The sequence below is a fragment of the Erythrobacter sp. SN021 genome (genome assembly GCF_021864455.1).
This window is the reverse complement of sequence record NZ_JAKKUW010000003.1, coordinates 253,044-368,386: the sequence shown is the minus strand read 5'-3', so window position 1 is coordinate 368,386 and position 115,343 is coordinate 253,044. Positions and strand designations below refer to the sequence as shown.

The 115,343-nt window shown below is 63.8% G+C and carries 104 protein-coding genes and 1 pseudogene (2 of these 105 cut by a window edge); 56 read left to right on the top strand and 49 right to left on the bottom strand.

Going from position 1 to position 115,343, the window contains the following annotated elements:
- Positions 1–415: the 5' end (the start) of a M28 family metallopeptidase gene (locus L5849_RS09275; RefSeq protein ID WP_236925349.1), read on the bottom strand. The gene continues 1,292 nt to the left of window position 1, outside the view; only the first 415 of its 1,707 coding nucleotides appear in the window; the start codon lies at positions 413–415; its stop codon lies off the left edge, out of view.
- A 106-nt stretch (positions 416–521) separates the two neighbouring features.
- Here L5849_RS09275 and L5849_RS09270 point away from each other — a divergent pair, with 106 nt between their 5' ends.
- The 7 genes from L5849_RS09270 to L5849_RS09240 all read left to right on the top strand — a co-directional run bounded on the left by L5849_RS09270 (position 522) and on the right by L5849_RS09240 (position 9,737).
- Entirely contained in the window at positions 522–3,203 is a 2,682-nt protein-coding gene (locus L5849_RS09270) for a bifunctional [glutamine synthetase] adenylyltransferase/[glutamine synthetase]-adenylyl-L-tyrosine phosphorylase (RefSeq protein WP_236925348.1), read from the top strand.
- Complete coding sequence (locus L5849_RS09265) at positions 3,200–3,673, top strand: peroxiredoxin (protein WP_236925347.1); 474 nt, start codon at positions 3,200–3,202, stop codon at positions 3,671–3,673. Before L5849_RS09270 ends, L5849_RS09265 begins: the two co-directional genes overlap by 4 nt.
- The gene (locus L5849_RS09260) at positions 3,670–4,470 is read left to right on the top strand and encodes a ferritin-like domain-containing protein (protein ID WP_236925346.1); all 801 of its coding nucleotides are present in this window, start codon (positions 3,670–3,672) and stop codon (positions 4,468–4,470) included. Before L5849_RS09265 ends, L5849_RS09260 begins: the two co-directional genes overlap by 4 nt.
- 141 nt (positions 4,471–4,611) lie before the next feature.
- Positions 4,612–5,292 (top strand): M23 family metallopeptidase, encoded by a 681-nt coding sequence (locus L5849_RS09255; RefSeq protein ID WP_115415420.1) that lies wholly within the window; start codon positions 4,612–4,614, stop codon positions 5,290–5,292.
- A 152-nt stretch (positions 5,293–5,444) separates the two neighbouring features.
- On the top strand, positions 5,445–6,992 hold the full coding sequence (locus L5849_RS09250; protein WP_236925345.1) for an acyl-CoA synthetase: 1,548 nt from the start codon (positions 5,445–5,447) through the stop codon (positions 6,990–6,992).
- A 333-nt stretch (positions 6,993–7,325) separates the two neighbouring features.
- Positions 7,326–7,961 (top strand): YqiJ family protein, encoded by a 636-nt coding sequence (locus L5849_RS09245; protein WP_236925344.1) that lies wholly within the window; start codon positions 7,326–7,328, stop codon positions 7,959–7,961.
- A gap of 42 nt (positions 7,962–8,003) precedes the next feature.
- On the top strand, positions 8,004–9,737 hold the full coding sequence (locus L5849_RS09240) for a flotillin family protein (protein WP_370459219.1): 1,734 nt from the start codon (positions 8,004–8,006) through the stop codon (positions 9,735–9,737).
- Positions 9,738–9,787: 50 nt separating this feature from the next.
- Here the strand turns inward: L5849_RS09240 and galU are convergent, their stop codons facing one another.
- A complete protein-coding gene (gene galU / locus L5849_RS09235; protein ID WP_236925342.1) occupies positions 9,788–10,678 on the bottom strand; it encodes a UTP--glucose-1-phosphate uridylyltransferase GalU in 891 nt (296 codons plus the stop codon).
- A 125-nt stretch (positions 10,679–10,803) separates the two neighbouring features.
- On the opposite strand from galU, the gene murA reads away from it, so the two are divergent.
- Together murA and L5849_RS09225 are read left to right on the top strand one after the other, a co-directional pair.
- On the top strand, positions 10,804–12,087 hold the full coding sequence (murA, locus tag L5849_RS09230) for a UDP-N-acetylglucosamine 1-carboxyvinyltransferase (protein WP_236925341.1): 1,284 nt from the start codon (positions 10,804–10,806) through the stop codon (positions 12,085–12,087).
- A 63-nt stretch (positions 12,088–12,150) separates the two neighbouring features.
- Positions 12,151–12,375, top strand: coding sequence for a hypothetical protein (locus L5849_RS09225; protein ID WP_115415415.1), 225 nt, complete (start codon positions 12,151–12,153; stop codon positions 12,373–12,375).
- Positions 12,376–12,402: 27 nt separating this feature from the next.
- On the opposite strand, the gene L5849_RS09220 is transcribed toward L5849_RS09225, so the two are convergent.
- From L5849_RS09220 to L5849_RS09210, 3 genes are all read right to left on the bottom strand, one after another.
- Complete coding sequence (locus L5849_RS09220; protein ID WP_370459212.1) at positions 12,403–12,672, bottom strand: ribbon-helix-helix domain-containing protein; 270 nt, start codon at positions 12,670–12,672, stop codon at positions 12,403–12,405.
- Positions 12,673–12,737: 65 nt separating this feature from the next.
- A complete protein-coding gene (gene phbB / locus L5849_RS09215; RefSeq protein ID WP_115415413.1) occupies positions 12,738–13,463 on the bottom strand; it encodes an acetoacetyl-CoA reductase in 726 nt (241 codons plus the stop codon).
- A gap of 116 nt (positions 13,464–13,579) precedes the next feature.
- Positions 13,580–14,344 carry a hypothetical protein gene (locus tag L5849_RS09210; protein ID WP_236925485.1) on the bottom strand — a complete coding sequence of 255 codons (765 nt, stop codon included), beginning with the start codon at positions 14,342–14,344 and terminating at the stop codon, positions 13,580–13,582.
- 336 nt (positions 14,345–14,680) lie between these two features.
- Between L5849_RS09210 and L5849_RS09205 the strand changes: the two genes are divergently transcribed.
- The 4 genes from L5849_RS09205 to holA all read left to right on the top strand — a co-directional run bounded on the left by L5849_RS09205 (position 14,681) and on the right by holA (position 19,237).
- On the top strand, positions 14,681–15,127 hold the full coding sequence (locus L5849_RS09205) for a DUF3576 domain-containing protein (RefSeq protein WP_115415411.1): 447 nt from the start codon (positions 14,681–14,683) through the stop codon (positions 15,125–15,127).
- 62 nt (positions 15,128–15,189) lie between these two features.
- Entirely contained in the window at positions 15,190–17,706 is a 2,517-nt protein-coding gene (gene leuS / locus L5849_RS09200; protein ID WP_236925340.1) for a leucine--tRNA ligase, read from the top strand.
- Positions 17,706–18,194, top strand: coding sequence for an LPS assembly lipoprotein LptE (gene lptE / locus L5849_RS09195; RefSeq protein WP_115415409.1), 489 nt, complete (start codon positions 17,706–17,708; stop codon positions 18,192–18,194). The genes leuS and lptE overlap by 1 nt, the downstream gene beginning before the upstream one ends.
- Positions 18,191–19,237: a DNA polymerase III subunit delta gene (holA, locus tag L5849_RS09190; RefSeq protein ID WP_236925339.1), complete on the top strand. Its 1,047-nt coding sequence runs from the start codon at positions 18,191–18,193 to the stop codon at positions 19,235–19,237. Before lptE ends, holA begins: the two co-directional genes overlap by 4 nt.
- 7 nt (positions 19,238–19,244) lie before the next feature.
- Here the strand turns inward: holA and L5849_RS09185 are convergent, their stop codons facing one another.
- The 3 genes from L5849_RS09185 to L5849_RS09175 are packed head-to-tail and all read right to left on the bottom strand — an operon-like array spanning position 19,245 to position 21,103.
- Complete coding sequence (locus L5849_RS09185) at positions 19,245–19,793, bottom strand: LptA/OstA family protein (RefSeq protein ID WP_236925338.1); 549 nt, start codon at positions 19,791–19,793, stop codon at positions 19,245–19,247.
- Positions 19,793–20,461, bottom strand: coding sequence for an LPS export ABC transporter periplasmic protein LptC (locus L5849_RS09180; RefSeq protein WP_115415406.1), 669 nt, complete (start codon positions 20,459–20,461; stop codon positions 19,793–19,795). Before L5849_RS09180 ends, L5849_RS09185 begins: the two co-directional genes overlap by 1 nt.
- 24 nt (positions 20,462–20,485) lie before the next feature.
- Positions 20,486–21,103, bottom strand: a complete 618-nt coding sequence (locus L5849_RS09175; protein WP_236925337.1) for a ribonuclease D — start codon at positions 21,101–21,103, stop codon at positions 20,486–20,488.
- Positions 21,104–21,181: 78 nt separating this feature from the next.
- On the opposite strand from L5849_RS09175, the gene ung reads away from it, so the two are divergent.
- Together ung and L5849_RS09165 are read left to right on the top strand one after the other, a co-directional pair.
- On the top strand, positions 21,182–21,862 hold the full coding sequence (ung, locus tag L5849_RS09170; RefSeq protein ID WP_236925336.1) for a uracil-DNA glycosylase: 681 nt from the start codon (positions 21,182–21,184) through the stop codon (positions 21,860–21,862).
- Between the two features lie 128 nt (positions 21,863–21,990).
- Positions 21,991–23,472 carry a serine hydrolase gene (locus L5849_RS09165; RefSeq protein WP_236925335.1) on the top strand — a complete coding sequence of 494 codons (1,482 nt, stop codon included), beginning with the start codon at positions 21,991–21,993 and terminating at the stop codon, positions 23,470–23,472.
- A gap of 37 nt (positions 23,473–23,509) precedes the next feature.
- On the opposite strand, the gene L5849_RS09160 is transcribed toward L5849_RS09165, so the two are convergent.
- The 5 genes from L5849_RS09160 to L5849_RS09140 form a co-directional block, all read right to left on the bottom strand.
- Complete coding sequence (locus L5849_RS09160) at positions 23,510–24,019, bottom strand: AAA family ATPase (RefSeq protein ID WP_236925334.1); 510 nt, start codon at positions 24,017–24,019, stop codon at positions 23,510–23,512.
- Between the two features lie 7 nt (positions 24,020–24,026).
- A complete protein-coding gene (locus L5849_RS09155; protein WP_115415402.1) occupies positions 24,027–25,463 on the bottom strand; it encodes a glutamate synthase subunit beta in 1,437 nt (478 codons plus the stop codon).
- 126 nt (positions 25,464–25,589) lie between these two features.
- Positions 25,590–30,245 (bottom strand): glutamate synthase large subunit, encoded by a 4,656-nt coding sequence (gltB, locus tag L5849_RS09150; RefSeq protein ID WP_236925333.1) that lies wholly within the window; start codon positions 30,243–30,245, stop codon positions 25,590–25,592.
- Positions 30,246–30,477: 232 nt separating this feature from the next.
- A complete protein-coding gene (locus L5849_RS09145; protein WP_236925332.1) occupies positions 30,478–31,470 on the bottom strand; it encodes a hypothetical protein in 993 nt (330 codons plus the stop codon).
- Between the two features lie 11 nt (positions 31,471–31,481).
- Positions 31,482–32,717, bottom strand: coding sequence for a TIGR04063 family PEP-CTERM/XrtA system glycosyltransferase (locus tag L5849_RS09140; protein ID WP_236925331.1), 1,236 nt, complete (start codon positions 32,715–32,717; stop codon positions 31,482–31,484).
- Positions 32,718–32,798: 81 nt separating this feature from the next.
- Here L5849_RS09140 and L5849_RS09135 point away from each other — a divergent pair, with 81 nt between their 5' ends.
- A complete protein-coding gene (locus L5849_RS09135; RefSeq protein WP_115415398.1) occupies positions 32,799–32,981 on the top strand; it encodes a hypothetical protein in 183 nt (60 codons plus the stop codon).
- Positions 32,974–34,380 carry a DUF5935 domain-containing protein gene (locus tag L5849_RS09130; protein WP_236925330.1) on the top strand — a complete coding sequence of 469 codons (1,407 nt, stop codon included), beginning with the start codon at positions 32,974–32,976 and terminating at the stop codon, positions 34,378–34,380. The genes L5849_RS09135 and L5849_RS09130 overlap by 8 nt, the downstream gene beginning before the upstream one ends.
- Positions 34,381–34,664: 284 nt before the next feature.
- On the opposite strand, the pseudogene L5849_RS09125 reads toward L5849_RS09130, so the two are convergent.
- Positions 34,665–35,615, bottom strand: a pseudogene (locus tag L5849_RS09125) (sulfatase-like hydrolase/transferase); the annotation flags it as partial.
- An 859-nt stretch (positions 35,616–36,474) separates the two neighbouring features.
- Here L5849_RS09125 and L5849_RS09120 point away from each other — a divergent pair.
- The 4 genes from L5849_RS09120 (at position 36,475) to L5849_RS09105 (ending at position 39,970) form a co-directional block, all read left to right on the top strand.
- The gene (locus L5849_RS09120) at positions 36,475–36,924 is read left to right on the top strand and encodes a MaoC family dehydratase (protein ID WP_115415396.1); all 450 of its coding nucleotides are present in this window, start codon (positions 36,475–36,477) and stop codon (positions 36,922–36,924) included.
- Between the two features lie 56 nt (positions 36,925–36,980).
- The gene (locus L5849_RS09115) at positions 36,981–38,159 is read left to right on the top strand and encodes an acetyl-CoA C-acyltransferase (RefSeq protein ID WP_115415395.1); all 1,179 of its coding nucleotides are present in this window, start codon (positions 36,981–36,983) and stop codon (positions 38,157–38,159) included.
- Between the two features lie 54 nt (positions 38,160–38,213).
- Positions 38,214–39,173, top strand: coding sequence for a DUF5996 family protein (locus L5849_RS09110; protein WP_236925329.1), 960 nt, complete (start codon positions 38,214–38,216; stop codon positions 39,171–39,173).
- Between the two features lie 194 nt (positions 39,174–39,367).
- Positions 39,368–39,970 (top strand): DUF4126 domain-containing protein, encoded by a 603-nt coding sequence (locus L5849_RS09105; protein ID WP_236925484.1) that lies wholly within the window; start codon positions 39,368–39,370, stop codon positions 39,968–39,970.
- A gap of 8 nt (positions 39,971–39,978) precedes the next feature.
- On the opposite strand, the gene L5849_RS09100 is transcribed toward L5849_RS09105, so the two are convergent.
- Entirely contained in the window at positions 39,979–41,217 is a 1,239-nt protein-coding gene (locus L5849_RS09100) for a polyhydroxyalkanoate depolymerase (RefSeq protein WP_236925328.1), read from the bottom strand.
- 266 nt (positions 41,218–41,483) lie between these two features.
- On the opposite strand from L5849_RS09100, the gene L5849_RS09095 reads away from it, so the two are divergent.
- The 4 genes from L5849_RS09095 (at position 41,484) to L5849_RS09080 (ending at position 44,768) form a co-directional block, all read left to right on the top strand.
- A complete protein-coding gene (locus L5849_RS09095) occupies positions 41,484–43,211 on the top strand; it encodes an ABC transporter transmembrane domain-containing protein (RefSeq protein WP_234041588.1) in 1,728 nt (575 codons plus the stop codon).
- A 42-nt stretch (positions 43,212–43,253) separates the two neighbouring features.
- Complete coding sequence (locus tag L5849_RS09090) at positions 43,254–44,069, top strand: undecaprenyl-diphosphate phosphatase (protein WP_115415392.1); 816 nt, start codon at positions 43,254–43,256, stop codon at positions 44,067–44,069.
- 107 nt (positions 44,070–44,176) lie between these two features.
- Entirely contained in the window at positions 44,177–44,431 is a 255-nt protein-coding gene (locus L5849_RS09085) for a GlsB/YeaQ/YmgE family stress response membrane protein (protein ID WP_115415391.1), read from the top strand.
- Positions 44,432–44,510: 79 nt separating this feature from the next.
- A complete protein-coding gene (locus tag L5849_RS09080) occupies positions 44,511–44,768 on the top strand; it encodes a hypothetical protein (RefSeq protein WP_115415390.1) in 258 nt (85 codons plus the stop codon).
- 57 nt (positions 44,769–44,825) lie between these two features.
- On the opposite strand, the gene phhA is transcribed toward L5849_RS09080, so the two are convergent.
- On the bottom strand, positions 44,826–45,767 hold the full coding sequence (gene phhA / locus L5849_RS09075) for a phenylalanine 4-monooxygenase (RefSeq protein WP_236925327.1): 942 nt from the start codon (positions 45,765–45,767) through the stop codon (positions 44,826–44,828).
- A gap of 57 nt (positions 45,768–45,824) precedes the next feature.
- Between phhA and ppk2 the strand changes: the two genes are divergently transcribed.
- On the top strand, positions 45,825–46,595 hold the full coding sequence (gene ppk2 / locus L5849_RS09070; RefSeq protein WP_236925326.1) for a polyphosphate kinase 2: 771 nt from the start codon (positions 45,825–45,827) through the stop codon (positions 46,593–46,595).
- Here ppk2 and L5849_RS09065 read toward each other — a convergent pair whose 3' ends face one another.
- The 6 genes from L5849_RS09065 to L5849_RS09040 all read right to left on the bottom strand — a co-directional run bounded on the left by L5849_RS09065 (position 46,596) and on the right by L5849_RS09040 (position 51,945).
- Positions 46,596–47,450, bottom strand: a complete 855-nt coding sequence (locus tag L5849_RS09065; protein WP_236925325.1) for a MaoC family dehydratase N-terminal domain-containing protein — start codon at positions 47,448–47,450, stop codon at positions 46,596–46,598.
- Positions 47,450–48,682, bottom strand: a complete 1,233-nt coding sequence (locus tag L5849_RS09060; protein ID WP_236925324.1) for an acetyl-CoA C-acetyltransferase — start codon at positions 48,680–48,682, stop codon at positions 47,450–47,452. The genes L5849_RS09065 and L5849_RS09060 overlap by 1 nt, the downstream gene beginning before the upstream one ends.
- 3 nt (positions 48,683–48,685) lie before the next feature.
- The gene (locus L5849_RS09055; RefSeq protein WP_236925323.1) at positions 48,686–49,924 is read right to left on the bottom strand and encodes a CoA transferase; all 1,239 of its coding nucleotides are present in this window, start codon (positions 49,922–49,924) and stop codon (positions 48,686–48,688) included.
- 189 nt (positions 49,925–50,113) lie between these two features.
- Positions 50,114–51,298, bottom strand: coding sequence for an acyl-CoA dehydrogenase family protein (locus tag L5849_RS09050; RefSeq protein ID WP_236925322.1), 1,185 nt, complete (start codon positions 51,296–51,298; stop codon positions 50,114–50,116).
- Entirely contained in the window at positions 51,295–51,558 is a 264-nt protein-coding gene (locus L5849_RS09045; protein ID WP_236925321.1) for a hypothetical protein, read from the bottom strand. The genes L5849_RS09050 and L5849_RS09045 overlap by 4 nt, the downstream gene beginning before the upstream one ends.
- Before the next feature lie 90 nt (positions 51,559–51,648).
- Positions 51,649–51,945: a hypothetical protein gene (locus L5849_RS09040; protein ID WP_115415383.1), complete on the bottom strand. Its 297-nt coding sequence runs from the start codon at positions 51,943–51,945 to the stop codon at positions 51,649–51,651.
- Between the two features lie 118 nt (positions 51,946–52,063).
- Here L5849_RS09040 and recQ point away from each other — a divergent pair, with 118 nt between their 5' ends.
- Genes recQ through asd form a run of 8 tightly spaced genes read left to right on the top strand, consistent with a single transcriptional unit; the run spans position 52,064 to position 58,486 of the window.
- The gene (gene recQ / locus L5849_RS09035; RefSeq protein WP_236925320.1) at positions 52,064–53,833 is read left to right on the top strand and encodes a DNA helicase RecQ; all 1,770 of its coding nucleotides are present in this window, start codon (positions 52,064–52,066) and stop codon (positions 53,831–53,833) included.
- Between the two features lie 59 nt (positions 53,834–53,892).
- On the top strand, positions 53,893–54,804 hold the full coding sequence (locus tag L5849_RS09030; protein ID WP_234041511.1) for an SPFH domain-containing protein: 912 nt from the start codon (positions 53,893–53,895) through the stop codon (positions 54,802–54,804).
- A gap of 30 nt (positions 54,805–54,834) precedes the next feature.
- On the top strand, positions 54,835–55,029 hold the full coding sequence (locus tag L5849_RS09025; protein WP_236925319.1) for a toxin-antitoxin system HicB family antitoxin: 195 nt from the start codon (positions 54,835–54,837) through the stop codon (positions 55,027–55,029).
- 1 nt (position 55,030) lies between these two features.
- Positions 55,031–56,002 (top strand): alpha/beta hydrolase, encoded by a 972-nt coding sequence (locus tag L5849_RS09020; protein ID WP_236925318.1) that lies wholly within the window; start codon positions 55,031–55,033, stop codon positions 56,000–56,002.
- On the top strand, positions 55,999–56,262 hold the full coding sequence (locus tag L5849_RS09015) for a hypothetical protein (protein WP_115415379.1): 264 nt from the start codon (positions 55,999–56,001) through the stop codon (positions 56,260–56,262). The genes L5849_RS09020 and L5849_RS09015 overlap by 4 nt, the downstream gene beginning before the upstream one ends.
- Positions 56,263–56,317: 55 nt before the next feature.
- Complete coding sequence (locus L5849_RS09010; RefSeq protein ID WP_236925317.1) at positions 56,318–57,310, top strand: right-handed parallel beta-helix repeat-containing protein; 993 nt, start codon at positions 56,318–56,320, stop codon at positions 57,308–57,310.
- A 46-nt stretch (positions 57,311–57,356) separates the two neighbouring features.
- Positions 57,357–57,620 (top strand): DksA/TraR family C4-type zinc finger protein, encoded by a 264-nt coding sequence (locus tag L5849_RS09005; RefSeq protein WP_115415378.1) that lies wholly within the window; start codon positions 57,357–57,359, stop codon positions 57,618–57,620.
- A 26-nt stretch (positions 57,621–57,646) separates the two neighbouring features.
- Positions 57,647–58,486: an archaetidylserine decarboxylase gene (gene asd, locus L5849_RS09000; protein ID WP_236925316.1), complete on the top strand. Its 840-nt coding sequence runs from the start codon at positions 57,647–57,649 to the stop codon at positions 58,484–58,486.
- Between the two features lie 8 nt (positions 58,487–58,494).
- Here asd and L5849_RS08995 read toward each other — a convergent pair whose 3' ends face one another.
- The 3 genes from L5849_RS08995 to xth are packed head-to-tail and all read right to left on the bottom strand — an operon-like array spanning position 58,495 to position 60,850.
- Positions 58,495–58,995, bottom strand: coding sequence for a GNAT family N-acetyltransferase (locus L5849_RS08995; RefSeq protein WP_236925315.1), 501 nt, complete (start codon positions 58,993–58,995; stop codon positions 58,495–58,497).
- Positions 58,992–60,110, bottom strand: a complete 1,119-nt coding sequence (gene ribA, locus L5849_RS08990; RefSeq protein WP_370459218.1) for a GTP cyclohydrolase II — start codon at positions 60,108–60,110, stop codon at positions 58,992–58,994. Before ribA ends, L5849_RS08995 begins: the two co-directional genes overlap by 4 nt.
- Complete coding sequence (gene xth / locus L5849_RS08985; protein WP_236925313.1) at positions 60,059–60,850, bottom strand: exodeoxyribonuclease III; 792 nt, start codon at positions 60,848–60,850, stop codon at positions 60,059–60,061. Before xth ends, ribA begins: the two co-directional genes overlap by 52 nt.
- A 286-nt stretch (positions 60,851–61,136) precedes the next feature.
- Between xth and L5849_RS08980 the strand changes: the two genes are divergently transcribed.
- A complete protein-coding gene (locus tag L5849_RS08980; protein WP_236925312.1) occupies positions 61,137–62,534 on the top strand; it encodes an alkaline phosphatase in 1,398 nt (465 codons plus the stop codon).
- A gap of 383 nt (positions 62,535–62,917) precedes the next feature.
- Here L5849_RS08980 and L5849_RS08975 read toward each other — a convergent pair whose 3' ends face one another.
- The 5 genes from L5849_RS08975 to pabB form a co-directional block, all read right to left on the bottom strand.
- On the bottom strand, positions 62,918–63,580 hold the full coding sequence (locus tag L5849_RS08975) for an outer membrane lipoprotein carrier protein LolA (protein ID WP_236925311.1): 663 nt from the start codon (positions 63,578–63,580) through the stop codon (positions 62,918–62,920).
- Between the two features lie 75 nt (positions 63,581–63,655).
- Positions 63,656–63,823, bottom strand: a complete 168-nt coding sequence (gene rpmG / locus L5849_RS08970) for a 50S ribosomal protein L33 (RefSeq protein ID WP_067692617.1) — start codon at positions 63,821–63,823, stop codon at positions 63,656–63,658.
- A gap of 345 nt (positions 63,824–64,168) precedes the next feature.
- Positions 64,169–64,573, bottom strand: coding sequence for an alternative ribosome rescue aminoacyl-tRNA hydrolase ArfB (arfB, locus tag L5849_RS08965; protein WP_115415373.1), 405 nt, complete (start codon positions 64,571–64,573; stop codon positions 64,169–64,171).
- Positions 64,566–65,222, bottom strand: a complete 657-nt coding sequence (locus L5849_RS08960; protein WP_236925310.1) for an RluA family pseudouridine synthase — start codon at positions 65,220–65,222, stop codon at positions 64,566–64,568. Before L5849_RS08960 ends, arfB begins: the two co-directional genes overlap by 8 nt.
- Positions 65,219–67,030, bottom strand: coding sequence for an aminodeoxychorismate synthase component I (pabB, locus tag L5849_RS08955; RefSeq protein WP_236925309.1), 1,812 nt, complete (start codon positions 67,028–67,030; stop codon positions 65,219–65,221). The genes L5849_RS08960 and pabB overlap by 4 nt, the downstream gene beginning before the upstream one ends.
- Before the next feature lie 109 nt (positions 67,031–67,139).
- Between pabB and L5849_RS08950 the strand changes: the two genes are divergently transcribed.
- Positions 67,140–68,666: a helicase HerA-like domain-containing protein gene (locus L5849_RS08950; protein ID WP_236925308.1), complete on the top strand. Its 1,527-nt coding sequence runs from the start codon at positions 67,140–67,142 to the stop codon at positions 68,664–68,666.
- Here L5849_RS08950 and L5849_RS08945 read toward each other — a convergent pair.
- The 5 genes from L5849_RS08945 to L5849_RS08925 form a co-directional block, all read right to left on the bottom strand.
- Positions 68,663–70,072, bottom strand: coding sequence for an ATP-binding protein (locus tag L5849_RS08945; RefSeq protein ID WP_236925307.1), 1,410 nt, complete (start codon positions 70,070–70,072; stop codon positions 68,663–68,665). The two genes, L5849_RS08950 and L5849_RS08945, sit on opposite strands and share 4 nt — an antisense overlap.
- Positions 70,072–70,809: a response regulator gene (locus tag L5849_RS08940; protein ID WP_236925306.1), complete on the bottom strand. Its 738-nt coding sequence runs from the start codon at positions 70,807–70,809 to the stop codon at positions 70,072–70,074. Before L5849_RS08940 ends, L5849_RS08945 begins: the two co-directional genes overlap by 1 nt.
- A gap of 49 nt (positions 70,810–70,858) precedes the next feature.
- The gene (locus L5849_RS08935; protein ID WP_236925305.1) at positions 70,859–71,545 is read right to left on the bottom strand and encodes an EF-hand domain-containing protein; all 687 of its coding nucleotides are present in this window, start codon (positions 71,543–71,545) and stop codon (positions 70,859–70,861) included.
- Between the two features lie 208 nt (positions 71,546–71,753).
- A complete protein-coding gene (locus L5849_RS08930) occupies positions 71,754–72,146 on the bottom strand; it encodes a VOC family protein (RefSeq protein WP_115415366.1) in 393 nt (130 codons plus the stop codon).
- Positions 72,147–72,212: 66 nt separating this feature from the next.
- Entirely contained in the window at positions 72,213–74,015 is a 1,803-nt protein-coding gene (locus L5849_RS08925; RefSeq protein WP_236925304.1) for an aminopeptidase P family protein, read from the bottom strand.
- 141 nt (positions 74,016–74,156) lie between these two features.
- On the opposite strand from L5849_RS08925, the gene L5849_RS08920 reads away from it, so the two are divergent.
- A complete protein-coding gene (locus L5849_RS08920) occupies positions 74,157–76,307 on the top strand; it encodes a S9 family peptidase (RefSeq protein WP_236925303.1) in 2,151 nt (716 codons plus the stop codon).
- Positions 76,304–76,702 (top strand): thioesterase family protein, encoded by a 399-nt coding sequence (locus L5849_RS08915; protein WP_115415363.1) that lies wholly within the window; start codon positions 76,304–76,306, stop codon positions 76,700–76,702. The genes L5849_RS08920 and L5849_RS08915 overlap by 4 nt, the downstream gene beginning before the upstream one ends.
- Before the next feature lie 35 nt (positions 76,703–76,737).
- Here the strand turns inward: L5849_RS08915 and L5849_RS08910 are convergent, their stop codons facing one another.
- The 5 genes from L5849_RS08910 to L5849_RS08890 form a co-directional block, all read right to left on the bottom strand.
- Positions 76,738–78,495 carry a diguanylate cyclase gene (locus L5849_RS08910; RefSeq protein WP_236925302.1) on the bottom strand — a complete coding sequence of 586 codons (1,758 nt, stop codon included), beginning with the start codon at positions 78,493–78,495 and terminating at the stop codon, positions 76,738–76,740.
- A 55-nt stretch (positions 78,496–78,550) separates the two neighbouring features.
- On the bottom strand, positions 78,551–79,666 hold the full coding sequence (gene ald, locus L5849_RS08905) for an alanine dehydrogenase (protein ID WP_115415361.1): 1,116 nt from the start codon (positions 79,664–79,666) through the stop codon (positions 78,551–78,553).
- Between the two features lie 78 nt (positions 79,667–79,744).
- Positions 79,745–81,322: a DUF389 domain-containing protein gene (locus L5849_RS08900; protein WP_236925301.1), complete on the bottom strand. Its 1,578-nt coding sequence runs from the start codon at positions 81,320–81,322 to the stop codon at positions 79,745–79,747.
- A gap of 82 nt (positions 81,323–81,404) precedes the next feature.
- A complete protein-coding gene (locus L5849_RS08895; protein WP_236925300.1) occupies positions 81,405–83,741 on the bottom strand; it encodes a DNA translocase FtsK 4TM domain-containing protein in 2,337 nt (778 codons plus the stop codon).
- A 56-nt stretch (positions 83,742–83,797) separates the two neighbouring features.
- Entirely contained in the window at positions 83,798–84,430 is a 633-nt protein-coding gene (locus tag L5849_RS08890; protein WP_368735730.1) for a thiamine phosphate synthase, read from the bottom strand.
- Between the two features lie 22 nt (positions 84,431–84,452).
- Here L5849_RS08890 and L5849_RS08885 point away from each other — a divergent pair, with 22 nt between their 5' ends.
- Positions 84,453–85,124: a YggS family pyridoxal phosphate-dependent enzyme gene (locus L5849_RS08885; RefSeq protein WP_236925299.1), complete on the top strand. Its 672-nt coding sequence runs from the start codon at positions 84,453–84,455 to the stop codon at positions 85,122–85,124.
- Positions 85,125–85,244: 120 nt separating this feature from the next.
- On the opposite strand, the gene L5849_RS08880 is transcribed toward L5849_RS08885, so the two are convergent.
- A complete protein-coding gene (locus tag L5849_RS08880) occupies positions 85,245–88,004 on the bottom strand; it encodes a [protein-PII] uridylyltransferase (protein ID WP_236925298.1) in 2,760 nt (919 codons plus the stop codon).
- On the bottom strand, positions 88,001–89,695 hold the full coding sequence (locus L5849_RS08875) for a class I adenylate-forming enzyme family protein (RefSeq protein WP_236925297.1): 1,695 nt from the start codon (positions 89,693–89,695) through the stop codon (positions 88,001–88,003). The genes L5849_RS08880 and L5849_RS08875 overlap by 4 nt, the downstream gene beginning before the upstream one ends.
- Before the next feature lie 165 nt (positions 89,696–89,860).
- On the opposite strand from L5849_RS08875, the gene lgt reads away from it, so the two are divergent.
- Together lgt and L5849_RS08865 are read left to right on the top strand one after the other, a co-directional pair.
- Positions 89,861–90,736: a prolipoprotein diacylglyceryl transferase gene (gene lgt / locus L5849_RS08870; protein WP_236925296.1), complete on the top strand. Its 876-nt coding sequence runs from the start codon at positions 89,861–89,863 to the stop codon at positions 90,734–90,736.
- Positions 90,733–91,827: a class I SAM-dependent methyltransferase gene (locus L5849_RS08865; protein WP_236925295.1), complete on the top strand. Its 1,095-nt coding sequence runs from the start codon at positions 90,733–90,735 to the stop codon at positions 91,825–91,827. The genes lgt and L5849_RS08865 overlap by 4 nt, the downstream gene beginning before the upstream one ends.
- Before the next feature lie 152 nt (positions 91,828–91,979).
- On the opposite strand, the gene L5849_RS08860 is transcribed toward L5849_RS08865, so the two are convergent.
- The 4 genes from L5849_RS08860 to L5849_RS08845 form a co-directional block, all read right to left on the bottom strand.
- A complete protein-coding gene (locus tag L5849_RS08860) occupies positions 91,980–93,515 on the bottom strand; it encodes an ABC transporter permease/substrate-binding protein (RefSeq protein WP_236925294.1) in 1,536 nt (511 codons plus the stop codon).
- Entirely contained in the window at positions 93,512–94,279 is a 768-nt protein-coding gene (locus L5849_RS08855; protein ID WP_236925293.1) for an ATP-binding cassette domain-containing protein, read from the bottom strand. The genes L5849_RS08860 and L5849_RS08855 overlap by 4 nt, the downstream gene beginning before the upstream one ends.
- Positions 94,276–94,722: a hypothetical protein gene (locus L5849_RS08850; protein WP_115415352.1), complete on the bottom strand. Its 447-nt coding sequence runs from the start codon at positions 94,720–94,722 to the stop codon at positions 94,276–94,278. Before L5849_RS08850 ends, L5849_RS08855 begins: the two co-directional genes overlap by 4 nt.
- A gap of 70 nt (positions 94,723–94,792) precedes the next feature.
- A complete protein-coding gene (locus L5849_RS08845) occupies positions 94,793–96,319 on the bottom strand; it encodes a sensor histidine kinase (protein ID WP_236925292.1) in 1,527 nt (508 codons plus the stop codon).
- A 149-nt stretch (positions 96,320–96,468) separates the two neighbouring features.
- Here L5849_RS08845 and L5849_RS08840 point away from each other — a divergent pair, with 149 nt between their 5' ends.
- The 6 genes from L5849_RS08840 to L5849_RS08815 all read left to right on the top strand — a co-directional run bounded on the left by L5849_RS08840 (position 96,469) and on the right by L5849_RS08815 (position 101,757).
- Positions 96,469–97,638, top strand: a complete 1,170-nt coding sequence (locus L5849_RS08840; RefSeq protein WP_236925291.1) for an isovaleryl-CoA dehydrogenase — start codon at positions 96,469–96,471, stop codon at positions 97,636–97,638.
- The gene (locus tag L5849_RS08835; RefSeq protein ID WP_115415349.1) at positions 97,635–97,940 is read left to right on the top strand and encodes an alkylphosphonate utilization protein; all 306 of its coding nucleotides are present in this window, start codon (positions 97,635–97,637) and stop codon (positions 97,938–97,940) included. Before L5849_RS08840 ends, L5849_RS08835 begins: the two co-directional genes overlap by 4 nt.
- Before the next feature lie 9 nt (positions 97,941–97,949).
- Positions 97,950–99,557, top strand: a complete 1,608-nt coding sequence (locus tag L5849_RS08830; protein WP_236925290.1) for a carboxyl transferase domain-containing protein — start codon at positions 97,950–97,952, stop codon at positions 99,555–99,557.
- 73 nt (positions 99,558–99,630) lie between these two features.
- Complete coding sequence (locus tag L5849_RS08825; protein WP_236925289.1) at positions 99,631–100,257, top strand: 1-acyl-sn-glycerol-3-phosphate acyltransferase; 627 nt, start codon at positions 99,631–99,633, stop codon at positions 100,255–100,257.
- Positions 100,254–101,057, top strand: coding sequence for a DUF1295 domain-containing protein (locus L5849_RS08820; protein WP_115415346.1), 804 nt, complete (start codon positions 100,254–100,256; stop codon positions 101,055–101,057). Before L5849_RS08825 ends, L5849_RS08820 begins: the two co-directional genes overlap by 4 nt.
- 73 nt (positions 101,058–101,130) lie before the next feature.
- Positions 101,131–101,757 (top strand): hypothetical protein, encoded by a 627-nt coding sequence (locus tag L5849_RS08815; RefSeq protein ID WP_236925288.1) that lies wholly within the window; start codon positions 101,131–101,133, stop codon positions 101,755–101,757.
- On the opposite strand, the gene L5849_RS08810 is transcribed toward L5849_RS08815, so the two are convergent.
- The gene (locus L5849_RS08810; RefSeq protein ID WP_255704188.1) at positions 101,758–102,849 is read right to left on the bottom strand and encodes an AI-2E family transporter; all 1,092 of its coding nucleotides are present in this window, start codon (positions 102,847–102,849) and stop codon (positions 101,758–101,760) included.
- Between the two features lie 4 nt (positions 102,850–102,853).
- Entirely contained in the window at positions 102,854–105,376 is a 2,523-nt protein-coding gene (gyrB, locus tag L5849_RS08805; protein ID WP_236925286.1) for a DNA topoisomerase (ATP-hydrolyzing) subunit B, read from the bottom strand.
- Between the two features lie 128 nt (positions 105,377–105,504).
- Here gyrB and L5849_RS08800 point away from each other — a divergent pair, with 128 nt between their 5' ends.
- The 6 genes from L5849_RS08800 to nth (L5849_RS08775) all read left to right on the top strand — a co-directional run bounded on the left by L5849_RS08800 (position 105,505) and on the right by nth (L5849_RS08775) (position 112,573).
- Complete coding sequence (locus tag L5849_RS08800; protein ID WP_115415344.1) at positions 105,505–106,887, top strand: L-serine ammonia-lyase; 1,383 nt, start codon at positions 105,505–105,507, stop codon at positions 106,885–106,887.
- The gene (locus L5849_RS08795; protein ID WP_236925285.1) at positions 106,881–107,588 is read left to right on the top strand and encodes a ZIP family metal transporter; all 708 of its coding nucleotides are present in this window, start codon (positions 106,881–106,883) and stop codon (positions 107,586–107,588) included. The genes L5849_RS08800 and L5849_RS08795 overlap by 7 nt, the downstream gene beginning before the upstream one ends.
- Before the next feature lie 39 nt (positions 107,589–107,627).
- Positions 107,628–109,181: a class I adenylate-forming enzyme family protein gene (locus L5849_RS08790; RefSeq protein WP_236925284.1), complete on the top strand. Its 1,554-nt coding sequence runs from the start codon at positions 107,628–107,630 to the stop codon at positions 109,179–109,181.
- A gap of 696 nt (positions 109,182–109,877) precedes the next feature.
- On the top strand, positions 109,878–111,452 hold the full coding sequence (gene guaA / locus L5849_RS08785; RefSeq protein WP_236925283.1) for a glutamine-hydrolyzing GMP synthase: 1,575 nt from the start codon (positions 109,878–109,880) through the stop codon (positions 111,450–111,452).
- A 154-nt stretch (positions 111,453–111,606) separates the two neighbouring features.
- Positions 111,607–111,798, top strand: coding sequence for a hypothetical protein (locus tag L5849_RS08780; RefSeq protein WP_234041505.1), 192 nt, complete (start codon positions 111,607–111,609; stop codon positions 111,796–111,798).
- Between the two features lie 19 nt (positions 111,799–111,817).
- Positions 111,818–112,573, top strand: a complete 756-nt coding sequence (gene nth, locus L5849_RS08775; RefSeq protein WP_236925282.1) for an endonuclease III — start codon at positions 111,818–111,820, stop codon at positions 112,571–112,573.
- Here nth (L5849_RS08775) and L5849_RS08770 read toward each other — a convergent pair.
- Positions 112,563–113,180, bottom strand: coding sequence for a LysE family translocator (locus L5849_RS08770; protein WP_236925281.1), 618 nt, complete (start codon positions 113,178–113,180; stop codon positions 112,563–112,565). The genes nth (L5849_RS08775) and L5849_RS08770 overlap by 11 nt on opposite strands.
- A gap of 88 nt (positions 113,181–113,268) precedes the next feature.
- Here L5849_RS08770 and L5849_RS08765 point away from each other — a divergent pair, with 88 nt between their 5' ends.
- The 3 genes in view from L5849_RS08765 to nth (L5849_RS08755) are tightly spaced (at most 24 nt apart) and all read left to right on the top strand, a layout consistent with a single transcriptional unit that may run on beyond the window.
- Entirely contained in the window at positions 113,269–113,718 is a 450-nt protein-coding gene (locus tag L5849_RS08765; protein WP_236925280.1) for an Lrp/AsnC family transcriptional regulator, read from the top strand.
- Between the two features lie 24 nt (positions 113,719–113,742).
- On the top strand, positions 113,743–115,032 hold the full coding sequence (locus L5849_RS08760) for an NRAMP family divalent metal transporter (RefSeq protein ID WP_236925279.1): 1,290 nt from the start codon (positions 113,743–113,745) through the stop codon (positions 115,030–115,032).
- A protein-coding gene (nth, locus tag L5849_RS08755; RefSeq protein ID WP_115415338.1) for an endonuclease III crosses the window boundary here: on the top strand, positions 115,032–115,343 show its 5' end (the start). Its footprint extends 351 nt past the window's final position; 312 of the gene's 663 nt are visible here — the first part of the coding sequence; it begins with the start codon at positions 115,032–115,034; its stop codon lies off the right edge, out of view. Before L5849_RS08760 ends, nth (L5849_RS08755) begins: the two co-directional genes overlap by 1 nt.

The following is a 115,343-nucleotide window of genomic DNA, read 5'->3' as shown; positions in this document are numbered from 1 at the left end:
CGGTCTCGGCATCCTCGCGATAGGTCACGCCGACCCAGTCGGTGCTGTAGGCGAGTTGCATGTCGCTATCCTCGCCACCACCGGAGATGGTCAGCGGGGCATAATCCCTGCCGGTAATCTCGACCAGGGGCACGTCCTGGACCCAGCTGCCGTTGTTGCCGGGTGTAAGGCCGGCCTTCTCGAATTCCTCGATCAGATAGGCGACGGTCTTTTCCTCGCCCGCGGTGCCGGGCGCACGGCCCTCGAACTCATCGGATGAAAGCCGTTCGGTCACGCGTTTCATCGTCTCTTCGGAGATCGTTCCATCGGCGACGTCGGGCAGGTCGAGCGCGTCGGTGCCATTGTCGACTTGGCCGAGATCCTGGCAGGCGGTGAGCAGCAGTGCCGAACAGGCGGCAAATGCAAGGCGTTTCATGGGGGATCCTCTCTGGCGTCCTATTCCTCTGCGGGCGCTTCTAGTCGGCGGCAAGGGGCAAGGGCAAGCTTGCACGCGCGCTCGTGCAGCGGCAGGGACGTGATCGATGTCAGCCGACTGGACCTCAGCGCTCGCCCGCGCCCGCGAAAACGCCCCCTTTCTCGCGCGTGCGCTGGATCGACGGCCGGATCTGGCGGAGTTGGTGGCCGCTGGCGAGGGGGAACAAGCCTTGCTTGCCGCCAAGCAGGTGGAGGCCGCCGATATTCCGACGGCCCTGCGCCGCGAAAGGCTCGGCCTGGCGCTGGTGCTGGCGGTGGGCGATCTGGCGGGCGCTTTCGATCTGTACAAGGTCATGCGCGAACTATCGTTCTTTGCCGACCGTGCGCTGCATGATGCCATCGGGGCGGCTATTCTTCGGCGCGTGCCGGATGCGGAGCCTGCCGGCTTGATCGGCCTGGCCCTGGGCAAGCATGGCGCGGGCGAATTGAACTACTCGTCGGACATCGATCCGATCCTGCTTTACGAGCCGGAAACGCTTGCACGGCGCGAACGCGACGAACCGGGCGAGGCGGCGCAGCGCTATGCGCGGGAGATCGTGCGATTGTTGTCGGAAGTGACGGCCGAAGGCTATGTCTTTCGCGTCGATCTGCGGCTGCGGCCCGCATCGGAAGTCTCTCCGCTGGCGATCCCGCTCGATGCGGCGATCACACATTACGAAAGTTCGGCGCTGGCATGGGAACGCGCGGCTTTCATTCGCGCGCGCGCCTGCGCGGGAGACATAGCGGCGGGCGAGGCCTTTCTCGACCATATCCGCCCCTTCGTCTGGCGGCGCAGCCTGGATTTCGGCGCCATCGACGAAATCCGGCGATTGACCCACCGCATCCGCGACAAACAAAGTGGCCCGCCCGTGCCCCAGCCCGGTTATAACCTCAAGCTGGGCCGGGGCGGTATTCGCGAAATCGAATTCTTCGCGCAAACGCATCAATTGATTCATGGCGGGCGCGATCCGGCGTTGCGGGTGCGGGGTACGCGTCAGACTCTCGATGCACTGGCGGCAACGGGGCGTATCTCGCAAGACGATGCGCGGGCGCTCGGCGAAAGCTATGACGGGCTGCGGACGATCGAACACCGGTTACAGATGATCGGCGACCAGCAGACCCATTCGCTGCCCTCGGGTGAAGCACTGGACACTGCCGCGCGGCTTCACGGGCTTGCCGATGGCGCGGCTCTGGTCGAATATGTGCGGGACCTTGCCCGCCCGGTGGCCGAGCGCTTCGATGCGCTGCTTGATGAGGACAGGATATCGGTGCCCGCGAGCGCACCGCATGTCGTGGCCGAAGAGGAGCATGCGCCGCAAGTGCCCGCGGATATCGCCGAGCGGGTGGCGGGCTGGACCGATGGAAAATACCAGGCACTGCGCAGCAGCGCGGCGCTCGGGGCTTTCGAGGCGATCAGGCCCGATCTGCTCTCGTCGATCGCTACTTCCCCCGATCCCGATGCTGCCCTTGTGCGCTGGGAAAGCCTGATCTCGCGCCTGCCCAGCGCCATCAACCTTTTTCGCCTGCTCGAGGCGCGGCCTGGCCTGTTCGCCCTGATCGCCGATTGTCTGACACTCGCCCCGCCGCTGGCCGAGGAACTGTCGCGGCGGGCCGATCTGCTCGATGCGCTGATCGATCGTACCGCGCTCGACCTTCCGGGAAGTGTCGACGAGCTGGCGGCGCGCATGGGCCGACGCGAGCGCGGCGACGATTACGAGATGCGGCTCGACCGGCTGCGGGTGGTGACCGGCGAAATGCGGTTTGCGCTTGGCGTCCAGCTTATCGAGGCGGCTCACGATCCGCTGGCGATCGCAGCGGGCCTTTCGCGCACCGCCGAGGCCGCGCTGCGGGTCGCGCTCGATGCGGCCGAGGAGGAATTCGCATCCAAGCACGGGCGGATCGCGGGCAGCGAACTGGCGATCCTGGGCCTCGGGCGGCTGGGGGGCGGCGTGCTCACCCACGCCTCCGATCTCGACATCATCTATCTATTCACCGGCACGCATGAGCGAGAATCCAATGGCCCACGCCCGTTGGGCGCCACGCTCTACTTCAACCGGCTCGCCCAGCGGGTCACGGCCGCGCTGAGCGTGCCGACCGCTCAGGGGGCGCTTTACGAGGTCGACACCAGGCTGCGGCCGCAGGGCAATCAGGGACCGCTGGCGGTCAGCGTCGAGAGTTTCGCCCGTTACCAGCGCGAAGATGCCTGGACCTGGGAGCATATGGCGCTCACTCGGGCGCGCGTGCTCGCCGCCAGCGAAACGGCGCGCGAGAATATCGATCAGGTCGTGGCGTCGATCCTGTCGCGCGAACGCGATCCGGAAAGGCTCCGTGCCGACCTGATAAAGATGCGTCGCGAAATGGCCGATCACAAACCGGCCAAAGGTCCGCTCGACGCCAAATTGTTGCGCGGGGGATTGGTCGATATCGAGTTTCTCGTACATTTCCTTCAACTGCGCGATCGCGAGGCCGTAACACCCGATCTCGGTCTGGCGATCGACACCCTCGTCAAGGCAGGCCGCTTTTCCGATACGATCGCCGGGGCGCACGACTTGATGACGCGGCTGCTGGTCGGTACCCGGCTGCTGGCCCCCGATCTCGATCGCCCCGATCCGGCGGCAGCCTCGCTGCTGGCGCGGCAAAGCGGGTGCGAGGATTATGCGTGCCTGATCGAACGGTTGGGTGCCGCCCGCGCTGAAGTTGCGGCGGCCTGGCAGGATATCTACGGCGAAACCCTGGAGTTGGACGAATGACCAAGAGCTATGGCGAAGGCGATGCCTTCCCCGATTTTTCGATGGAAACCCCTGATGGCGGCACGGTGACCAAGGCCGATCTTGCGGGAAAGAAGGCGGTGATCTTCTTCTATCCCAAGGACAACACGCCCGGCTGCACGACCGAAGCGAAGGATTTTACCGTGCTCAAGCCCGAATTCGACAAGGCGGGCGTCGCTCTCCTCGGCGTCAGCAAGGACTCGGCCAGGAAGCATCAGAACTTCATCGCCAAGCACGATCTCACGGTCGATCTCGCCACCGATGCGGAGGAAGGCGGGCTGTCGGACGAACTTGGCGTCTGGGCCGAGAAGAAGATGTACGGAAAGACCTTCATGGGCATGGTCCGCACGACCTATCTCCTCGGCGAAGATGGCAAGATTCTGCGGACCTGGCCCAAGGTGAAGGTCAAGGGCCACGCCGAAGAAGTGCTCGAAGCCGCCCGTTCGGCATGAAGTCCGCGCGTCGCTCAGTCGCGACCGCGATCCGCGATGTGCTGCTCACCGGCGAGGCGACCGCCAAGGTGTTCGCGGCGCGGCAGGTGGCGCGCGACTGGCGGCTTGGGCGGCTGGATTTCGTGTTCGATGTCGCCATGCCCGATCGCCCTGCGTGGCCGACCGCGCTCGAGCTCCTGCCTCCGGGCCGCATGCCCAGGCGTGGAAAGATGGGGTCGCGGCGCAACCGCATCGCGCTCTGGCACGCGCTGGCGCATATCGAATTCGTCGCCATCGACCTTGCGCTCGATATGGCGGGCCGCTTCGGCGAATCGATGGGCGAGACCTTCGTGTCGGACTTCCTCGCAGTGGCGGCCGACGAAGCGATGCATTTCGCGCTGATCGCCCGCAAACTCGATTCGCTCGGCAGCAACTATGGAGCGTTGCCTGCGCACGATGGGCTGTGGAGCGCGGCGCGGGATACCGCGCACGATGTCGCTGCGCGGCTCGCAATCGTTCCCATGGTTCTCGAGGCGCGTGGCCTCGACGTCACGCCTGCGACACTCGAAAGGGTAAGGGCGCAAGGCGATGAAAACGGGGCGAAAATTCTCCAGAGAATCCTTGACGATGAAATTCGCCACGTCGCTGCGGGCTCCAAGCATTTTCACGCTGTTTGCGCGACGCGCGGCGAAAACCCACGGGAATCGTGGCAGAAATTGGTCCAAATCCACTTTTCCGGAGAGCTGAAAGGGCCGTTCAACGACTCAGCGCGTTTGGCAGGCGGCCTGCCGCGCGACTTCTACGCGGCTATTGCCTGATTACCCTTTTCACTCATAACCCATACTCACGAGATGCCGGGGGGTTCCGGCAGTGACATCAAAAAATGGCATACCGGCACGGGACGCTGGATATGTCAGGGATCAAAAAGGCGCGGTAAAGCGCCGGATGGACGGGTTAGCATGAATAACAAGCGCATTACGCTTGTCCTCGCATCGGTCGCAGCAGCTTTCGGCATCGCCGCGGCACCGGCCCATGCGCAGGAAACCAACACCGCCGCCGTCGGCGCTATCGACATGAGCAAGGTTGCGGCGCCCGGACGGGGCGGCGACGATGCGCAGTTCCAGCAGCTCTTCGCGCAGTGGGACAAGCTCGATCGCTCGACGCCTGTCGCTGCAAGCGTTTCGGTGCCCTCGCGCATGCCGCTCGACAACACCGTCCTGACGAGCGACTACGGCATGCGCACGCACCCTGTTCTCGGCGGTCGCCGCAATCATAACGGTGTCGATCTGGCCGCGCCGACCGGCACACCGATCTACGCCACCGCCGACGGTTATGTCAGCAAGGCGGAGTGGTTCTCGAGCTACGGCAAATATGTCTCGATCGAACACGGTGCCAACCTCCAGACCCGGTTTGCGCATATGTCGGGCATCGCGGTCGAAGCCGGGACGCGCGTCAAGAAGGGCGATATCATCGGCTATGTCGGGTCGACCGGCCGTTCGACCGGCCCGCACCTGCATTACGAAGTCCGCATCGATGGCAAGGCGGTGAACCCGGTTCCCTATATGGTCGAATCGGAAGCGCAGCGCGCCTTCGCGCTCGCGACCGGCACTGGTGGCCAGGGCGACGGCGACGAAAACTGAGCCAATCGGCCCATCGGGCTTCGCAAAAAGGGCGGTGGGAGAAATCCCGCCGCCTTTTTTCTTGCCCGAGCGAGAGGGTTAGGTAGGTTTCTTTGCGAAACCGGACGAGTCCGCATGAATGACGGACCGCCGGAGAGGAGAGAGACAGACCGATGCACCCCGTCACCCATGCGCAGACGCGCCCCGACCACCCCGCGATCATCATGGCCGGCAGCGGCGAGACCGTGACCTTCGGCGAAATGGACGATTATGCCAACCGTTTCGCGCAGCTCCTGCGCGCGCGCGGGCTGGAGCGCGGAGACCATTTCGCGGTGCTGATGGAAAACAATGCGCACTATCTACAAGTGGTTTGGGGATCGCAGCGCGCGGGCACGATGCTGGTGCCGATCTCGACTCGGCTGACGGCCCCCGAAATATGCTACATCCTCAAGGATGCGGGCGCGAAATTCCTGCTGACGACGACCACATTCGCCCGGGTGATCGAGGATATTCGGGGCGAATGCGCCGACCTGCCCTTGCTGATCGTGGGGGGCGAGGGCGAGGAGGGTTTCGAAGCCGCCCTGGCCGCGCAACCTGCAGAACCGATTCCGGACCAGGCACCGGGTCAGTACATGCTCTATTCCTCGGGCACGACGGGTCGGCCCAAGGGGGTGAAGCCCGCCCCGCCCGAAGACGACGATATCCTCGCCACCAATCCGCTGGTCGCGCTGGCGATCATGGGGGCGGGCATGCCTGCCGACGGGAGCATGGTCTATCTCTCGCCCGCGCCGCTCTATCACGCGGCCCCGCTCGGCTGGGGCACCACCGCGCAGCGGCTCGGCGGAACGGTCGTGGTAATGGAAAAGTTCGATCCCGAATACGCGCTGGAGACGATTCAGACCTACAAGGTCACCGACAGCCAGTGGGTGCCGACGCATTTCGTCCGCATGCTCAAGCTCGATCCGGCAGTGCGCACCCGATACGACCTGTCGAGCCACCAGCGCGCGCTGCACGCGGCCGCGCCGTGCCCGGTGCCGATCAAGCGCGAGATGATCGAATGGTGGGGGCCGATCATCAACGAATATTACGCCGGGTCCGAAGGCATCGGCATGACGCTGATCAAGGCCGAGGACTGGCTCACCCATCCCGGCAGCGTGGGCAAGGCGATCCATGGCACACTGCATGTCTGCGGGCCGGATGGCGAGGAACTGCCGCCGGGGCAGGACGGGCTGCTATTCTTCGAGAACGCCAATATTCCGACCTATCATAACGATCCCGACAAGACCCGCGAGGCGATGCATCCCAAAGGCTGGATGACGCTGGGCGATATCGGCCATGTGGACGAGGACGGCTATCTCTACCTCACCGACCGCAAGAGCCACATGATCATTTCCGGCGGGGTCAACATCTATCCGCAGGAAATCGAGAACCTGCTGGTGACGCATGACAAGGTCATGGATGCCGCGGTGATCGGCGCGCCCTGTCCCGATTTCGGCGAGAAAGTCGTCGCCGTGGTCCAGCCGGTGGAGATGGCCGAGGCAGGCGATGCGCTGGAAGCGGAGCTGCGCGATTTCCTCGCCCCCAGCCTCGCCAAGATCAAGATGCCCAAGCTGTTCGACTTCCGCGCGCAATTGCCGCGCGAGGCGAATGGCAAGCTCTACAAACGCGAACTGCGCGACGAATATCTGCGCAAGGCCGAGGAAGAGACGGAGCAAGCCTGAGGGCAGCGGCGGAGAGAGCCGCCCGACAGACGACCTTTCGCGAGAGCACGCGCCCATTCGCCCCCCAAACCGGCGAACCCGCCGCTTGCGCTAAACCTCGCTGGCCGAATTAGAAACACTGCCGCCGCGTTTCACTGCGGCTCGAAGTCGAACGCCGCATCCCCCAAGTCAAACGCGCAAATCAGCGAGCAAAATCGAACTCGGTTCATCGCATATTCCTACGGGAATTCGCGAAAATTTGCTAAGTGAACCACATGACTAAAACAGTAGGACGATGCGCTTTCGGCAGCGGTTGAGAGCGGGTTCTTCCTGCGCATAAGAAAGGGGGAAATCATGACTTTTCTTGCGCCGCATAACATGCCGTTTGCGGCTGCCTTGGTTATCATGGCCATCCTCGCCGTCGTCCAACTGATCGGGATTGCCGATTTCGGTGACGCCGATGCGGATATGGATGCAGGCGGTGACGGAATACCGGAAGCGGGTATGCTCGATGGACTGCTCACGTTGCTCGGCATCGGACGCGTGCCGCTGACGATCTGGTTGGCGCTGTTCCTGTTCTTGTTTGCGGCCATCGGAATCAGCATCCAGGAGCTGGCGCAGGGCATGACGGGCACCCCGCTCTATAGCTGGCTTGCCGCGCTGATCGCAGGCGGAGCCGCCCTTCCGGTTACGGGTACATTTGCCCGCCCGCTGGGTCGCATCCTGCCCCAGGACCACACCACTGCCGTGAGCACCGACAGCCTGGTCGGCCGACGTGCCACGATCAGCATCGGCGTGGCCCGTACCGCATCGCCCGCCCGCGCAAGGGTAAAAGATGCGCACGGCCAGGCCCACCGGGTCATGGTCGAGCCGCACGAGGCAGCGTCCGAATTCCACGAAGGTGACGAGGTCCTCCTCGTCCGCCGCGAGGGCAACACATTCTACGCGACCGCGCTCGCCGAGCGCCGCTTGTCGCCAACAGTCAACTAAGAAGGAGGAGCAATGGAAAATCTATTTGGAACATCACTGGTCATGATCGGAGGCGGGACCCTTCTCGCCATAATAGTCATCACCTTCCTGCTCAAAATGTACCGCCGTGCCTCGAAGGAGATTGCCTTCGTGCGGACTGGCGTGGGCGGCGAGAAGGTGGTGATGAACGGTGGCGCGCTGGTGCTACCGGTCTTCCACGAAACCATGCCGGTCAATATGAACACGCTGGTGCTCTCGGTCGTCCGCCGCGATGGCGAGGCGCTGATCACGCTCGACCGCTTGCGGATCGACGTGAAGGCGGAATTTTACGTCCGCGTGAAGCCCGATAGCGAGGCGATCGCCATGGCCGCGCAGACGCTAGGGCAGCGTACGATGCAGCCGGAAATGCTCAAGGACCTGGTCGAAGGCAAGTTCGTCGACGCACTGCGCAGCGTGGCTGCGGGCATGACGATGAACGAGCTGCACGAACAGCGTGCGGACTTCGTCCAGAAGGTGCAACAGGTCTCGTCGAACGACCTCGCCATGAACGGGTTGGAGCTTGAATCGGTCTCGCTGACCGGTCTCGACCAGACAAGCATCGAGCACTTCAACGCCAACAATGCCTTCGACGCCGAAGGTCTGACCAAGCTGACCGAGCAGATCGAGGCGCGCAAGAAACTGCGCAACGACATCGAGCAGGACACGCGTGTCCAAATGGAGACGAAGAACCTTGAGGCCGATGCCAAGAGCTTCGAAATTTCCCGCGACAAGGAATACGCCCGCCTCCAGCAGGAGCGCGAGGTGGAAATCCGCCGCGCCGCGCAGGCCTCGGAAATCGCCCGTGAACAGGCCGAGCGTACCCGCGAGGCGGACGCTGCCAGGATCGAGGCGAAGAAGCAGGTCGATGCACAGCAGATCGAGGCCGACCGTCTCGTCGAGGAGGCCCGGATCGACCAGACCCGTGCACTCGAAATCGCTCGGCAGGAACAGCAGATCGCGGTCCAGAACAAGAGCCGCGAGGAAAGCCAGGCCAAGGCGGAAGCCGACGAAGCCCGCGCCAAGGCAGTTGCTGCCGAAGAGCAGGTTTCGACAAGCCGCGAAACCGAGATTGCGGAGCGTCAGAAGCGCATTGAGCTGATCGAAGCCTCCAAGCAAGCCGAGCGCGACGCGATCAGCGTCCGCGTCGAAGCCGAGGCGGAGAAGGATGCCGCGACCAACCGCGCCGAAGCGCTGCGCCTCGAAGCGCAGGGTGAGGCCGAGGCCGAGAAGCTGCGTGCCGAAGCCGCGCGCGTGCGTTTCGAAGTCGAGGCCGCCGGTCAGAAGGCGATCAACGAGGCGGCCAACATCCTGTCCTCCGACCAGATCAGCCTGCAGACCAAGCTAGCGCTGCTCAAGGTTCTGCCAGAGGTGATCCGCGAAAGCGCGAAGCCGATGGAAGCGATCGACAGCATCAAGATCGTGCAGGTCGACGGGCTGACCAATGGCGGCAGCGGCAAGGCATCTGCGAATGGCAGCGCGGCTGCCGGTGGCGGCTCGGGCAACCTCGCCACCGACGCGGTGAGCGCGGCCCTCGCCTATCGCGCGCAGGCACCGGTGCTGGACGGGCTGATGAAAGAGCTGGGCCTCGACGGCTCCTCGCTCGACAGCCTGGTTAAGGGACCGGCCACAGCCGAAACTGCTCCGCGCCTCGCCGAAGTGCTCGACGACATTGCGGAGCAGGTCGAGGAAGTGGAGGCGAAAGGTAGGGCCAAGCGTGCGGACGCCACCACCGAGCCGGAAGATGCCGATGCGGAATAACCCGCCACAGTCATAATAGCGGGCAAGGGGGCGCTTCGGCGTCCCCTTTCTTATTCGGTCAGCAACCGCTCCGCCATCGCGCGCACTTCGGCGCCCATGTCCTCGCGCTCCAGCGCCAGGGCCAGCGTGGCTTCGACGAAGCCGGTCTTGCTGCCGCAGTCGAAGCGGCGGCCGGCGAAGGTGACGGCATGGAAGGCCTGATTGCCGATCATGCGAGCCATGGCGTCGGTTAGCTGGATTTCGCCGCCCGCGCCCTTTTCCTGATCTTCCAGCACGCGCATGACTTCGGGCTGGAGGATATAACGGCCCGAGATGATCTTGTTCGACGGGGCCTGGGCCACGGGCGGCTTTTCGACCAGCCCGGTCACCTCGGTCAGCGTGTCGCTCTTCACCTCGCCCGGGGCGATCACACCATAGCTCGACACCGCCTCCTGCGGCACTTCGAGAACGGAGATGAGGTTGCCGCCCACTTCCTCATAGGCCTCGACCATCTGCTTCATGCAGCCGGTGCCGCCCCCTTTTTCCGCAACCATCAGCTCGTCGGGCAGCAGGATGGCGAAGGGCTCGTCGCCCACGATCGCCCGCGCGCACCAGATCGCGTGGCCCAGGCCCAGCGGCACCTGCTGGCGCACGGTGATGACGTCCCCCGGCGTTGCCCGCGTGGGTTCGAGCACGCTCAGATCCTTGCCCCGCTCGCTCATCGTATGTTCGAGTTCGTAAGCGACGTCGAAATGTTCGACGATCGCGGTCTTGCCGCGTCCGGTGACGAAGATGATCTGCTCGATGCCCGCCTCGCGCGCCTCGTCCACCGCATACTGTATCAGCGGACGGTCCACGATCGGCAACAGCTCCTTGGGAATAGCCTTGGTCGCGGGAAGAAAACGCGTGCCCAGCCCGGCAACGGGAAACACCGCTTTCCTTATGGGTTTATGTGCAGTCATCTCGGCTCACCTGGTTTTTTCCGGAGGGGGCACAGGGGATGGAACGGACGAAACACCCCAAGCGCGCGGGTACGACATTGTCGTGACGCTTGCCAGTGGGGCGACCAGGGGTAAAGCACACTTTCATGGACAAACTCATCATTCGCGGCGGCAATCGCCTGTCGGGCACCATCCCCATATCGGGCGCGAAAAATGCCGCGCTCACGCTCATCCCCTGCGCTCTGCTGACCGAGGAGGCGGTGACTCTGCGCAATCTGCCGCGGCTTGCCGATATCGACGGGTTCCAGCATCTGATGACGCAGTTCGGGGTGAGCCATACCATTCCCGGCAAGCGGCCCGACGAATTCGGCCGGAACGTCACGCTCGAAGCGATGCGGATCACCAGCTCGGTCGCGCCTTACGATCTGGTGCGCAAGATGCGCGCCTCGATCCTCGTGCTCGGCCCGCTGCTGGCGCGGACGGGCGAGGCGACCGTTTCGTTGCCCGGCGGCTGCGCCATCGGCAACCGCCCGATCGATCTGCATCTCAAGGCACTCGAAGCCTTCGGGGCGCATATCGAACTGGCGCAAGGCTATGTAAAAGCCAGCGCGCCCGATGGCGGCCTGCCCGGCGGCGAGTTCGACTTTCCCGTGGTTTCGGTCGGCGCGACGGAGAACGCCGTCATGGCCGCCGCGCTCTGCAACGGCACCAGCATTCTACGCAACGCCGCGCGCGAGCCGGAGATCGTCGATCTGTGCAATCTGCTGACCGCGATGGGCGCGGAGATCGAAGGCATCGGCACTTCGGAACTGACCATCCACGGCGTCGACACGCTACACGGAGCGACCTATCGTGTGATGCCCGACCGGATCGAGGCCGGGTCCTATGCCTGTGCGGCTGCCATCACCGGCGGCGAGGTGCGGCTCGAAGGGGCCGAGGCAGGCGACATGGGCTCGACCATCCACGCGCTGCGCAACATCGGCGTGGAAATCGACAGCGACAAGAAGGGCATCACCGTTGCGGCCAAGGGTCCTCTCAAGGCGCACAATCTCACCACCGCGCCTTTCCCCGGCCTCGCCACCGATATGCAGGCGCAGTTGATGAGCCTGCTGACCCGCGCCGAAGGCACCAGCGTGCTCAAGGAAACGATCTTCGAAAACCGTTTCATGCATGTGCCCGAGCTGGCGCGAATGGGAGCCGACATCGAAACCGAAGGCCGCACCGCGATCGTGCGCGGCCCCGTCCAGTTGACCGGGGCCGAGGTCATGGCGACCGATCTGCGTGCTTCGATGAGCCTGGTGATCGCCGGATTGGCGGCCTGCGGCGAGACAACGGTGCGCCGTCTCTACCATCTGGATCGCGGCTATGAGCGGCTCGAGGAGAAGCTGCAACTGGTCGGCGCCGATATCGAACGGGTCGGGGACGATTGAGGCCGCGAGACGGCACCTTTTTCCGCGCTACGCGTTGGTCGGGAAAGGAAGGAGTTCACTGACATGCTTTTGAAGCTCTTGGCGCTCGGCGGCCTCGGATATGCCGGATATCGCTATTACGAAAAGAACCGCGTGGATCGCAACGGCGTAGCCTTCGCCGATGGCGAGCCGGAAGGTCCGTTCCGCAATGCGGGCGCCGAAGCGACCACGTCGCACGAACCGATGAGCGCGACCGACGAAGCGCTCGACGAGACCTATCCGGCGAGCGATGCCACCGCGAAATACTGAATTTCGCGGATCTAGGCCAGAATCAGATCAGATCGGACACGGGGCGGCTGGAGTGATCCAGCCGCTTTTTTCGTGTGTGACCAGCCAGATGCGGATCGCCCCGGCCAGGCCCGGCGGGGTTTCCGAACGGATGCGTTCGGCATCGATCTGCGCGACCAGAGCGTTGATCGACTGCCCCCTGGCGGCAGCGGCCGCGCACAGCTTCTCCCAGAACACGGGCTCCAAGCTGATCGAGGTGCGGTGCCCGTCTATGCGGACGGAGTATTTTTTCGGCGGATGATAGGGAGGCATTTCCATTTCGCGCGCTCCTAAACAGGCGCGCGTCGCTCGGAAAGCCCCCTAATCCTACCACACCCCGGTTCTTAGTACATGTGCTGGCCGCCATTGATGCTCATGGTGGAGCCGGTAACGAACTCGGCATGTTCGGAGCATAAAAAGCTGACGCCCCGGGCGATCTCGCTCGCCTTGCCAAGTCGGCCGACTGGAATCTTGGCGACGATTTTCTCCAACACGGGTTCGGGCACGGCGGCGACCATGTCGGTATCTATGTAACCGGGTGCGATCGCATTGACGGTGATTCCGAAACGTGCACCTTCCTGCGCCAGTGCCTTGGTAAAGCCGTGAATACCGGATTTGGCGGCGGCGTAATTCACTTGTCCGTATTGCCCGGCCTGACCGTTGATCGATCCGATATTCACGATTCGGCCCCAGCCGCGCTCCTTCATTCCCGCGAAGGTCGCCTTGGCCATGTTGAAACATCCGCCAAGATTGGTGCGCATCACGGCGTCCCAATCCTCGTAGCTCATCTTCAGCAGCGTGCCATCGCGCGTGATACCGGCATTGTTGACGACCACATCGACCAGTCCGTGTTCCCCGGCGACCTTCTGGCAGGCGTCCTGTACGGCGTCGTAATCGCCGACATCGAACTTGATCGTGGGAATGCCGGTTTCATCGGTGAATTTCCTCGCCGCATCGTCATTGCCTGCATAATTGGCGACGACCGTGAAGCCGCGTTCGTCGCGCAGCCTTTCGCAGATCGCACGACCGATTCCGCGGGTGCCCCCGGTTACGATGGCAACTCGTGACATAATCTCTTCTCCCCAGCTTTCCGTAGCGTCTCCACGGATTTAAGCGAGGGATGCGGCGCGAGCCAAGTCAATTCGCCCCAATTGGCGCCTATGCGAGCGAATTCTCGACCAATGTCTTAGAAGCTGACGCGCGTGCCGACATAAACGGCCTGATCGTCCTCGACCCCATCGGTAAGGGGAGCCAGGCGATTGTTGTCTTTCGACAGGCGGACGCCCGCGGTCAGATTAAGGTTGCCGACCACCCGATAGGAGGTGCTGATATCGACGCTCTGATTGCCCGCACCTTCGAAAGTACGCGGCGAGCGCCCGGCATTGTCCTGCTTTTCCAGCGCAAGGCGTGAATTGAAGCGGCTGGGCTTTTCGGCCTTCTCGCCCTTGTCCGGTGCGAAGGTCGAAAGATCGGGCATGCCCATGTCGCGCAGGCCGACCGAGACGGTGGTCGGCTTGGCGGGCTGGGCGAAACTCTGATAGCCGCGCGCCACGCCCAGATTGAAACTGGTCTGGCTGATCGCGAGAAGGCGTTGATCGCGTTCACCATCGCCAACCGAATCGATTGCGCTGCGAACCGAAATCGCGCGCGCCGTTGCATCGTCCACGCGCACGGCCACGGTCACCGTGCGATCCTGTGCCAGCAGCGGCTTGCTCGCGGGAGTGAAGCGGAGCCCGTCTTCGCCCATCACCGCGGCGACACGCGCGGCAAGCTGCGGGTCGACCCTGGCCGGCGTGAACGGCAGGTAAGATACTGTTTCCGGAAGAGCGGCCTTCGCATCGCCTTGCACCACGGCGAGGCCGGTCGCGGGAATCATGAGCGCTAGACCGGCAATAGCCAGCATCGCAGGTGCGCGTCGCGCTCTGCCCTGACCTTTCACCGAATCCGCCATTTTCAACACGCTTCCCTTTTCTACCGGACTATCAAGCCAGAAATCTCTTGAATGGTTCCTGACTCCGGCACTGTTGATGCCGATTCCTTTTGTGTTCCGAAGCGAGACTAGCATTCCTTTGTGCCATGGCCAGCTTTTCCACAGACGATCTCGGCGATTGGGAAAAAGTGTTGCCGAGTTTCCACAAGCACTTGTCGTCGGCTCGCCCGAGCGGAACGGGATTAAGGCCGCATTCACGCGTATGGGGGTGAGTGTCGCTGCAAACGGCCCTATGCCTTGCTCCCATGCGAGCAGGCTTTATAGAGCCTTGAAACCCGCAGGACACCAAGGACCGACATGAGCGCTTTCGCAACCTTCCGCCGCCCCGCTACCATCGCGATCGCGGTCGCGGCCACAATCGGTCTCGCGGCCTGCGGCGGGCGCGAACGGCCCCAGGCGGATCTTGCCGCGGCGCAGGTCACCACGATCGGCGTCAATTCCTATCTCTGGCGCGCTGCCCTGGACGCGGTCAGCTTCGCCCCGCTGCTTCAGGCGGACAGCAATGGCGGTGTGATCGTGACCGACTGGTATGCCAATCCGAGCAATCCGGGCGAGCGGGTCAAGATGACTATCACCATCCTCGATTCGGATTTGCGCGCGGACGCCCTTCGCGTTGCCGCCAGCCGCCAGATCAATCAGGGCGGAAGCTGGGTCGATGCACCGATCCAGGCGGCCACCGTCCAGAAGCTGGAAGACATCATTCTCACCAAGGCGCGCGAACTGCGCCGCCAGGCCGTCAGCTAATTGCCGGCGGGCGCCGCGAAAGCGCCTTCCCATAGCTTGCAAAATCCGTAAACGCGGCTCGCATGAGCAGCGATACCCGTTTCGATCCGGCCAGCGCCGATGCGCGCTGGCAAAATGCGTGGGACAAGGCGCAGACCTTCCGCGCCGACAGCAATTCAGACAAGCCCAAGAGCTACGTGCTCGAGATGTTTCCCTATCCTTCGGGGCGCATCCACATCGGCCACGTGCGCAATTACACGATGGGCGATGTGCTGGCGCGCTATAAGAAGGCGACCGGCCACGAAGTGCTGCACCCGATGGGCTGGGACGCTTTCGGCATGCCGGCGGAAAACGCGGCGATGGAAAAGGGCGTCCACCCCGGCGGCTGGACCCGCAACAATATCGAACACATGAAGGCGCAGCTGAAGCGCCTCGGCTTCGCGCTCGACTGGAGCCGCGAGCTGGCGACCTGCGAGCCCGATTATTACGGCCACGAACAGGCGCTGTTCATCGATCTCTACGAAGCGGGCCTCGTCTATCGCAAGGAATCGGAGGTCAACTGGGATCCGGTCGACATGACCGTGCTTGCCAATGAGCAGGTGATCGACGGCAAGGGCTGGCGTTCGGGCGCGGAAGTCGAGAAGCGCAAGCTCAACCAGTGGTTCCTCAAGATCACCGATTTCGCCGAGGAATTGCTCGAAGGATTGGGCAGCCTCGACAATTGGCCCGACAAGGTCCGGCTGATGCAGGAAAACTGGATCGGCAAATCCAAGGGGCTGGAATTCAGCTTCGATCTTTCGAGTGGCGAGAGGCTGCCGGTCTATACCACGCGCCCCGACACGATTTTCGGCGCTAGCTTCGTCGCCGTTGCCGCCGACCATCCGGTGGCGCAGTCGCTCGACAGCGGAGAAGTCAAGGCTTTCATTGCGGAATGCAAGAAGGGCGGCACGACCGCGGCCGAGCTGGAGACGGCGGAGAAGCTCGGCTTCGATACCGGTATCACCGCCAAACACCCGTTCACCGGCGCCGACCTGCCCGTCTACATCGCCAATTTCGTGCTGATGGATTACGGCACCGGCGCGATCATGGCGGTGCCCGGCCACGACCAGCGCGACTTCGAATTCGCGACCAAGTACGGCCTGCCGATCCCGCGTGTGGTTGCGTCCAGCGTGGATGACGCGGACAAGCCTTTCGACGGCGAAGCCGAGGCGGGGGAAGGCGTGATCGTCAATTCCGATTTCCTCGATGGAATGGACGTCGAGGCCGCCAAGCGCGAGATTATCCGCCGGATCGAGGATCAGGGACGCGGCACGGGCAAGACCGTGTGGCGCCTGCGCGACTGGGGCGTTTCGCGCCAGCGCTATTGGGGCACGCCGATCCCCTTCATCCATTGCGAGGCTTGCGGCGTCGTCCCCGCGCCCAAAGACAGCCTGCCGATCACCTTGCCCGAAGATGTCGACTTCCAGACGCCGGGCAATCCGCTGCTGCGCCATCCGACTTGGAAACATGTCGACTGCCCCAAATGCGGCGGCAAGGCGGAGCGCGAGACCGATACGCTCGACACTTTCGTGGATTCGAGCTGGTATTTCCTGCGCTTCGCCAGCCAGCCTGCCGATAAGCCCTTCGACGCGGAAGAAGTCGCGAAATGGCTGCCGGTCGAACAATATATCGGCGGGGTCGAGCATGCGATCCTGCACCTGCTCTACGCCCGCTTCTGGACCCGCGCCTTGGCGCATATGGGTCAGATCGAGGTGAAGGAGCCCTTCGCTTCGCTGTTCACGCAGGGGATGGTCACGCACGAGACCTACAGCCGCAAGGAAGGCGGCAAGACGGTCTATTATGCCCCCGACGAGATCAGCCGCGAGGCCGAGCAGGCGCTGCTGACGGCAGATGGCGGCGAGGTCGAAATCGGCCGCGTCATCAAGATGTCGAAGTCGAAGAAGAACGTCGTCGATCCCGACACGATCGTCGACACTTACGGCGCGGATGCGGTGCGCTGGTTCATGCTGTCCGATAGCCCGCCCGAGCGCGATCTGCCGTGGTCCGAGGCGGGGATCGAGGGGTGCAGCCGCTTCGTCCATCGGCTGTGGCGCCTGTTCTCTGCCCATGATGCGGGCGCGACAGGCGGGGACAAGTCGCTCGACCGCAAAACCCATCAGACCGTCGCCGCTGTGGCGGACGATATCGAGGCGCTGGGCTTCAACAAGGCTGTCGCGCGGATTTACGAACTGACCGGTGCGATTGAAAAGGCCGTTTCCAGTGTCAGCCGTTCGGCCGCTATTCGCACGCTGGCTCAACTGGTCGCGCCGATGATGCCGCACCTCGCCGAGGAATCCTGGGCCGTCATGGGACAGGAAGGTCTGATTACCGATGCGCCCTGGCCCCAAGTCGATCCCGCGCTGCTGATCGAAGACGAGGTGACCATCGCCGTCCAGCACAAGGGCAAGCTGCGCGACACGCTGACCGCGCCCAAAGGCGCTTCGAAGGAGGATCTCGAAGCCATGGCGCTCGCCAGTGAGAAGGTGCAGCGTTCCATCGACGGGGCCGATATACGCAAGATCATTGTCGTTCCCGACAGATTGGTGAATATCGTCACCTGATGCGTATCCTCTTCGCCAGCTTCGCTTCCGTTCTGCTTGCCGCCTGCAACCTGTCGCCCATGTATGGCGGGGGTGGTAGCGGCGTGGTCGCGCAGTCGCTGGCGGCAATCGATGTGGCGCCGATCGAAGGGCGTGCCGGCTGGCTGGTACGCAGCGCTCTGGAAGAGCGGTTCGGTGCCGCTGGACAGGCGAGCCCGCGATACCGGCTCGAAGTGCGGCTCGACGATCAGCTCGAAGGCCTGGCCGTGCTGCGCGACGATACGATCAGCCGCGAGCGGCGCATTTTGCGCGCGCGCTACCAATTGGTGGATCTCGCGACCGGCGATATCGTGCTCGACGCCACCGACGGATCGGATGCGGGGATCGACGTGGTGTCTTCCGAATATGCGACGATTGCCGCGGAACGCTCCGCGCTCGAAAACCTTTCGCGAGACCTCGCCCAGCGGATCGTCACCCGCGTCGCGCTGGCGCTGCGCGACGACCGGTGAAACTCACCAACCGCGATTTCGCGGCCAAGGGGCGCGCGGCGGCGCAGAGCTGCTCGATCTTTTTCTTCTGCGGGCAGGACGAAGCGGGCGCCAATGCGGCTGCGAACGATCTTGTCACCTGGCTGCCCGATTCTGGCGAGCGAGTGGAGCTGTCCGGCGCCGAGCTGCGCGGCGATCCGGCGAAACTGGGCGACGAGGCGCGTAGCTCATCGCTGTTCGGCGATCGGCGGCACATCTGGGTCCGCGCCAGCGGCGAGGAAGCCCTCGAAGCGCTCAAAGTGCTGATCGAGACCGGCGAGGCGGGTGCCGGCGAGGCTTGCCCGGTGATTATCGTTGCCACCTCCGCCACCGACAAGTCGCGCAGCGCCAAATTGCTCGACAAACGCAAGGATGCGCTGGTGGCGATGTTCTATCCGCCCGACCTGCAATCGGTCACACGCGCCGTGCGCGCACTGGCGGACGGGGCGGGCGTGCGGCTCGGCGGAGACCTGGCCGAACGCATCGCGCGGGCGGCCAATCTCGACGTCCGGCTGGCGAGGAGCGAGGTCGAGAAGCTCGCTCTCTATCTCGATGCCAGCGCGCAGAGCCCGCAGGCTGCCACTGCTGAGGACGTCGATGCGATCGGCGCCGCGAGCGAGGACGATGGTTTCGCGCCGCTGGTCAATGCGGTGATGGGCGGCCAGGCGGCCAAGGTCGGGATCGAGCTGGCGCGCATGAAGCAACTCGGCCTCAACCCGGTCGGTGTGCTGCTTGCCTTCGAGCGGCGCGCGGCGCAGCTTGCGCGGATTGCGGCGGCGCTCGGCCCGCGTCCCTTCGGCGATCTCAATCGGGGCGAAGAAGCGCGGCTAGGTATCTTCTTCAAGGAGAAGCGCGAGATCGGCCAGCAATTCGCGCTGTGGCGGCACGGCGACAAGCTCGACCGGCTGACGCAGCGCCTCGTCGGCCTGCACCGCGATCTGCTCACCAACAGCCAGGCGGCCGAACTCCTGCTCGCGCAGGGCCTCGCCGATATTGCGAGAGTCGCGGGCGCCCGGGCTCGCTAGGCGCCGCTCAGTTCTCGGGAACCGAGAATGTCCCTGTCACGCGGCCTCCCGATTCGCCCTGGCCTGTAACCGACGAGGAACCGCTGGCACGCCCATCGATGCTCGATACGCCGCTGGCCAGGTCGATCACCAGCCGCCCGCCGTTGAGTGTATCGCCGCCGCGATCCAGGCGGACATTGCCCGCCATGGTGATGATCCGGCGATTGAAGTCATAGACCGCCGTATCGCCGCGCGCGCGCTCATTGCCGCGGGACACGGTCACCCCGCCGGTCGCCATGATCCGCTGGATGGAAAGACTGCCCGCATCCGAATAGTTCACGATCGTGCGCGCCGCGCTGAGATTGAGCCCGGCCTGGGTGATCCGGACATTGCCCGACAGCACAACGCGGTTTTGCCGGTCCTGCAGTTCGATCCGGTCGGCGGCATAGGAAACCGGCGCGTTCGAATTGTGTCCGGCAATTGCCTGGGCGGAAAGCTGGATGCCCGCGAATGCGGCCACGGTCACGGCGAAGGAGCCGAGGCCCCAGCGGGCGATGGTGGGGAGCAATTGCTTCATCAGGGCATCCTCAGCTTGCCGGGCTCCATGCGCAGCCGCGCATTGCCCGTCAGGGTTATGGTGCGTGCCGAAAGGTCGGCGGTCAAGCGATCGGCGCGAAAGGTCCCGGCAGGAATCGCGCCATCCACCCCGCCCGCGCCGACGAGCTGCTTGTCGGCGAGATCGACCGAAACGTCGCGCGCCACCATCCGATAGCCATCGGCGGCCTGCATGCGCATCGGACCGATGATCGACACCACTTCCTCGTCGATATCGTATTGCCCGGCCCGCGCGCTGACCCGCGCGGGTCCGTCGTCGAGCAACAGCCGTGCGACGAGATCGTTCATCCGCACGATACCCTCGGCGCTCGATCGCTGGACTGCCTCGCCCGCTGTCAGCGAAAACGGCCGTCCCTTATCGTCCGCGCCGCGATACAGCGCATTGTCGACCCGCAGCCGCTCATCGATGATCGCCACCTTGTTGCGATCGAGCAGGAAGCTCACTTCGCCGCGCGGCGATAGCGGTGTGATCACCATCAGCGCGGCGATCACCCCGACACCCATCGGCAGCGCGCGTGCGAGGAAGCCGACCAGACGGTCGTGCGTTCCGCCGGGTTCGGCCCAGTGCTGGCGTTCATGCCGCCGCTCCTTGGCCTGAGCCGTTTCGATCCTGCGATGCCGGGATGCCATGGTGTCGCCCTACGCGTGCGCTCCTTACATGTGGCTGAAGATGTCGTGGTCGGCCCAGCCGGCCACGTCGAGCCGCGCGCGGGTGGGCAGGAAGTCGAAGCACGCCTGCGCCATCGCGGTGCGGCCTTCCCGTTCGAGACGTCTGTCGAGTTCGTCCTTCATACGGTGAAGGAAGCGCACGTCGCTCGCGGCATAGTCGCGCTGGGCCTCGCTCAGATCCGGCCCACCCCAGTCGCTCGACTGCTGCGCTTTCGAAATGCTTTCGCCGAGCAGTTCTTCCACCAGCATCTTGAGCCCGTGGCGGTCGGTATAGGTCCGCACCAGCTTGCTGGCGATCTTGGTGCAATAACAGGGCGTGGCCATCACGCCGAGGTAATGCTCGATCGCGGCAAGGTCGAAGCGTGCGAAATGGAACAGTTTCAGCCGCTCGGGATCGGCCAGAACCGCCTTGAGATTGGGCGCGTCATAGCTGCTGTCGGGGCCGAAGCGCACGAGATGCTCATCGCCTTTGCCGTCGCTGATCTGCACGACGCACAGCCGGTCGCGGATGGTGACGAGGCCCATGGTTTCGGTATCGACGGCCACCGGGCCATCGGCGAGGACGCCTTCGGGGAGGTCTTCTTCGTGGAAATACACTGCCATGGGCCAGCGCCTTAGGCCTATTGGGGATTGTAGGGAAGGGGTGCTGGTCTGCCGCCCCGCCCCGGCTACAATCGTGCCATGACCGACACCATCCCCGATAGCTGGCAGCCCGTGCTCGATCCGGTCTTGGCAGCCCCGCAGGCGCGGCAACTGGGCGGCTTTCTGGTCGCCGAAGAGCAGGCGGGCAAGGCGATCTATCCGCCGCGCGGTCGCCGATTGAAGGCCCTCGAACTGACTCCGCTCGACGCGGTGAAGGTGGTGATCCTCGGGCAGGACCCCTATCACGGGCCGGGGCAGGCGATGGGGCTGTGCTTCGCGGTGCCCGAAGGTGTGAGGGTCCCGCCAAGCCTGGTCAATATCTACAAGGAACTCGAGGCCGATCTCGGGGTGCCACGGCCCGATCATGGCGACCTGAGCAAATGGGCGAGGCAGGGCGTGCTCCTGCTCAATAACACGCTGACGGTCGAGGCGGGGCGAGCGGGCAGCCATGCGGGGCGCGGTTGGGATGCGATCACCGACGCTTGCGTGGCGGCGGTGGCGGCGAGGCCGGAGCCCAGCGTCTTCATCCTGTGGGGCAGCCATGCGCAGGCCAAGGCAAAACGGATCGAGGGCCTTCGCGGCGGGCGGCACTGTGTGATCGAAAGCCCGCATCCCAGCCCGCTTTCGGCGCATCGCGGCTTCTTCGGTTCGAGACCCTTCAGCCGGACCAACGCCTTCCTTGTCGAAAACGGACGCGGCGCGATCGACTGGCAGCTATGACATCCATGCTTCGCGCATAAGCGTTGCCGCAAAATGCTTCCTGTCTCGGGTGTGCGACCGGTGGCCAGGCGGCTTTTCAACCTTGTCCTCATGTGCCAGTCTCGCGCGGGAGAGGGGAAGGTTTTCCGATGAAGACGATTTTCAGGGCGGGCGCGGCTTTGGCGGTGATGGGCATGATGGTTCCGGCCCATGCCGGTACCGAAAGCGCACATTCAGAGCAGCGTGCCGAAGGGGATGAGGCGAAGCAGGCCGCACTGGCCGAGGCGATGCGGGCGGCCGATCTCTGGATCGAGGGTCAGCGGCAATATCGTAAGATTCCGGCGATTTCGGCAGCGGTGGCACGCGGGGACGAAACTGTCTGGGCGCAGGGCTTCGGGACGACCGACCGCGCGCAGACCATGCCTGCCACGCCCGATACGATCTATTCGATCTGCTCGATATCCAAGCTTTTCACGGCGGTTGCGCTGATGCAGCAATGGGAAGCGGGCCGGGTCGCGCTCGACACCCCTGTGGCGGACTATCTGCCTTGGGCGCAGCTTGCCGACGATCCGCGCGAGAGCGTGCCGGTGACGCTGCGCGGGCTGTTGACCCATTCGGCGGGCCTCCCACGTGAATCGGACTTTCCCTATTGGACCGGACCCGATTTCCCTTTTCCCACGCAGGATCAGATCCGGGCGAAGGTTCCCAGCCAATCGCCGCTCTATCCGGCTGCGACCACCTGGCAATATTCGAATCTCGGCCTCGCCCTTGTGGGTGAAACGGTCGAAGCGGTGAGCCGCGAACCCTTCGCCGATTATGTGACAACGAATATTCTCGATCCGCTCGGTCTAAAGAACACAAGACCCGGCATCCCCGCCGAACTCCATGGCCAGCAGCTCGCAGTGGGCTGGGGGGCGCTCGAGGCGGACGGCACGCGCCCGGAGGTCAAACTGTTCGATCCCGCCGGGATCACTCCGGCGGCAGGGTTCAGCGCCAGTGTGGCCGATCTGGCGAAATTCGCCCGGTGGACCATGCGGCTGGCGAAAACCGGCGAGCGCGAAGTGCTGCGCGCCTCGACCCTGCGCGAAATGCAGCGGGTGCATTACATTTCGCCCGATTGGGAAACGAGTTGGGGGCTGGGTTTTTCGGTCCGGCAGGAAAACGGCACGACGGTGGTCGGCCACGGTGGCAGTTGTCCAGGCTATCGCAGCGCGCTGATGATAGCGCCCAAGGAAGAAATGGGCGTTGCGGTCGCCATGAATGCGATGGACGATCCGGGCTTGCTGGCGCGCGGCATTGCGGCGCTGGTCAAGGCACGCGGCGAAGCCAAGCCGTTCGATCCGGTCGCTGGCGTGGACCTCGGCGAATATGCAGGCGTCTATAGCGGGCAGCCGTGGGATTCGGATTATATGTTGATTCCCTGGGCGGGCGGACTGACCTGGCTCGATCCCGATTCCGGTGAGCCGGCCAGGCGTATGTGGCGGCTCAAGCCGCTGGGTGGTGATCGCTTTCGTGTCGTGACCGACAAGGGCGAAGAACGCGATGAGGTGCTGTTCGAGCGCGATCGCGTAGGTGAAGTCCGCGCAATCCGGCAACATTCGAACACCAGCCGTCGCCTGCGCGGGTTATAGGGTCCGGCAGGGGCTCGATGTCGCAGGCTGCCGAATATCAGATGCCGAGGGCGTTCAGCACAAGAGCGGCGCGCTCGGCCACCGATGTTCGGGGAAGTTCGACCGGCCGGTAGCCCAATGCGGGCAGTAGCTTTGCCAAGTGGCGATGTTCCTCAACCGCCTCGTCGAATGCATGCCGCCTATCGGTGTCGGTCGCGTAGATTTCCGGCCAGGCCGGGGCAATGAAGACGAGGCCTTCATACGGCCGCCCACTGCCCAACATATCCATAACGCTTCCCGCACCCAGTCGCTCGAGACCCGCCAGTGCATCGATCAGCCCGCGATCGTAGAACACTGGTTCGCGTGTCGAGCGATGGACCTCCAGGTCCGCCCGGGCCGTGTCCACCGCCGCCAAGAGGAAACCGCATAGGTCGTCCCAAGGTGTGATCCCGTCGGCAATCAGTCGACGGCCGGGCTCGGTTACAATGCGAAATCCGCGATCCGCCAGTTCGGCTATCAGAGTCGATTTTCCGCCACCAGAACAGCCAGTGATCAGGTAATCCGCCAAGCGAGCCTCAGCGTGGCAGTGCGCTTTCGCCCATCAGTGCCTTGTCGACGGCATGAGCGCATTGGCGCCCCTCGCGGATCGCCCAGACGACGAGGCTCTGCCCGCGCCGCATGTCGCCGCAGGAAAACACGTTCGCCTCGCTGGTGAGATACCAGTCGGTGTCCGCCGCGACATTGCCGCGGGTGTCGAGGTCGACGCCCGCCCGGTCGAGCAGGCCGCGCCGCTTGGGACCGGTGAAGCCCATCGCCAGCAGGATGAGGTCGGCCTTGAGCGTGAATTCGCTGCCTTCGATCTCCTGCATGCGGCCATCCTTCCACTCGACCCGTACGCATTCGAGACCCGCGACATCGCCGTTTTCCTCGACCACGCGCTTGGTCAGCACCGCCCAGTCGCGCTCGACGCCCTCCTCGTGGCTGGACGATGTGCGCAGTTTCAGCGGCCAGTCGGGCCAGGTCAGCGCCTTGTCTTCCTTTTCAGGCGGCTTGGGCATGATTTCGAGCTGGGTGACGCTGGCAGCACCCTGGCGGTTGGACGTGCCGACACAGTCGCTGCCGGTATCGCCGCCGCCAATCACGATCACATGCTTGCCCGTAGCCGTCAGGCTGCCGCGCGGCGCGGCGCGCACTTCGTCGTCGCCCGCATTGCGCTTGTTCTGCTGGGTGAGGAATTCCATCGCCAGCCGCACACCATCGAGTTCCGAACCCGGAATGTCGAGCATGCGCGCTTCTTCCGCGCCGCCAGCCAGGACCACGGCATCGAAATTTTCCTGCAGGGCCTGAAAGCTGACCTCGACGCCGACTTCGCTCGATGTGCGGAACTGGACGCCTTCGGCTTCCATCTGCACCGCGCGGCGGTTGATCAGGTGCTTTTCCATCTTGAAGTCGGGAATGCCGTAGCGAAGCAGCCCGCCGATCCGGTCGGCCTTTTCAAACACGGTCACGGCATGGCCGGCCCGCGCAAGTTGCTGGGCGCAGGCGAGGCCCGCCGGGCCGCTGCCGATCACTGCGACCGATTTGCCGGTGCGCTTTTCGGGAAGCTGCGGCTTGACCCAGCCTTCCTTGAAGCCGCGGTCGATGATCGCGCACTCGATCGACTTGATGGTGACCGGCGAATCGATGAGGTTCAGTGTGCAGGCCGCCTCGCATGGGGCGGGGCATACGCGGCCGGTAAATTCGGGGAAGTTGTTGGTCGAATGCAGCACTTCGAGCGCATTCTTCCAATCGTCTTCATAAACCAGGTGGTTCCAGTCCGGAATGATGTTGTTCACCGGGCAGCCGGTGTGACAATAGGGGATGCCGCAATTCATGCACCGGGCCGCCTGCGTCCGCAGTTGGTCTTCCGACAACGGAACTACGAACTCATTATAATGCGTCAGCCGCTCTTCGGGATCGCGATAGGTGCGATCCTTGCGCTCATATTCGAGAAAGCCGGTTTCCTTGCCCACGAGGTCAAATCTCCGATTTGGCCGAAGCCCCCGCGCAGGCGGGGGTCCCGCCAGGCTTTGCGGGAAAGTTGAAAAAAGATACGGGATTCCCGCCGTTGCGGGAAGGACGGAATAGGTTGATGTCGCTCATTCCGCCGCTTCCATCGCCGCCTGTTCGCGTTCGTCTTCGAGTGCCTTCAGTGCGCGGGCGTAATCGCGCGGCATCACTTTGCGGAAGTGCTTGAGCTCGTTCGTCCAGTCGTCGAGCAGCGCCTTGGCCTGGGCCGAACCGGTATGGAGCAGGTGCCGCTCGACAAGAATCCTGAGCCGTTCGGCATCGTGGTAAAGCGGATCGCCCATGCCGTTATTCTCGACCGAGACGGGCCGCTGCTGCGGTGTGCCCCAGCTCTTGTCGGCGCGCTCGCCATCGCCCGGTTGAACATCGATCACATCGACCTGCGCATGGTTGCACAGCTTTTCAAAGCGCCGCTCGGGATCGTAGACATAGGCGATACCGCCGCTCATCCCGGCGGCGAAGTTACGCCCCGTGGCGCCGAGCACGCAGACCACGCCGCCGGTCATGTATTCGCATCCGTGATCGCCAGTGCCCTCGACCACGGCGATTGCGCCCGAATTGCGCACGCCGAAACGCTCGCCCGCAACGCCTTGGAAATAAGCCTCGCCCGCGATCGCACCATACAGCACGGTGTTGCCGACGATGATATTGTCGCCCGGCGCGCGCGGAGCCGCGTCCGGTTGGCGCACGATGATCCGGCCGCCCGACAGGCCCTTGCCGACATAGTCGTTGGCATCGCCGGTCAGGCTGATCGTCACCCCGTGCGCGAGCCAGGCGCCGAAGCTCTGGCCGGCGACCCCGGTGAAATCGATCCGGATGGTGTCGGGCGCGAGACCCGCATGCCCATGCGCCTCCGCGATCCTGCCCGACAACATGGTGCCGACGGTGCGGTTCACGTTGCGGATGGTCCGGGTGAGCTGGACCGCCTGGCCGCTTTCGATCGCGGGCTTGCAGGCTTCGATCAGCTCGACATCCAGCGCCGCCGCCAGTCCGTGGTCTTGCGTATCGGTGTGGAACAGCGCCTTGCCTTCCTCGATCGGGACGGCGTGGAGGATGCGCTTCAGATCGACGCCATGCGCCTTCCAGTGACGTTCCACGCGGCGCATGTCGATCCGGTCGACCCGGCCGACCATTTCCTCGACCGTGCGGAAGCCCATTTCGGCCATGATCTGGCGCAGCTCTTCGGCGACGAAGAAGAAGTAGTTGATGACATGCTCGGGTGTGCCGACGAAGCGCTTGCGCAGCACCGGGTCCTGCGTCGCCACGCCTACCGGGCAAGTGTTGAGATGGCACTTGCGCATCATGATGCAGCCTGCCGCGATCAGCGGAGCGGTGGCGAAGCCGAATTCGTCCGCGCCCAGCAGCGCCCCGATGGCGACGTCGCGCCCGGTGCGCAGGCCGCCATCGACCTGCACCGCGATGCGGCTGCGCAGATCGTTGAGCAGCAGCGTCTGCTGGGTTTCGGCCAGGCCGATTTCCCACGGGGAGCCGGCGTGGGTGAGGCTGGTCAGCGGGCTCGCGCCCGTGCCGCCTTCATAGCCGGAAATCGTGACATGATCGGCCTTGCACTTGGATACGCCCGCGGCGACCGTGCCGACGCCGACTTCGCTCACCAGTTTCACCGAGATACGGCTTTTGGGCTGCACGTTCTTGAGGTCGTGAATGAGCTGGGCGAGATCTTCGATCGAATAGATATCGTGGTGCGGCGGCGGGCTGATGAGGCCCACGCCCGGGGTCGAATGGCGCACCTTGCCGATACGCTTGTCGACCTTGTGGCCGGGAAGCTGGCCGCCTTCTCCGGGCTTCGCGCCCTGCGCCATCTTGATCTGGATATCGTCCGAATTGACCAAATACTCGGTGGTCACGCCGAACCGGCCGCTGGCGACCTGTTTGATCCGGCTACGCATCGAATCGCCATTATCGAGCGGGCGGAAGCGTTCGGGCTCTTCGCCGCCTTCGCCGGTGTTCGAGCGGCCGCCCAGGCGGTTCATCGCGATGGCCAGCGTCGAATGCGCTTCATGGCTGATCGAGCCGAAGCTCATGGCGCCGGTGCTGAAACGCTTGACGATCTCGACCGCCGGTTCGACCTCGTCGAGGCTCAGCGGCTGATCGGCCGGTTGCAGTTCCATCAACCCGCGGATCGTCAACAGGCGCTCCGACTGCTCGTTCACGCTGGCCGCGAATTCGGCGTAGTTCTTCGCATCGTTGCCGCGCACCGCATGTTGCAATTGCGCGACCGATTGCGGGGTCCAGGCATGGGCTTCGCCGCGCAAGCGGTACTGATAGATCCCGCCCGCATCCAGCATGCCCTCGTATAGCGGATTGTCGCCATAGGCCTGCGCGTGACGCAGCACCGCTTCCTGCGCCACTTCCTTGAGGCCGATGCCCTCGATCGTGGTCGCCGTGCCGGCGAAATAGGCGTCGATGAATTCGGAATTGAGGCCGACCGCATCGAAGATCTGCGCGCCGCAATAAGATTGGTAGGTCGAAATACCCATCTTGGACATCACCTTGAGGATGCCCTTGCCCACCGCCTTGACGTAATTGTGTGCGACATCGCCGGGAGCGAGATCTGGAAAGCGGTCGGCGCGCAGATGCTCGAGCGTTTCGAACGCAACATAGGGGTTGATGCCTTCCGCCCCGTATCCAGCCAGCGCGCAGAAATGGTGCACCTCGCGCGCTTCACCGGTTTCGATGACGAGGCCGGTCTGCATGCGCAGACCCTGGCGCACCAGCTGGTGGTGCACTGCGCTGGTGGCGAGCAGGGCGGGCATGGGGATGCGGTCCGGGCCTTGGCCCCGGTCGGACAGGATCAGGATGTTGGCATCGCCGAGCACGGCTTCGGTCGCGGCCCAGCACATTTCCTTCAGCGCCATGGCGAGACCGTCGGCCCCGGTGCTTGCATCCCAGGTGATGTCGATGGTGGCGGTGCGGAAGGCGCCGTCCAGCGCCGCTTCGACAGACCGGATCTTGGCCAGATCCTCGTTGGTGAGAATCGGCTGCGAGACTTCGAGGCGCTTGTGCGTACCGCCATCGCGGCCGAGCAGATTCGGACGCGGGCCGATCATCGACAGCAGGCTCATCACAAGCTCTTCGCGGATCGGGTCGATCGGCGGGTTGGTCACCTGCGCGAAGTTCTGCTTGAAATAATCGTAGAGCAAGCGGCTGCGGTCCGACAGCACCGCGATCGGCGTATCGGTGCCCATCGATCCGATCGGGTCCTCGCCGCCGCGCGCCATCGGTTCGAGAAACCGCGCAATGTCTTCTTGCGTGTAGCCGAAGGCTTGCTGGCGTTCGAGCAGCGAGGTGTCGGCAACCGGAATGGCCGACAGCTCGGGTTCGATGTGATCGAGGTCCTCAAGCTTGTATTGCGCCTTCGCCAGCCATGCTTCGTAAGGGTCGGCGGCGGCGAGATCGGCCTTGAGCTCCTCGTCCTCGACGATGCGCCCCTCTTCGAGGTCGATCAGCAGCATGCGGCCCGGCTGGAGCCGCCATTTGCGCGTGATGTCGGCATCGTCGAACGGCAAGACACCGCTTTCCGAGGCGAGCACGACGAGATCGTCCTTTGTGGTGCACCAGCGGGCAGGGCGCAATCCGTTACGGTCGAGGCAGGCGCCGATCTGGCGGCCATCGGTGAAGCATACCGCCGCCGGGCCGTCCCACGGCTCCATCAGCGCGGCATGATATTCGTAAAAGGCACGGCGTTCCGGGCTCATCAGCGGGTTTTTCGCCCATGCCTCGGGCATCAGCATCATCATCGCATGCGCGAGGCTGTAGCCGCCGGTGAGCAGCAGTTCGAGTGCATTGTCGAGGCAGGCGGTGTCCGACTGGCCATGCGGGATCAGCGGCCACATCTTGTCGAGGTCCGAGCCGAGCAGCTCGCTTTCCATCGTCCGGCGGCGCGCTTCCATCCAGTTCACATTGCCGCGAACCGTGTTGATTTCGCCATTATGCGCCATGAAGCGATAGGGGTGGGCGAGGCGCCAACTGGGGAAGGTGTTGGTGCTGAAACGCTGATGGACGAGGCCGAGCGCCGAAACGCAATCGGGATCGCGCAGATCGTCGTAGAAACTGCCGACCTGATTGGCGAGCAGCAGGCCCTTATATACCACCGTGCGGCTGGAAAAGCTCGGTATATAGGCCTGGCTGAGTCCTTCGATGCCATGCTTGGCCTCGAGCGCTTTCAGCGGATTCAGAGTCTGCTTGCGGATGACGACGAGCTTGCGCTCGAAGGCATCGTTGTCGAGGCAGTTCGTCCCGCGGGCAATGACGCATTGGCGAATGACCGGCATCGAATCGACCACCGCCTTGCCCAGCCCGGCCAGCGTGGTCGGGACATCGCGCCAGCCGACGACGCGCTGGCCTTCCTTTTCGGCGAACCGTTCGAGCTGCCGTTCGACAAATTCGCGGGCCTCCTCCTGCTGCGGGAGGAAACACATCGCCACGGCATAATCGCCCGATTGCGGCAAATCGTGGCCGCAACCGTCTGCCCATTTTCGGATGAGCGGATCAGGAATCTGCAACAGGATTCCGGCCCCGTCGCCCAGCAGCGGATCGGCGCCGACCGCGCCGCGGTGGTCCAGATTGGCGAGAATTTCGAGCGCCTGGGTGACGATGGCATGGTTTTTCGCACCCTTGATATGCGCGACCATGCCGACACCGCAGGCATCGTGTTCGTTCTGCGGATCGTAGAGACCCGTGATAGTGTGGGGCGGCGTGCGTCCCATGGGCGAAGCGTCCTCCTTCGTGCCCGCCAACCGGCCTCGCTTTATGCGGGGCGGCCGGGAGCAAGGTCGATCGGCGCCGAACACGGCACCTGCAAAATTGCGCGAAGGCCCGTCATGCCGACAGGAAAGGTTTTTTGCAACTGCGAGAAGCGTAGCAAAATTTCACGGACGTCAAGATTTACGCTTTTCGGTACGATTCCGTAGCGGAAATCCGACCCCTGCGGCGCGGGCGTTATTCGGGCTTGCCCACCCGGCTGAGTTTGTCGAGGGCGCTGCGCAGTTCAGCCTGCGGATCGCTCGGGCTTTCGGATGGAACCGGACCAGGCGCCTCGCGCTCGGCTTCGCGGCGCAGGGAAGCAATAACGGGATCGGCCTCGTCCGGGGCCTGGGCATACGGTCCCGTCTTCAGCGCGGCGAGCGCGGCGCCGAGCCGTTCGGTCAGCGCATCGAGGGGAAGATCGCCGATTGCGGCGGGCATCACAGTGTCTTTTGTCGGCGTATCCAAATCCTGGGGTTGCTCTTCGGAACCGACCGCGTCTGCGATTGCTGCGGTGTCCCGAGCTTCGGGGAGCGGCGCGTCCGAAGGCGCTTCCGCCGCTATGCCGGGGGTTTCGCGCGAATCGTCCCAAGCCGGCGCCATGTCCGTTTCGATACCCGTTTCGGGGAGGGGCTCTTCCCAGTCCTCGGCGATAAACCGGTCCTCGGCCCTGCCATCGATCTGGTCGATTCCAGGCGTATCCCCGCTTTCGGCGGGGGCTTCCGGCTCCGCAGGGCTTTCATCCTCGATCTGCCGACCGGCCATGCCAATCCCTTCCTCGCCGATGTCCTCGCGCGGATTGAAGGGGCGGCGCGGGGCAGCGGCCGCGACTGGGGCAGGCTCGGTCTCGATTTCCTGTTCGTCTTCGCGATCCTGCAACCAGATCCCGGCGCTATCCCTTTCGTCGTCGTCGTCCTCCCGCGAAGCTTCGTTGATCGCCGCCACGCGAATCGCAAGCACAAGACCGATAAGCAGGCCGAGCGCCGCGGCGATCAGCGACAATGCCGCGCGGATCGCGGTGCTATCGCTCAGAATACCGGCGATACCGATGCGTTCGGCCAGCACTGCGTGGATGGCCGGGGGCATGACGAAGAGGCCGAGGCCGAGCAGCAATGCGAACCACGCGGCCACGCCCCATTTGAAAGCGGGGTGGCTGCTGATCGGAGCAGTGCGTTTGGCGGCAGTCATCGCTTACTCAATCACCCGTTCAATGCGGCTCCGGCGGCCGCGACAGACTCGTTTCCTAGCAGATCTTGGTAAACGGCCCGATAACGATCGATGTTCCGCGCCCAGTCATGGTTTGCGGCGACATGGAGCCGTCCGGCCTCTCGCATGCCCGGCCAGCGATATTTCTCGTCGATGAAGCGCGCGAGCGATGAGGCAATCCCCGGAGGATCGTCGGGCGGAAACAGCAGGCCGGTCACCCCGTCTTCGATCAGCTCGCGATGTCCGCCGACATCGCTCGCCGCGACGATCCGCTGCTGCGCCATCGCTTCCAGCGGTTTCAGCGGAGTCACCAGATCGGTCAGACGCGATTTTTTGCGCGGATAGGCGAGCACGTCGACGAGCGAATAATACCGCTCGACTTCGGAGTGCGGGACGCGTCCGGTGAAGACGATTGCCTCCCCGGCAGAAGACGCTGCAGCCTGCGCCCGCAGCGCTTCGTCCATCGGTCCGCCACCCACCAGCAACAATTGGGCAGTCGGGTGGTGCGAGCGCAGCAGCGGCATGGCCGCGATCAGATCGTCGAGCCCCTCATAGTCGTAGAAGCTGCCGATGAAGCCGATCACCGGTCCGCTGCCAATACCGATTGATTCGGCCAGCGCGCCATCGCGCGGCGGGGCATCGCCGAACAGGGTGAGATCGACGCCGTTGGGCGACAGGCCGATCTTGGCGTCATCATGGCCGCGCGCCACCAGATCGTCGCGCAGGCCGGCGCAAATGGTGAAGACTGCATCGGCCCCGGCCACCACCCGGTTCTCGAGCGACCGGGTGAGGCGGTATTTGAGCGATCCTTCGTGTCCCGTCCCGTTGCCGACAGCGGCATCTTCCCAGAACGCGCGGATTTCATATACGAAGGGCAAACCCAGTCGGCGCGCCGCCCGCAGTCCCGCCATGCCGCACAGTGCGGGCGAATGGGCGTGCAGAATGTCGGGGCGCCAATCGGCGGCCACTCTCTCGATACCTTTTCGCAGCGATTCGATTTCGCGCCATTCGCGCAGACCCGGTGGGCCGGACGGGATATGGCTAACCCGGTGGAAGGTAAGCCCCTCGACCTGTTCGATCGGCGGACCGTCTTCCGAATGGCGCGCGCCGGTAATCCCGCGAACCTCCATACCCGCAGCGCGCAGGCTTTTCAGGATTGCGCGCGTGCGAAATGTATAACCACTGTGTAGCGGCAGAGAATGGTCGAGGACATGCAGAATGCGGGTCATGGGCTCGCCGATGTGACACAGTACACTTAACGCCGCGTCAACCCCGTTGCATTAGGCAGTCATGCGAGAAAGCACCCCATAGTGATTGATTACCTCGCCCTCGGACTGACTCACGCGCTGATCCTCATCGGGATATTGCGCGTGATTGCGCGCGATGAACTCGATCGCGAGGATCCGCCCGGTGCCGAAATTGCAGAGGGCAAGCCCAAAGAACGCGCGGCTCGCCGTGCGCGCCGCGAGCGGGGCCAAGCCTCCGATGCTTGACCTTGCTCTGTTCCTGTTTGTGATGGCGCTCTTCGCGCTCGGCCTCAGGCGCCCTTTCGTCTGGGTGCTGGCCTATCTCTACATCGATATCCTCGCGCCGCAGAAGATCGGCTGGACGCTGACGCCGCTGTTTCCGATCTCCCTCATCGCCTTCGTCCTGGCCTTTGTCGGCTGGGCGGTGACCGACACGAAATCGCAGATCCGCTTCACCTTGCGCCAGGGTATCATGGTCGCTTTTCTCGGCTGGTGTTTCCTGACGCTGCAATGGGCCGATTTCCCCGTGGAGGCAGCCACCAAATGGGAATGGGTCTGGCGTGCGCTGGTCTTCGCGATTTTCCTGCCCTTCACACTGGTCACCCGGCTCAGGATCGAACTCGCGACGCTGGTGGTGACGCTGACTGCGGGGGCGATCATCATTTCCGCCAGCCTCAAGACCGTGCTGGGCGGCGGAGGGTACGGCAATCTCTATTTCTTCGTGAACGACAATTCGAACATCTATGAAAGTTCGACGCTGTCCACCGTCGCGGTCGGGCTCATCCCGATCATCTGGTGGTTCATGCACCATGGGAGAGTTTTTCCGCCAGACTGGCGGGTGAAGCTGTTCGGCTGGGCCTTCATCTTCGCCTGCTTGCTGACCCCGGTCGGCACCGAGGCGCGCACCGGCCTTGTTTGTATCGCCGTACTTGCGCTGTTGCTGCTGCGCGACGTCAAGCGGCGGCTGACCTTCGTCGCTGCCGGTGCGGCGATGGTCTTGATGGCCGCGCCGTTCCTGCCGCAAAGCTATTACGAGCGTATGGGGCTTATTGCCGGCCACGAGGAGGACCAGTCCGCCTCCACCCGCCTTGCGGTGTGGCAGTGGACATACAATTATGCACTTGAGAACCCGATGGGCGGGGGGTTTGATTCCTATCGCGGAAACCGGTTCGAATACCGCCTGCCGCAGGTCGAGGAGAACGCGAACACGACCATGGTCGAGTATCGGGATGTGGTTGACGAGGCGCGCGCTTTCCATTCGTCGATCTTCGAAGTGCTCGGCGAACAGGGCTGGGTGGGCCTGTTCCTGTGGCTGTGGCTACATGCCAGCGGGCTGTGGCAAATGGAAAGGATCCGCCGCCGCTGGCGGGGGCGTGAAGGTGCGAGCTGGCAGGCGCCGCTCGCCAGTGCCCTGCAGATGGCGCAGATCATTTACTTGGTCGGATCGCTCTTCCAGGGGATCGCCTATCAGCCGGTGATCCTGATCCTGATTGGCCTGCAATGCGGGCTATGGGCCTATCTCAAGCGCTGCGACGAGGCCGCTTCGGGCCGTACTTCCCGCCGCCGCGCGGCCCAGCGCTCGGACCCCCAGCGCGCCACCAGCCTATCGAATGCCTCGCGCTCGGCCCCATCGAGCGACGCGTAGTTTCGGCATCGGCCCTGCGCGGTCACGCAGGCCGCGCCGCTGTCGAGTCTCAGCGAGATGACGCCTAATTGCCGGTCGGCCATGCCGATGGCGGTGGGCGATTCGAGCGGGCCGATATGCAGGAAGGGCTCGAAAATCGGTGCCTCCGGCACCTCGGCCCCGAGCATCCGCAGGATGATCCGCCGGTAATCGCTCAGCGAAATGGGTGCGGAAACGCCCGCCAGCGGCCGATTGCTGGCGAAAAAGGTCGCGTTCTGGCGATCGTTGATGATGTGGCCATGCCCCAGGAACCCTTCTTCGAACAGCGCCTCTCCATGATCGCCGGTGACCACCAGGACCGTCTCGTCCCATACGCCCATCGTCTGGAGCCGGTCGATTAGACGCCCGAGCGCGGCATCGCTGTATGCCACCGCGTTCCAATAGGTTCTCTGGAGCGCGTCCCGGTTCTCCGCTCCGATCTGGCCGCGTTCCAGCGGCGGGCGCGCAAAGCGCTCGGGCACCCCGTCATGGTGGTAGGGGAAATGCGGGGTCTGGAAGTTGAAGTAAACGAATTGCGGCGTCGTCCAGATGGCGGGATCGCCCAGCAGAGCGTCGAACCGGTCCAGCACGATGTTCTCGTCGATCAGCAGCGAGCCTTGCGCGGCGAAGCTGAAGGCGCGCTGCTCCTTGAGCAGTTCCGCATCGACGAAATGATCGGCCACCTCGCGCATTCCGACCGCTTCCGAAATACCGCCGAAATCTTCCGGCTGGCCCGAGAATACGCCGATTTCATAGCCACTCCGGTCGAGTTCGCGGAACAGGCTCGGCGAGCCCGGAGGAACGACCAGACTACCGGCGAAAAGCGATTTGAGCGAGGCAGTGGTGAAGCCGACATGGCTGTAGGCGGGGGCGATGGCGCCGCCTTGCGCGGTCACCCGGGCAAGATTCGGGGCGACCACTTGCCCGTCGATCTGTTTTCCGAGCACGTCCGCCCGGGTGCTTTCGAGCACCACGATGACGAGATGCGGTTTTTTGCCGCTCAACGGCGTTTCGGGAAGAGTGCCGGGAACGGGGACGAGCGCGAGATCGCCGCCATATCCATCCTCGTCGATGCCATTGCCGGGCACGTCCAGCGCAAGTGGATGGCGTGCTTCGTCGAAGGGGTGCGGGTCGATCACGCGCCCCGCCAGCCCATAGCCATCGCCATCGAAATCGCTCGCCAGCGAGAGCAGGTCGCCCAGCGCCTGCCAGGCCATGATGCGCTCCAGCCCGCGTGCCCCATCCCCGCCGATCCGCGGAATGACGAACAGCCCACCTACAAGCAAAAGCCATATGGCAGCGATCGTATGCCAGCCGGACCTGGTGGCATCGAGCGCGGGCTGCGGCCCGGTCAGCCGATGCAGCAACCGGGCCGCGACCCACCATGCCAAAAGGAAGGCGGCAAGGGCAGCCAGCCCCAGCATAATTTCGTTTTTGGCGAAGAGCAGCGCGTCGGTGGCACTTCCCCCTCCCAATTGCTTGAGCAGAGCGAAGCTGACCGCATCGCTGAAATAGGAATGCAATTGGTACTGCAGGCTGAGGACGAGCAGGCTGATCCCGCCATAAAGAAAGGCGAAATGCAGCACTGTCGCCTGCGCGCCCGAGGCTCTCGCGAGCCTCGCCGCGATTTTCCATGCCAGCAGCGCGATGGCGAGCTGGGCAAGCACGAAGCCCAGAGCGAAGAGGGCGATCTCGCCGGGGGTGTCGACCGCACTCGACTGCCCGAAACCGCCGGTGAAGACACCGAACTTGCGGTTTGCAACAAGAAGCTCGGCAGCCGCGACAATTGTCGCCACCAGCGGGACCCCGATTGCCGGACGGAACAAACCAGTGATAATTCGCCCCGCCATGATCCTCCCTTTTCGGGGCGGCTTCATGGCCCCTCTTACGACCATAGCGGTCATGCGAATCGGCTCAATATGCATTGGCGCTTTCTCACCGGCGGTTGCGCCTCGCCATGCCGTAGCGGCACGCGCGATGCGGTTGCGCACCCTCTTTTCATGCGCCATGACTCGCGCCGAACCGCGCGGCGAGAGTCGCATGAAACGCACGTTTTTGGATTAAGGAGAGGCGCGCATGAGCCCGCAGGATCTGGCCGAGAAAGTCGGCGAAACCATCGGCACCAGCGAATGGGTCGAGATGAGCCAGGAACGGATCAACCAGTTCGCCGAGGCCACAGGCGATCACCAGTTCATCCATATCGACGAAGAAAAGGCCAAGATGACGCCCTTCGGCGGCACCATCGCGCATGGCTTTCTTACGCTGTCGATGATCCCCTATCTCGGCGCCAATTCGGACGTGCCCAAGCTCGACGGCGTGAAAATGGGCGTGAATTACGGTGGTAACAAGACCCGTTTCATTAGCCCCGTCCGCAGCGGCAAGCGCATTCGCGGCCACTGGAAGCTGATCGAAATGAACGAAAAGCGCCCTGGCCAGTGGCAGCAGACCTGCGAGATCACGATGGAGATCGAAGGCGAGGAGAAGCCCGCTTTGATCACTGAGTGGATCACCCAGATATTCGTCTGATTTCCCCCTCCTCCCCGGTGAGGATCAGACATTTCTAGCAAATCAAGGACATACCCATGCGTGACGCAGTCATCGTCTCCACCGCCCGCACCGCCATCGGCCGCGCCTACAAGGGCGGGTTCAACGACACCAAGGGACCGACGCTCGGCTCCTATTCCCTGAAGCCCGCGATCGAGCGCGCTGGCATCGATGCCGGCGAGGTCGACGACGTGTTGTGGGGTGCCGCACTCCAGCAGGGAACACAGGCCGGCAACCTTGCCCGCCAGGTAGCATTGCGGGCGGGGTGTCCCGTGTCGGTAAGCGGCATGACCATCGACCGCCAGTGCTCCTCGGGTCTGATGAGCATCGCCACGGCTGCCAAGCAGATCATCACCGACCGCATGGACGTCGTTGCCGCGGGTGGTCAGGAATCGATCAGCCTCGTGCAGACGAAGGAAATGCGGGTGATGCCCGATCCGGAGCTGATCGCCATGCACGGCGCGATCTACATGCCCATGCTGCAGACCGCCGAGACGGTCGCCCAGCGCTATGGCATCAGCCGCGAAGCGCAGGACGAATATGCCCTGTCCAGCCAGCAGCGCACCGCCGCCGCGCAGGAAGCGGGCAAGTTCGACGACGAAATCGTACCTGTCAGCACCACGCACAAAGTGCAGAACAAGGAAACCGGCGAGATTTCGGATGTTGAGATCACCATCGCCAAGGACGAAGGCAACCGCCCTTCGACCACGCTCGAAGGCCTTCAGGGCCTCCAGCCGGTCATGGGTCCCGGCACCTCGATCACGGCGGGTAACGCCTCGCAGCTTTCGGACGGGTCTTCGGCCTCGATCCTGATGGAAGCAAAGGTCGCCGAACAGAAGGGTCTTCAGCCGCTTGGCCGCTATGTCGGCATGGCGGTTGCGGGCACGGAGCCCGACGAAATGGGCATCGGCCCGGTTTTCGCCATTCCCAAGCTTCTGAAACGCTTCGATCTCAAGGTCGACGATATCGGCCTGTGGGAACTGAACGAAGCCTTCGCCGTCCAGGTGCTCTATTGCCGCGACAAGCTGGGCATCGACAACGACAAGCTCAACGTCAATGGCGGCTCGATCTCGATCGGCCACCCCTATGGCATGACCGGCGCACGCTGCGTCGGCCATACGCTGATCGAAGGCAAGCGCCGCGGTGCCAAATACGGCGTCGTCACCATGTGCGTCGGCGGCGGCATGGGTGCAGCGGGGCTGTTCGAGATTTTCTAGGAGTCTTTTGTCGGGCCTACCGCTTCGCTGCATGAGGCCCAGGAGGTAATCACGATGACCGAGCGGTGGCCGAAACTCGATTTCGAGGCCGACCGCCCGGTCATCGAAAGCCTGCATGCCTATCTCCAGGTCGTGGGCAAATTGCCCACTCGCGCGCTGCCGTGGTGCAACCACAGTTGGCATCTGGCGCTGCGCGTGGTGCCACGCGGTTTCCGCAGCTATCCGGTGTTCTTTCCGCGCGGAGAGGCGGAAGTTCTCTTCGACTGCCTGGGATCAACCGTCGCGGTCGAAACCTCGACCGGGTTCTTCGACGGATTCGAAGTGGTCGGTCAGACCGTCGCGCGCTTTCACGAACAGCTCGCCGAATTGCTGAGGCGCGCGGGAATTCAGACCGATATTTCCGGTGCTCCGAACGAAGTCGAAGAGGCGGTTCCCTTCGCACGGGATAAGCGCGAGCGGGAATGGGACATCTCCGTCCTGGCGCGTATCCACCGCGCCTTTTCCCACGCAAACCGGGTGTTCGAGACATTTCGTACCGGCTTTGTTGGAAAATCCAGCCCCAGCCATTTGTTCTGGGGCAGCTTCGATCTCGCGGTTACGCGGTTCTCGGGGCGAGAGGCGCCGCTTCATCCCGGCGGATTTCCTAACCTTCCCGACCGCGTGACGCGCGAGGCCTATAGCCATGAAGTCGCCAGTGCGGGGTTCTGGCTGGGTGGCGGGGGTGTCGATGAGGCGGCTTTTTACGCCTATGGCTACCCCACGCCTGACGGGTATTGCGATGCCGAGGTCGGGCCGGAGGGAGCCTTTTGGCACGCCGAACTGGGCGAATGGGTGCTTCCCTATGCCAGTGTACGCGAGGCGAGCGATCCCCAGGCGGCGCTGCTGGAATTCCTCGAGACAAGCTACCGGGCAGTGGCGGACCGTTCGGGGTGGGACCGTGCGGCGCTGGAAATTCCTGCGGGCGCTCTTGGGCGACCCTATGATGTCAAGGCGGAGCGCGCAGGCCCCGCCTGACCGGGCGCGATACTCGCGCCGTACGATGCGACCGCCACCGTATCGTTCCTGCTGCAAGCACTCGGTCTGCCGAGCGGTAAAGGATGTCGCCCGGTCCGCCGCTCTTCAGATCGATCGTTAGCGGCGCGGCAAGGTGTCTATCGGGCGCAATTGCCGTTGGACGAATGCGCCGCGCGGGGCCTATGCTCACCCCTATGGGTGTTGTGGAGATCATCGGGATTGCCGGAAGCGTCAGCCTGCTGGCGGGGTGGCGGCTCTATCTGTGTATCTTTGCCACCGGTCTCGCGATGCGCCTGGACGCATTGCCGCTACCCCAGCACCTCGCCAGCCTCGACGTGTTGGCGAACCCATGGGTCATGGCGATCGCCGCCCTGGCTGCGGTCGCGGAATTCTTCGCCGACAAGGTGATGTGGCTCGATTCGATCTGGGATGGGGTGCACACATTCGTTCGACCTGTCGGCGGCGCCCTGCTGGCGCTGGCCATTGTCGATCCGTCCGATCCCGCGACGCAAGTGATCGCGTTCCTTTTGGGTGGCGGGGCGAGCTTTGCGGCGCATGCGGGCAAGGCAAGTGCGCGCGGAGCGATCAACACCAGCCCCGAACCGGTTAGCAATATGGCGGTATCGACGGCCGAGGACGTGGCGACCGTCGGCTTGCTATACCTGGCCTACGAATTTCCGTTTGTTGCCGGGGCCATCGCCGTGGTGCTGCTTGCGCTCACGGTCTGGCTGCTCATGGTGGCGCGCCGCGTAATCGGTCTGATCTTCGGTCGGCGCAAGGAGCCGCCGCCAGGCTGAGCCCCACCTCACCCATGCGTGGCGATGAAGTCCTCGACCACAGGGGCGATACGGTTGCGCCATTTGCTGCCATTGAAGATGCCGTAATGGCCCGCGCCCTCGGCCATGTAATAGCGCTTTTTCTCGTCGGACAGCTTCGGAGTGAGATCGAGCGCGGCCTTGGTCTGGCCCAGCCCGGAAATGTCATCGCGCTCGCCCTCGATGGCCAGCAGCGCGGTTTGGGTGATGTCGCCCAAATCGATGCGCTTGCCGCGATGGACGAAGGTGCCATTGGGCAAGGCGTGGGTCTGGAAGACCTCTTCCACCGTCTGCAGGTAGAATTCGGCCGTCATGTCGCACACGCTGCGGTATTCGTCGTAGAAATCCTTGGTCGCCTGCGCGCTGTCCTTATCGCCGATGGTGAGGTGTTTGAACATCTCGTAATGGCTCATCATGTGATTGCCGAGATTCATGCTCATAAAGCCGGCAAGCTGCATGAAGCCGGGATAGACCCGCCGCCCGCCGCCGCGATACTGCATGGGCACCGTGGCGATGACATTATGGCGAAACCACTCGATGGGGCGATCCATGGCAAGGTCGTTGACGCTGGTGGGGGAACAACGTGTGTCGATCGGGCCGCCCATCATGGTCAGCGTTTTCGGCGTGCAGGGATGCGCGTCGCGGTTCATGATCGCGGTCGCGGCGAAGACCGGGACCGAAGGCTGGCACACCGCCATCACATGCGCGCCTTCGCCGATGTGTTCGAGATAGGCGATCACGTAATCCATATAGTCGTCGAGATCGAAGCTGCCCTCGTGGAGCGGCACGGTCTTGGCGTCGGCCCAGTCGGTCACGAAGACGCGGTAATTCCGGAGCATCCTTCGAACCGTGCCACGCAGCAGCGTGGCATAATGGCCGCTCATCGGGGCGACCACCAGCAGGCGGGGCGCATCGTCGGGCAGGTTCTCCCGGTGGAACTCTTTAAGATCGCCGAACGGTTTGTTCAGTACCGTCGCCTCGACCACCGGATCGGGTTTTCCGTCCACCTCGACCGCCTCGATCCCCCAGGCCGGCTTGCCGTAAGTGGCAGTGGCGTGGGCGAACACTTCGAGCGCGCTCGCGGCCATAGGACCGATGTTCATATAGCCCATCGGGCCGACATAATTCACCGGGTTGGCCGGATTGTTGAGCATTTCCACCCCGATAGAGGCGAAGGCGCTGGCCGAATTCAGCCAGCTGCGCTGCAGTTCATAGGCGTGGTAAAGCAATGCGTATCCCCTGCTGACCCGGCCTGTTGTTTTCTGTCGGGCCGGGCGAAAGACGGACATCCTGCCGTTGGATCGTGTATTGTGCAATGCACAAATGCGCTATTTGTGCCTTCGTGTGTGCCGCGCTGTGGATTTTCCAGGCGCGTGGACCTAGTGGGATCGTCATGTCAGCCAAGGACCAGACCGAAATCGAAGGGCCCGGACGGTTTGCGCGCAAGCGCGCCACGAAGGATGCGCCGAGGCAGCGTTCGCTGCGCCCGCTCAGGATGGTATGGCAGGCGGGAAAGAACTATCCGGGCCATGTGGCGCTGGCATTGCTCGCCCTGTGCATCACCGCCGCCGCCACTCTGGCCATTCCGGCCGGTTTCAAGCTGGTCATCGATCGCGGTTTCGCCGCAGGGGCCGACCCGGCCGATATGGGGCGCTGGTTCCGTTACCTCTTGCTGATTGTCGCGGTGCTCGCGGCGGGCACTGCCATGCGCTTCTACTTCGTCAGCTGGCTGGGCGAGCGGGTGGTTGCCGATATCCGCCTGCGGGTACAGGAAAACCTGCTGCGGCTGGCGCCCGGTTTCTACGAGGAAAACAGCCCCAAGGAAATTTCCAGCCGCATGACCAGCGACACCGCGCTGATCGAACAGGTCGTGGGCACGACCGTTTCCGTGGCCCTGCGCAATCTGCTGATGACGATCGGCGGAACCGCCTATCTTTTCTGGCTGGTGCCGAGCCTGACACTCGGCCTGTTCCTGATCATTCCCGCGATCGTCATACCGATCACGCTGTTCGGACGGCGGTTGCGCAAGGTTTCGCGCACCAGCCAGGACCGGGTTGCCGATATCGGCGCAATGGTGACCGAAGTGCTTTCCGCGATGAAGATCGTCCAGGGCTTCAACCAGGAAACGCGCGAGCACGGACGCTTTCGCGAAGCGGTGGAGCGGACCTTCGCCGTGGCGAAACGGCGCGTGATGCTTCGCGCGGCGATGACTGCGGTGGTTATCCTGCTGGTTTTCGGCGGGATAACCATGCTGGTCTGGCGCGGCGCGCAGGCAGTCAGCGAGGGCGTGATTTCGGGCGGGACTATCGCCGCTTTTGTCCTCACCGCTGGCCTGGTGGCCGGGGCGATCGGCGCGCTGACCGAAGTCTATGGCGATCTGCTGCGCGGGGCCGGCGCGGCCAGCCGGTTGTCCGAATTGCTGGATGAGAAGCCGACAATCAAGGCTCCCGATCGGCCGCAGGTCCTGCCTGTTCCGCCGCGCGGCAGCCTGTCGTTCCGCAACGTGACCTTCCGCTATCCAACACGATTGGAAGCCCCCGCGATCACCGACTTCAGTCTCGAGGTCGAGCCAGGCGAGACCGTGGCCATTGTCGGTCCTTCGGGAGCGGGCAAATCGACCATTTTTCAGCTTGCCGAGCGGTTTTACGATCCCCAGGCCGGTTCCATCCGCCTGGATGGCGTCCCGCTGACGAGCGCCGACCCCGCCGAAGTGCGCCGCCGCATGGCCTATGTCCCGCAAGAGGGCGTTCTGTTCAGCGCCAATGCGCGCGACAATCTGCGCTATGGGAATTGGGAAGCGGGTGACGATGAGATCTGGGCCGCCGCACGCGCTGCCAATGCCGCCGAATTCCTCGAGAAGCTGCCCCAGGGCCTCGATAGCTATCTTGGCGAGAGCGGCACGCAATTGTCGGGCGGTCAGCGCCAGCGGATTGCCATTGCCCGCGCTTTGCTGCTCGACGCGCCGATTCTGTTGCTGGACGAGGCGACCAGCGCGCTCGACGCCGAAAGCGAACGGCTGGTTCAGGAAGCGCTCGAGCATCTGATGGAGGATCGCACGACGCTGGTCATCGCGCACCGTCTGTCGACCGTGCGCGCGGCCGACCGCATCGTGGTGATGGAAGACGGGCGCATCGTCGAACAGGGAACGCACGAACAGCTTTCGGTCAATGGCGGGCTCTATGCGCGTCTCGCATCGCTGCAGTTCGGCCTCGAAAGCGCCTGATCGCTTGACACCCTTCGCGCAACTGTCTTGGGCCAATCGGCAATGAACGATTTTCTCACCGCGATCTTTCTCGGCATCGTCGAGGGTCTGACCGAATTCATCCCCGTCTCTTCGACCGGGCACTTGATCCTCGCCACCGAACTGTCGGGCGCGGACCCGGACGAATGGGCGATGTTCAACGTCGTCATCCAGCTCGGCGCGATCCTGGCGGTGGTGTACCAGTATTGGGGCACCTTCTGGTCGGCGGGGATGGGCGTGCTGAAGGGTGAGCGTGAAGGCTTGATGTTCGCGCGCAACATCCTGCTTGGCTTCCTGCCCAGTGCGGTGATCGGCTTTGCGCTTTACGAGAGCTTCGAAGCCATGCTTGGCAATCCAGGAATTGTGCCTTGGGCGCTGATTGCGGGCGGGATCGCGATCATCGTGATCGAGCGTGTTGCCAAGCCGCGCGACGAAGGGCAGGGCGTGGCCGAGCTGCCGCTCAAGAAAGTGCTGGCCGTGGGTTTCGCCCAATGCCTGGCCATGGTGCCCGGTGTCAGCCGCTCCGGCGCGACGATCATGGGAGCGCTGGCCATGGGCGTCAATCGCAAGACCGCGGCCGAATTCTCGTTCTTCCTTGCCGTGCCCACGATGATCGGCGCGAGCACGCTGGAGATTTTCACCAAATATGACGAGATGATGAGCGGTGCGACACGGGTCGGCTGGGACGAGATCGCGGTGGGCTTTATCGTCAGCTTCATCGTCGCTCTGGTGGTAATCCGTGCATTCGTCGCCTTTGTCAGCCGCAGCGGCTTCACGCCTTTCGCGTGGTACCGCATTGTGGCGGGCTCGGCGGCACTGGCCTGGCTGACCTTCGCCTGACTCCGGTCTGAATTTCGACACAGTCCGGCCATAATTCTTTCAGCTTCGCGGAACCATTGCTTGGGCACTGCTTTATCCCCTTGAGTGAAACGCGAAGGTGGAGACCAATGGGTTTGCTGATCTTGATCGTAGTGGGCGCCCTTCTCGGGTGGCTGGCCACGATTATCCTACGTATTGAGGACGGCCGGAATATCCTGGCCAATGCTCTGGTGGGTGTACTCGGCTCGCTGGTGACCGGCCTGATTGCGGGCAATGGCGCCATCTTCGGGACGGTCAGCGGTATCGCCCTGCTATGGGCGGTGCTTGGCTCGGTCGTGTCGATCGGCCTGTTTAACGTTGTACGGCAACGCGCCTATCGTTAAGCGCGCTTCACAATCATCCGCATTTCTTTACAAACGGGCGCGGGATGGATTCGCGTCTCGAATACCAAGGGGAACGACTATGAACTTCAACAAGCTTACCATTATCGCTTCGGCTGCTGCACTGAGCCTCGGCGTTGCCGCCTGCGACAGCCCGGCCGAAGAAGCCGCCGAAGAACAGGCCGAAGCCATGGAAGACACTGCCGATGCCATGGAAGACGCCGGTGAAATCACCGACGAGCAGGCCGATGCCATGGAAGCTCAGGCTGACGACATCGAAGATGCTGCCGAAGGCGACACCGATGCGCTGACCGAAGGCGTGGAAGAAGCCGTCAACTAAGACGCTTTCCACTAAGAACAAGGGTGCGGCCCGGGAGCGATCCCGGGCCGTTTTCCGTTATACGGGCTTTGCACCGCTTCCGCGGCCGCCACGTAGCGTATATTCCAGCGTCCCGCGGTTGACCACGTAGTCGACGTCGATCACCGCCGTATTGGCATAGGTGAAGCCGGGGCCGAGATCGCGATAGAGCTTGTCGAAATCGCGCTCTACCGTCTGCCGATACAGGTCCTCGAAGCTCTCGATCACGAAATAGGTCGGCTGCAAATCGCTGATGACATAATCGGTCCGCATCACGCGATCGACATTGAGCATGATGCGGTTGGGGCTTTTCGCTTCCACCGAATAGACCACCTCGGTCGGGCCGGAGAGAATGCCCGCACCATAGGCACGGATATCGCCAGGCGCTTCCTGGATCAGTCCGAATTCGACCGTGTACCAATACAGCGCACCCAGCGCCTTCAGGCGATTGTACCGCATCGCCTTCCACCCGGCGCGGCCATATTCCTGCATGTAGTCGGCATAGACCGGATCGGTCAGCATCGGCACATGACCGAAGACGTCGTGGAAGACGTCGGGTTCCTGAATGTAATCGAAGGTTTCGCGCGTGCGAATGAAATTGCCTGCCGGAAACCGCCGGTTGGCGAGATGCCAGAAGAATACATGGTCGGGAATCAGCATCGGCACGGGCACCACGCTCCAGCCCGTCAGCTTGTCCAGCTCTTCCGACAGCTTGCCGAATTCGGGAACGCCGCCGCGACCAAGGTCGAGCTTCTCGGTGCCTTCCATGAAAGCGGTGGCCGCGCGGCCGGGCAATACGCTCATCTGGCGCGCGAACAGATCGTCCCAGATCGCGTCGTCTTCGCTATCGTATTCGGTCTGCTTGGGCTCCAGCCAGTCGTCGCCGACATGCTCGGGCTTCTTGAGCGGAGCGGTAAAGACGTCTTCCGGAAGGTCCGGCAGACGCGTAAAATCCTGTTCGGGTTCTGCAAGTGTAGCCATATCGTTGCCGATGATACTACCAATGCGGCCACCACACAAATCTCGGGCGGGGGAATTATGAAAAAAGACGATTACCAGAGTGCGCTAAACCCCATGCAACAGGAGCTGGTTGGCATGGCCCGCTGGGCGCGCACCACCGGACAGCGGATCGTCGTGTTGTTCGAGGGGCGCGATACCGCCGGTAAGGGCGGCGCGATCAAGACCGTGCGCGATAGGCTCAATCCGCGCCAGTGCCGCATCGTCGCCCTGGCCAAGCCGACCGAGGCGGAGCGGAGCCAGTGGTATTTCCAGCGCTACGTCCACCACTTGCCCTGCGCGGGCGAGATCGTGCTGTTCGACCGCAGCTGGTACAACCGTGCGGGTGTGGAAAAGGTCATGGGCTATGCTGACGATCGCGAGGTCGCACAATTCCTGCGGCAGGCACCGACCTTCGAAAAGATGCTGGTCGACGATGGCATCCTGCTGTTCAAATACTGGCTCGCCACCGATCAGGAAAAGCAGGAAGAGCGCCTGCGCGAACGGCTTGAAGATCCGCTCAAGCGTTGGAAACTCTCGCCGATCGATCTTGCCGCGCGTGACAAATACGATGCCTATACCGAGGCACGAGAAGCGATGCTGGCAGCGACGCATACCGCATGGGCGCCGTGGACGCTGGTCGATTTCAACGATCAGAAACGGGGGCGCCTGACACTGGTGCGCGACCTGCTCGATCGCCTGCCCGACACGGCTGTGGCGCCGCCCGAAATCGATTTTCCCGAACTGGGGCGCGAACCCAAGGAAGAACGCTATACCGTGATCGCGCCGATTGCCGATTATCCGCTTGGCTAGCTAGGCCAGGCTGGCGGAGGCCTTCGTTACCTGTCGGCCATCGCTCGCAAAGGCGCCCAGCTCGATCGTCCCCCCTTCGCCGCGCATTACCAGATGAAGCGGCTCCCCCGCGATCGCCGGGCTTACGCCGCGAAAGGCAAACCGGGTCAGGCGGTTTTCGCCATGGTGCTCTGCGGCGAGCTGGAGCAGCAAGCTGGCGGTAAGCGGGCCGTGCACAACGAGGCCGCGATAGCGTTCCACCTCGCGGGCATAAGGCCTGTCGTAATGGATGCGGTGCGTGTTGAAGGTCAGCGCCGAATAGCGAAACAACAGCCGCTCGTCGGGGTGAACGATGCGTTGTACATCCCAGCCCGACGGGTCGAATATATCGCCGGAATGCGCAGGTGGCGAAAGCGGCGCGTCGCCCGCCAGCGCTTCGAGATAGACGATGCTTTGCCGCTCGTTCACCGCCAGTCGGCCATCGGCGCTGGTTTCGTGATCGACCTCGACGAAGACCATGTCGCCCCGGCTGCCGGACTTGGGCGTGACCGATGCGATGCGGCTGATTCGCTCGATACTCGCACCGATCGCGATCGGCCCATGAAATTGCATTGCGCTCGATGCCCACATGCGGCGGGGCAGGGGGATGGGCGGCTGGAAGCTTGCCGGGCTGTCGTCGCGCAGGGGATGACCGTCCTCGCCCAGTTGTCCCGTGCGCGCTTCGGGCGTGCACAGGCACAGATGGATGCCTTGCGGCATGGCCTTATCAGGCGGCGCAGCGCGGTCGAACGTGGCGCACCAGCGGGCGGCCAGCGCGGGGTCGAGCCGATCGGTTGCGCGCATTTTGCGCCCGATCCAATCCGACCAGTCGCTCATCAGGCGGCGCGCTCGAACACGGCGGCCATGCCCTGCCCGCCGCCGATGCACATGGTCTCAAGCCCATAACGCACCTCGCGGCGGTGCATTTCATGCGCCATGTCGGCAAGGATACGGATGCCGGTGGCGCCGATCGGGTGGCCGAGCGAAATGCCCGAACCGTTGACATTGACCAGCTCGCGGCGGCTGTCGTCTTCGGCAAAGCCCCAGCCCTTGAGCACCGCGAGCGCCTGCGGAGCGAAGGCTTCGTTCAGTTCGATCAGACCGATATCGTCCCAGCCCATGCCGCTCCGCGCGAACAGACGCTCGACCGCCGGGACCGGGCCGATGCCCATCCGGCTGGGATCGCAACCCGCCGCGCTCCACGAATGGAACCACAGAATCGGTTCGAGACCGAGTTCCTCGACCTTGTCCTCGGCCACGACGAGACAGGCCGCCGCGGCATCGTTCTGCTGGCTGGCATTGCCTGCCGTCACGATGGCGTCGGCGTCGCGCTTCAGGTCGATGGCGCGCAACTTGCCGAGCGTTTCCATACTGGCATCGGGCCGGAAGCCTTCATCCTTGTCGAACACAGCCGGATCGCCGCGCCGCTGCGGGATCTCGACGGGCACGAGCTGCTCGTCGAATTTGCCTTCATCCCAGGCGCGCGCGGCGTTCTGGTGGCTGCGCACCGCGAACGCGTCGGCCTCCTCGCGCGAAATGGCGTAATCCTTGGCGAGGTTTTCGGCGGTCTCGATCATGCCGGTGATGACGCCATAGCGCTCGATCGGCTGGCTCATCAGGCGCCCGCGCGTCAACCGGTCCCACAGCACCATGTCGCCAAGCCGCGCACCGTGGCGGGCCTTGGTCGTATAATGCTCGACATTGGACATGCTTTCGACCCCACCGGCGAGCACGCAATCGGCCACACCGGTCTGCACCATCATCGCCGCCGTCGCGACTGCCTGCAGGCCCGAACCGCAGCGGCGGTCGAGCTGGAAGCCGGGCACCTCCTCAGGATAGCCCGCGGCAAGCCAGCTCCAGCGACCGATCGCGGGCGCTTCGCCGCTGCCGTAGCCCTGGCTGAAGACGACATCGTCGACGCGCGCCGGGTCGATGCCGCTACGCTCCACCAGCGCCTTGATGATAATGGCGCCAAGCTGTCCTGCCTCCAGCGAGGCAAGGCTGCCGAGATAGCGGCCGACGGGCGTTCTCAGGGGCTTGCAAATGGCTACGCGGCGTGTCGACGTCATGGGTCAGTCCTTGTCCGAAAGGCGGGCGATCCCCCGATCGACGAGCGCGTGGATCGTGCCCGAAGCGAGGCCGAGTCGGTCCGCCAGGACCTCCTCGGTATGCTGGCCGAGATAGGGGGCGGGCGCGGGATCGCCCGCTTCACGGCTGGGGATATTGGCGAAGCTGCGCGTCGCCGGGTACTCGAATTCGCTCGGGTTTGCGGGCGAGGGGCCGAACAGCGGATTGTTCGCGACGAGCTGTGCGTCATTGGCCGCTTCGTGCATCGTGCGGTAGCGCTCGAAAGTCGCGCCGTTTTCGGCAAGGCGTGCGGAGAGGTCGCCCCAGTCCATCCTATCGGCACGTTCCTGAAATAGGTCGAACAGGCGGTGGCGATTTTCGAAGCGGGGGCGGTCGCCATCGGCGAAGCGCACGCCCAGTTCGGTCTCGAGCGCCGCGATCTCTCCCGCGAGACCGAAGGCGGCGACCAGCCCGCCCCATTGTTTCGGTGTCAGAGCGGCGACCATGAAGCGCACGCCGTCCCGGGTTCTGAAGTCCCGTCCGAACGCGCCCCAGATGGCATTGCCCAACCGCTCACGATCGGCCCCGCGATAGAGCATTTCGGCCATCGCGCCGCTATTCGCCATGGTCCCTATGGCGACATTGCCGAGCGGCACACGGATTTCGCTGCCTTCGCCGGTGGCATCGCGGTGGCGAAGCCCGGCCAGCATGGCAAAGGCGCAATAGGCCCCGGTGATGAAATCCCATGCCGGAAGCACCTGATTGACCGGTGGTGCAGTCTCGAGATCCCACTCCTCCGGGCCGCACATCAGCGGGTATCCGCTGGCGGCATTGACGGTGAAATCCATCGCCTGCCTGCCGTCGTGCCAGCCCATGATCCGCACGCTCACCAGATCGGGCACACTATCCGGCCGCCTCGCCGCAATGGCGTCATGCGACAGAAAACTCTTTTCGGGCAGGTTGGTGATGAGGTTGCCGGTTTGTGCTGCAAGTTCGACGAGTAGCTCGCGACCCTCGCCGCTGCGCAGGTCGAGCGCGACCGATTTCTTCGCGCGGTTGAGATTCTCCCAGCTTAGTGAGCGGCCTTCCCGCGTGAGCATATAGCGGTCGTAATCGAGCCCGCCCGCCTTGTGGTCCACGCGGATCACCTCCGCGCCCATTTGCGCGCAATACAGCCCGGCAGTGGGCGAAGCGACGAAGCTCGAGGCTTCGATGATCGAGAGGCCGGAGAGGAGGTTATACATTTTTCTTGGGTGCGCTCCCGACGTCCGTCGTCAGCTTGCGGCTGTTCCATCCCGCGCCCCCTCCCGGCCACTCATAAGATACCGTGCCGTGGGTGGCCGGGAGGGGGCGCGGGATGGAACAGCAAGGGCCGGACGGATGTCCGGCACGCACGCAAAAAAGACTCGTCACGGGGCTCATCCTACGTCTCGTCACACACCCGCAGCATATTCACGCAGCATATGCTTGGCGATCTGGAGCTGGAGGATCTGCGTCGTGCCTTCGTAGATCCGATAAATCCGCGCATCGCGGAAGAAACGTTCGGCGTCGTATTCGGCAAGGTAGCCCGCGCCGCCGTAAATCTGCACCACGCGGTCGACCACGCGGCCGCACATTTCGGATGCGAAGACCTTGAAAGCGGCGGCGTGCTTGACCGTGTTTTCGCCTCGGTCGACCCGCGCGGTGACATCGGCCATCATTGCCTCGGCGGCGTAGATCTCGGTCCAGCTTTCGCTGAGCATCTGCTGGATCAGCTGGAAATTGGCGATCGGTTCGCCGAAGGCCTGGCGCTCGTTCGCATATTTGATCGCAGAATCGAGCGCGCGGCGGGCATAGCCCGTGCTGGCCGCGCCGACCGAAATGCGGCCATTGTCGAGGCTCATCATTGCGAAGCGAAAGCCCTTGCCGGTTTCCCCGCCCAGCAGCGCTTCGCCCGGCACATGCACATCGTCGAGCATGATGTCGGAGATATGGCTGCCCGACTGGCCCATCTTCTCATCGGGGCTGCCGGTTGACACGCCCGGTGTATCCATCGGCACGATGAAGGCGGAAACATGCGCGTTCTTGGGCAGGGCATCCTTTTCGGTGCGCGCCATGATCAGCCCGACTTCGGCATGGGGGGCATTGGTGATGTAGCGCTTGGTCCCATTGAGGATCCAGCCATTGCCATCGGGATCGGGCCGGGCGGTGGTCGCCATGGCGGCGCTGTCGCTGCCGGAGCCCGGCTCGGTCAGGCCGAAACAGGCGATCGCCCCCTCGGCTATCCTGGGCCACCATTTGGCCTTCTGCGCGTCGGTCCCGCCATTCTTGATTGCCGAATTGAACATCCCGACATTAATCGAGAAGATCGAGCGGTATGCGGGCGCGGCATAGGACATTGCCTTCACGACCTTGGCATATTGCGTTGTGTTCAGCCCCGCGCCGCCGAAATCCTCCGGCACCGTCAGGCCGAACAGTCCCATCTCCTTCATCTCGGCGACGATCTCGTCAGGGATCTTGTCGTCGGCGATGACTTGCTTTTCCGCCGGGATCAGCCGTTCGCGGACATAGCGTTCGAGCTGTTCGAGAAATTGGTCGAAGGTCTCGGTATCCATCCCCGGGTTGGCGAGTTCGCTCATCGGGGAAGCTCCATCGGCTCCGGCCCACCCGATTCGCGTGGCGCGGCATCCGACGGCATATTGCCTTGCACGGTGACGTCCTCCTCCTCTTCGTCGGACAGGAGGTCTTCCGGCAGGCGACGCTGCTCGATCATCTCGGCCGCATCGTCGAGCGCTTTGGCTTCGCTTTGCGAAATGGCGTCGACAGGTTCTTCCTCCTGGTAACCGGAGCAGGCGGACAGCGCGAAAAGCGCGACGATACAGGGCGTGAGTCGGATCATGCGGTGAAAGCTACGCGCTCTCGCGCCGCGCGCAAAGGACGCTACGGCGGCGCGAGGGTGCGAGCGGGCCGAAACCCGCCCGCCCATCGATCAGTTGCCGGTATCTTCGGACATGGCGTCCATCGCGGCGGCAGCCGTGTCGGCAGCGTTGTCGCCGGCTTCCTGTATCTGTGCCTCTTCGCTGGGCGACATGTCTTCGCGCCCCGGCGCAGTCTCATCGACATTGGCTGCGGGATCCTCGACCGGCTGTGCATCGATGTCGGCCAGGGCTTCGTCCGCGGCGATTTCAACGGTGTCGGCTTCTGCTTCGGTGGACGCGTCTTCGGTGCTGCCGCAGGCGGCGAGCGCGACGGTGGCGGCAGCGGTCAGGGCAAATCGGAACTTCATGGGCTTTTCTCCAAGCTGGATTTACGGTGCGGGGTAAAGCGCAAGCGCGGGCTACTCGGCAAGGGGAAAATCGCCCGACTGCGGTTGCGTGGGCGCGGCTGTCTGGCATCAGGCGTGGATGAGCGGAAATGCAGGCGTACTTCAGGCCCTCAAGGGCACTTTCGGTTTCGATGCCTTTCGCGGGCGTCAGGAAGAGGTTGTCGCTCGGGTGCTGGCAGGTGAATCGACGCTGGCGGTGATGCCGACGGGGGCTGGCAAATCGCTCACCTACCAATTGCCTGCAGTCATGCTGGAGGGGACCTGCGTGGTGATAAGCCCGCTGATCGCCCTGATGCACGACCAGCTCAGAAGCGCACGGGCCAACGGCATTCGCGCGGCAACGCTGACCAGCGCCGATGCCGATTGGCGCGAAACGCAGGATTCCTTCCGCGCTGGCGAGCTCGACCTGCTCTATGTCGCGCCCGAACGCGCGAGCCAGCCAGCTTTTCGCGAGTTCCTGTCGAACTCGTCTCTGTGCCTGTTCGCCATCGACGAGGCGCATTGCGTGTCCGAATGGGGGCACGATTTTCGCCCCGACTACCGCATGCTGCGGGGGCTGATGGACGCCTTCCCCACGGTCCCGCGCCTGGCGCTGACCGCGACCGCGGACAATCAGACGCGCGCCGATGTGATGGCGCAACTGGGCATTGCAGATAACGGGCTGGTGCTGGCCGGATTCGACCGGCCCAATATCCGCTACGCGATCCGTCACCGCGACAATCCGGTGCGCCAGCTGAACGAGCTGATGGCGAACGAGCCGGGTCCGGGGATCGTTTATGCGCAAACACGGCGCAAGGTGGAGGATCTTGCCGAAAAGCTTGCAACCGCGACCGGCAGGCCGGTATTGCCTTATCACGCGGGGCTGGATCCGAAGGTTCGCGCGGCCAACCAAGCCGCTTTCGTCGCGTCCGAAGATATTGTGATCGTTGCCACGGTCGCTTTCGGCATGGGTATCGACAAACCGGACGTGCGCTTCGTGGCGCATGTCGGCGTGCCCAAGTCGATCGAGGGATACTACCAGGAAACGGGCCGCGCCGGGCGCGATGGCGATCCCGCCCAGGCGGTCATGTTCTGGGGCGCGGGCGATTTCGCCACCGCGCGCCAACGGCTCGCCGAGGTCGACGAGGCTCGGCGCAATGCCGAGCGCGCGCGGCTCGATGCACTTGCCGGACTGGTCGAGACTGTCGAATGCCGCCGTGCGGTGCTATTGAGGCATTTCGGCGAAGACCCGCCTTCGCGCTGCGGTAATTGCGACAATTGCCTCGAGCCCGCGAGCGTCACCGACGTCACGCAGCTCGCGCGCAAACTGCTATCCGCCGTCTACCGTACCGGACAGAACTTTGGGATGGGGCACTTGCAGAAGGTGCTCACCGGCAACGAGGACGAGCGCGTGCGCCAACGCGGGCACGACCGGCTGAGCGTGTTCGGCATCGTCGAGGGCGACGAGGCACGCCTGCTCCAGCCGCTGTCGCGGGCCTTGCAGGCGCGCGGCGATCTTGTCGCGACCGAACATGGCGGGCTGGCATTGGGCGGTTCGGCCCGTGCGATTCTCAGGGGGGAGAGGACGGTGGAGATCGTGGTTCCCCCCAAGCGGTCGCGCGGACGAAGGGCCGATGCGACACCCAATCCGATCGGTGATCCGCTGTTCGAAGCGCTTCGGGCCTTGCGCAAGGAAGTGGCCGAGAAAGCCCAGGTCCCGCCCTACGTCGTCTTCCACGATTCCACTCTGCGCGAGATGACCTCCGCGCGCCCCGAAACGCTGGCGCAACTGGGCCGGCTGCCCGGCATTGGGGCCAAGAAACTCGAAGCATATGGAGAGCAGTTTCTGCGGGCCATCTGGGAGCATTGACTCGTTCCGCCACTCGATATAAATATGATATCATAATTATATCGGAAGGAGCATTGTCCATGTCGGTCGAAGTGAAGGGAATGAAGACCAGTACGGAACGTACCGGATCGAGTTTCAGCGGGTATCCCATGCTCGCGCTGATCCTTGCCCTGCTGCTGCTGGTGGCGTGGAATTTGTCCGGCAATCTGCCGCCGGATGGTGCGGCCAAGGGTGAAAAACTGGCGTTCGTTGGTCTGCTGGTGGCGCCGATTCTCGTTCTCGGCTTTCTTTCCGTTGGCTTTTTCATGATCCAGCCCAACCAAGCTGCGGTAATCACGCTGTTCGGCGAGTATCGCGGGACTGAACGGCGCGAGGGGCTGCGCTGGGTGTGGCCCTGGATGATGCGCACCAAGCTGTCGGTGCGCGCGCACAATATTCATTCGGAACGGGTGAAGATCAACGATCTGCGCGGCAATCCGATCGAGATTGCCTGCAATGTGGTTTGGCGCGTGGCCGATACCGCCCAGGCGAGCTTCGATGTCGACGATTACAAGGAGTTCGTGAACATCCAGATAGAAGCGGGTCTGCGGACCGTCGGGTCGCGCCATCCCTACGACGATTTCGAGGGCGAGGAGGTCACGCTGCGCGGGGGCGCGGATGTCATCAATCGCGAATTGCTGGAAGAACTCAACGACCGGCTCAAGGTTGCGGGTATCGTGGTCGACGAAGCGGGCCTCACGCATCTGGCCTATGCCAGCGAGATCGCCAGCGCCATGCTCAAACGCCAGCAGGCCGATGCGATCATAGCGGCGCGCGCGAAAATCGTTCTTGGCGCGGTTGGCATGGTGGAAGATGCGCTGACCAAGCTCGCGCAGGACAATATCGTGGAACTGGACGACGAGCGCCGCGCAGCAATGGTTTCCAACCTGATGGTCGTGCTGTGCGGCGAGAAAGATGCGCATCCGGTGATCAATGCCGGATCGCTCTACTAGGCGCTGGCCGCGACGGGATATTGACGCGAGATGTCACGGAAAAAGGCCTTTGCCCTGCGTTTGGATCCGGCAGTCCATGCCGCGATCGAGCGCTTGGCCGCGGCCGAATTGCGCAGCGCCAATGCGCAGATCGAGATGTTGTTGCGCGAGGCGCTGAACCAACGCGGGATTACCGTACCCATATCGAAACCGCCCGCACGCGGCCGACCCAGGAAGGAACCGTGACATGCGCTTTTCCATACTACTCGCCGCAGCCGGCCTTGTGACAGCCGCACCGCTCATGGCTGTCCCTGAACCGGTTCCCCTGACCGCCGAGGGACCGCGAGGCGATCTCGCGGGCACGCTGATTGCACCTGCCGAGGGGCGGCCTGTGGTCCTCATCCTTCCCGGATCAGGCCCCACCGATCGCGATGGCAACAACCCGATGGGCGTCACCGCCGCCCCCTACCGCCTGCTCGCAGAAGCGTTGGCCGGGCGCGGCATCGGCACGGTCCGTATCGACAAGCGCGGCATGTTTGCCAGCAAGGCGGCAGTTACCGATGCCAATGCGGTCACGGTGTCCGACTATGTCGCCGATACCGGAAGCTGGGTGGACGCGGCCCGCGCCGCCAGCGGGACAGGCTGCATATGGCTTTTGGGCCACAGCGAGGGCGGCCTGGTGGCGCTTGCCGCAGCCAAGCGGATTGAACATCTGTGCGGCCTTATACTGGTGGCAACGCCTGGGCGGCCGTTAGGCACCATCTTGCGCGAGCAATTGCGCGCCAATCCTGCCAACGCCCCGATCCTCGATGAGGCGGAAACCGCCATCACCGCGCTCGAAGCGGGCGAGCGGGTCGACGTCGGGAAATTCCATCCCGCAGTGCAGGGGCTGTTCGCACCGGCGGTGCAGGGGTTCCTTATTGATCTTATGGCACAGGACCCGGCAGCTATGGCCAATATGGTCGAGCTTCCGATGCTCATCGTCCAGGGCGGCACCGATCTTCAAGTCGGGGCAGAGGATGCCAAGGCCCTGGTCGCCGCAGCCCCCGGTGCCGAGTATCTGGCAATTCCCGGCATGAATCACGTGTTGAAAGATATAGCCGGCGGTGACGTTGCTGCCAATCGAGCCAGCTATGCCGATCCATCGCTTGCGGTGTCGCCAGCGCTTGTCGATGGTATCGCTGCATTTATTACCGATTTCAGGAAAGCGATCCGATGAGCGAGAGGAAAGACGATGTCTGGTTCGAACCCAAACGGTACGGTTACGGAGCGGGCATGCCGGTGTCGTGGCAAGGCTGGGTTCTGATTATCGGCTACGTGCTTCTGATCGTTCTCGGCGTCCTCTTGGCGTCGCGGGAAGAGGATGTGTGGCTTACCGTCTTCCTGATCCTCATCGTTCCCGTGACTGCAGTGCTGCTCTATATCTCCGCCCTCAAGACACGCGGCGGCTGGCGTTGGCGCTGGGGTGACGACGATTGACGGGGCTGGCCACAGGACCAAACTTATCCGATTGTTAACCATAAGGGTCTAGGCAATGATTATGGTTTCACCCTACGCCTCTTCCGCCTCGCGCATGCCCCGCTGGCTCTTGGCCGCCGTCGCGACTGTGGCGATAAGCGCGATCCCGCTCGCCGCCGTGCTGGCGCAAGGCCCATCGACGGCCAGCTTCACCGTTGCCGAAACGGGCCGCGGCTATGCGTCGCTGCAAGCCGCGGTCGATGCCATCGGCAGCGGCGAGGGAACTGTGGTCATCGCCTCGGGCAACTGGCGCGAATGCGCGGTGCAGCGCGAAGGCGTTGTGCATTTTCGCGCTGCACAGCCGGGTAGCGCGCTGTTGGGCGGCATGGCCTGCGAAGACAAGGCTGCGCTGGTCCTGCGCGGACGAGGTGCCAGCGTCGACGGAATCGTCTTCGCCGATCTCGCCGTCGAGGACGGCAACGGCGCGGGCATCCGTCTCGAGAAAGGTCCCTTGCGCGTATCGCAAAGCTGGTTCCGCGACAGCCAGCAGGGCATTCTGACGACCAATGGCGAGAACAGCGAGCTGGTGGTCGACAAATCCACATTCACGCGTCTGGGCACTTGCGAATATTCGGGCGGTTGCGCGCATTCGATCTACGCCGGAGATTACGGGCGTGTCGTCGTAACCCGTAGCCGTTTCGAACAGGGCACGGGCGGGCATTATCTCAAGTCGCGCGCCGCGCACAATGTGGTAGAGGATTCGAGCTTCGACGATGCCAATGGCCGTGGCACCAATTATCTGATCGATCTGCCAAATGGCGGCACGGGCAGTATTCGCGGGAACTGGTTCGTTCAGGGTCGCGATAAGGAAAACTGGTCGACGATGATCGCCATCGGTGCCGAGGGTGCCAACTACAGTTCCGACGGTTTGGTGATCGCGGATAATGAGGCACGTCTGGTTCCCGGCCTTTCACGCAGCCCGGCCTTCGTGGCCGACTGGACCGGCGATGCGCTGGTAATGCAAAATAATATGCTCGGCCCCGGCATCCGGCGGCTGGAGCTACGCTGAGGAAACATGCCGTCCCTCACCCGTTTATCGGGCGAAGGAGCAGGCAATGGCAGGCGGTTGGGCCCGCGACGGGGCAGTTCAGGATCAGATCGACGATTCGGTGAATGACGCGGTCAGCGCGGCGCGTTCGCGCCTTCCACGTGGCGAAAGCGCCGAATATTGCGACGAATGCGGAGAGCCCATCCCGGAAAAACGCCGTGTGGCGCTACCCGGCGTGCGGACCTGTGTCGAATGCCAGTCCGCACGCGACGGCGCGGTGCGCCATTCCGCCATCAATCGTCGCGGAAGCAAGGACAGCCAGTTGCGCTGACGCGCGATGGCGTCCACGCATCGGGCATGACATCCCCTTTCATCTGGCTCCAGCATCTCCTGCCTCACCATGCGGTTTCGCGCATGGCGGGCAAATTCGCCTCGAGCGAAGTTCCATGGCTGCGCGACCGACTGATCCGCCGCTTCATCGCCGCCTATGATGTCGACATGAGCGAGGCCGCGCGCGGTGTGGGCGAGTTCACAAGTTTCAACGATTTCTTCACGCGCGAACTCAAGCCGGGCGCTCGTCCGCTGGCCGACGCAAGCCAATATGTCCTGAGCCCAGCCGACGGCGCGGTCAGCCAGATCGGGCGGATCGAGGAAGGGCGCATCTTCCAGGCCAAGGGCCGTCACTTCACTGCTGCGCAGCTTCTTGGCGGCGACAAGCAGGCGGCGGCACGGTTCGACGGCGGCCAATTCGCCACCATCTATCTGAGCCCACGCGATTACCACCGCGTGCACATGCCCGCAGCCGGAACGCTAAAATCCGCGACATACGTCCCGGGCGAGCTGTTTTCGGTGAATCAGGTGACGGCCGAGAACGTCGATGGTCTCTTCGCCCGCAACGAGCGTCTCGCCTGCCTGTTCGCAGGGCCGGACGGGCTTTTCGCCAGCGTCATGGTGGGGGCGATGATCGTGGCGGGGATCGAGACCGTATGGTCTGGACTTGTCGAAACGCACGCCGCAAAACGGGTGCGCGAGGAGTTCGGCGATGAACATACCTTCGCGGCGGGCGACGAGATGGGGCGCTTCATTCTCGGATCGACCGTGGTGTTGCTGTTCGAACCGGGCAAGGTCGAATGGGACGCGCGGCTGAAGGCGGGCGCGGCCGTGCGCATGGGGCAGGCAATCGGGCGCAGGCGCTGAAGGGAAGTTCAGCCGAAGGCGCGCGCGTAGCGCACATCCCCGCTCGGCGCATCGCCAGCCACCACAAGCCGCTGGAAGTATTCGGGGGGAGGCCCGGGATATCGCAGGGCGGGATCGTGTTCGAAACCGAAGCGCGCGTAATAGGCGGGATCGCCCAGCAGTACGAGGCCCCGCGCGCCCTGCATCCGCATGTCGGCGATCGCGCGTTGCATCAACCGCGAACCGATTTTCTGGCGTTGCAGTGATGGCAGAACGGCAATCGGGCCGAGCCCATACCAGCCGACGGAGCCATCGGATATCTCCACCGGCGAAATGGCTACATGCCCGACGATACGATCGCAGTCCTCGGCGACAAGCGAAAGCGCGAGATCGCCATCTGCTCTCAGCCGTTCGATGATACGCACTTCGCTGCCGTCGCTATGCGGTGCATCCGCGAAAGCCGCCTGCGTGACCACGCCGATCGCCGCATGGTCGCGCGGTTCCTCGGGACGGATCGCGATGGCCGTCACAGCAGGTGCCCCGATCGGTCACGCTTGGTGGCCAGGTAGCGGGTGTTGTGCGGATTGTCCGGCAGGGCATGGGGCACGCGCTCGCGGATTGTCACCCCCTCGGCTTCCAGCGCCTCTACCTTCGCGGGATTGTTGGTCATCAGCCGGATAGCCTTTACCCCGAGCAGCTCCAGCATCCGTGCGGCGGTGGGGAAATCGCGTGCCTCATCGGGCAGGCCCAGGCGTGTGTTGGCATCCACCGTGTCGAACCCCTGATCCTGCAGGCGATAGGCGCGTAATTTGTTGACGAGGCCGATGCCGCGCCCTTCCTGCCGCATGTAGAGCAGCACGCCCCAGCCGCCCTTCTCCGCTTCGTGCGACATCGCATGCAGCGCAGCGTCGAGCTGCGGCCCGCAATCGCATTTGAGGCTGCCGAGGATGTCGCCGGTAAGGCATTCGGAATGCAGGCGCACCAGCGGCGCGCGGTCGGCGGTCTGTTCACCGATGATCAGCGCGACATGTTCGCGCGTGTCGTCGGGGCTACGGAAGGCAACGATCCGCGCATCCTCGGCCGCCGCCACCGGCAGCCGCGCGCGTGAGGCGATCTGCAGGCGCCGGGCATCGGCAAAGGCAGCGACGTCGGTCGCGCTGAGGGGGACGGCTTCCGCCGCTCCTTGTGGGTCGACGAGAAATGCGGGCAACACGCCGGCCATCCGCGCCAGTTCGAGCGCGGCACGCGCCTGGTCCTCCCAGTCGAGATGCAACGCCTTGAACGGCCCCTTGAGCGGGTTGGCCATGTCGAGCGCGGGGTCGGCCACGGCGAGGGCCGCAGACAGGTCGAAGGGGTCGGCGGCACGCATCAGTACCGGCTGGCGCGGCGCGGCGGCCTCGATCTGGTTGATAAGCTTGAGTGTTGCCGCTCGCGTGGCGGAAATGAGCATCGCCTCTCCCGACACCTCTCCGAACGCCGTCTCGACCGGTTGCAACAGCGGCGCGCCTTCAATGGCGAGCGGCCACCCATGACGCAGCGCATCGACTGCCTGCGCGGCGCGGCGGGAGGGGCTTGGAGGGGAGGCGACCTCGCTCAGAGCGCGAACTCCGTCACCAGGGGCACATGGTCCGATGGCTTTTCCCAGTCGCGTGCATATTCATGGACCGAATGGCGCTGCGCCTGCTTCGCCAGGTCCTCGCTCGCCCACATATGGTCGAGCCGGCGCCCGCGATCGTTGGCTTTCCAATCCTTCGCGCGATAGCTCCACCAGCTATAATAGCGCTCCGGTGCCTTGATGTGCTCGCGCCCGATATCGGCCCAGCCATGCGCATCCATGAAGCGTTGGAGGCTCTCGACCTCGATTGGCGTATGGCTGACGACCTTGAGCAATTGCTTGTGGTTCCACACGTCGCTTTCGAGCGGAGCGATGTTGAAATCGCCGACGATCAGCGTGGGGCGATCGATCGCATCGGCCCAGCGGGTCATGCGCTCGAGGAAGTCGAGCTTCTGCCCAAATTTGGGATTGACCTCGCGGTTCGGTTCATCGCCGCCGGCGGGGACATAAACATTCTCGACGATCATCCCCTGATGATCGGTCAGCTCGACGCCGACATGGCGCGCCTCGCCATTATCCTGCCAGTCATGGCGCGAGAATTCCTTCAGCGGTGTTTTCGCGACCGTCGCGACGCCGTGATAGCCCTTCTGCCCGTGCACGGCGAAATGTTCGTAACCCAGCGAGCGAAACGCTTCGTAGGGAAACTGGTGCTCCTGGCACTTGATCTCCTGCAGGCACAGCACGTCGGGCGACTGCTCCTTGATGAAGCGTTCGACGATCGGCATGCGCAGGCGGACGGAATTGATATTCCAGGTAGCGATAGAAACCATCAGGGCGGGTTAGGCGAGGCCCACGGTTGCCGCAAGCGTCGGGGATCGGTCACGCGGGAGTCTTTGGCTTGGTCCGCCTTCGCATCCGTCGAAGGCTTGCGTCACCGGCCCACTCCCCCGCCCGGCCGCCCACGGCACGATACTGGTTGGGCGGCCGGGCGGGGGAGTGGGCTGGTGACGCCGCAAAGTCAGGGCGGATGTCCTGACCGCACGCACCAAAAAACCGTCGCGCTTTCGTCATACCAAGCGGTGATATAGGGCGCGTTAAAGATCACGGAGTATTAAAATGACCATTCGTCCGCTTTTCCTTGCCACCGCAGCCGCGCTCGTGCTCGGAGGGTGTACCGCAACCGTCGCGCAGGAAGCGCCGCAAGCCGCGTCCGCTGCGGTCCCGGGGGAAAAGCGGGCCAAGAACGTGATTCTCTTCATCGGCGACGGCATGGGCATTTCCACCGTCACCGCCGCGCGCATCTATGCCGGTCAGAAGCTCGGCCAGACCGGCGAGGAATATGTCCTGCCGTTCGAGACCTTCGATAATGTGGCCTTGGTCAAGACCTACAATATCGACGCGCAGGTCCCCGACAGCGCGGGCACGGCCAGCGCGATGCATACAGGTGTGAAAACCGACATCGGCGTGCTCGGCTACGGACCCGGCGTTACGGAGGGCGATTGCGCTTCGGGGATGGGACACGCGGCGCCCATGCTTGGTGAAGAGGTCAAGGCGAGGGGGCTTGCGCTCGGCATCGTCAGCACCGCGCGGCTTACACACGCGACGCCTGCATCGGTCTATGCGCGCAGCGTGACCCGCGACTGGGAGGCCGACACCTGGATCCCCGAAGACCAGCGCGGACAAGGCTGCGTCGATATCGCACAGCAGTTGGTCGAGGCGCCTTTCGATGTGGCGCTCGGCGGCGGCAGCGTTGCCTTTTACGGCAAGGACAAGGGCGGGCGCAGGCTGGACGATGCCGCCGACCTTCCGAGCGATTGGGAGGTTGCCACCGGCGGTACCTACGCGACAACACTTCAGGACATGGCTGCGGCGCCGGACGACAAACCGCTGCTCGGCCTCTTTTCCCTCAGCCATATGACCTACATGGTCGATCGCGAGGTCGACAGCACCGAACCCACGCTCACTTCGATGACCGCCACGGCTATCCAGCGCCTGTCGAGCGATCCGCAAGGCTACTACCTGATGGTCGAAAGCGGGCGCATCGACCACGGCCATCATGAAGGCAAGGCGGGCTATGCTTTGGAGGAAGCGGTCGAATTCGCGCGCGCGATCAAATGGGCGATCGACAACACCGACCCCGAAGAGACGCTCATCATGGTGACTGCCGACCACAGCCACGTGTTCACGATCGCGGGCTATCCCAAGCGCGGCAATCCGATCCTCGGCCTCGTGTCGAACCCGCGCGATGAAGGTCCCTCGCTGGCCGAGGATGGAAAGCCCTACACGACGCTCGGCTATGCCAACGGCATGGGCGCTTTCGAAGGCGAGCGACCGATGCCTGAAACCGGTGTGAAGGCCCGCCAGCAAGCTGCGATCCCCACCAAATCCGAAACTCACGCAGGCGAGGATGTGGCGCTCTATGCCCAGGGACCCGGCGCCGAGAATGTGCGCGGGGTGATGGAACAGAACCTGATCTATAATGTGATCAGGAAAGCGTTCGGCTGGGAAGAGTAAGCGGAGTCCTTGTTGCGTGCGGGAAGCGCATCCGCGCTTCCCTTGCGGCACCTGCCCACTCCCCCACCCGGCCACCCACGGCACGGTATTCTATGGGTGGCCGGGTGGGGAGTGGGCAGGTGCCGCCCCAAGCCTTCGACGGAGGTCGAAGGCGCATCCGAACAAAGACACAAAAAACCCCCGTGCCGGGGGCATTGGCACGGGGGTTTCCTGTGAGCGTTCGTCACGCTTGGAACGAGATGAACCAGGTCGAGGGGGTCAACAGGGGGGAAACCCGCCTCGTGTCGTCTCGTGATTTGGAGATTATGCCCGGGGCGATTGCTGTTCAATGAACGGTCCGAAGCGGGATATCCCGTAGGGCGCACCGCTCACCGCCAAGGCGTTCATCCCGGGCGACGGGACGATCGCCGCGGATCGCGAAAAGTAAAGGCGCTGTCGGCAACTGCCACGCCATAACGCTGGTTCGCCAGCCTTACCGTGGTCCGGTGATTCTGCGAATCGAGCGCCACCCAATGGGTCAGGCGCAGACCGCCGGGGGCCGAAGCGTCGCGCGCGAAAATCAGGGTTATGACCCCGAATTCGGGGCGCTTGGTATCGCGCACTTCCACGCTGACGACGTCGGGGTGGTTGGTGGGAACCAGCTTGCCGTATCGCTTCACGTCGCGGCTGGGATCGAGCAGCGCGCCCAATGGCGAATTCTTGATCGGCCAGCGCTGGACCTGATTGACCTCGTAGTCGACCATATACATCGACTTGCCGTTCGAGATGACGAGCATCGGCACGCCCTTCTCGTACTGGAAACGGATCTTGCCGGGGCGTTTCAGCGTCATCACGCCGCGCACGGTCTGCCCGCTGCGGTCGGTCTGGACGAAGTCCGCCTTCATCGTGGAGATGCCGCGCAGCGCGGCGACTGCCCGGTCGAGGTCGCCCTCGGCGGCGACCACCGGGGCGGGCGCGAGGATGGCGGAAACGGGAAGCGCCGCAGCCAGCGATAAAGCCAGCGCGGCGCGGATCGGTTTGTTCGATTTCGAAGACAAGGTGCTCATGCTCCTGCGATTAGGGTCGGAGCATTGAACCATCACTGAACCCGGCTCGTTCCCGCGGTTCAGCCTGGCAGAGCATTACTTGATCTTGGCTTCCTTGAACTCGACATGCTTGCGCACGACGGGATCGTACTTGCGGAAGGTGAACTTTTCCGTGTGGTTACGCGGATTCTTCTTGGTCACGTAGTAGAAGCCCGTGTCTGCGGTCGAGACGAGCTTGATCTTGACGGTTGCGGGCTTCGCCATGGCGTGTTCCTAAAGATCTTTCTGGATGGCCCTCGGGCCGAAAAAATAAGGGCGGCGTGTTCCTTGCGCTTGGTCAGACCGGTTCCGCCCCACTCCCCCTCCCGGCCACCCATCAGCATACCCTAGTGGGTGGCCGGGAGGGGGAGTGGGCTGGTGCCGAAATCGTTTCCCAGAAACGAAAAGAACGGCTGCACCGCCGTCCGGCGCGCCCTTTGTGTGATTCACGGGGAAAAGTCAAGCGCCGCGGAGCAGGCAGGTGTCTCGACTTCGCTCGACACGAACGGGCTGGTTTTCCGTTTCCCCTTTCATATCGAGCGGAGGCCCATGCCGTAGTCGAGATACGTTCTACCAGTCCACCTTACCGCGCTTCGCCTTGACCTCGCCGCGCACCTTCTTGGCTTTCAACCGCTTGACCTTGCCGACGCGGTTCACGCGGCTCTTCTTGCGTTTTTTCGGCGGGGTTAACGCTTCGCCCAGCAAGGCAAGCAATCGTTCGCGTGCTGCCTCGCGATTCTGGTCCTGCGTGCGGTATTCGTTCGCGGTCAGCACGATCTCGCCGCCCTTGGTCAGCTTGCTGCCCGCAATTTCCTTCAGCCGCTCGAATGCTTCCGGCGGCATGCCGAGCTGGAAGACGTCGACGCGGAGCTGGACAGCCGTGGCGACCTTGTTGACGTTTTGCCCGCCGGGGCCGGAGGAGGCGATGAACTTCTCCTCCGCGATTTCGAGAGCCTTGTCGGCTATTCTACCCATCACCGAAGCCGAGAGCGGTGAAATCCTGCGGCATGGGGGCAGTGGCTTCGATGGGCGCCTTGCCTTCGCGCGGGACGGAAAGCGCGGCGGCGTGCAGCATGGTGCGCGGCGCGCCCTTTCCGCTCCCATAGACCGGATCGCCAAGCAGCGGCATGCCTAGCCCTGCCTGACAATGCACGCGGATCTGATGCGTGCGACCGGTCTCGGGGCGGAATTCGAGCAGCGCCTTGCCTCCGATTTCGGCAATCACGCGCCAATGGGTGATCGAAGGCTTGCCCTTCTTCGCCGCGATCATCCGCCAGCCCTTTTCGGCGCTGCTGATCTTCGACAGCGACAGTTCGATCGTGCCCTCGGCCTCCTCGGGCACGCCAGCCAGCACGCCGAGATAGCGCTTTTCGACCAGACGGTCCTCGAAGCTCTTCGCAAAGCGCTTGAGCGCCTTGGGATTGCGCGCCAGCAGCAGGCAACCGCTGGTATCGGTGTCGATCCGGTGGACGGGCACGGGCGCGCGCTGGAAACCCAGCTTCAGCTCCTCGAAATGGTCTTCGAGAGCGGGGCCGCCGCGGCGCGGGCGTTCGATCGGCAGGCCCGCTGGCTTGTCGATCACCAGCGCTTCGCCGTCTTCGAACAGGATCGGGATCTGGGTCATAGTTTGAGTTTCGCGTCCATCATCAGGCGCAGCGCATTGCCGAGCAAGAAGCCGTTTTCCAAGTCTTCGATGCGCAATTCGGCTTCGCGCGCCTTGCCTTCGTCAAGAAGGGACCGGCGGAACACGCCGGGCAGCAATCCGAGGCTGGCAGGCGGGGTCAGCAATACGCCGTCTTCGCCGCGCACGAAGATATTGGTGACGCAGCCTTCGGTGAGCAAGCCGTCCTCGCGCACGAACAGCGCTTCGTGCGCGTCATGCTGCCGGGCGATGCGCTGTGCGCCCTCGTAAAAGCCGCGATCGGTGGTCTTGTGTCGCAGCCGCCAGTCGCCCGGATCGACGGGGAGCGGCAGAACGATGCAGCGGGCAGGTTCCGGCCAGGCTTCGGGTATATCCCGTGCCTCGAGCGCGATTTCGCCGGAACGGGAGGCGAGCAGGCGTACCCGGCTGGGCTTGTCGAGCACGAAACACAGCGCATGAAGCTGGTTGCGCGCCTCGTGCCGATCGAAGGCGAAGCCCAGCTCACTCGCGCTCGCCTTTATTCGCAGGAGATGGTTTTCGAGATGCGTGATGCCCGCTTCCGGCGAAAAGCGCATCGTTTCTATCAGGTCGAACTGCGCCGCGCGATGATGGGGCGAAGAGGTCCGGACAAAGGCCCCCTTGAGCAGCGCTTCACGCCATTCGGACGTTGGTTCGCTGTCGGCGACGATCGCTCCGCCCACCCCGAGTACCGCCTTGCCGCGCCCGTTTTCGACTTCGGTCAGGCGCAGCGTTCGAATCGCGACATTGAATGCCGCATCGCCATCCTTGCCGATCCGCCCGATCGCGCCGCAATAGGGGCCGCGCGGATCGCGCTCGACCGCATCGATCAGCTCCATCGCGCGGATCTTGGGCGCGCCGGTGATCGATCCGCAGGGGAACAGTGCGCGTACCAGATCGATCGCGCCTTCATCCGGTTTCAGCCGCGCGCGTACCGCGCTGACCATCTGGTGGACCGTGGGGTAGCTTTCGATCGCGAAAGGATCGTCTACCCGCACGCTCCCGGGTTCGGCGACGCGGGAGAGATCGTTGCGCAGCAGGTCGACGATCATCAGGTTTTCGGCCTTGTCCTTGACCGATCCGGCAAGCTCTTCGGCCATCGCGCGATCCGAGGCCTCGTCATGGCCGCGTGGGCGTGTGCCCTTCATCGGCTTGGCCTTGGCCTCGCCCCCTTTCAGCGAAACGAAAAGCTCGGGGCTGAGGCTGAGCAGCCAATGCGATCCGTCGAAGATAGCCCCGCCATATCCTGCCTGCGCGGTGGGGCGCAGTGCCGCATAGAGGCCCAGCGGGTCGCCGGTGAAGTTGCCCGCGAGGGGAAAGGTCAGATTGGCCTGGTAGATATCGCCCGCGCGGATCGCCTCTTGCAGCGCCGCGAAGGCCTGCCCGTATCCCCCTGGCGAAATCTGCGGCTCGAGCGGACCGACACTGCCGCCGCCCGGCGCGTTTTTCGTCAGCCAGTCGGGCATGTCCTCTGCGGCAATCCGCTGCGGTGTGTCGAATACGCCCAGCCAGACGAGCGGCCCCGCACCGCCGCTGCGGGCATCGGTCAGCGGGCGCAATCTGGCCTCCAGCGCCAGCCCGGCCTCGTAAGCGATGTATCCGGCCAGTTCCCCGCCCTTACGGCGAGCCTGTTCGGCAGCGGCGAGCACGGTCTCGATTTCGTCGGGACGGTGCGCGATGAAGATATCGCGCGGGTTCTCGAACAGCAGGGCGTCGGCCGCGCCGCTATCGCGCGCATCGTCGAGCAGGACAAAGGGATGCCGTTCCGCCATCGGTGCCAGCCTTTACCGCTTGGTGAGCGCCTGTCGAGGGATTGCTTGACCGCGCCCACAAGCCTGCGCCACACCCCCGCGACTTGCGAGCAGCGGGAGCGGATTGCCGATGAGCGAAATTTTCCTCGGACTGGGGGCCAATGGCGAGCGCCAGCACCTCAGGCTCGGTCAGGCCAATCGCCATGGATTGATCGCCGGCGCAACCGGGACGGGCAAGACGGTGACGCTGCAGGGGCTCGCGGAAAGTTTCTCCGCACAAGGCGTCCCGGTTTTCGTCGCCGATGTGAAGGGCGACCTTGCGGGCATCGCAATGGCCGGTTCACCACAATTTAAACATGCCGACAAGCTGGAGGGGCGCGCCAAGGAGCTGGGCATGGAGGACTATGCCTATGCCGACAATGCCACGGTTTTCTGGGATCTCTATGGCGAAAAGGGCTTCCCGATCCGGACGACGATCTCGGAAATGGGGCCTTTGCTGCTGGCGCGGTTGCTCGACCTAAACGATACGCAGGAAGGCGTACTCAACATCGTCTTCCGTCATGCGGACGAGAACGGCCTGCTGCTGCTCGACCTGGGCGATCTGCAAGCGATGCTCGTCTATGCCTATGACAATGCGAAGGAGCTGTCGGGCACCTATGGCAATGTCTCGAGACCCAGCGTCGGGGCGATCCAGCGCCAGCTCTTGAGCTTCGAAAGCCAGGGCGCGGATATGTTCTTCGGCGAGCCCGCGCTGGAGATCGACGATTTCCTGCGCGTCGACGAGCAGGGGCGCGGCATGATCAACGTGCTTGCCGCCGACAGGCTGATGCGCAGTCCCAAGCTCTACGCCACCTTCCTCCTGTGGCTGCTCGCCGAACTGTTCGAGAGCCTGCCCGAGGTGGGCGATCCGGAGAAACCGAAGCTGGTGTTCTTCTTCGATGAGGCGCATTTGCTGTTCGACGATGCGCCCGAGGCGCTGGAGGACAAGGTCGAGCAGGTCGTGCGGCTGATCCGTTCGAAGGGTGTGGGCGTCTATTTCGTCACGCAGAATCCGATCGACATTCCGGAAAAGATCGCCGGGCAACTCGGTAATCGCGTGCAACATGCGCTGCGCGCCTTCACCCCGCGCGACCAGCGCGCGATCAAGGCGGCAGCGGAGACGTTCCGTATCAATCCCGATCTCGATGTCGAACAGGCGATTACCGAATTGAAAGTGGGCGAGGCGCTGGTCTCGACGCTTGACGAGGACGGCGCGCCCACCGTGGTTCAGCGCACGCTGATAAAGCCGCCGCATTCGCGCCTCGGCCCGGTGACCGAGAAGGAGCGCAAGATCGTCAACTCGGTCAGCGATCTGGGCGGAAAATACGATGAGGCGGTGGATCGCGAGAGCGCGGAAGAAGTGCTCGCCGCCAAGGCCGTCGATGCCGCCGAGACCGCGAAGGAGGTCGAGGTGAAGGGCGAGGCCGAAGTGCGCAAGCGCTCTCGTAAGCACACCTCGATGTGGACGAAAGCGGGGAAGGCCGCAGCCAAGGCGGCGGCCGGATCGCTGACCTCGATCGCCGTGGCAACGGTGATGGGGAAGAAATCGCGCGCCGACCCGCTGCGTACCGGCGCGACCGCCTTCGTGCGCAATATCATCGGTGGGCTGATGCGCTAGGTCGGGATGCGGATTTCCGCGCGGAGGCCCCCTTCGGCGCGATTTGCGAGGCTGAGCGTTCCGCCATGCTGTTCGGCCACCGCGCGCGCCAGCGTGAGGCCCAGGCCCGCGCCACCTGTCTCGCGGTTGCGGCTCGCTTCCCCGCGTGTGAACGGTTCGAGCATTTCCGCCAGCCGTTCCTCCGGAATGCCGGGACCGTCATCATCTATCCGGAGCACGGCGTGACCGTCTTCCCGAAGAATGGATAGGTGCGCCGATCCGGCATAGCGCAGTGCATTGGTGACCAGATTGCGCAGCCCGCGCTTGAGCCAGGTCAGGTGCACGGGCGCCGCGATGCGTCCCTGCGCCTCCAGCGTCACCGGCCTGCCCATATCCTCGAATTCCTCGACCACCGATGCGGCGAGCGCGCCGAGTTCGGTCATTTCGGGCTCCGTGTCGGTACGGCCGATACGCGCCAGCGAAAGGATCTCGTCGAGCGTTTCGGTGATATCCTCGATCGTCGCGGCCATCTTGTCACGCGCGGCCTCGTCCTCGACGCTCTCGATCCTAACGCGCAGTGCCGCAAGCGGCGTTTTGAGATCGTGGCCGATCGCGCCGAGCATGACATCCTTTTCATCGAGCATGGAGCCGATCCGCGCCTGCATCGCATTATGCGCCTCGATCAGCCGTCTCACATCGTCGGGTCCGCTCGCTTCCAGTGGCTCTTCGGGCGTGCCGACGCTGCCGAACCGCCGGGTCCGTTCGGCCAGCGCATCGAGCGGCCGGGTGATCCGGCGCAGCACGAAATAGAGCAGGCCGACCAGCACGAGGAACAGAATCAGCGTCTGCATCACCAGCGTGCGGGGGATGCCGCGATCGAGCGGTGGGACGGGGAGGCGCGCGACTTGCCACACCGCGCTGCCCTCCTGCTTCAAGGCGACCACCATCACCTCGTGCGGGACAGTTTCGACCAGAGCCCGAATCCGGGGAAAGTCACGCGCCGCCTCGCGCAAGACCGGGTCGTCCAGAAAGGGCTGCACGGATATGGCGATTTCCCCGACGGAAATGCCTTGCGAACGCAGTAGCCGTGCCAGTTCCACTTCTCGCTGTTGGTCGCGGGGAGCATCTGCCGCCAAGGGCGCGCGGGTGGTTTCGGAGTAACGCAGGCTGCGCGGCAGGCGGACCCTGGGCGTCCCATCCCGGCGTGACGGCATCATATGAGGTGGGCGCATCATGCGGGCCTCCCGGGCATCGCGATGGCGCGGACCGCTGAGCAGTTGGAAGGCGGCGGCATGCATGAAAGCCATTTCGCGCCGTTCGGTGGCCGCGCGGTAAAGCATGGTTGCCGAAATCGCCTGGGCGATCAGCAGTGCGGCTGCCATGGCCAGCATGACCTGACCCAGCAGGCTTCGCGGGAGCAGGCGCATCAGCCGTGCGCGCCGCGTTCGAGGCGCGCGACATCGGCGGCGAAGCGGTAGCCATCGCCGCGTACCGTCTGGATGAAATGCGGATTGCGGCTGTCGGTCTCGATCTTGCGGCGCAGGCGGCTGACCTGGTTATCGACCGCGCGGTCGAACAGATGAGCCTCGCGCCCCTGCACCAGATCGAGCAGGCGATCGCGGTCCAGCACTTGGCGCGGATGCTCGCAAAAGGCGCGCAGCATCCGGAATTCGGCGGTGGAAAGAGGCACGAGCGCGCCGTCGGGATCGGTCAGGCGGCGCTTGAGCGGATCGAGCTGCCAGCCTTCGAAAACAAAAACCGGCTCTTCCGTCGGGGCTGGCGCGGCGCGTTCGGCGCGGCGCAGGACCGAACGGATGCGCGCAACCAGCTCGCGCGGCTCGAACGGCTTGGTGACATAGTCGTCTGCGCCGATTTCGAGCCCGACGATCCGGTCCATGGCCTCGCCCTTGGCAGTGAGAAGAATGGTGGGAAGGCCGCGGGTTTCGACGAGATGGCGACATAGCGACAGACCGTCCTCCCCCGGCATCATGATGTCGAGCAGGACGATATCGGGCACATTCTGCGCCAGCATGGTACGCGCGGCTGCCGCGCTTTCCGCCTCGCGTACCTGGAACCCCTGGCGGACGAGATATTCCGCCAGGGGTTCGCGAAGGCTGCGTTCGTCGTCGACGAGCAGGATGGCAATAGGCGTGGGATCGGTCATGGTCTGTCCTGTCCGCGCCTACCGCCGGGCGATGCGCGCGATCAAGCGCTTACTGGCCGCGACGATCGCCGCGCTTGGCTCTGCGTTCGGCACGCATGGCTTCGCGCGCGGCCTGGCGTTCGGCCTTGGTGATCTGGCCGTCGCCATCGGCATCGGCCTTGGCAAAGCGCGCTGCGATGGCTGCGTCGAATTCGCCGCGAGTGATGGTCTTATCGCCATCGGTGTCGGCCATGCGCATCATTTTGCGCGGGCCATGGCCGCCACGGCCACCCCGCATGTCTTGACGCTTGCCACGGCGTTCCGAGCGCGCCTCTTGCATCGCTTTCAGCTCGTCCCGAGAGAGGCCGCCCGAATTGTCGGCGTCCATCCGCGCGAAACGCGTGCTCATCCGTTCCTCGCGGCGCTCCATGCGCTTGGCACGGCGTTTCTCGCGGCGTTCCATGCGCGCCTGATGCATGGCCTTCATTTCGGCCTGTGAAAGCTCGCCATCGCCATTGGCATCCGCTTGGGCGAACATCGCCTTACGGCGCGCCTGACGGTCTTCGGCATCGATCACGCCGTCGCCATTGGCGTCCATCCTGGCGAAGGCCTGATTGCCGTGGGTACGCATTTCGTCGAGCGTTACGACCCCGTCGCCATTGGCATCGGGATTGGACTTGCCATGATGATTGGCGAGCGCGGCCGTACCGGTCAGCGCCAGCGCGGCGGCGGAAAGAGTGAGGACGGTCTTGTTCATTGCAATTCTCCAAAGGTCTGGAGAGCTGCGACGGACCAGGGGTCTGAGGGGGAGGGACTTGAGAAGCCCGCCGCAGCTCGTGTCCCCGTATCTAGGGCCGCAATGTCGCAGTTCTATCCCGAACCTGGGCTGAATTGTAACGCTTTGCATCATTCAGCCCGGTTCGTTCAGCGCCGCGAAAGGCGTGCGACGGCTCAGACCTTGTCCATCACGCCTTGTCCATCAAGAAGGCGTTGAGCTTGTTGCCGTCGGGATCGCGGAAATAGGCGGCGTAGAACACCATGCCGTTTTCGTCCGGCTCCCCGCGCGGCCCCGGTTCGCCTTCATCGCTGCCGCCATTGGCGAGCGCGATGTCGTAAAGCCGCTTGACCTGGTCGCGGTCCTTGGCCTGCAGCGCGACCATGGTGCCATTACCGACGCTGGCTTCCTTGCCGTCGAACGGCTTGGTCGCTGCGATCCCGGCGCCGCCGCCCGCTTGGCCCCAGGCGATGAAGCTGTCGAACTCCATCATTCGCCCAACGCCCATTTCGGCGGCTATGGGATCGTAGAACTTGGCGGCGCGCTCTAGGTCGTTGGTCCCGAAGGTGACGTATCCGATCATGGCAATGCTCCTTGATGTGGCGATTCGCGACCGCTTGCGGGGAACATTACGGGAACGAATGCCCTTCTACAAGGGTGCGCATTCCGTTTTCAGCCATGCAAGATCCTCGCCTTCGAGCTGAGGAGAGAGGATGGCGAAGGTCTTGGCGTGATACGCGTTCCACCAGTCGATCTCGGCGGGCGTAAGCAGGCCCTTGTCGACCAGGCGGCGATCGAGTGGCACGAAGGTCAGCGTCTCGAAGCCGAGATACTCCCCCTCGCTTGCGATCCCGGCCGGCACGACCAGCACCAGATTCTCGATCCGGATGCCATAGGCGCCCGCTTTGTAATAGCCGGGCTCGTTCGACAGGATCATGCCTTCGCGCAAGGGCGTCTCGGTGCCGGGGAAGGCGCCGCCCGGCTTGGAGATGCGCTGCGGACCTTCGTGAACCGACAGATAGCTGCCGACCCCGTGGCCGGTGCCATGGCCGTAATCGACCCCGCCATTCCACAGATGCATCCGCGCGAGCGCATCGAGCGCGCCGCCGCTGGTGCGGTCGGGGAATTTCTGCATGTCGAGCTGGATGTGGCCCTTGAGGACGCGGGTGTTGCGCTCGACCATTTCCGCTGTCGGCTCGCCCGGGCCGACCCACACGGTGCGGGTGATGTCGGTTGTGCCGTCGAGATATTGGCCGCCCGAATCGCACAGGTAGATCGAGGAAGGCGGGATCGGGATATTGCTCTCTTCGTCGACCTTGTAATGCGGCAGCGCGGCATGCGGACCGGCGGCGCTGATGGTGTCGAAGCTCGCATCCTTGAGCACGCCGCCCGCCTCGCGGAATTCGCGCAACTTGGCCGCCGCGGTCAGCTCGTCGATTTCGCCCGAGGGCGCATGAATCGAGATCCAGCGCAGGAAGCGCGACACCGCCGCCCCATCGCGGGCCTGTGCGTCGCGGTGGCCCTGCTGTTCGGCCGGGTTCTTGATCGCCTTGGGCAGGACGGTGGGGTCGTCGGCGCGGACGACGGTGGCGCCGCTTTCCGCGAGGGCGTGAAAGATGCCCGCGACCGCATGGTTCGGATCGACCGCCACGGTCTTGCCCTTGAGCGCTTCGAGCGAGGGCACGAAGTCCGCCCGGTCGCGCACCGTCACTGCATTGCCGAGATGTTTGGTCAGTTCGGGCGTGACCTTCTCCGGCGCGATGAACAGCTCCGCCGTGCCGTCCGCATGCGCGAGGACATAGGACAGCGCGACCGGCGTGTTGTCGACGTCCTTCCCACGCATATTGAGCAGCCAGGCGACCGAATCGAGCGCGCTGATGACGGTCGAATCGTAGCCCTCGGCCTTGAGCCAGTCGGCCACCTCGGCGCGCTTGTCCGCGCTCGAACGGCCCGCGTGCTCGTCATCATGCGGCACCGCTGGCACGAGCGAGGCCTCTGGCCGGTCGTCCCAGATCGCATCGATCGGATTGCCCTCGACGGGAACCAGCTCGATGCCCTTTTTTGCGAACAGCTTGTGCGCTTCCTCGGCCCAGCCGATCCCATGGAGCCATGCATCGTAGCCGATCCTGGCACCCTCGGGTGCGTGCTCGGCGATCCACTTTGCGGGTGAAGTGGCGGGGACGTCCTCGTAATCGTAGAGCGTGCCGTCGACCTGTTCGCGCACCTGCACGGTGTAGCGGCCGTCGGTAAACATCGCGGCTTTGTCCTTGAGCACCGCGGCGCTGCCCGCGCTGCCGCCGAACCCGGTCAGCCAGTGGAGACGCTGCGCATAGGCGCCGACATATTCGCTCATATGTTCGTCGGAGATCGGGATCACGAAGCCGTCGAGCCCGCGCTTGGCGAGTTCGCGGCGCAATCCGTCGAGACGGGTTTCATAGGTTTGCATCAACACGGCGGAATCCTTTCATCGAGGCCAGTCGCAGCTTGCGCGACTGGACGCTTGCGGGCCACGGCGTGGCCGCATAATCACTCCCCCGTCATAGTCATCCGCGGCGCCGCTTTCCAGCTTTGCGCCGCGCCGGGAGGACCGATCATGCCTTTCACCCGATACGCCGCGTTCCTATCTGCCGCAGCACTGGCGCTTGGCGCGCCGCTCCACGCCCAGACTTCCGAAGGGACCCAAGTGACACAGCCGACTTCGCCGCCGACTGCCGAAAAACGCGACCACAGCTATTCGCATCACGGAATCACCATTGCCGATCCCTATCACTGGCTCAAAGACCAGTCCTATCCGACAGTCGACGACGAGGACGTACTTGAGCATCTGAAGGCGGAAAACGCCTGGTTCGAAGCGCGGATGGAGCCGCACCAGCCGCTGGTCGACGAATTGTTCGAAGAGATGAAGGCGCGGATCAAGGAAGACGATTCTACCGTGCCGCAGCGCCGTGGCGACTGGCTCTACTGGTCCGAATTCGAAGAGGGCGCCGAATATCGCAAATATTACCGCAAGCCGGTGGCAGGCGGCGATCCGGTGCTGATCCTCGACGAGAATGAGCTGGCCAAGGATGTCGAATACTTCCGCCTGGGCGCGTTCTCGGTCTCGCAGAACGGGCGCTATCTTGCCTATTCGGCCGACACCAACGGGTCCGAACGCTTCACCGCGCGGATCAAGGATTTGCAGACGGGCGAGTTGCTGCCCGACGAGATTCCCGGCACGCTTTCGGGGCTGGTCTGGGTCAAGAACGACACCGCGCTGGTCTATGGCACCGCCGACGACAACTGGCGCGTCCACGATGCGACCATGCATGTGCTGGGCACACCGGTGAGCGAGGATGTCGAGCTCTATCGCGAGACGCAGGACGAGGGCTTTCGCGTGGGCAGCGGCCTTTCCGCGCAGGAAGACTGGCTGATCGTTTCGACCGGCGACAACGAAACCAGCGAGGTCCGCCTCGTCCCCGCAGACGATCCGACTGCCGAGCCGATCCTGGTGAAACCGCGGACCAAGGGTGTCGAATACGATGTCGATGTGCGCGACGGCACGCTGTGGGTCCACACGAACGACGATCACGTCAATTTCCGGCTCGCCACCGCCTCGCTCGAGACGCCCGGCGAATGGACCACGCTGATCGCCGGATCGGACGAGTTCTACCTGACCGATTTCGACCTGTTCAAGGACTTCTACGTCACCGAAGGGCGCCTGCGCGGGCTCGACCAGATCCAGCTACGCTCCTATGCCGATCCAGCTCTGGTCAAGCCGGTCGCCTTTGCCGAGGCAAGCTTCAGCGCCGGGCTCGATAACAATCCCGAATACGATCAGGACAAGCTGCGCATTTCCTACGAGAGCATGGTCACCCCGGATTCGGTCTATGACTACCATGTCGCCAGCGGCGAGCTCGAACTGCTCAAGCAGCAGGAAATCCCGAGCGGCTATGACGCGGGCCTCTATACTACCGAACGGGTCGAGATCGAGGGCCGCGACGGCACCATGGTCCCGGTCAGCGTGGTCATGCGCAAGGACCGTGATCCGGGCGGACCGCTGCATCTCTATGCTTACGGCGCCTATGGCTATGCCGTGCCGCCGGGCTTTTCGACCAGCCGCCTCAGCCTGATCGATCGCGGTTTCGCCTATGCCATCGCGCATATCCGCGGCGGCGACGATCTGGGCCGCAAATGGTATCTGCAGGGCAAGCTCAACGAGCGGACCAACACCTTCAACGATTTCGTCGATGTGGCGAAGGGGCTGGTGGCCAAGGGGTATACCGAAAAGGGCAGGATCAGCATTTCTGGCGGGTCCGCCGGGGGCGAGCTGATGGGCGTCGTCGCCAATACCGATCCCGGCCTGTGGGGCGCGGTGGTGGCGCATGTGCCTTTCGTCGACGTGCTCAACACCATGCTCGATGCGGACCTGCCGCTGACGCCGGGCGAATGGCCCGAATGGGGCAATCCGATCGAAAGCAAGCAGGCCTTCGCCTATATCCTCAGCTACAGCCCCTACGATCAGGTGGTGGCGCAGGATTATCCGCCGATGCTGGTGACCGCCGGACTCAACGATCCGCGCGTGACCTATTGGGAGCCCGCAAAATGGGTCGCCAAGCTGCGCGAGCTGAAGACCGACGATAACGAGTTGCTTCTGAAGACCAATATGGGCGCGGGCCACGGCGGCAAGTCGGGCCGGTTCCAGTCGATCCGCGAGACCGCAGAGGAAGTCGCCTTCATCCTGTGGCAGATGGACATGACCGAGTGACGGCCAGGTTCGAAAGGACCTTCACCGCCGGGGCCGAGCACATCGACGAGCTCGGCCACGTCAACAATGCGGTGTGGGTGCAGTGGATTCAGGACATGGCCACCGCGCATTGGGATGCGGTGGCCCGGCCCGAGGATCGTGCGGCGTTCTTCTGGGTCGTGACGCGTCACGAGATCGATTATCGCGGCAATATCGATGCAGGCGAAAGCGTTACCGGCGAGACCTGGATCGAGGGGCCTGCGCGGGGCGCGACCTCGCTGCGCCGCGTCGATTTTCGCAACGATGCGGGCAAGGTCATCGTCGGGGCGGCGACCACCTGGGCGATGCTCGACCGGGCGACGGGCCGGCTGGCGCGCGTCCGGCCCGAAGTGCTTGCCGGGTTCCTATCTGGATGACCGATTCGAAGAATCCCGGCCTCCGAGACCAGCCCTCAGGCGGTGACGGCGGCTGGGCCTTCGGGGACGAATAATGAGAGGCGCTCCATCACTACTCGGTCACGGCCAGCGCATTTCGCATCGTAAAGCAGCTTGTCGGCGCGCGAATAGAGACTGGAGAAGTCGATTTCCGATTCATTCGCGAGGGCCGAGAAATCGACCAGCCCCATGCTGGCGGTTACGGGATTGTCGAGCTCTTCCATCTCTAACAGGAGATGTGTGGTGATTGCACGGCGGCGCTCCTCGGCATTGCTTGCGGCATCATCGCCACGCAGAAGCAGCAGGAATTCCTCCCCGCCGATGCGAAACGCGGCAATATCCTTCTCGTTCTCGCCTTCGCGCAACACCGACGCAACGCGTCGCAGGACTTCGTCACCGACTGGGTGACCATGCATGTCGTTGATCGACTTGAAGAAATCGATGTCGATAAGGGCCATCGTATCGAACCCATCGGCAACCATGGTTTCGAACCGTGCCGACAGCGCGCGCCTGTTCGCCATGCCAGTCAACTGGTCGCGCTCGCTCAGCGCCTCAAGCACCCTGGCTTCGTCCATTGCCTGATCGCGCTGGCGCCTGATGATCATGAAGCGATCGGCCACTGCCACTGTGGTGGCGATGACCTCGATCAGCAGGAAAGAGCTGTGAAGCACCACATTTTCAACGAGTACCATAGAGCCGAAAACAAGGAGGGAAAAAATCTGCAAGGGCAGGAAGGAGGCAAAGGGAGCGAGGCCTAGGACGAGATATTTCGCAGTGTTGCTGCCTCGTCGCCACGCGACCGCCAGAACGTAGAAATAGGATCCGAAACCGATCAGAGCGATCAAAAGATAGATGATTTCGAACACGAGATTGCTCAATTCAAGCAAATCGAGAGCGCTCAATCCGACATTAATCGCGGCCAGAGCGAGAGCGATACGCAGAATTGTGCGATGTTTTGGATCGATATATTCCGGCTTCACAAAACTGTTTGCGAACATGATGATCGTCAGCAGCATGAAATCGATGCTGAGATATTCGATCATCAGCTCAGTCTGTAGCGAGACGAGGCCGGTGAGCGCCGTCAAGCCGGAGGCGGTCGCACTCTGCGCCACAGCGGTGAGACAGAACAGGGCGTGATAGAGCGGGAAAGGCTGGCGCAGGACGCGATAGTAGATGAGATCGAATATGATCGGCGCGAACAGTATCGCGCAGATCATCGCGGCGAATATATGCACCCACCCCGCCACCAATACGACCGATGGCCGATCGTTCAGCGACGCCTCGACAAAGGCGTAAGGGTAATCGCTGCCGTCGACCGTCACCACGACGGCTTCGAGCGGCGTGGAAGACTCAGGCAATTGCGCTATCGAACGCGAGCTGGATATGCCGAGCTGCAAGTCCCTTTGAGCCAGGCTTTGCGATACCGCGCTGCCATCACGCCCGATGGCGGAGATCGAAAGGGTCTCGAACGCGTTCCGCTCGAATTCGAAGTAGCGAGGGTTTGCTTGCGCGGAAGGGCGATCGGTCAAGTCCAGGCGGATGATATGGCGTTCGGCATCGAGATCCATATCGTCATCGCTGCAGTTCCAGCCTCCGGGATCGTCGACCAGATCGGCATAGGATATCGTTTTCGGCCCGGAAATGTGGCAGATCGATCCCGGCGCAAAACCGGATTGCGCCACCACCACGCCAGGCAAACCAACCGCTACCGCGAAGAATACGGCCAAGAAAAGCTGCCGGGCTTGCAGCCAGACGACGCGAGGGATGCGTTTCACGCACCCACGATAAAGCCAAAGCGTTAACGCCGGCCTATATCACCGTAACCATGAATTACCGGGTGAGCTCCGCCACCGGCCGATAGTCGTAGCCAAGCTCGCTGGCGACCGCTTCATAGGTTACTTCGCCTTTGTGAACATTGAGGCCTTCGGCAAGGTGCGGATCGGCAGCCAGCGCGTCCTTCCAGCCCATCCGCGCGATACGCAGAGCATGCGGCAGAGTGACGTTGTTCAGCGCATAGGTGCTTGTACGCGCTACCGCGCCCGGCATGTTGGCGACGCAGTAGTGAACGATGTCGTCGACCACATAGGTCGGATCGGCATGCGTGGTCGGCTTCGATGTTTCGAAACATCCGCCCTGGTCGATCGCGACATCGACCAGCACCGCGCCTTTCTGCATATCCTTGAGCATGTCGCGCGTCACCAGCTTGGGGGCCGCAGCACCTGGGATCAGCACCGCGCCGATGACGAGATCCGCATTGCACACGGCGTCATGGAGATTGGCGGCGTTGGAAAAGCGCGTGCTCGCGCGCGCTTCGAAATGGGTGCCGACTTTTTCCAGAACTTCGGGATCGCGGTCGAGGATGGTGACGTCCGCACCGAGGCCGACCGCCATCTGCGCGGCGTTGAAGCCGACCACGCCGCCGCCGATCACCACGACCTTGCCCGGCATCACGCCCGGCACGCCGCCCAGCAGGACGCCGCGCCCGCCATGCGCCTTTTCGAGCGCGGTCGCGCCCGCCTGCACGCTCATTCGCCCGGCGACCTGGCTCATCGGCTTCAAGAGCGGAAGCTGGCCGCGCGGACCGGTGACGGTCTCGTAAGCGATGGCGGTGACACCGCTGTCGACAAGGTCCTTGGTCTGCTCCGGATCGGGAGCGAGGTGGAGATAGGTGTAGAGGATCTGGCCCTCGCGCAGCTTCTTGCGCTCGACCGCCTGCGGCTCCTTGACCTTCACCACCATCTCGCATTCGGCGAAGATCGCGTCAGGCCCGTCGACGATCTTAGCGCCGGCGGCGACATATTGCTCGTCAGTCGCATCGATGCCGCAGCCCGCCTCGGTCTCGATCCACACCTCATGCCCCTGCATGACGAGTTCTTTCGCGCTCTCGGGCGTCAGGCCCACGCGGTATTCGTGATTCTTGATTTCCTTGGGGCTGCCGATGAGCATGGGGAGGACTCCTTAATGTGCGCCCGCCCGTTACAACTGCAACCAGGCGCGGGCAAGCCCGCCGCTATCCCTGTCGGTTTAACGGGCGGTCGTGGTCGACCAGGCGGCGCTCACCGCATTGCCTTGGCCCTCGCTGCGCGTGTCGACGAAGCGGGCGTCCTCTCCAAGCACCGCATTCAGCTCGTGGAGCGCCTCGTCGCTGCCGGAAAGGGTAATGCGCAAGCCGGTGCGCTTCGCTGCCCAGCCGATCAGCGCCAGCCGCGTGGCATTCTCGGCATCGAGGCCATCCTCGCCCACCGTCACTTCGGGCAATGCGGCAAGGGGAGGCCGCAATTCGACCGTCCAGCCGGGCACCGTGCGTTCGAGCCTGCGCTCCAATTCACGATAGCCCGCCAGGGTCAGCCCTTCGAGCGGTTGCGCGGTGGCTTGGGCGCGCTTGTTCTCGCGGTCGAGCAGGACATCCTTGCGCTCGACCCCCGCGATCAGCGCCAGACTGCGCGCCAAGGCGGCGATCTGGCGTTCGCTGGCCTCCGCGGCTTCGCGGGCGCGGGCGCGGGCCAGTGCCGCCTGTTCCGCCGCGCCAGGATCGGTGCCGACCTGGAACTGGTCGATATTGACGACGACGGCGCGCCCCAGCCGTTGCTCCAGTCGACGTGCCACTTCTGTATCGGCATCGGCGTTGAATTCGGGTGTGAACACGCTGGCCGATACCGTCACCGGATCGGTATCCCAGTTGACGACCGGCTGTTCCACCCGCGCGCGATTGGTGAAGGCTTCGGAAACCTCGTGGTTTACGATTCGCTGCCCATTCGCCTCCCAAGCGATTGTCCGTAACGAAAAGCCGAGCGGTATGGCCATGGCGACGAACACCGTCAGGATGATGATCGATGCCAACCGTCCCTGACGGTTCGTCACACCCGACTGGAAGCCATAAAGGCGTGCCATGACCGCAGCGGTGAGGCCGATGGTCACCAGGTTGGTGATGAACAGGCCCAGCGCGCCGGCGAACACCGTCCAGTTGAACGTTGCCAGACCGAAGCCGACCACGGCGAGCGGCGGCATCAAGGCGGTGGCAATGGCCACGCCCACGATCGTGCCCTCGCGCCCGCGGATCACTGCATAGGAGCCTGCCAGCGCCGAAAACAGCGCCACCAGCAGATCGAACAGGTTCGGGCGGGTACGCGAGGCGATTTCCTCGGTCACCGTCTGCAAAGGCGAAAGGAATACGATCAGGGCGCAGAACAGGATTGCGAACAGCGAGCCTGCGGCCAGTGCCTTCCCGCAGCGCCTCAGCCAGTTGGCATCTCCCGTCGCCAGCGAAAATCCGGTGCCGATGATCGGGCTCATCAGCGGCGAGAGCAGCATGGCGCCGATGACCACTGCGGGCGAGGACAGCAACAGGCCGAGTATGGCGATCCCGGCGCTCATCGCGGTCATGAAGATATAGCGGCTGGTGAGCAGCGATTCGCCGCGCACCCGTTCGATGGTGGCGACATGGTCGAGATCGGCGATCACCCCGTCGCGCCACCACATGCGCATCTCGGCCAGCGCGCGCAGGATCGTCCAGCGGCTGATAGGACGGCGCTTGGCCTGGCCGTCACCATCCGTTTCTTTCGGGGGCGGGGCGCTGGCAGCAGTGTCTGTCACGGTAGCCATGGCCGCGCGGCTTAGCGGCATAAAGCGCGGAAGTCGTGCCAAATTTGCGGTGCGCGCCGATTGCTGGTGCCGCAGCCAGGGGCTAGATCGGATTGCCGTCCTGGTCGCGGAAGATTTCGCGCCGACCGACATGGTTGGCGGGGCCGACCAGACCCTCGGCTTCCATTCGCTCGATCCATTTCGCCGCAGTGTTGTATCCGACGCCCATCTGGCGTTGCAGCCAGGAGCCGGAGGCTTTCTGGTTCTCGATCACGATCTGGCAGGCCTGGCGGTATTTGCGCTCGTCGGGATTGTCCGAAGCGGTGAATTCGTCCTCGAAATTGAAGCCGCCGTCCTCGGGTTCCTCGGTCACCGCGTCGACATAATCCGGTTTGCCCTGCGCGCGCCAGTGATCGGCCACTCGTTCGACTTCCTCGTCCGATACGAACGGCCCGTGCACGCGGATCATCGCGCCGGTATTGGGTTTGTAGAGCATGTCGCCCTTGCCCAGCAGCTGCTCGGCGCCCTGTTCGCCCAGGATCGTGCGGCTGTCGATCCGGCTGGTCACCTTGAAGCTGATGCGGGTGGGCAGGTTGGCCTTGATGACGCCGGTGATGACATCGACGCTGGGGCGCTGCGTCGCCATGATCAAATGGATGCCGGCGGCTCGGGATTTCTGCGACAGGCGCTGGATCAGCACCTCGATTTCCTTGCCGACCGTGACCATGAGGTCGGCCAGCTCGTCGACGATCAGCACGATCAGCGGCAGCGGCTCGTAATCGAGCTGCTCTTCCTCGTAGAGTTCCTCGCCGGTCTCGGGATCGAAGCCGGTCTGCACCCGGCGGCCGAGCGGCTTGCCCTTCTCGGCCGCCTTTTTCACCTTTTCGTTGAAGCCCGCGATGTTGCGCGAGTTCACGCTACTCATCATGCGATAGCGTTTTTCCATCTCCTCCACCGCCCATTTGAGCGCGCGGACCGATTTGTGCGGTTCGGTCACCACCGGACTGAGGAGATGCGGAATGTCGTCGTAGCTCTTCAATTCGAGCACTTTGGGATCGATCAGGATCAACCGGCATTCGTCGGGCGTGAAGCGATAGAGCAGCGACAGCAGGATCGCATTGAGGCCGACCGATTTACCAGAACCCGTCGTACCCGCGACCAGCAGATGGGGCATGGCGGCAAGGTCGGCCACGATCGGCTCGCCGGCAATATCCTTGCCGAGAATCATCGGCAGGCTGCCCCGGCTATCGACGAAGGCGGCGGAATTGGCGAGCTGCTTGTAGCTGACCATCTGGCGGTCGGCATTGGGCAGTTCGATCCCGATCACGGTCTTGCCCGGAATGGGCGAGACGCGCGCGGAGATCGCGGACATATTGCGCGCGATATCCTCGGCCAGACCGACGACGCGGCTGGCCTTGATGCCGGGCGCAGGCTCAAGCTCGTACATGGTCACCACGGGGCCGGCGCGTACGGCGGTGATCTCGCCCTTGACGTTGAAATCGTCGAGCACGTTTTCGAGCAGGCGCGCATTGCGTTCGAGCGCCATCTTGTCGAGCTTCGGCGCGGCGCTGTCGGGCGCGTCGTCGAGCAGGTCGTGGCTCGGCAACTGGTAGTTGGCGAACATATCGCGCTGCTTCGCCTTGGCCGGCTTGGGCTGCGCCGGAGTAGGCGCGGGATCGGCGATCTCGGGCGCCCGGCGCGGCTCGCGCATGGCGACCGGTTCGGTATCTTCCTCATCTCCCAGCGGCTGCTTGGCAGGTTTCTGTTTCTTTGGCCCCAGTGGCAGGTCGAGTTCGGGCAGTCGCGCCTTGCGCTTGACGAAATCGGGCAGGGTGAGGAACTGCGCCCAGTCGATCGCGAAGACGCGGGTGACCAGCGCGATCCCGCCGCCCAGCGCCACCAGCGCGAGCGCCAGCACGATCCAACCGGCGAAATCGCCGCCGAAGCGTTCGGCCACCGCCTCGATCGACAAGCCGCCGAGCTGGCCGAACAGGCCGCCGACCCCGGCGGGCAGGTTGCCGGTCGCCGGATCGACCATCAGCGCGAGCACCGTGCCGAGCAGCACGATGGCGGCCAGCAGCATGGCGAAAGGCCCCCACCAGCGGCCCGGTGTTGCTTCCTCATCCTCCTGCTCGACCCCGGACCACAGCCTGCGGGCGGAGATGTAGAGCAGGGGTAATAGCAGCACTGCCGGAAGGCCGAGGAAATTGAGCGCGCGTTCGCTGGCCCAGGCACCGCTGGCGCCCATCCAGTTGCGGATATCCTCGCCGCTGGCAGCGGTCGAGGGACTGGGGTCGGTCTGCGTGTAGCTTGCCAGTGACAGCGTCAGAAAGACGAGCAGCATGAACAGCAGCCCCGCGCCGGCCATATGCGTGGCGCGGCGGAAGGAGCGGCGGAAGGCCGCGCGCCAATCGGGTGCTGCGCTTGCGCGCGAAGCCATGTGGGTTCCCCTGATCCGTCGAGAGCGCACAGTATGAATCCTCGGGGACTCCGAGGTCAAGCGGCGTCTGTTTCGGTTCGCCTCAAGCGCCGGCGTTCGCATCCGCTCACTTGGCTATCCTCGCTCCTTGCAGTCGCCGCGGGCGGGGGGCGCCCTTGCTTCCCTTCGGTCGGAGATGAACCGAGTCCGTCGATCGCGCCCCAGCGTGGCCAATCGAGCTCGCGAGCTCGTTCGGGAGTCATACCGCCCAGAGCGATGACCGGGACCGGCGATTGCTGCGCGAGAACATGGAAGCCGTGCACGCCGAGGGTCGCACCGCCCGGATGCGAGGCCGTGTGAAAGACCGGCGAGAGGAAAATGCCGTCCGCCCGCGCGGCGATGGCGTCCTGAAGCTCTTTTCCATCATGCGCCGTGGCGAGGCGCAGCCCTTGCCCAAGGCGCTCGGGAACGCCGTAACATCCATCCGCCCCCCAGTCCTCCTCGCCGGACAGAATTACCATATGCCCCAATTGGCGCGCCAGATCGGCCAGTTCGTCGAAACGGGCGCGCCGGGCCGCAGGATCGAGGTGATAGTGGCGGAATACGAAGCCGGATCCTCTCGGCAATGCGCGCAGCGCGCCCTCCAGCCCCGCATCGTTGCGCTGGTCGCTAAGCAACCACAATAGGGGGAGGGACTGGTTTCGTGTCACGCACACGGTATAGCGCGGCGTGATGGAAAAGGCAGAGACTCCGCTTCAGAAGGTGCAGGCGAATATCGTCAAGGCCTGCAAGATCGCTCGCCGCGAACCCTCGGAGGTCACGCTGATCGCGGTCAGCAAGACGCATCCGGCAGAGGCGATCGAGCCGTTGCTGCGCGAAGGCCAGCGCCATTTCGGCGAGAATCGGGTGCAGGAAGCGCAAGGCAAATGGCCCGCGCTGCGCGAGGCGCATCCGGCGGTGCAACTACACCTCATCGGCCAATTGCAATCGAACAAGGCGGAGGACGCCGTGGCATTGTTCGACGTGATCCACTCACTCGATCGGCCTAGTCTGGTGAAGGCGCTCGCCAAGGCGATGGACAAGCTCGGCAAACGTGTGCCGTGTTTCGTGCAGGTCGATGTCGGCGAGGAAGACCAGAAGGGCGGCTGCCCGGTCGCCGAACTGCCTGCATTGCTCGAACAGGCGCAAGGCGCCGATATCCCGGTGGCAGGCCTGATGTGCATTCCGCCCTTCGATATCGAGCCCGCGCCCTTCTTCGCCTTCCTCGACAAGCTTGCCCGCGATCATGGGCTGGATGGCCGCAGCATGGGCATGAGCGGGGATTACGAAACCGCGATCAGGCTGGGCGCGACGCATGTGCGGGTGGGCACGGCCCTGTTCGGAGAGCGCGGCAAACCCGCCTAGCCCCACCCTCAAGTAGCGAAGCGATAGGGAGGAGAAAGCTTCCCACCCTCAAGCAGAGACGCGGTGGGGGGGGGGGAGGAATATCCCCGTCCTCAAGTAGCGAAGCGGTAGGACGATTCATCACGCGTTTTCCAGCCGGTCCTGCGTGGCGTCGCTGGCGGCTTCGATCAGGCGCGCTTCGATGCGGTTCATCCGCTCGCCCGGCTCCAGCTTTCCTCCGGTCAGGTCGGTCACGTAGAACGTGTCGGCCGCGCGCTCGCCATAATTGGTGATATGGGCGGAATGGACCACTAGCCGGCTTTCGAACAGCGCGCGGGCCAGCCGGTTCAGCAGCGCCGGGCGATCACGGGCATTCACTTCGATCACCGTGAAGCGGTTCGAGGCCTTGTTGTCGAACAGCACGCGCGGTGCGACATCGAAGGCGCGCGCGCGGCTGTGCGCCAGCGGGCGCTGCGCCAGGCGCGGGGCGAGATCGACCTTGTTGGCCAGCGCATCGGCGATGCTGGTCTTGAGCCGTTCGAGCTGCCCCTCTTCGGCAAAGGGATCGCCATGCGGGTCCTGAACAAGGAAATTGTCGAGTGCCCAGCCGGTGCGCGTGGTGTGGATGCGTGCATCGATGATGTTTCCACCCGCCAGATGGATACCCCCGGCGATGCGATAGAACAGGCCGGGGTGGTCCGCGGCGATCACCGTCACCAGTGTCGCGCCGCGTGCCTCGTAATATTCGCAGTGGATCGACAGCTCGTGTTCCTGCTCGCGCGCGGCGGAATAATGGACGAGATTGAGCGCGATGATGTCGGGCGGCTCCGCGATCCAGTAAGCATCCCCCATCGTCTCGGCCAGATTCTCGACCAGTCCGGCCTTGGCGTCCAGCAGTTCAACCACCTCGGCCTGCTTATGGGCGATCGTCTGCTCGCGGCCATGACGCATATGGCCGAGACGAAGCCGTTCGCTCGATATATCGTAAAGTTCGCCCAGAAGCTGGCCCTTCCAGCTATTCCAGGTACCCGGACCCACCGCGCGGATATCGACTGCCGTCAGAATGGCGAGGTGGCGCAGCCGCTCGGCGCTCTGTACCTGCGCCACGAAATCCTCGATCGTCTTGGGATCGGTCAGATCGCGCTTCTGCGCGGTGTGGCTCATCAGCAGGTGATTGAGCACCAGCCAGGCGACCATCTCGGTTTCGCTCTCGGTCAGCCCGAACCGAGGGCAAAGTTCGCGAGCGACTTCGGCACCCAGCACCGAATGGTCGCCCCCGCGCCCCTTGGCGATATCGTGCAGTAGCGCGGCGACATAGGCGACGCGGCGCGAGCCGACCTTGTGGATCAGCCGCGTGGCGCGCGGATGGTCGTCGGCCAGTTCACCCTTCTCGATGCGGTTCAGCAGGCCGATCGCGCGGATTGTGTGTTCGTCCACCGTGTAATGGTGGTACATGTCGAACTGCATCTGTGCGTTGACCTTGCCGAAATCGGGCACGAATTTCCCGAACACGCCCGCTTCGTTCATCCAGCGCAGCACTGTTTCGGGATCGTTCCGACCGCATAGCAGATCGAGGAACAGCGCATTGGCGCGCTCGTCTTCGCGGATCGCGTTGTCGATCAACCCGCTGTCGCGGTTCGCCTGCCGCATGGTTTCGGGATGAATTTCCAGCCCTTCCGCTTCTGCCAGCTGGAAGATCTCGATCAGCCGCACCGGACTTCGCTTGAACCAGTCGTCCGATGGCGCGCCGATCTTGCCGCCATGGACGCGGTAGCCCTTGATCTGCCGCGACCTGGCTTTCCACCCGGCGAAAAATCCGCGTCGGGCAGTCTTGGCTTCGAACTGCTCGTCGATATGCGCCAGAAACACGCCGGTGAGCGAGCCGACGCGCTTCGCCTGCAGGAAATAGAACTGCATGAAGCGCTCGACCGCGCTCTTGCCCGGGCGCTCGGCGAAGTTCATCCGTTCCGCGATACGGCGCTGGAGGTCGAAGGTCAGCCGGTCCTCGGCGCGGCCGGTAATCACATGCATGTGGCTGCGCACCGCGAGGAGGAAGTTCTCCGCTTTGCGAAAACTGCGATATTCCGCGCGGGTGAACAGCCCGACATCGACCAGTTCGGACGCAGTGCGCACGCGGTGGATGAACTTGCCGATCCAGTAGAGCGTGTGGAGGTCGCGCAGGCCGCCCTTGCCGTCCTTCACATTGGGTTCGACGACATAGCGGCTGTCGCCCATCCGCTTGTGGCGGGCGTCGCGTTCGGCGAGCTTCTCGGTAACGAAGGCCCGTTCATTGCCGCGTACCACCTCCATGGTGAACCGCCGCGATCCTTCATCGTAAAGGCCCTGATCGCCCCAGACATAGCGCCCCTCGAGCAGCGCGGTGCGGATGGTGAGGTCGCCCTTCGCCAGCCGCATCGCCTCATCGAGCGTGCGCGTGGAATGGCCGACCTTCAGGCCCAGGTCCCATAGGAGGTAGAGCATCGCCTCGACCACCTGTTCGCACCAGGCGGTTTTCCGGCCGCCTACCAGGAAGGCGATGTCGACATCCGAATGCGGCGACATTTCGGAGCGCCCATACCCGCCCACCGCCATGACTGCGAGCCGCTCGGCCTGCGAACGGTTCGCGCTGGGATAGAGATGGGCGGTCGCGTGATCGTGGATCACCCGGATCAGCTGGTCGATCAGGAACGCGAATCCGCCCGCATTCTCATGCCCGGCGGATGGCTTGTCCTCCAGACGTCGTGCAAGCTCCGTCCGCCCTTCGTTGAGAGCGGTCTTGAGCAGGTCGACGATCTGCGGGCGCGCCTTGTCGCCATGCTCCGCGACAAGGCTTTCGATCGCGGAGGCAAGCTTGCGCCTGTCGATGATCGCGCGTTGTCGGGGGATACGGGCCAGGCTCAAGCGGCGAGATGCTCCTTGGCAAAGGTCGCTTTGACTGTGCGCTTGTCGACCTTCTGGGTGCCCAGGCGCGGCAATTGTTCCTCGCTGCGCCACATGATCGTCGGAACCTTGAAAGCGGCGATGTGCTCATGCAGGAATTCCTGCAGGTCCTCGGGCGTGAGGTCCCTTCCCTCATGCGTGTGATAGACGGCGGCCGGAATTTCGCCGAAGCGTTCGTCGGGAAGGCCGAAGACCGAACATTCCGCAACCGCGGGATGCGCGTAGATCGCCTCTTCCACCTCGAGGCAGGAAATATTCTCGCCGCCGCGGATGATGATGTCCTTCTTGCGGTCGACGATGAACAGGTAATTGTCTTCGTCGAGATAGCCGAGATCGCCGGTACGGAAATAGGCCTCGTCCGAATAGGCGGCCCTGGTCGCGTCCTCGTCCTTCCAATAGCCAAGGAAGTTGCACACCGAACGGATCGAAACCTCGCCGATCACACCCTGTTCCAGCGGTGTACCGTCATCGTCGAGGATCGCCATGTCGACCAGCGGGAGCGAGGGCATGCCCGTGCTGCTGGGCTTGGCGAGATAGTTCTCGTTGAGATTGCCCGCGCCCACGCCGTTGGTTTCGGTCAGGCCGTAACCCAAAACCGGATAGCCGTCCTGAAAGGCGTCCTTGATCTTCTTGACGTGTTCGATGGGCCGCGCCGCGCCGCCACCGGCAAAGGTCTTGCATTGCGACAGGTCGTATTCCTCGCGCTCGGGATGGACCGCGATCTCGTAGCTCATCAGCGGAACGCCGACGAAATAGGTGATCTGTTCCTCGGCCAGCAGGCGCAGCGCTTCGGTCGCATCCCACTTGGGCATGAGCACCAGCTTGCGGCCCATGGCGAAACTCTGAAGGAACAGCGGGACCTCGCCGGTCACATGGAACAGCGGTACCGCGACCAGAGCGGATGGCTGGACCGTGGGAGCCTCGCCCCGCTCGGTCAGCAATTGCAGCATCATCGCGGTCTGGCAGACGTAGTTCATCGTGCCCGAGACGACCCCGAGATGGTCCGAATAGGCCCCCTTGGGGTGGCCGGTCGATCCCGACGTGTAGAGGATGGTTGCCAGATCGTCAGGCCCGATCTGGCCGAGCATCTTCATCGCCGTGTCGCCTGCGGCCCATACCGAGGCAAGGCCTTGGGACGGAACGCCATGGTCGAACACGATGACCCTGGCCGGGTGGTCTTCATCTTCGAGACGTGCGGCACGCTGCGGATCGGCCAGCACCAGCTTGCATTCGCAAAGCTTGATTCCATAAGCGAGTTCCTCGCCCGTCCACCAGCCGTTGAGCAGCGTTGCGCAGCCGCCGGCCATCAGAATGCCCATATAGGCGACGATCCAGTTGGACGAATTGCGCGCGGCGATGCCGACGCGATCGCCCTTCTCGATGCCATGCTCGGTGGCCAGGCTGTGGGCTACATGCGTGGCGGCATGCCAGACCTCGCCGAAGGTCATCCTCTGGTCGCCTTCGACAAGGAAGGTCTCGTCCTTCTTCTCGTTGCAGAAATGCGCGAAGTAATGGACGACGCTGGGCGGGGCGTTCTTGAAGGCGGGCATGGTCACGCCGCGGCGGGTGACTTCGGTGAGCTCGAACATCTGGCCGGGCGCGGTCACGGCCTTCGTGATCCGGTCGATATCCTGATCGAGTTGTGTCGGCATGGGTTGTTTCGTGTCCTCTCCAATACGGCGCACGGCCTCATGTTCGAGGCTCGCGCATGAATTGCGGCTCGACGCAGGCTTTCCCCAAAACCCCTGCTATGCCAAAAGCCGCTCCCGATGGGTCGCCGGTCGCGGCCTTGGACACACCTCTAAGGGGAATACGACTTGCTGTCACTACTGGCTGCATCGGGCGCGGCAGAACCGATCTACTGGGAAAATCTCGGCCTCAGGCCCTATCTTTTCGAGATCGGCGGTTTCCAGCTGCGCTTCTATTCGCTCGCCTATCTCGTCGGCATATTGCTGGCCTATTGGCACCTGTCGAAAATGATCAAGGCGCCCGGTGCCCCGATGGCGCAGCGCCATGCCGACGACCTGTTCTTCTACTGCACGCTGGGTGTGATCCTGGGCGGTCGGCTCGGCTATGCGGCCTTCTACAAGCCCGAACTGTTCGGCGGGGTGGAACTGTTCAAGCTGTGGGAAGGTGGGATGAGCTTCCATGGCGGGGTTATCGGCGTGCTCGTCGCGATCAGCTGGGTCGCCTGGCGCGGCGGTCTGAACTGGCTGCGCATCTGCGATTATATCGCGGTCAACGTGCCGTTCGCCTACATGCTCGGACGGTTGGCCAACTTCATCAATGGCGAACTTTATGGCCGGCCGGTGGAAGGCGATTTTCCTCTGGCGATGGTCTTCCCGACCGATCCCGACCAGCTCGCGCGCCATCCCAGCCAGCTCTATCAGGCCGGGTTCGAGGGGTTGCTGCTCGGCTTGCTGCTCTTCGCGCTCTTCTGGAAGACGCGCGCGCGCTACCGTGCCGGCCTGCTGGTCGGTCTGTTCACCGTCGGCATGGGGCTCGGCCGGTTCCTGATGGAATTCTTCCGCGAACCCGATGCGCACCTCGCCTATGTCGTGGTCGAAACCGGCCTCTCGCGCGGCCAATGGCTCAGCCTGCCGATGATTGCGATCGGCCTGGTGGTCATGGTGTATGCGCTGGTCAAACCTCCCGTCGGGGGGGCTGCCGGGGCGAGACCGCAGGCCGCATGAGCGAAGGCACTACCGAGCTTGCGGGTGTTTTCCGCCGCCTGATCGACAGCCACGGGCCGATGCCGGTTTCGCGCTATATGGGCGAAAGCAATGCGCGCTATTACACCACCCGCGACCCGCTGGGGGCGCCACGGGAATCGGGCGGGGGCGATTTCACCACCGCGCCCGAGATCAGCCAGATGTTCGGCGAGATGGCCGGGCTGTGGCTGGCCGATATCTGGGTGCGTGCAGGCCGTCCGGCCGACGCGATCTATGTCGAATTGGGTCCGGGCCGCGGGACGCTGGCCAGGGATGCGCTGCGCGCCATGGCCAGCCAGGGTCTGCGGCCCGAGGTGCATCTGGTCGAAGGATCGGAAGCACTGCGCAAAATCCAGGGCGGCACTCTGGCCGGTGCGCGGTTCCACGATTCGATCGATACGCTGCCGGAGGATCGCCCGCTTTTCCTGCTCGCCAATGAATTCCTCGACGCGCTCCCGATTCGCCAATTGGTGATGACCGCCCAGGGCTGGCGCGAGCGCATGGTCGGGCTGGAGGGGGGCGAGTTCGCCTTTGTGTCCGGCCCCAATCCGATGACCGAGGCCGTTCCGGATAATCAGCGTGCCGCACAGCCCGATACGGTCATCGAAACCTGTCCGGCGGCGGCGGCATTGATCGAGGCGCTGGCCCGGCGGCTCGACGTTCAGGGCGGGGCGGCGCTGTTTATCGATTATGGCCATCTGGCACCGCGAACCGGGTCGACCTTGCAGGCGGTCAAGGCGCATGAGAAATGCGATGTGTTCGACGCGCCGGGAGAGATGGACCTGAGCGCGCATGTCGATTTCGCCACGCTCGATGCGATTGCTCGGCGGGAAGGTGTGGCCAGCTCGCTCACGACGCAGGGCGCATGGCTCACCGCGATGGGCATCGGCCTGCGCGCGCAGGCTCTCGCGAAAGCATCGCCCGCCCGCGCCGAGGATATTCGGCTGGCGCACGACCGGCTGGTCCAGCCCGACGCGATGGGCGATGTGTTCAAATGCATGGCGCTGACCGCGCGCGACTGGCCGCGCGGTGCGGGCTTTCCCGAAGGTCAGCGGAGGAAACCTGACGGATGAAGCGCCTGATCGCGCGCCCCGCCCTTTCGCTCGCCGCAACACCGCTGGCTTTCGCCGAACCGATCGAGGACGCTGGGTGACTGCGGAACGGGATGGTGTCGTCCAGATCGGCGCCAGCGGGCGGACGCAGCTATGGCGCAGGGCGCGCTAGGTCACAGGCCGATGCGTTCCGCCAGCCTGTGCGCGGCCTCCTCGAAGGTGAGCTTGTCTTCGTCGCGATCAACCGAGAGATTGGCCTCGCGCATCGCCGCGACGTCGATCGCGCCCACCAGCGGGGACAGGGCTGCGGCGATGCCCTCGTCTTCGCTCGCTTCCGGGCTGAGCAGGACAATTGCATCATAGTTCGGAAAGGCGCGTTCGGGATCGTCGAGAAAAACGAGATCGTCGGCTGCGATCCGCCCGTCGGATGTATAGGCCCCGATCACGTCCGCCTCGCCGGATTTGAGCGCGTTATACATGAAGGTGGGCGAGAAATTGCGTCGCTCGCCAAAGCGGAGCCCGTAGGCTTTGCGCACCGCGATCCATTCGGGCCGTTCGAAGAATTCCGGGTCGCCGCCAATGGACATGCTCTGCGCGCGCGGGGCGAGATCGCCGATGGTTTCGAATCCGCCCGCTTCGGCGGCGGTGCGCGGCATGGCGAGACCGTAGGCATTTTCGAATCCCAGCCGACCGAGGACTCGCGTTCCACTGGTGCGGTCCTCCCATTCGACGATCTCGGCGAGCATGGTGTCGCGATCGGGATTGTCGCTGCGCCCCATTTCGTTGGTCCAGATCGTGCCGGTGTAATCGACGAGCACATCTATCGCGCCGGTGGAAAGCGCACGGTGCGCGACAGCCGAGCCCAGCCCGTCGCGATAGTCGACCGCATAGCCCGTTGCCTCCAGCCGCTGCCCGATCAGCCGTGCGAGAATGTACTGTTCGGAAAATCCCTTCGCACCGATCACGATGCGATCATCCCTGCCTTCACCGGCCTGTATGGCCAGCGCCGCGAGGATGCCCAGCGCGACGGTAGCCAACCCACCCCAGGTCAGGAAGCGGCGCCGCGAGGCCAGGCCTTTTTCGATGGTGCCAAGCAGCGCGTCGGTCACCAGCGCCAGTCCCGCGCTTGCAAGGCATCCGGCCAGCACCAGCACCCAGTTCTGCGTTTGCAAGCCGGCGAAGATCGGATCCCCCAGGCTTGGCTGGCCAATGGTGGTCGACAGCGTCGCCGCGCCGATTGTCCAGACCGCCGCGGTGCGGATTCCGGCCATGATATAGGGCGCGGACAGCGGCGCCTCGACCAGCCGCAAGCGCTGCCAGAAGGTCATGCCCACGCCGTCGGCAGCCTCGATCACGCCCGGATCGAGATTGGTCTGCGCAGTCACCGCATTGCGCAGGATCGGCAGCAGGGCATAGAGCGACAGGGCGAGCAGCGCGGGCAGAAAGCCGAGCGTCGGCAGCCCTTCGCCGAACACGGCGCGCAAGCTGAGCAGGATCGGGAAAAACAATGCCAGAAGCGCGAGGGCGGGAATCGTCTGGACGAGGCTGGCGAAGCCCAGCGTCGCGCGCGCCACGGCGGGCGAGCGGCTCGCCCAGATGGCGAGCGGCAGGGCAACGGCAATGCCCAGTGCGATGGCGGCGGCCGACAGGAGCACATGCGCTGCCAGCTTGTCGCCCAGACCAAGCAGTATGGTCCCTATGTCGCTCACCGGGCCAGCTCCGCGAGCCGATCGGCCTGCGCGCGCGGAACTGCGACAAGCCCTTGCGCGATTGCGCCCCCCGCCCCGGCGAGCAGAGCTTGCGGGGCTTCGTCGGCGACGATCCTGCCATCCTCCATCACCAGCACCCGATCGGCCAGCAGCAGCGCTTCGGCCATGTCGTGTGTGACCATCACGGTCGCGAGGCCGAGTTTCTCGTGGAGCGCGCGGACGCGATTGCCCAGCGCGTCGCGGGTAACAGGGTCGAGCGCGCCGAAAGGCTCGTCCATCAGCAGAACTTGCGGCTCGTTCGCCAGCGCGCGGGCCACGCCGACCCGCTGGCGCTGTCCGCCGGACAGTTCGTCGGGCATGCGGGTAGCCATGGCGGGATCGAGATCGACGAGTTCGAGAAGTTTTTCGACCCGCCTGGCCGCCAGCTTTTCGCCGACCAGCCGCGGGCCGATGGCGATGTTTTCGCTCACGGTCATATGGGGAAACAGGCCGATCGACTGGAACACATAGCCAATTCGGTGTCGGAGCGCGGCGAGGGGCAGGTTCGCGATGGGTTCGCCATCGAAGCGCACGGTGCCCGATGTCGGCTCGACCAGCCGGTTGACGGTTTTCAGCAGCGTCGACTTGCCCGATCCCGAAGCGCCCACCAGCGCGACGAACTCGCCGCGGGCGATGGCGAGCGAAACTCCGGACACCGCGTCGGTCGTCTCATAGCTCTTGCACAGGTCGCATAGCTGAAGCAGCGTCCCGGGCGTTTCGGTCATGACGGCTCTTCGTCGACCTCGGGAGGCAGGCTGTATTCCACGCGCTCGAGTTCGATCGAATGCCCGGTCTCGCTTTCCGCGCGCATGGCGCCATCGCTCATCCGGCCCGGCTCCCAGCAGCGCTCGACGCCATTGTCGTGATCGGGCGTGAAACACAGAAGCCGACCTTGTGGGCTGTCGGCATGGCTCCATTTGCCAGTCTGCCAGGGATCGCCATTGCGCAAATCGCGATAGGTGCCATCGGCGTCGAGATATGTGGTGTAGCGCGCGCCATCGGCAGCCAGAGCACGCCAGGCGGTGGCGGAAAATGCGTCGGGAGCCGGTTCGCCCGAAGGTGTGATAGCCTCTTGCGGGGCGTGTGCGGCCTCGTTGCTTTCACCAGCTTCGGGCGAGCACGCGGCAAGCGTCGCTATGGCTACGGCCAGGACCGGCAAACGGCGCATGTGTTCCCCTTTGCTTCGCATGGTGTCAGCGAAAGCACAGGCGGGCGACCGGTTCAAGGCCGGTGCGGGGTCAGCTATCGACCGCGGACCGGGGGAAGCCGATGCGCACGTCCAGTCCATCCTCCGAATATGTGCGTTCGAACGTGCCGCCAAGCTGGCCTTCCACCGCCATGCGCAGCAGGCGCGAACCGAAGCCCTCGCGATCCGATTCGCCGGGTAGGCCGCAGCTTCGCGCATTTTCGCGCCAGGTGACGCAGATATTGCCCGTGTCGCTGCAATCGTCCTCCACCGCGACCGTCACGGTTCCCTCGGGGCAGGACAGCGCGCCATATTTGGCGGAATTGGTCGCCAGTTCGTGGAATATCAGCGCCAGCGGCGTGGCGGCGCGTGGTCCGATCGCGATTCCCGGACCGCTTATACTGAACCGTTCCTCGCCGGGGGTTCCATAGGGCGCAAGCAGGTCTGCCAGCAGGCCGGAAAGTGTGTTCGCCGTTGGTCCGTGATCGGGGCGGACGTAATTGTGCGCCGTATTCAGGTCGCGAATCACCTGATTGAGCTCCGCCGCGAATTCCGCAACCTCCGGTTTCCCGCGCGAACGGATCGCGACAAGGCCGGAGACGACGGCGAAGATGTTCTTGATCCGGTGCGACAGCTCGTTTGCCAGCAGGTCGCGCGTGTCGGAAAGACGGTGCTGGCGATCGACGTCGATCACCGTTCCGAACCAGCGCTTGCGGTCGGGACCGACCGCGGCCCGGACTGCCCGTGACAGCATCCATCGGTAGCCGCCATCCGCCAGTTTCAAGCGCCATTCATATTCGAACGGCTCGCCGCTGTGGAGCGAGGCCAGGAACTCGCCCGATGTCGCCTGCCAGTCCTCGGGATGGATCGCAGTGCGCCAGTCGGCGGCTACCCGGGGTTTGGGAAGACCCGTCAGCTCCTCCCATTGGGCGTTCACATGATCGAAATTGCCATCTTCGTCGGCCGACCAGGCGATGCCCGGCACGCTGTCGATCATGCGCTGCAAATAGCTTTCGCGGACATCGAGTGCTCGCTGGGCGCTCTCGCTCAGCCGCTGCTGGGATATCCGTCGCATGACGCTCTTGGCCAGAACCGAAAGGGCTTCGCGTTGCAGTGGCGACAACCCGTGGTCGCGCGGTACGGTGTCGATGATACACAATGCGCCGAGCGGGGCGCCTTCAGTCGATATCAACGGGTGGCCGGCATAGAACCGGATATGCGGTGGCCCGGCGACTAGCGGATTGTCGGCGAAACGCCGGTCCTCAAGTGTATCGTGTATCACCATGGGGTCCCCCCCCAGCATGGCATGCGCGCAAAAGCTGTTCGAGCGGGGAGTGTCGCGGGCTTCGAGGCCGGTGCGGGACAGGAAGCTCTGCTGCTCCTTTTCGACCATCGTGACCATCGCGATCGGGGCGTCGCAAATCCGCGCGACGAGGTCGACGACCTCCTGCAATTCCGGGTCGTCCACCAGCCCCTTCGTGCCGTGGGCGGCCAGAATCGAGAGGCGCTTGTCCTCGTCGCAATGGGCATCGGAGGGTGATTGCCCGTCCGGCCACAGGATGTTGTCCTTGCGAAACATTTCGGGAGCAAGCGCCTAGGAGCAAGCGCCAATTTCGTAAAGTATATAACGGCCATGCGCGCGCCACCGGCCTATTCGGTTTGCCCAGTGCCGCCTGCTCCGCTATCGGCGCGCGCATACGATTTTCGCGAGGCGTTTGAGGAGAGACCATGCGCGCGACCCCCGATTTCGATTTCCAGCTCGGCGAAAGTGCCGAAATGATCCGCGAGAGCGTGTCTCGCTTCGCCGACGAACAGATCGCTCCGCTGGCAGACAAGGTCGATCGCGAGGATTACTTCCCGAAGTCCGAGCTGTGGCAGCAGATGGGCGAGCTGGGCCTGCACGGCATCACTGTGAACGAAGAGGATGGCGGGCTCGGTCTCGGCTATCTGGAGCATGTCATCGCGGTCGAGGAAGTCAGCCGTGCGAGCGCGAGCGTGGGCCTCAGCTATGGGGCGCATTCCAACCTCTGCGTCAACCAGATTGCACGCTGGGGTAACACGGAACAAAAGGCTAAATACCTTCCGAAGCTCATCAGCGGCGAGCATGTGGGCAGCCTGGCGATGAGCGAGGCAGGCGCAGGTTCGGACGTCGTCTCGATGAAGGCGAAGGCCGAGAAGGTCGATGGCGGGTATGTGCTCAACGGCACGAAGTTCTGGATCACCAACGCGCCTTACGCCGATACGCTGGTGGTCTATGCCAAGACTTCGCCCGACGCCGCCAGCCGCGGCATCACCACCTTCCTGATCGAGAAGGATTTCGATGGCTTTTCGATCGGCCAGAAGATCGAGAAGGTCGGCATGCGCGGCTCGCCCACGGCCGAGCTCGTGTTCGACGATTGCTTCGTTCCGGAAGAGAACGTGATGGGTCCCGAAAACGGCGGCGTCGGCGTGCTGATGAGCGGGCTGGATTATGAGCGCGTGGTCCTTGCCGGATTGCAATTGGGCGTGATGCAGGCCTGCCTCGACACGGTCATCCCCTACCTTCGCGAGCGCAAGCAGTTCGGCAAGCCCATCGGCAGTTTCCAGCTTATGCAGGCCAAGGTGGCGGACATGTATGTCGCGCTGCAATCGGCGCGTGCCTACACCTATGCCGTGGCCAAGAGCTGCGATGCGGAGAAGACCACCCGCTTCGATGCGGCCGGCGCGATCCTGCTGGCATCGGAAAACGCCTTCCGCGTGGCCGCCGAAAGCGTTCAGGCACTGGGCGGCGCGGGCTACACGCTCGACTGGCCGGTGGAACGGTACATGCGCGATGCCAAGCTGCTCGACATCGGCGCTGGCACCAACGAAATCCGCCGCATGCTGATCGGCCGCGAACTGATCGGGGCGGCGGGGTGAGCGCAGACGAGGACTACGTCTACGACGAGGAAAGTGGCGAGTGGATGCCCGCTTCGGAGCTGGCAGCAAAGCAGGCTGCGACCGAAAATGTCGAGGTCCGCGACGCGGTTGGCAACCTGCTGCAGGATGGCGACCAGGTCACGCTGGTCAAGGATCTCAACGTGAAGGGAGCGGGCCAAACACTGAAGCAAGGCACGCTCATCAAGTCGATCCGGCTGACCGGCGATGCGCAGGAAATCGACTGCAAATATCCCGGCATTAAGGGCCTCGTCCTGCGTGCCGAATTCGTCAAGAAGCGTTAGGGCAAACCAATGACTGCACCCGTTCTCACTTCCACGCTCGACCGGGAGGCGCCCGACGCAAAGGCGCGCTTCGAGCATAACACATCGCTCGCAGCGGACCTGCGCTCCACCGTTGCTGCCGCCGCACTGGGTGGCTCCGAAGGAAGCCGTGAGCGGCATGTCGGACGGGGCAAGCTCTTGCCGCGTGAGCGTGTCGAGCGGCTGCTCGATCCGGGAAGCCCGTTTCTCGAGATCGGCCAGCTCGCCGCCAATGGCATGTATAAAGACACGATCAACGGCGCGGGGATGATCGCCGGGATCGGGCGCGTCTCGGGTCGGCAGGTGATGATCGTGTGCAACGATGCCACGGTGAAGGGCGGCACCTATTACCCGATGACGGTCAAGAAGCATCTGCGCGCGCAGGAGATCGCGCAGGAGAACCGCCTGCCTTGCATCTATCTGGTCGATAGCGGCGGGGCGAACCTGCCACACCAGGCCGAGGTCTTCCCGGACCGCGACCATTTCGGGCGCATCTTCTTCAACCAGGCCAATATGAGCGCGCTGGGCATCCCGCAGATCGCCTGCGTGATGGGGAGCTGCACGGCGGGCGGGGCTTACGTGCCCGCCATGTCCGACGAGACGGTGATCGTGCGCAATCAGGGCACGATCTTCCTTGCCGGGCCGCCGCTGGTGAAGGCGGCGACGGGCGAGGAAATTAGCGCCGAGGATCTGGGCGGCGGCGATCTCCACGCCAAGAAAAGCGGCGTGGTCGATCATCTGGCCGAGAATGACGAACACGCGCTCACCATCGTGCGCGATATCGTGTCGCATCTCGGCGATAATTGTGCCGAGGCGAAGAATATCGAGCTGCGCGATCCGCGCCCGCCGAAATTCGATGCCGACGATCTCTATGCGCTGATTCCCGACGATGTGCGCGCGCCCTACGATGTGCACGAGGTCATCGCCCGCCTCGTCGACGGCAGCGAATTTCACGAGTTCAAGCAGCATTACGGCAGCACGTTGGTCTGCGGCTTTGCGCATATCTGGGGCATGCCGGTGGCGATCCTCGCCAATAACGGCGTACTGTTTTCCGAAAGCGCGCAGAAGGGCGCGCATTTTATCGAGCTTGCCTGCCAGCGGCGTATTCCGCTGCTGTTCCTGCAAAATATCTCCGGCTTCATGGTTGGCGGCAAATACGAGGCGGAGGGGATCGCCAAGCATGGTGCGAAGCTGGTCACCGCCGTCGCCACCGCGACCGTGCCCAAAGTGACGGTCGTGATCGGCGGTAGCTTCGGCGCGGGCAATTACGGCATGTGCGGCCGCGCCTATAGCCCGCGCTTCCTGTTCACCTGGCCCAATGCGCGCATTTCGGTGATGGGCGGCGAGCAGGCCGCGTCGGTCCTCGCCACCGTTCACCGCGACGCCGATAGCTGGACCGACGAACAGGCCGAGGAGTTCAAAGCCCCGATCCGCCAGAAATACGAGGATGAGGGCAATCCCTATTACGCCACCGCGCGCCTGTGGGACGATGGCGTGATCGACCCGGCGCAGACCCGCGATGTGCTCGGCCTCGCGTTTGCCGCCTGCCTCGAAGCACCGATTCCGGAGAAGCCGCAATTCGGCGTGTTCAGGATGTAACCGTCGGGAAACCGCGGCATCCCTATCGCTTTCCCCGACGTAACTGCTACGCCTGCGTTCGAGGGAGAGTAAATTGTCGTCCAACGGGCCTCGCCGCAAGCGATCGATCCTGTCGCGCATCGTGCGGCGTGTCATCGTGGCGATTTACCACTGGAAGGGCTGGAAGCTCGACGGACATCTGCCAGACATTCCGAAATACGTAATCGCCGGTGCGCCGCATTCATCGAATTGGGACTTCGTGTTCTTCATCGGTGCAACCGCGGAAGAGGGCGTCGAGCCGAACTTCATGGGCAAACACACGCTGTTCCGGGGTATCTTGAAAAGCTTCATGCTGGATATGGGCGGAATTCCCATCGACCGGACCAAGCGGACCAATATGGTCGATCAGATCGCCGCCGAATTCGACCGGCGCGAGCGGCTGGCGCTGGTGATTGCGGCGGAAGGTACGCGCAGATCGAAGGGCGAATGGAAATCGGGCTTCTACAATATCGCCCGTGCCGCCAACGTGCCGATCGTTCCGGTATGGGTATGTAACGAGCGCAAACTTCTCGGCTTCGGTCCGGCGATCGAACCCACGGGAAGTTATGCGCAGACCCTGCTGGAGATCGCCCGCTTCATGCGCTCCAAACTGCCCGATTACGGGCGGTTCAAGGTACTGGAACAACAGGCTATGCGCCTGATGGAGGAGGACAGAGGATGATCGTCGAAGCGCTATTGGCCAATGCCGTGATTTTGCTGGGACTGGCGCTGATCCTGTGGGTGATTTCCCTGCAGATCGACGATGTGAGCTTTGTCGATGCCTATTGGGGCGGGGGGATGGCGCTGATGGCGCTGGTAAGCTGGCTCAGGCTCTACGATCCCGGGCCGCTGGCGACCTTGCTGATGGCGATGACAGTCATCTGGGGCGCGCGGCTGTGCCTGTATCTCTTCCTTCGCTGGCGGCGCGAGGGCGAGGATAAACGCTACAAGCGCATACTCAGGACGGATCGCGAAAATGGGCGCTTCGCGCTGGCCGCGCTTACCAAGGTCTTTCTCGGTCAGTCGGTCCTGCTCTTCCTGGTCTCCAGCCCCGCGCAATACGGAATTCTGGAAGCCAGCGCACTGACGCCGATCAGCGGGCTGGCACTGATCGGGTTGACGCTCTGGGCGGTGGGTATAGTCTTCGAATGGGTCGGCGACTGGCAACTCGCCCGCTTCAAGGCGAATGCGGCGAATGACGGCAAAGTGATGGACAAGGGGCTGTGGCGCTATACCCGCCATCCCAACTATTTCGGCGATGCGTGCGTGTGGTGGGGCATATGGCTTGCCGCGGCCTCGGCGGGCTGGTGGGTCGCCGCCGCGACCGTTATCGGACCGCTATTCCTTACATTCACGCTGACCCGATGGTCGGGCGCGCCCCTGCTCGAAGGCGGGATGAAGAAATCGCGGCCCGGATACGCGGAATACCGGGCGCGGACCTCTGCCTTCTTCCCGCTTCCGCCGAAGAAATCCTTGAGCTGAATCAAGCGGGGGGTTTAACCGGCACGCACGCGTCCCTAATTTGCGGCAGAAGCCGATTTGGGAGCGTGCCGGCGTGAGCGGGAAGGACATCGACGAATTACGCAGCCGCTTCGCGCGTGAGGCGATGGCGCTGCTGGAGCGTACCGGCGAGGAAGTCACCCGGACCCGGCTCGCAGCCGAGCTGGGCGTCGCGCGCAGCCGGGTGGAAACGGTCTTCCCCGAAGATGGCGACCTTTTCGACGCCATCACCGCCGAATGGTTCGCACCCAAGCTGGCCGTGATGGACGAGGTCATGGCTTCCGATCTGCCGCCACGGCGCAAGATGTACGAATTTTTCGCCCGGCGCTTTCGCCTGTTGCGGCAGAACTTCCGCGACGATCCGGCGACCTTCAACCTCTATGTCGAGATGGGGGAACGCTATTTCGAATATGCGCGCAGCTATATCGATCTGGGTGACCACTATCTGTGCGAACTCATCGCGGAGGCGCAGGCCGAAGGTTTCCTCGAGGGGCTCGATGTCGATACGGCCATGTCGCTGATCAATCAGATGGTGCTGTGTTATATCCAACCCTATATGATCGCCATGCTCAACGAGCGGCTGAGCGAGGAGAAGCTCGCGCTTATCGTGGCGGCGATTTTCGATGGGCTGAACGCGAAGGATGGTGGCGCGCGCGGCACACAGGACATCCGCGCCGCCTGATCAGCCCGGTGGTTCCGCGGTTTGCGCCGCGGCCGGAGCGCGCTGTTCGGCGAAAATGCCCCAGCCTGCCAGGAAAAGCCCGCAAACCAGCGGGCCGACGACGATGCCCGACAGACCCATCATGGCGATCCCGCCCAGCGTGGTGACGAGAATGAGCCAGTCGGGTATGCCCGTGTCCCGACCGACGAGGATCGGACGCAGGACGTTGTCCGCCATGCCGATCAGCGCAACGCCGGACACGATGACGGCGATCCCTTCCCAGATCGCCCCGGTTGCCAGCAAATAGATCGCCGCCGGTACCCAGACGATCGCCGGGCCGAGCGCGGGCAGCAGCGAGGCGATCGCCATGATTACGCCGAGCAGCAGGACCGAGGGCACCCCCACGATCCAGAAGGTCAGCGCCCCCAGCGCGCCCTGTACCAGGCCGACCACGACCGAACCCTTGATCGTGGCGCGCACAATGGTGAGGAAGCGCTCCGCCAGCCGGTCGGCAACCCCGCGTTCCATCGGCAGCGCCGCGAGAACGGCATCGCCAACCATGCGCCCGTCGCGCAGCAGGAAAAAGCCGACATAGAGCGCGATGCCGAAGCTGAGAACGAAACCGAAAACGCTGCCGCCGATGGCGAGCGCTTGCTGCGCGATCAGCCCGAGGCTGGCCTGGACGAATGCCGTCACGCGCTCCTGCACGGCGCTCAGCTCGCCGAAACCGGCACTTGCCAGCGATGCCTGTATATTGGCCGGAAGAGCGCTGAAGACCTGCTCGAAATACATCGCGACATCGATGTCGCCTTCGCTGAACGCCAGGAAGAGCCCGGCGGCCTCGTCGACCACGGCACTGCCGATCCACAAAGACGGCAAAACCACGGCGAAAAGGATCACCACCATGCTGGCCAGCGCCGACTGGCTTTCCTTCCCGGGGCGCCGGAGAAGGAACCAACGGTAGAGCGGCTGAAAGACGATCGCGCCCATCGCCGCCCAGAGCAGCGGGCGGGCGAAGGGAAGGACCACCATCAGCAACGCTAAGGTGACAAGACCCAAAAAGAGCAGAAAACCCCGCTGTTCGACCGGTTCGGTTGTCCGCTCCGCGCTCATCCGGTCAAATGTCCAGATTGGCGACGTTGAGCGCGTTGTCTTGAATGAACTCGCGGCGCGGTTCGACCACATCGCCCATCAGACGGGTAAAGATCTCGTCGGTCACATCCGCATCTTCGACCTTGACCTGCAACAGGGCGCGGTTGTCGGGGTCGAGCGTGGTCTCCCACAATTGCTCGGCGTTCATTTCGCCCAGCCCCTTATAGCGCTGGATCTTCTGGCCCTTGCGCCCCGCGGCCATGACGGCGTCGAGCAGCTGCGTCGGCAGTGTGATCGCATCGTCCGCGAGGGTGACGACATCCTCTTCCGCGTCGCTCGCATCGGCCTCTTCAGGCTCTGCGGTGGTGCCACCACGGACCAATCGCAGGGGCGAGGAATAGACGTCGGCGAAGTCCTGCGCGATCCGGTCGAGCTTGCGCGCTTCGGCACTGTCGAGGAATGCCGGATCGATTTCGTGAACGTCGGTTACGCCGCGCCACACCCGATTGAGCCGGACCTTGCCGTCCTCGCCGATCTCCGCGCTCCAGCGCGCTTCGGGATCGCCCATCTGAAGGTGCTTCGCCGCGCGGTCGAGCGCTGCCACGCGGTCACTCGCGGGAGCAAGGGCACCCGCGATCGCCATCGCCTCGATCAGGTCGGTCTTGTATTTGCGCGGCACGAAGCCGAGCAGGTTGCGCATGCGCAAGCCGTGCTCGACCAGCGCTTCGAGCTCGCCCCCGCCGCGCGCCGCGCCGCCCTGCGCTTCGAGCACGCGCCCCTCGAGCCCTTGCGCGATCAAATAGCGATCATAGGCCGCCTGGTCCTTGAGATAGACTTCGCTCTTTCCACGCGCCACCTTGTAGAGCGGCGGCTGCGCGATGAAGAGGTGCCCGGCCTTGACGATTTCGGGCATCTGGCGGTGGAAGAAGGTCAGCAGCAGGGTGCGGATATGCGCGCCGTCGACATCGGCGTCGGTCATGATCACGATCTTGTGATAGCGCAGTTTCTCGAGGTTGAATTCGTCGCGCAGGCCCGTGCCCATCGCCTGGATCAGCGTGCCCACTTCCTTCGAACCGATGATGCGATCGAAGCGCGCGCGCTCGACATTGAGGATCTTGCCCTTCAGCGGAAGGATCGCCTGCGTCTTGCGGTCGCGGCCCTGCTTGGCGCTGCCGCCTGCCGAATCGCCTTCGACCAGGAAGAGTTCGCAGTTTTCGGGATTGCGATCCTGGCAGTCGGCCAGCTTGCCCGGCAGCGAAGCGATGCTCATCGCGCCCTTGCGGCTCATCTCGCGGGCGCGGCGCGCCGCCTCGCGCGCAGCGGCGGCGTCGATCACTTTCTGGATGATCTGCTTGGCATCGTTCGGATTTTCCTCGAGCCACTCGGTCATCTTTTCGCCCATGAGCGATTCCAGCGGCTGGCGGACTTCGGAGGAAACCAGCTTGTCCTTGGTCTGCGAGCCGAACTTGGGATCGGGCAGCTTGACCGAGACGATCGCGGTCAGGCCTTCGCGCATGTCCTCGCCCGACAGGCTGACCTTTTCCTTCTTCATCAGGCCGCTGGCGCTGGCGTAATTGTTGAGCGTGCGAGTCAACGCAGTGCGGAACGCAGCAAGGTGGGTGCCGCCGTCACGCTGCGGGATGTTGTTGGTGAAGCACAGGACGTTTTCGTAATAGCTGTCGTTCCATTCCAAGGCGACGTCGATACCAATGCCGTCCTTTTCCGCGCTCACTGAAATCGGTTCGGCGACCAGCGCCTGCTTGTTGCGGTCGAGATATTTGACGAAGGCCGCAATCCCGCCCTCGTAGAACAAGTCGTGCTCCAGCGGTTCCTCGTGACGCTTGTCGCGCAACAGGATGCGCACGCCCGAATTGAGGAAGGCGAGTTCGCGATAGCGATGCTCGAGCTTTTCGAAATCGTATTCGATGACGTTCTTGAAGGTCTCTTCCGACGCCTTGAAGGTGACGCGCGTGCCCTTCTTGAACCCGTTTTCGTCCGGGTTCTGCTCGACCTTCGGCGCATCGCCCACCACGCGCAGGGATTCCACCGCATCGCCGTGCTCGAAGCGCATCCAGTGTTCCTTGCCGTCGCGCCAGATGGTCAGTTCGAGCCATTCGGACAGCGCGTTGACGACCGAAACGCCCACGCCGTGCAGGCCGCCTGAAACCTTGTAGGCATTGTCGTCGCTCGTATTCTCGAACTTACCGCCCGCATGCAGCTGGGTCATGATGACCTCGGCCGCCGAAACGCCTTCTTCCTTGTGCATATCGACCGGAATGCCGCGGCCATTGTCTTCCACGCTCACCGAGCCATCGGGGTTGAGCTCGATCAAAACGAGGTCGCAGTGCCCCGCCAGCGCTTCGTCGATGGCGTTGTCCGACACCTCGAACACCATGTGGTGCAGGCCCGATCCGTCGTCGGTATCGCCGATATACATGCCGGGGCGTTTGCGCACCGCGTCGAGGCCTTTGAGGACCTTGATCGAATCCGCGCCGTAACCGTTCTTTTTCGGCGCTTCGGCGCCCGCATTCTCAGGGGTATCGTTCATGCCGATCATATAGGCTTTCGGCGGCGGAATTCCAAAGTTTCAAGGCTGATTTTACCCACAGATTGGCGCGGCGGCGGTTGCAGCTGCAACCGGTTGATTTCGGTACGCGAAAGGCGCATCCAGACCGCATGCTTTCGGTACTCGACATATTCCGGATCGGGATCGGTCCTTCATCCTCTCACACAGTTGGACCGATGCGGATTGCGCGGACATTCGTACGGGGGCTGGCGAAGTCGGGACGGCTGGAGCGTACCGCGCGTGTCGCGGTCGAACTGCAGGGCTCGCTCGCGCTGACCGGCGTGGGGCACGGCACGGTCGATGCCTCGATCCTCGGCCTCATGGGCTTCGCGCCCGATACGACCTGCCCGGACGAGGCGGCGGACGCGCTTGATCGGGTGCGGAACGACAAATCGCTCGCGCTTGGCGGGAAGAGGAATATCGCTTTCGATCCGGCAACCGATATCGAGCTTGCCGGGCATATCATTCCGGATTTGCACCCCAACGGCATGACGTTGACGGCCTACGATGACGACGGCGCGCAACTTTCGCAGCGAACCTATTACTCGACCGGTGGGGGCTTCGTTGCTTCCGAAGCGCAATTGAAGCGCAAGCCGAAGGACGACCGGATCAATACCGGCACGCCGGTGCCACACGATTTCGGCTCGGCCGAGGAATTGCTGGCTGCCTGTGCTAGCACGGGCCTGCCTATCGCACACCTGGTACTTGCCAACGAAGACGCATTCCGCCCGCGCGAAAAGACACTCGCGGGCATCGACCGTGTCGCGGCGGCGATGGACCAGTGTATCGATCGCGGGCTGTCGCAGCGCGGCATTTTGCCAGGTGGGCTTAAGGTTGCCCGTCGCGCGCCGGATCTGTGGGACAAGCTGTCCGCCAATCCTCAGTCGAACGAGCGCGAGCAATTGTTCGACTGGCTCAACTGCTACGCCATGGCGGTCAACGAGGAAAACGCTGCCGGGGGGCGCGTGGTCACCGCGCCGACCAATGGTGCGGCCGGGATCATCCCGGCGGTGATCCGCTTCTATTGCGAGGAGGAAGGCGCGCGTTGTAGCGAGAAGCGCCGCACTTTCCTGCTTACCGCCGGAGCGATCGGCCTGCTTTACAAGCAGCGCGCCAGCATTTCGGGTGCGGAGATGGGCTGCCAGGGCGAGGTCGGCGTTGCCTGTTCGATGGCGGCCGGCGGGCTCGCCGCACTGTGGGGCGGCTCACCGCAACAGGTCGCCAGCGCAGCGGAGATCGGCATGGAGCACAATCTCGGCCTCACCTGCGATCCCGTAGGTGGTCTGGTCCAGGTGCCGTGTATCGAGCGCAACGCCATCGGCGCGGTAAAGGCAGTCAATGCCGCGCGGCTGGCGCTTCATAGAACGGGCGCCGAAAGCTGCGTCAGTCTGGACCAGGTGATCGAAACGATGCGCCAGACCGGGCTCGACATGTCGACCAAATATAAGGAGACGAGCCAGGGCGGTCTGGCGGTTAACGTCATCGAATGCTGACGCTGTTCGCAGTGGTGGGCTCGGTGTCGGGAGCGCTGGTCCTGGGCGCTGTCTGGGGCCTCTACGGGACCTTCCGCGCGCGTGTGGAGGGGGTGGTGGTCGCCATTGCGGGCGGAGCGCTGCTGCTTTCGCTGGTGCTCGACCTCGTGCAGCCCGCAATCGAGAAGAGTTCGATGATAACCGCGCTGCTGGGGGTTCTGGCGGGCGCGGGGGTCTTCGCGGTGGTCGATTATTGGATCGACGAGAAATGGGGCTCGCAAGGTGGCGGCGGAATGCTCGCCGCGGTCACGCTCGATGGTATTCCCGAAAACCTCGCGCTTGGTGTGGCCCTGATCGGTGCGGGGGCGCACGAAGCTGCGGCGCTGGCGGGATCGATCCTGATCTCCAACCTGCCCGAAGCGGCCAGCGGGGCACGGTCGATGCGCGAAGAGCAGGCGTTCTCCAAGGGGCACATACTCGCGATATGGGCGGGAACCGCGGCAATCCTGTCGCTGGCGGCGGTGCTGGGAAACACGCTGTTTGCCGCGCTCAATCAAGATCTTCTGGCGTTCATAAGCTGTGTCGCGGCAGGCGCGGTCGCGGCAAGCCTGACGACCGAAATCATGCCCAAGGCGCACGAACAGGCGCGCCACTGGGCAGGTTTCGCGACCGCGGTGGGATTGCTGCTGGCTCTGGTGCTGCATTCGCTGGGCGGCGGATAGGCTATCGACAGCGCGGCGATTGGCCCTAGTGTAAACAGCATGGGAGAAAAACAGATAGCCACGCTGGCCGAACCCTTCGGCAGCTTTCCACACATCATCGCCGACAATGCCGCCGCCTTGGGCGGGCAAGTCGCCATACGCGACGACGAGGCCGAGCTAAGCTGGGCCGATCTGGGCGACAGGGTCGAACGGATCGCCGCCCGGCTGGTCGAGGATGGGCTCGAGCGCGGCCAGTCGGTCGCGATCCTGGGCCATTCCTCGATTCCCTATGCGCTCGTGTTTCTCGCCGCCATTCGCGCCGGGGGCGTGGCCGCGCCGCTGACCACCAGCGCCAGTCCCGGCCAGCTTGCCGGGATGGCGCGCGATTCGGGCGCGCGTCACATCTTCGTCGATCGCGCGAAGCTGGCCGAACTGGGCGAGGATTGCTTCGCGGGCATGACGCGAATCGTGCTCGACGAGGAACTCGACGGTTGGATGGCGGCGGAAGGGACCATGGCGCCAGCTTACGATCCGCAGCCGGGCGATCCGTTCAACATCATCTATTCCAGCGGGACGACAGGCACGCCCAAGGGCATCGTGCATTCGCATCTCATGCGCTGGCGACAATTCGCGTCGACTGCGGCAAGCTGGCTCGAAAGCGGCCTGCCGGTCCGCACGCTGGCATCCACGCCGCTCTATTCGAATACCACCATGGTCGCCTTCCTGCCGCCGCTTCTGGCGGGCGGGACGGTGCGGGTGATGCGCAAATTCGATTGTTTGCGCTGGCTCGAGTGGGCGCAGCAAGACCGGACGAGCGCGACCATGCTGGTGCCGGTGCAATATCGCCGCCTGATGCAGGAGCCGCGCTTCGACGAATTCGACCTTTCGGCGCTGCAGCTCAAATACTGCACCTCGGCGCCTTTCCCCGCCGAACTCAAGCGCGAGGTGCTCGACCGCATGCCGGGCGCGCTGATCGAAATCTACTCGATGACCGAAGGCGGGGTCGTTTGCCTGCTCGAAGCGCACAAGTTTCCCGACAAGCTGCACACGGTCGGGCGTCCCGCCCCGGGAAGCGAACTGAAAGTGCTCGATGACGAGGATATTCCGGTGGCCCCGGGCGAGGCGGGCAATCTGATCGGGCGCAGCCAGACGATGATGGAAGGCTACAAGAACCAGCCCGACAAAACGCGCGAGGGATACTGGACCGATCCCGATACGGGCGAGGTCTGGCAGCGGATGGGGGATATCGGCCGCGTCGATGCAGAGGGGTTCGTCGAACTGGTCGGACGCGCGAAAGACATGATTATTTCGGGCGGGTTCAATATCTTCCCGGTCGATCTGGAAGATGAACTCGTCCGTGAGGACGACGTGGTCGAGGCAGCGGTGATCGGTGTACCGAGCGAGCGCTGGGGCGAAACCCCGGTCGGCTTCGTGACCGTGCGGGATGGCGCTCGCGACTGCGAGGCGATTCGCGCGGGCGTCAACGCACGGCTGGGCAAGACGCAGCGTCTCGCCCAACTCCACGCAATCGACGAAATGCCGCGCAGCCATATCGGCAAGCTGCTCAAGACAGACCTCCGCGCGGAAGCGGAGCGGCGCGGCCTGCCCGGTTAGGCGCTGGCCGCCGAGAGTAGGAGACTCGACACTCCCGTCGCGAGAATCAGGGCGGCAATACGGGTGAGCGAGACCGGCATGGCAAGGCTCCTTGCGTCAAAGTGCAAGAATGTTCGCGTTCGGCTTGTCGAAAGGTACACGGCCCTGCTTGGCCGAAACGTTTCGAGACGCGGCGCCGACTTCTTGGGGGGAGGGAGAGGAATGTCGGCGGCCGCGTCTCTACTCGCTGCCATATCGCCTCGCCGGTGCGGGGGCCGATAGCCTGCCGCTGGTGGCGAGGAAGGCCAGAAACGTGGCTGCTTGGGGGGCCAGCGCTTCTGTAACTCGTCCGGGACGGGAGTGTCAGGGTTCACCGTCCGGCTGTGAGTAGGAAATAATCTTTCATGCCCGCGTACAAAAGTGAGAAAAGATCGAAAGATGTTGCGTTTTACGCAAGGGCGAAGGAGCGCCTTCCTGGCGACGAAACCCGACCTCCCCCGATTACCTGGGTCTAAGTAGGCGATTTGGCTGTCGAATTGCATGTCGGTAACCAGCCGCGGCGGAAGAGCGTGCGGCAAGCATCGGTAAGCAAAAGAGCAAAAACACGGTGCCGGATCGTGCGATCGTTGCGCCTTTGCGGATAATTCTCCGGCACTGCGCGGCAATCGTCCGAGCGGCGCTGGACAGGCACGGCGTGCTGCTCTTAACGGGATGGCCATGCAGGCAGAACATCTTCCCGATTCCATTCTCATCGTCGACTTCGGCAGCCAGGTCACCCAGCTCATCGCACGTCGTGTGCGCGAAGCGGGCGTATACTCCGAGATCGCGCCTTTCACACAGGCGGAGGAGGCGTTCCATCGCCTGCGGCCCAAGGGCATCATCCTGTCCGGTTCGCCCGCCAGCGTGTGCGACGAGGGCAGCCCGCGTGCCCCACAGGTGCTGTTCGACAGCGGATTGCCGATCCTCGGCATCTGTTATGGTCAGCAGGTGATGAGCCAGCAATTGGGCGGCGAGGTCCGTCCCGGGCATGAGACTGGCGAAGGCGGGGAGTTCGGCCGCGCCTATCTCACCGTGACCGAGGATTGCGCGCTGTTCGACGGTCTGTGGAAGACCGGCGAGCGCCACCAGGTCTGGATGAGCCATGGCGACAAGGTCACCCAGTTCGCCCCCGGCTTCAAGATCGTCGCGACCAGCGACGGTGCACCCTTCGCGGTGATCGCCGACGAAGAGCGCAAGTACTACGGCACCCAGTTCCACCCCGAAGTGGTCCACACGCCCGACGGCGGCAAGCTGCTCGCCAATTTCGTGCGCCATGTCTGCGGGCTCGCTGGCGACTGGACCATGGCCGAATTCCGTAAGACCAAGATCGAGGAAATCCGCGAACAGGTGGGTGACGGCAAGGTCATTTGCGGCTTGTCGGGCGGTGTCGATTCCGCTGTTGCCGCAGTGCTCATTCACGAAGCGATCGGCGATCAGCTGACCTGCGTATTCGTCGATCACGGCCTTATGCGCATGAACGAAGCAGAGCAGGTCGTGACTCTGTTTCGCGACCACTACAATATCCCGCTCGTCCATGTGAACGCGGAGGAAATGTTCCTTGGCGGTCTCGAAGGCCAGACCGACCCCGAGAAGAAGCGCAAGTTCATCGGCGGCGCATTCATCGACCTGTTCGAGGCCGAGGCGAAGAAGATCGGCGGCGCGGATTTCCTCGCGCAGGGTACGCTCTACCCCGATGTGATCGAAAGCGTTTCCTTCACCGGCGGACCGAGCGTCACGATCAAGAGCCACCACAATGTCGGGGGCCTGCCCGAGCGCATGAACATGAAGCTGGTCGAACCCTTGCGCGAATTGTTCAAGGACGAGGTGCGCGAACTGGGCCGCGAGCTGGGCCTGCCGGACATCTTCGTCGGCCGCCATCCCTTCCCCGGGCCTGGCCTCGCGATCCGCATCCCGGGAGAAGTCACGAAAGAGCGCTGCGATATCCTGCGCAAGGCCGATGCGATCTATCTCGAGGAAATTCGCAATGCCGGTCTCTATGATGCGATCTGGCAGGCCTTCGCCGTTCTGCTGCCGGTCAAGACCGTCGGCGTGATGGGCGACGGGCGTACCTATGACAGCGTATGCGGCCTTCGCGCGGTGACCAGTACCGACGGCATGACCGCCGACATCTACCCCTTCGACAGCGCTTTTCTCAGCCGCGTCGCGACGCGCATCATCAACGAAGTGCAGGGCATCAACCGCGTGGTCTACGACTATACCAGCAAGCCCCCCGGTACGATCGAGTGGGAGTGAAGCGAGGCGGGGTCGCACCCGGTGTCTGCGAGCCCGTTCCGTAAACTTATCTCGAGGCGGTTCGTCGAAACTTGATCTGAATCAACGCCTTTCACGCGAATCGCCTGCATGATGTGACCACAACCGTACAAGCGGGAGCCACGCAATGTTCCGAATGATGCTCATCCTGTTGCCGATTGTGGCGACGTCTTTGATGGGAATGGCCGTCATCGCGGTGCTGTCGATGGATATGAATGCCGAATGGCAACCGATCGCCATCGCTGCGGCTGCGGGATTGATCGTTTCGTTTCCGATTTCCTGGTTCGTTGGCAGGCGGATAGTGGCGGTGACGGGCTGGGGCAACTGACGGTCGGCGAAGCGCTGGCTTGCTGGCCCGGCAGTCGCTGGATTATTCCGGCGCGATGCAGCTCTCTCTCGGTCCCGATCCACGTGCCGAAACGCTCCGGCGCCTCCAGCTCCTGCTGGTGCAGCGCTTCGGACATATAGGGCGGGCCACGGCGGAAAGGCGGAGACCCGAATGGGCGATCGTGCAGGGCGTGATCGGGGCGCGAACCAAGTCGGAGGTTTCGAACGCGGCGACCGATCGGTTGCTGACACGCTATGGCAGTTGGGAAGGTGTGGCGGGGGCACCGCTCGATGCGCTTCAGCAGGAACTGGCTTCGCAGACCTACCCCAATATCGCGGCGGAGCGGCTCAAGTCATGCCTCACCGATCTGATCGAGCGACGCGGCGCGGTGGACCTGTCGCATCTGGAGCGGATGGATACGGGCGATGCGATGGACTGGCTTGAACAGCTCCCTGGCGTCGGGCGCAAAATCGCTGCCGGGGTGATGAATGCCTCGACACTGGATCGCCGCGCGATAGTGCTCGATTCGCATCACCGGCGCATCCTCCAGCGCATGGGCCTGGTGCCGCCAAAAGCCAGCACGGCGCGCGCCTTCGATGCCATCATGCCCGCAATGCCCGAGGAATGGTCTGCCGCAGACTATGACGAGCATCACTTGCTGATGAAGAAACTCGGCCAGACATGGTGCCGCCCATCCTCACCGGCTTGTTCCGATTGCCCGGCCCAAGCGCTGTGCGAGACGGGGCGCAAACAGGCTGAAGAGATCAGGCGGTAACGCGTGCCATTTTATAGGCGGCAAACAGCAGCGCACCGCCGGCGCACCGATCAAGCACCCTCACAACCCGACCTGGAATACCACTTCGCGAGATACCGTGGCCCAGCGCAGCATATATCGTATAGACCAGGCAATCGAGGACCAGCGTTGTCGCTCCCATAATTGCGATCTGCGGTGCAATGGGCGCGGCCGTATCGAGAAACTGCGGGAGGATGGCGGCAAAATAAAGCAGCGCTTTGGGGTTGGCGAACTCGACCACGAAGCCGCGCGAAAAAAGGTGCGTTGCAGGTCGTTCGTCACCCGGCCTGACGGTGAGGGTGGTGCTCTTGCCCGTGATCGCGCCGATTCCGAGATAGATCAGGTATCCCACTCCGATCCACTTGATGAGCATGAACAGGGTATCGGATGCGATAATCATGGCAGATATGCCCAGGGCGGACAGCGCAAAGAACACCGTATTGGCGCATGCCACGCCTGCGATGACGAACAGGCCTCGGGAAAGACCATTTCCTGCGGCCAAAGATGTGACAGCGATGGCTGCGGGGCCAGGCGTTAGGATGACCACGAAGGTAGTGGCGACAAACAGCAGGAATGTGGTGAGGTCCATTATCGGCTCCTTTTCTTGCGGAGCAAAATATGCTCGACCGTATTCGCAACTCTACCGGCAAGACGCCGGTGAAACAGGATTTTTTCCGGTGGATCCGAAAGCCGCCAATCGCCATGTTCTCGATCGCAGGGATCGCGCTCTCATAGCTGCCCTGCGCCGGAATGCGCGTGCGAGCCTGGTTGCCCTGGCGCGGGAAATCGATCTGTCGCGAAGCGCCACGCATGACCGTATTAGCCGCCTGGAGGAACTGGGAATTCTGCGCGGCTATACCGTTCGCGTGGACGAGGAATTGATCGACGACATCCGGGCCTTCATTACTGTCACGCTCGATGATGATAGTGATCAAAAGGCCGTGGCGGTCCAGGTTTCACAATATAGCGGCGTGCAGCGGGCGTTCTGCCTTGCGGGCGAGATCGATCTTCTGGTGGATTGCCGCTGCGATACCGCACGGGACCTTGGCCGCTTGCGGGATCGAATCGGTGCGCTTGAAGGGGTGCGATCCTGCGATACGCGGCTGGTGCTGGCGACACATGACTGAGCCGGGCACAAGGGCATTGGCGCAATGAGGCGTATCGGCTCGATCCTGTTGTGGTCCGCAATCGCAGCGGCATTTATCGGACCCGGCACGGTCGCGGCCGCTGCCAGCGCGGGCGCGGGAACGGGAACCGCGCTGCTCTGGGCCATTCTGTTCTCCGGCATAGCCACTTTCACCTTGCAGGAATTCGCCGGGCGGCTGGCGGTGGCCACCGATCAGGATCTCGCCACCGTTCTGCGCCGCCGCTATCCCACCGGCTTCGCGCGCGCGGCCACCGTGCTGCTGGTCGGCGGGGCGGTTCTGCTGGGATGCGCAGCCTATGAGGCTGGCAATATCCTCGGCGGCGCGGCGGGCACGATGCTGGCGCTCGACCTGCCCAGAGACGTGGTTACGGTGATACTGGCACTAGCGGCGGGCAGCCTTCTGCTCGCCGGATCGCCGCAAGTCGTCGCCAGGCTGATGGCGATATTCGTCGCCTTGATGGGAGCCGGCTTTCTGGCGGTGGCAGTCTCGCTCTCGCCTGCTCTCGGCCCTGTGCTTGGAGGGCTCGTGCCAAATCCGGGCTTTGCGGACGATCCTGCCGCGCTGCTGGGCGTACTGGCGTTGGTGGGCACCACCGTGGTCCCTTACAACCTCTTCCTGGGGGCGGCACTGGCGCGAGGTCAGAACCTGCGCGAAATGCGATTCGGCCTGGCCGTTTCGATAGGAATCGGCGTGCTGATTACCTCGGCGATCCTGATAGTCGGCACCGCGCTTGCGGACGCCTTCTCGTTCGAGGCGCTGGGCGACACGCTGGCGAGCGAGCTTGGCGCATGGGCGCGAACCGGCTTCGGCATCGGTTTGCTCGCAGCCGGGATATCCTCCGCAGTCACCGCCCCGCTCGCGGCTGCGCTGACCGCACGCGGACTGTTCGGCGCAGCCGACGCGCCGGAATGGGGGGCAAGCGGCTGGCGTTTCCGGTCTGTCTGGTTGGCTGTTCTGGGGATCGGTCTGGTGTTCGGCCTTGCCGATATCCGGCCCGCACCGGCGATCCTCGCCGCGCAGGCTTTCAATGGCGCGCTTCTCCCACTCGTCGCGCTGTTCCTGCTCGCGGCTATGAACGACGACGCGCTGCTGGGCGAAAACGCTAACGGCCTTGCCGCCAACGGCTTCGGTCTGCTCGTATTGGGAGTAGCGACCATGCTCGGCCTCACTGCGGTTGCCCGGGTGGCGGGTTCGATCTTCGGGTTCGAACTGCCCGACCCGGGCCTGATGCTGCCCGCCTTCGCCGTTCTCGGCGTGTTCATGGGCCGCGCCGTGACACGCCGCGCCCGGTGATGACTGGCCCGCTGCCGGAGGATCAGGTCGAAGAAGTCTACCGCCGCCTGTCGCAGGCGATGCCCGGGCGCACACGCGGGGCGAAAGGGCCGAAGGGTCAACCCGATGCGTTCCGGTCGTGCATATCCTGCATGCTGTCGGCGCAATCGCTCGACAGGAACACCGCCGCTGCCGCCAATGCGCTTTTCGCACTCGCGAAAACGCCGCAGGACATGCTCGCGCTCGACGAGAGCGAGATAGCGGAGGCAATCAAGCCATGCGGGCTCTACAATAGGAAAGCGCGCAATATCCGCGCGTTCTGCACAGCGTTG

Coding starts and splice junctions, on each gene's coding strand:
- L5849_RS09005 (WP_115415378.1), top strand. CDS start 57,357: ATGGCAGGCGGTTGGGCCCGCGACGGGGCAGTTCAGGATCAGATCGAC.
- gyrB (WP_236925286.1), bottom strand. CDS start 105,376: ATGAACGATACCCCTGAGAATGCGGGCGCCGAAGCGCCGAAAAAGAAC.
- L5849_RS08900 (WP_236925301.1), bottom strand. CDS start 81,322: ATGGCTACCGTGACAGACACTGCTGCCAGCGCCCCGCCCCCGAAAGAA.
- L5849_RS08855 (WP_236925293.1), bottom strand. CDS start 94,279: ATGACCGAAACGCCCGGGACGCTGCTTCAGCTATGCGACCTGTGCAAG.
- L5849_RS09130 (WP_236925330.1), top strand. CDS start 32,974: ATGCTTGACCTTGCTCTGTTCCTGTTTGTGATGGCGCTCTTCGCGCTC.
- L5849_RS09165 (WP_236925335.1), top strand. CDS start 21,991: ATGAAGACGATTTTCAGGGCGGGCGCGGCTTTGGCGGTGATGGGCATG.
- recQ (WP_236925320.1), top strand. CDS start 52,064: ATGAGCGGAAATGCAGGCGTACTTCAGGCCCTCAAGGGCACTTTCGGT.
- L5849_RS09060 (WP_236925324.1), bottom strand. CDS start 48,682: ATGACGTCGACACGCCGCGTAGCCATTTGCAAGCCCCTGAGAACGCCC.
- L5849_RS09250 (WP_236925345.1), top strand. CDS start 5,445: ATGCACCCCGTCACCCATGCGCAGACGCGCCCCGACCACCCCGCGATC.
- L5849_RS09205 (WP_115415411.1), top strand. CDS start 14,681: ATGAGCGCTTTCGCAACCTTCCGCCGCCCCGCTACCATCGCGATCGCG.
- L5849_RS09120 (WP_115415396.1), top strand. CDS start 36,475: ATGAGCCCGCAGGATCTGGCCGAGAAAGTCGGCGAAACCATCGGCACC.
- gltB (WP_236925333.1), bottom strand. CDS start 30,245: ATGGGACGCACGCCGCCCCACACTATCACGGGTCTCTACGATCCGCAG.
- L5849_RS08850 (WP_115415352.1), bottom strand. CDS start 94,722: ATGCGCCGTTTGCCGGTCCTGGCCGTAGCCATAGCGACGCTTGCCGCG.
- L5849_RS09210 (WP_236925485.1), bottom strand. CDS start 14,344: ATGGCGGATTCGGTGAAAGGTCAGGGCAGAGCGCGACGCGCACCTGCG.
- L5849_RS09020 (WP_236925318.1), top strand. CDS start 55,031: ATGCGCTTTTCCATACTACTCGCCGCAGCCGGCCTTGTGACAGCCGCA.
- L5849_RS08885 (WP_236925299.1), top strand. CDS start 84,453: ATGGAAAAGGCAGAGACTCCGCTTCAGAAGGTGCAGGCGAATATCGTC.
- leuS (WP_236925340.1), top strand. CDS start 15,190: ATGAGCAGCGATACCCGTTTCGATCCGGCCAGCGCCGATGCGCGCTGG.
- L5849_RS09175 (WP_236925337.1), bottom strand. CDS start 21,103: ATGGCAGTGTATTTCCACGAAGAAGACCTCCCCGAAGGCGTCCTCGCC.
- L5849_RS09045 (WP_236925321.1), bottom strand. CDS start 51,558: ATGATCCGACTCACGCCCTGTATCGTCGCGCTTTTCGCGCTGTCCGCC.
- L5849_RS09040 (WP_115415383.1), bottom strand. CDS start 51,945: ATGAAGTTCCGATTTGCCCTGACCGCTGCCGCCACCGTCGCGCTCGCC.
- L5849_RS09090 (WP_115415392.1), top strand. CDS start 43,254: ATGAACGATTTTCTCACCGCGATCTTTCTCGGCATCGTCGAGGGTCTG.
- phbB (WP_115415413.1), bottom strand. CDS start 13,463: ATGTCACGAGTTGCCATCGTAACCGGGGGCACCCGCGGAATCGGTCGT.
- L5849_RS08810 (WP_255704188.1), bottom strand. CDS start 102,849: ATGAGCGCGGAGCGGACAACCGAACCGGTCGAACAGCGGGGTTTTCTG.
- L5849_RS09140 (WP_236925331.1), bottom strand. CDS start 32,717: ATGACCCGCATTCTGCATGTCCTCGACCATTCTCTGCCGCTACACAGT.
- L5849_RS08770 (WP_236925281.1), bottom strand. CDS start 113,180: ATGGACCTCACCACATTCCTGCTGTTTGTCGCCACTACCTTCGTGGTC.
- ung (WP_236925336.1), top strand. CDS start 21,182: ATGACCGACACCATCCCCGATAGCTGGCAGCCCGTGCTCGATCCGGTC.
- L5849_RS08840 (WP_236925291.1), top strand. CDS start 96,469: ATGCGCGCGACCCCCGATTTCGATTTCCAGCTCGGCGAAAGTGCCGAA.
- L5849_RS08920 (WP_236925303.1), top strand. CDS start 74,157: ATGCCTTTCACCCGATACGCCGCGTTCCTATCTGCCGCAGCACTGGCG.
- L5849_RS08820 (WP_115415346.1), top strand. CDS start 100,254: ATGATCGTCGAAGCGCTATTGGCCAATGCCGTGATTTTGCTGGGACTG.
- L5849_RS08960 (WP_236925310.1), bottom strand. CDS start 65,222: ATGACCCAGATCCCGATCCTGTTCGAAGACGGCGAAGCGCTGGTGATC.
- L5849_RS08830 (WP_236925290.1), top strand. CDS start 97,950: ATGACTGCACCCGTTCTCACTTCCACGCTCGACCGGGAGGCGCCCGAC.
- L5849_RS08760 (WP_236925279.1), top strand. CDS start 113,743: ATGAGGCGTATCGGCTCGATCCTGTTGTGGTCCGCAATCGCAGCGGCA.
- L5849_RS08940 (WP_236925306.1), bottom strand. CDS start 70,809: ATGACCGATCCCACGCCTATTGCCATCCTGCTCGTCGACGACGAACGC.
- L5849_RS08795 (WP_236925285.1), top strand. CDS start 106,881: ATGCTGACGCTGTTCGCAGTGGTGGGCTCGGTGTCGGGAGCGCTGGTC.
- lptE (WP_115415409.1), top strand. CDS start 17,706: ATGCGTATCCTCTTCGCCAGCTTCGCTTCCGTTCTGCTTGCCGCCTGC.
- L5849_RS09255 (WP_115415420.1), top strand. CDS start 4,612: ATGAATAACAAGCGCATTACGCTTGTCCTCGCATCGGTCGCAGCAGCT.
- L5849_RS09015 (WP_115415379.1), top strand. CDS start 55,999: ATGAGCGAGAGGAAAGACGATGTCTGGTTCGAACCCAAACGGTACGGT.
- L5849_RS09265 (WP_236925347.1), top strand. CDS start 3,200: ATGACCAAGAGCTATGGCGAAGGCGATGCCTTCCCCGATTTTTCGATG.
- L5849_RS09260 (WP_236925346.1), top strand. CDS start 3,670: ATGAAGTCCGCGCGTCGCTCAGTCGCGACCGCGATCCGCGATGTGCTG.
- arfB (WP_115415373.1), bottom strand. CDS start 64,573: ATGGGTAGAATAGCCGACAAGGCTCTCGAAATCGCGGAGGAGAAGTTC.
- L5849_RS09065 (WP_236925325.1), bottom strand. CDS start 47,450: ATGAGCGACTGGTCGGATTGGATCGGGCGCAAAATGCGCGCAACCGAT.
- L5849_RS08950 (WP_236925308.1), top strand. CDS start 67,140: ATGAGCGAAATTTTCCTCGGACTGGGGGCCAATGGCGAGCGCCAGCAC.
- L5849_RS08800 (WP_115415344.1), top strand. CDS start 105,505: ATGCTTTCGGTACTCGACATATTCCGGATCGGGATCGGTCCTTCATCC.
- L5849_RS08845 (WP_236925292.1), bottom strand. CDS start 96,319: ATGTTTCGCAAGGACAACATCCTGTGGCCGGACGGGCAATCACCCTCC.
- pabB (WP_236925309.1), bottom strand. CDS start 67,030: ATGGCGGAACGGCATCCCTTTGTCCTGCTCGACGATGCGCGCGATAGC.
- L5849_RS09220 (WP_370459212.1), bottom strand. CDS start 12,672: ATGGAAATGCCTCCCTATCATCCGCCGAAAAAATACTCCGTCCGCATA.
- L5849_RS08935 (WP_236925305.1), bottom strand. CDS start 71,545: ATGAACAAGACCGTCCTCACTCTTTCCGCCGCCGCGCTGGCGCTGACC.
- L5849_RS09110 (WP_236925329.1), top strand. CDS start 38,214: ATGACCGAGCGGTGGCCGAAACTCGATTTCGAGGCCGACCGCCCGGTC.
- ald (WP_115415361.1), bottom strand. CDS start 79,666: ATGCTCATCGGCAGCCCCAAGGAAATCAAGAATCACGAATACCGCGTG.
- galU (WP_236925342.1), bottom strand. CDS start 10,678: ATGACTGCACATAAACCCATAAGGAAAGCGGTGTTTCCCGTTGCCGGG.
- L5849_RS08945 (WP_236925307.1), bottom strand. CDS start 70,072: ATGCGCCTGCTCCCGCGAAGCCTGCTGGGTCAGGTCATGCTGGCCATG.
- L5849_RS09240 (WP_370459219.1), top strand. CDS start 8,004: ATGATCGGAGGCGGGACCCTTCTCGCCATAATAGTCATCACCTTCCTG.
- L5849_RS09180 (WP_115415406.1), bottom strand. CDS start 20,461: ATGGCATCCCGGCATCGCAGGATCGAAACGGCTCAGGCCAAGGAGCGG.
- L5849_RS09055 (WP_236925323.1), bottom strand. CDS start 49,924: ATGTATAACCTCCTCTCCGGCCTCTCGATCATCGAAGCCTCGAGCTTC.
- L5849_RS09270 (WP_236925348.1), top strand. CDS start 522: ATGTCAGCCGACTGGACCTCAGCGCTCGCCCGCGCCCGCGAAAACGCC.
- ppk2 (WP_236925326.1), top strand. CDS start 45,825: ATGAAAAAAGACGATTACCAGAGTGCGCTAAACCCCATGCAACAGGAG.
- L5849_RS08895 (WP_236925300.1), bottom strand. CDS start 83,741: ATGGCTTCGCGCGCAAGCGCAGCACCCGATTGGCGCGCGGCCTTCCGC.
- asd (WP_236925316.1), top strand. CDS start 57,647: ATGACATCCCCTTTCATCTGGCTCCAGCATCTCCTGCCTCACCATGCG.
- L5849_RS08790 (WP_236925284.1), top strand. CDS start 107,628: ATGGGAGAAAAACAGATAGCCACGCTGGCCGAACCCTTCGGCAGCTTT.
- L5849_RS09095 (WP_234041588.1), top strand. CDS start 41,484: ATGGTATGGCAGGCGGGAAAGAACTATCCGGGCCATGTGGCGCTGGCA.
- L5849_RS08930 (WP_115415366.1), bottom strand. CDS start 72,146: ATGATCGGATACGTCACCTTCGGGACCAACGACCTAGAGCGCGCCGCC.
- L5849_RS09030 (WP_234041511.1), top strand. CDS start 53,893: ATGTCGGTCGAAGTGAAGGGAATGAAGACCAGTACGGAACGTACCGGA.
- L5849_RS08875 (WP_236925297.1), bottom strand. CDS start 89,695: ATGCCGACACAACTCGATCAGGATATCGACCGGATCACGAAGGCCGTG.
- phhA (WP_236925327.1), bottom strand. CDS start 45,767: ATGGCTACACTTGCAGAACCCGAACAGGATTTTACGCGTCTGCCGGAC.
- L5849_RS09050 (WP_236925322.1), bottom strand. CDS start 51,298: ATGAGCGAACTCGCCAACCCGGGGATGGATACCGAGACCTTCGACCAA.
- L5849_RS09105 (WP_236925484.1), top strand. CDS start 39,368: ATGGGTGTTGTGGAGATCATCGGGATTGCCGGAAGCGTCAGCCTGCTG.
- L5849_RS09085 (WP_115415391.1), top strand. CDS start 44,177: ATGGGTTTGCTGATCTTGATCGTAGTGGGCGCCCTTCTCGGGTGGCTG.
- L5849_RS09245 (WP_236925344.1), top strand. CDS start 7,326: ATGACTTTTCTTGCGCCGCATAACATGCCGTTTGCGGCTGCCTTGGTT.
- L5849_RS09115 (WP_115415395.1), top strand. CDS start 36,981: ATGCGTGACGCAGTCATCGTCTCCACCGCCCGCACCGCCATCGGCCGC.
- L5849_RS09010 (WP_236925317.1), top strand. CDS start 56,318: ATGATTATGGTTTCACCCTACGCCTCTTCCGCCTCGCGCATGCCCCGC.
- xth (WP_236925313.1), bottom strand. CDS start 60,850: ATGGTTTCTATCGCTACCTGGAATATCAATTCCGTCCGCCTGCGCATG.
- L5849_RS09025 (WP_236925319.1), top strand. CDS start 54,835: ATGTCACGGAAAAAGGCCTTTGCCCTGCGTTTGGATCCGGCAGTCCAT.
- L5849_RS09080 (WP_115415390.1), top strand. CDS start 44,511: ATGAACTTCAACAAGCTTACCATTATCGCTTCGGCTGCTGCACTGAGC.
- L5849_RS08975 (WP_236925311.1), bottom strand. CDS start 63,580: ATGAGCACCTTGTCTTCGAAATCGAACAAACCGATCCGCGCCGCGCTG.
- murA (WP_236925341.1), top strand. CDS start 10,804: ATGGACAAACTCATCATTCGCGGCGGCAATCGCCTGTCGGGCACCATC.
- L5849_RS08865 (WP_236925295.1), top strand. CDS start 90,733: ATGAGCGAAGGCACTACCGAGCTTGCGGGTGTTTTCCGCCGCCTGATC.
- guaA (WP_236925283.1), top strand. CDS start 109,878: ATGCAGGCAGAACATCTTCCCGATTCCATTCTCATCGTCGACTTCGGC.
- L5849_RS09225 (WP_115415415.1), top strand. CDS start 12,151: ATGCTTTTGAAGCTCTTGGCGCTCGGCGGCCTCGGATATGCCGGATAT.
- L5849_RS08780 (WP_234041505.1), top strand. CDS start 111,607: ATGATGCTCATCCTGTTGCCGATTGTGGCGACGTCTTTGATGGGAATG.
- L5849_RS08980 (WP_236925312.1), top strand. CDS start 61,137: ATGACCATTCGTCCGCTTTTCCTTGCCACCGCAGCCGCGCTCGTGCTC.
- L5849_RS09145 (WP_236925332.1), bottom strand. CDS start 31,470: ATGACTGCCGCCAAACGCACTGCTCCGATCAGCAGCCACCCCGCTTTC.
- L5849_RS09185 (WP_236925338.1), bottom strand. CDS start 19,793: ATGAAGCAATTGCTCCCCACCATCGCCCGCTGGGGCCTCGGCTCCTTC.
- rpmG (WP_067692617.1), bottom strand. CDS start 63,823: ATGGCGAAGCCCGCAACCGTCAAGATCAAGCTCGTCTCGACCGCAGAC.